Consider the following 115343-nt stretch of genomic DNA (forward strand, 5'->3'; position numbering starts at 1 on the left):
GGCGGCCGAGGTGCAGGCCCCGCCCACCTGGGACTGCCCGCGTTGCGGTCTGCCGGCCGGTCCGGACGCCCACGACCCGCCCGGCCGGGTGCGGGCCGAGCCCTACAAGAGCCACCTGGCGTACGTGAAGGAGCGGCGTACCGAGGCGGAGGGGGAGGCGATCCTCGCCGAGGCCCTCGCGGCGCTGCGTCGCCGACGCGGCGCCCGCTGAATCCCGGCCCGGCCGAGCACGCCGTCGGATGTTAGGAAGGGTCCCCTGCTATACACGAGGCGTTAGCAGGAAACCCTTCCTTACATCGGGTCAGCGCAGGCTGCGGAAGCGGGCGGGGAGGTCGGCGGCAGCGGCGCGGTCCAGCAGCCAGAGAGTGCGGCTGGTGCCCTGGACACCGGCCGCCGGCACCTGCACCGGCCCGGCACCGGCCAACGCCATGCCGACCGCCTGGGCCTTGTCGGAGCCACCGGCCACCAACCACACCTCTTCGGCGGTGTTGATGGTCGGCAGGGTCAGGGTGATCCGCACCGGCGGCGGCTTGGGGCTGCCCCGCACCGCGCTGACCGGACGGCTCTCGTAGTGCACCGGGTGCTCGGGGAAGACCGAGGCGACGTGCCCGTCCTCGCCCACACCGAGCATCAGCACGTCGAAGTGGGGCAGAACGGCGGTGCCGGGCCGGGCGGCCCGGGCCAGCTCGGCCGCGTAGAGGGCAGCGGCCTCCTCCGGGTCGGCGCCCGCGTCCGACGGCGGCATCGGGTGGATCCGGTCCGGGTCGACCGGCAGCGCGTCGAGCAGCGCGGCGCGGGCCTGCGTCTCGTTGCGGTCCGGGTCGCCGGCCGGCAGGAACCGTTCGTCGCCCCACCAGAAGTCCACCCGTGACCAGTCCACCGCGTCCTTGGCCGGCAGGGCACCGACCGCCCGGTAGACCGCCGCCGCGATCCGCCCGCCGGTGAGCACCACCGCCGCCTGGCCCCGTTCGGCCTGGGCGTCGAGCAGCTTCACCACCAACCGCGCCGCGACCGCCTGCGCCAGCAGATCCGCGTCGGCGTGTACGGCGACACTCGCCTCAGTCATGCTGTCCTTCCGCGACCGCGCGGCGGTCGGTGTCGTGGGGTTCCCGGGCCGGACGGTCAGGAACCGGTGCTGGTGGAGCTGTGCGCGGTGACGCCCGCCTCGGCGCGCTGCGCGGTGCTCGGGTCCTTCCAGACGTGCACCCGCTGGCCGGAGCGCCGGTCCAGGTTGGTCAGCCCGGCGAAGGCGCCGAGCGCCTCGGCGTACACCTGGTCGGAGCCGAGCCGGCGCAACTCCTCGGCCAACTCGTCGCCGAGCGGCCGACGCACCAGCGGCAGCACCCGGTCCTCCTGGCCGGTCCGCCGGAAGACGGCCATGCTGTCGTCCCGGGTCAGCGTCAACTCGTCGCCGTTGGCGCAGCGCAGTTGCACCTCGCGCATCCGGGGGAACTCCTTGGTCCGCTCCCAGCGCGGCTTGATGCCCAGCCGACTGCGTAGCCAGCCACGCATCAGCGCGGCCGTCGGGTCGGTCGGCGGTGCGACCACCGCGGCCTCGGTGAGCTGCGCCTCGGTGGTGTCGAACGCCCCCGCGACCAGGGTGCGCCACGGGGTGATCCGGGTCCAGGCGAGGTCGGTGTCGCCGGGGGCGTAGTCGCGGGCACGCAGCCGCAGCGCCTCGATCGGGTCGGCGGCCTGGGCGGAGTCGGTGATCCGCCGGTCGGCGACCACACCGAGGAAGTCGGTGGCGATCTCGTCCGGCGGCTCCCCGTGCCACCAGGTGACCACCGGTACGTCCGGCACCAGCAGCGGCATCACGACCGACTCGGCGTGCAGCGCCAGCCGGCCGTACATCCGCATCACCACGGCCTCGCACGGGCCCAGCCGACCACCGACGACGATCTCGGCGTCGAGGCGGTTGCGGTCGCGGTCGACGTCGGAGCGGACCACCACCAGCAGCCGGCACGGGTGCGCGGCGGCGGCGATGGTGGCCGCCGCCTCCGCGTCGCGGACCCGCTTCTCGTCCACCACCACGATCAGGGTCAGGGCCATGCCGCTGGCCACACCACCGGCACTACGTCGTTCGGCGGCGAGCGCCTTCACCACCTCGTTCCCGGTGGTGTCCCACAATCCGATCAACGGAGCCTCCTGGTTCGCTCGCGGTGCCCGGTCACGCCCGCCGCCAGGCGCGGCCTTCGCGGGCCAGCATCTCGTCGGCGGCCCGGGGACCCCACTCACCGGACCGGTAGGGCTCGGGCTTGCTGCCCTCCCATGCCTCGACCAGTGGGTCCACCACCGCCCAGCTCTGTTCCACCTCGGCGGCGTCGGGGAACAGCGTGCGGTCGCCGATCAGCACGTCCAGGACCAGGCGCTCGTACGCCTCGGGGCTGGACTCGGTGAACGCCTCGCCGTACTGGAAGTCCATCGCGATGTCGCGGACCTCCATCGTGGTCCCCGGCACCTTGGAACCGAACTTGAGCACCACGCCCTCGTCCGGCTGGACCCGGATGACGAGCTGGTTGTTGCCGAGCATCTCCATGTCGGCCGGGTTGAACGGCAGGTGCGGGGCCCGCTTGAACATCACCGCGACCTCGGTGACCCGTCGGGGCAGCCGCTTGCCGGCCCGGATGTAGAACGGCACCTCGGCCCAGCGGCGGTTCTGGATGCCCAGCCGCACCGCGACGTACGTCTCGGTGGTCGAGGTCTGCGGAACGCCGTCCTCCTCCAGGTATCCCTTGGCCCGCTGGCCGCCGACCCAGCCGGGCAGGTACTGCCCGCGTACGGTGCCGTCGGCGACGTCGTGCGGCAGGGTGATCGCCTTGAGCACCTTCAGCTTCTCGGCCCGGATCTCGTCGGCGTCGAAGCTGGTCGGCTCCTCCATCGCGACCAGCGCGAGCAGTTGCAGCAGGTGGTTCTGGAGCACGTCCCGGGCGGTGCCGACGGAGTCGTAGAAGCCGGCCCGCGAGCCGATGCCGACGTCCTCGGCCATCGTGATCTGCACCGAGTCGACGTACTGCGAGTTCCACAGTGGCTCGAAGAGGCTGTTCGCGAACCGCAGGGCGAGGATGTTCTGGACCGTCTCCTTGCCCAGGTAGTGGTCGATGCGGAAGACATCCTGCCGGGTGAACACGTCGTCGACCAGGTCGTTGAGGGCCTTGGCCGAGGGCAGGTCGTGCCCGAACGGCTTCTCCACCACGACCCGCCGCCAACCGCCGCACTTCTCGTTGTCGGCCATGCCGGTGCGGGCGAGTTGCTTGAGCACCACCGGGAAGGCCGCCGGGGGGATGGAGAAGTAGAACGCCGCGTTGCCGTGGATGCCGTGGCTGTCGCGCAGCCCCTCCAGGCAGGAGGCGAGGTTGTCGAACGCGGTGTCGTCGTCGAACGAGCCGCCGACGAACTTGATGTTGTGCTCCAGCCGCGACCAGACCTCCTCCCGCCACGGGGTGCGGGCGTGTGTCTTGGCCGCCTCGCGGGCCAACGACGCGAAGTCGCCGTCGCGCCAATCCCGCCGGGCGAAGCCGACGACCACGAAACCGGGCGGCAGCAACCCCCGGTTGGCGAGGTCGTAGACCGCGGGCAGCAGCTTCTTCTGGGCCAGGTCACCGGTGACTCCGAAGATCACCAGAGCGCAGGGCTCCGGGATCCGCGGCAGCCGCCGGTCCTGCGGGTCGCGCAGCGGGTTCACGCCGCCTCCTCGCTCCGCTCGTCCACGTCGTCCATCGTCATGCCCGCAGCGACCCGACCGCGTCGATCAACCGGGTCAGGCCCGCCGACCGCTCGGTCAGGTGCAGGTGCAGCAGCGGGCGTCCACGACCGGCCAGGGCGCGCCGGTCGCCGGCGGCTTGCGCCGCCTGTCGTTCCCCGAAGGTGTACGGCTTGCCGGGCACCGGCAGATCAACTTTGACCGTACCGGTTATCTGAAGAAAGCTACCCGCCTGCGGACCGCCCTTGTGGTACTGACCGGTGGAGTGCAGGTAGCGGGGTCCCCAACCGAAGGTGACCGGTCGTCGGGTCAGCGCGGCCAGCAGCGGGCGTAGCCGTGCGGCGGCGGCCTCGGCGTGCGGGTCGAGATAGGCGACGACCGCCAGGTAGCCGTCATCGTCGAGGCCGGCCAGCAGGTGGCGCAGGGCGTCGGGCAGGTCGTCCGGGGTGCCGGGCGGGGCGTACACCTCGATCGCGCCGGTGGTGGACGACGGTGTCGGCACCGGTGGCGGGTCGGCCAGGATCGCCTCGGTGTGCCGGGCGGACTCGGCGGCGTCGGGCCGGTCGAACGGGTCGACGCCGAGCACGGTGGCGGCGACGGCAGCGGCGTACTCCCAGGCCAGGAAGTGGGCGCCGAGCGGGCCATTGACCGCCACGTCGGGCGTGGCGCCACCGGCGGGCACCGCCGGAGCGGCGAGCGCGCCGCCGTAGCTGACGGTGAGGACGTCCGGCCCGGTCAGGCCGGGATCGTCCGGTGACCCGAGCACCACCGGCAGGATGCCCTGACCCTCCTTGCCGGTGGCGGCGGCGAGCATGTGCTCCACCCAGTCGCCCAGTCCCTCGACGCCGGTGCCGTCGCCGACCAGCGCGACCGTGTCCCGCCCCGTCGTCGCGGCGGCGGCCAGCGCGGCGCCGAGCGCCAGGGCGGGATTGTCCTGCGGGCGTGGCAGCGAGGCCGCGAACGCGTCGGCCTGGTCGAGCAGGTCGGCCACCGGGACGCCGGCCAGCGCACAGGGCACCAGCCCGTACGCGCTCAGCGCCGAGGAGCGTCCGGTCACCGGCGGGTCGGCCGGCACGGTGATCGCCTCCCACTCGGCGGCGGCGGTGGCCAGCGGCGAACCCGGCTCGGTGACCACCACGAAGTGCCGACCCGCTTCGGCCTCGCTCAGCCCCGCGTCGAGGAACGCCTGCCGGTAGGCGCGTCGCTGATCGTCCACCTCTGGCGTGGCCTCGATGGCGCCGGTCAGGACCACGACGGTGCGTGCCAGCCGGTCGTCCAGGGTGGCCCGGACCCGGCCGGGGTCGGTGGTGTCGAGCACGGTCAGCGGATGACCGGTGGTGCGGGCGACGGCCTGTGCCGCGAGCGGGGTGCCGCCCGCGCCGAGCAGCACCACGTGGTCGAGGTCGGCCAACTCCGCCGCCAGTTCGGCGAGGCGGGGGAGCAGGTCGGCCCCGCCGCCGGGCCGGTCGGCCGCCGCCGGGAGGTCCCACAGGGGTGGGTCCTGGGCGGCCAGCCGGGCCGGCACGTCGGCGTCGACCAGGGCCTGCCGGGTGGAGGTCGGCGTGCTGCTGTCCACGGCCCGTGCGCCGTGCACGGTGAGACCTCCCGCCGACTCGGCGGGTGCGGCCAACAGGTCACCCACGCCGCCACCCGGATGGGGCGGCGGCGTGGGAGACACCTGGTCGCAGGGTCACGCATTGCCTCCGGCGCGCGCCGCGGCGTCGGCGTTGTCGCGGGCGGCGTCGCTCGGGTGGCCGCTGCCCTGTCCGGCGGCGGCGAGCGACTTGCGGACGCCGTCGAGCAGTTCGCCCCAGCTCGCCTCGAACTTCTCGACGCCCTCGCGCTCCAGCGTGTCGATCACGTCGGCCAGGTCCACCCCGACCGCAAGGAGGTCGGCGAAGACCTGCCGGGCGTCGTCGTACGCGCCGGTGACGGTGTCCGGCCGGGTCTCCCCGTGCTCGGCGTACGCGTGGATGACCGACTCGGGCATGGTGTTGACCGTGCCCGGTGCGATCAGCTCCTCGACGTAGATGACGTCCCGGTAGTCCGGGTTCTTCGTCGAGGTGGAGGCCCACAGCGGGCGCTGCGGGTGCGCCCCGGCGGCGGCCAGCGCCTGCCACCGGTCACTGGAGAAGACCTCGGCGTACCGCTCGTAGGCCAGCCGGGCGTTGGCCACGGCCGCGCGTCCCCGCAGGCCCAGCGCGCGCTCCTTGCCCGAGCCGTCGGCGGCCTCGCCGGCGAGCCGGTCCAGGCGCTTGTCGACCTCGCTGTCGACCCGGGAGACGAAGAACGAGGCCACCGACGTGATCGTGGACAGGTCGTGCCCGTTCGCCTTGGCCTGCTCCAGGCCGGCGAGGAACGCCTCCATCACCTGCGAGTAGCGGTCCAGCCCGAAGATCAGCGTCACGTTGACGCTGATCCCCTCGGCGAGCGCGGCGGTGATCGCCGGCAGGCCGGCCTCGGTCGCCGGGATCTTGATGAACAGGTTGGGCCGGTCGACCAGCCACCACAGCGCCTTGGCCTCGGCGACCGTCTTCGCGCTCTCGTGGGCCAGACGCGGGTCCACCTCGATGGAGACCCGGCCGTCGACGCCACCGCTGGCGTCGTACGACGGGCGCATCACGTCGCAGGCCCAGCGCACGTCGTACGTGGTGAGCATGCGGACGGCCTCTTCCACCTCGACGCCCCGGGTGGCCAGGTCACGAAGCTGCCAGTCGTACTCGTCGGCGTCGCTCAACGCCTTCGCGAAGATCGTCGGGTTGGTGGTCACCCCGACCACGTGCTTCTCCCGGCGGAGCTGGTCGAGCCCGCCGGAGCTCAGTCGTACCCGGGAAAGGTCGTCGAGCCACACCGCCACCTGCGCGGCGGAGAGCTCACCCAGCCTGTCGGTCGTCATGTACGCGCTCCCCTCAGTTGCCGGTCGTGAAACCGGTGATGTCACCGACCCGGGTCAGCGCCGCGTGCGCGGCGGCGACGATCCGGTCGGGGGTGAAGCCGAACTGTTCGAAGAGCACGGAGTGCGGGGCGCTCGCGCCGTAGTGCTCCAGGCTGACGCTCTCGCCGCAGTCGCCGACGATGGCGCGCCAGGACATCCCGATGCCCGCCTCCACGCTCACCCGGGCCTTTACCCCGCGCGGCAGCACCGACTCGCGGTACGCCTCGTCCTGCGCGTAGAACCACTCCTGGCAGGGCATCGAGACGACCCGGGTGGGGGTGCCGTCGGCCTCCAGCCGCTCCCGCGCGGTCAGGCAGAGCTGCACCTCGGAACCGGTGCCGACGATGATCACCTGCGGCTTGCCGTTGGACGCCTCGGCCAGCACGTAACCGCCCTTGGCGACCCCCTCGGCCCCGCCGAGCTGCGTACGGTCCAGCGTGGGCAACGCCTGCCGGCTCAGCGCCAGCGCGGTCGGCCGGTCGGTGTGCTCCAGCGCCTGCCGCCACGCCCACGCCGTCTCGTTGGCGTCGGCCGGCCGGACCACGTCCAGGCCGGGGATGGCCCGCAGCGCGGTCAGGTGCTCCACCGGCTGGTGGGTCGGACCGTCCTCGCCGAGACCGATCGAGTCGTGCGTCCAAACGTAGACCACCGGCAGCTTCATCAGCGCGGCCAGCCGGACGGCGGGGCGCATGTAGTCGCTGAACACCAGGAACGTGCCGCCGTACGGGCGGGTGCCGCCGTGCAGGGCGATGCCGTTGAGGATGGCGCCCATGGCGTGCTCGCGGATGCCGAAGTGCAGCGTCCGGCCGTACTCGTGCCCGGGGAACGCCTTGGTCGCGTACTGGCTGGGCACGAAGGAGGGCTCACCCGTCATCGTGGTGTTGTTGCTCTCCGCCAGGTCGGCGGAGCCGCCCCAGAGCTCGGGCAGCACCGGCGCGAGCGCGGCCAGCACCTTGCCGGAGGCGGCGCGGGTGGCGACGCCCTTGGCGTCGGCGGGGAACTCCGGCAGCGCCTCGGTCCAGCCGTCGGGCAGGATCCGCCCGGCCACCCGGTCGTACAGCGCGCGGCGCTCCGGGTTGGCCTCGGACCAGGTGCCGAAGGCGGTGTTCCACTCCTGCTCGGCGGCGTCGCCGCGGCCGAGCGTCTGGCGGGTGTGGGCGAGCACCTCCTCGGTGACCTCGAACGACGCGGTCGGGTCGAAGCCGAGGATGTCCTTGGTGGCGGCCACCTCGTCGGCGCCCAGCGCCGAGCCGTGGATCTTGCCGGTGTTCTGCTTGTTCGGCGCGGGCCAGCCGATGATGGTGCGCAGCGCGATGAACGACGGTCGGCCGGTCTCGGCCTTGGCGGCCAGCAGCGCCTGGTACAGCTCCTCGACGTTCTCGTGGTAGTCGCCCTGCTCGGCGCCGCCGGTCCGCCAGTCGACCGTCTGCACGTGCCAGCCGTACGCCTCGTAGCGGGCCGCGACGTCCTCGCTCAACGCGATCCGGGTGTCGTCCTCGATCGAGATCTCGTTGTCGTCGTAGATCACGCAGAGGTTGCCGAGCTGCTGGTGCCCGGCCAGGGCGCTGGCCTCGTGGGTGATGCCCTCCTCGATGTCACCGTCCGAGGCGATGCACCAGATGTGGTGGTCGAAGACGGACTCGCCCGCCTCGGCCTCCGGGTCGAACAGGCCACGCTCCCGACGCGCCGCCATCGCCATGCCGACGGCGTTGCCCAGGCCCTGCCCGAGCGGGCCGGTGGTGGTCTCGACGCCCGGGGTGTGCCCGTGCTCGGGGTGACCCGGAGTGAGCGAGCCCCACTGCCGCAGCGACTTGAGGTCCTCCAGGCTCAGCGGGTAGCCGGCGAGGAAGAGCTGGATGTAGAGCGTCAGGCTGGAGTGGCCCGCGGAGAGTACGAAGCGGTCCCGGCCGGGCCAGTTCGGGTCGGCGGGGTTGTGTCGCATCACCCGGTTGAACAGCAGGTACGCCGCGGGGGCGAGGCTCATCGCGGTGCCCGGGTGGCCATTGCCGGATTTCTCCACGGCATCCATGGCCAGGACGCGGACGGTGTCCACGGCACGGCGGTCGAGGTCGGACCAGTCAAGTGCGGGGTGCGCAGGTCGGTTGGCAGCCACGGTGGTTTTGTGCTCCTCGGCGAGATGGGCGGAACCCTCACAGGTGACCCTATCGAGCGCGGCTAAACGTGCGCCCGAGGATCTCAGCATGCTGGTCTGTACGTTTCCGTTCCGCCCGGCGGTTCAGTCGCGGGTGTGACGGCCCGCACCGTTACCGGGTCGCCCGGGCAGCCAAAACGACAACGCGTAGTGTGTGGGGCGGTGTGCGGACCCGAGACGGGTCCCCGCCGCCGTGACCTCCCCTGCCGAAGCCGGAAGGTGGCAATCCGTGAGCATGATCACCGAGCGCCCCGTCAGCAACCCTGCCGGGCAGACGCCGGTGCGCGCGACGGAGGAGGTGCCGGTCCGCTCGCGTGACCTGCGGGCGGTGGTGGCGGCGTACGTGACGCTGACCAAGCCGCGGATCGTGGAGCTGCTGCTGGTCACCACGGTGCCGGCGATGATGCTCGCGCACGGCGGGATGCCGTCGCTGTGGCTGGTCGCGGTGGTGCTGGTCGGCGGGTCGCTCGCCGCCGGTGCGGCCAGCGTCCTGAACTGCTACATCGACCGGGACATCGACCAGGTGATGCGGCGCACCAAGCGTCGGCCGCTGCCGGCACACACGGTGACGCCGCGTAACGCACTGGTCTTCGGTCTGGTGCTGGCGGTGGTCTCGGTCGCGCTGATGGCGGCGTTCACCAACCTGCTCGCCGCCGGGCTGACGCTGGCCGCCATCGTCTACTACGACGTGATCTACACGCTCTGGCTGAAGCGGACCACGGCGGCGAACACCTTCTGGGGCGGCGCGTGCGGGGCGGCTCCGGTGCTGATCGGTTGGGCGGCGGTGACCGGGACGCTGTCGCCGATCGCCTGGGCGCTGTTCGCGGTGGTCTTCTTCTGGCAGATGCCGCACTTCTACCCGCTGGCCATGAAGTACAAGGACGACTACGCCCGGGCGGGCATCCCGATGCTGCCGGTGGTGGCGTCGGTGCGGCGGGTCAACACCGAGATCATCCTGTTCGCCTGGCTCACGGTGCTCACCTCGCTGGCCGTCTGGGCGCTGGGGCTGAGCCCGATCTACGGCGTGCCCACGCTGGTGGTGGGCGCGATCTTCCTGGTCGAGGCGCACAAGCTGGCCGGCCGGGCCAGCCGGGGCGAGCCGGTCAAGCCGATGCGGCTGTTCCACTGGTCCACCACGTACCTGACCATCGTCTTCGCCGCCGCCGCGCTCGACGCCCTGATCTGACGCAAGGAAGGGCCCCTTCTTAACGCCTGGTGCATAGGAAGGGTCCCTTCCTAACAATCGGGTCAGGCGAACGAATGCGATTTGTCTGCTTTGTCGCACTATTGACACCCACTGCGGGATCGTTCTCATCCGACCGCACCTGATGGCATTGATGGCGTTCTGTGGTGCCGATTAGGGTGATTCGCCTGGATAAAACCGGGCAAAACTCCTGGTCGCTGTCTTAAACCAGCAGGTAATCGGTATCACAAAAGCTTCCCTGTTCTCGCCCTTTCGCTTGCATCTCTGCTTAGGCTTCGCGTTATGGCAGATGGTTCCGATACGACGCTGACGGCTGATCAGACCGCCTCCGGCGTGGCCCCGAGCGGGCTGGTCGCGGGTATCAAGTCGTTCGCCGCCGGACACGGCGGGGCGAAGGCGGTCATCGAGTACGTCGGCAAGCGCGGGGCGCGGATCGTCCTGGTGGGTTCGGACGGTGCGTGGGGCGACCAGTTCGCGGAGGACACCGGGGTTGCCCGGGATGCCTGCGCGGCGGCCGGTGTCGCCGTGGAGAATGCCTGGGAGCGGGAGTTGATGGACCAGATGCGGCCCAGCAACGACCTCTGGCGTTCGATGGCCCGCCGCACCATGGCCCGCTAGATAAATTCGCACCACGGATAGATAGAGATAGATTGACTAACCACCACCAGTCGACCCGGGGGAAACCCCGGGTCGCTCTCGTCACCTGCACCGAGCTGGCCGATCTGGAGCCGGACGACCGCCTCGTGATCGGCCCACTCGCCCACCGCGGGGTCACCGCCGAGCCGGTCGTCTGGGACGACCCGGCTGTCGACTGGTCCGACTACGGCCTGGCGATGCTCCGTTCGCCCTGGGACTACATGTCCCGCCGCGACGAGTTCGTCGCCTGGGCGGCGCGGGTGCCCCGGCTGGCCAACCCGGCCGACGTGGTGCGCTGGAACACCGACAAGCGCTACCTCGACGAGCTGTCCGCCGCCGGTGTGCCGACGGTGCCCACCGCCTGGGTGGCTCCCGGCGAGCAGTGGCGACCACCGGCCGACACCGGCGAGTACGTCGTCAAGCCCTCGGTCAGCGCGGGCAGCCAGGACACCGGGCGCTACGACCTGGCCGACCCGGAGCACCGGGACCTCGCCGTGGCCCACGTACGTCGACTGGGCACCGCCGGCCGGGTCGCGATGATCCAGCCGTACCTGAGCGCGGTGGACTCGGCCGGCGAGACCGCGCTGCTCTACTTCGCCGGTCCGGGCGGGCCGACGTTCAGCCACGCCATCCGCAAGGGCCCGATGCTCGCCGGGCCCGACCTCGGGGTGGGTGGCCTGTACAAGGCCGAGGAGATCAGCCCGCGCACCGCCGGTGCCGACGAGCTCGCGGTGGCGCAGCGGACCCTCGCGGCCGTGCCCGGCGGGCCGGAGCGCCTGCTCTACGCCCGGGTGGACCTGATCCCCGGCCCGGACGGGGCGCCGGTGCTGGTGGAGCTGGAGTTGACCGAGCCGTCGCTGTTCCTGGGGCACGCCGAGGGTGCCGCCGATCGCCTCGCGGACGCGATTGTCGCCCGGATGGGCTGATCGTCGGAGTTCCGGCCAGGTGCCGTGCCGGCCGGAACCGCCCGGGCGCGCCTCAGGCGTGTGCGGGCACCGGCTGCTCGGCCGTGACGGCGCTCTCGTCCGGCGTCGGCTGCACCGGGCGACGTTCCCGGATCGACCAGAGCACCGCCAGTGTCGACAGCCAGACCAGGCAGGAACCGAGCATGTGCGCGCCGACCAGCAGCACCGGCAGGTTGGTCAGGTACTGCACGAAGCCGATCACACCCTGGGACAGTTCGACCGCGAGCAGCACCCCGGCGGCGCGCACGGCGCGGGCCGGCGCGCCGACCGCGCGCAGCGCCAGCCAGAGGCCGACGGTCAGGCCGATCAGCAGGAAGACCAGGTCGGCGTGCACCTGGGAGATGGTCTGCGGATCGAGGCCGTTGCGGACGGCGTTCGCATCGCCCGCGTGCGGGCCGCTGCCGGTGACCGCCACGCCGACCACGATCACCGCGGCACTGACCACCACGGTCAGCCAGGTCAACGTCCGCAGCGCGGAGGGCACCACCGGCACCTTCGGCCCGTCCGGCTCGCGCACCCGACGCCAGAGGGCGTACGCGACGAGCAGCAGCACCATCGAGACCACGAAGTGGATGCCGACGACCGAGGGGTGCAACTGGGTGCGGACGGTGATCCCGCCGATCACCGCCTGCGCCACGATGCCGAGCACCACGCCCAGGGCCAGCGGCACCGTGCCCCGGCGACGCGGCCGGTGCGCCAGCGCGGCCAGCAGCGTGGCGCCCGCGATCAGCACCAGCGCGAAGGTGAGCAGCCGGTTGCCGAACTCGATCACCCCGTGCACGCCCATCTCGGCGGTGGTGGTGTACGAGTCGTCGGTGCACCGGGGCCAGGTGGGGCAGCCGAGCCCCGAGGCGGTGAGCCGGACCGCCCCGCCGGTGACGACGATCACCGTGTTCGCGACGATGTTGGCGTACGCGAGTCGGCGCAGCAGGGTGGTGGAGACCGAGAACCGGGCGGGTCGCTTCACGGTGGGAATCCTACGCACCGTAGTTGACGCCGATCGGGTGACTCCGCCCGCTCGGTGGTTCGGATCACCGGACCCCGCGTTTGCAGGCGCCCGACGAATTACGTAACGTGGGCGTTGTGAAAAAGGCGGCAGGGTTCCCCGGGCACCCGCCGGCAGCCGGTTCGGCCGCCGGTGGCCCGGTGCCGCCCACCTCGGAGGCGGCGCCCGCCGCCGACCTGTCGACCCGGGACCGGGTGACCCAGTTGCTGCTGGAGCGTCGCGCCGCCACCGCCGCCCAGCTCGGCGACGCGCTGGGGCTCAGCCCGGCGGCGATCCGCCGACACCTGGACGCGATGCTCGCCGACGGCGACGTGGTGGCCCGCGAGCAGACCGTACGCGGTCACCGCGGGCGGGGCCGCCCGGCCAAGGTGTTCCTGCTGACCGACGCCGCCCGTAGCCGCTGCGGCACCCACCACTACGACAACATGGCCACCGCGGCGCTGCGGTGGATCGCCCGTACCGGCGGCTCCCGCGCGGTGGAGGACTTCGCCGCCGAGCAGGTGGCCGCGCTGGAGGCCCGCTGTCGGGCCGCCCTGAGCGACGCCGGGGACGATCCGATGGCTCGTGCCGAGGCACTCGCCGCGGCGTTGACCGCCGAGGGATACGCTGCCAGTGCGTCCACGATCGCTTCCGGCGGCCAGCTCTGCCAGCACCACTGCCCGGTGGCACACGTGGCCGCCGAGTTCCCTGCGTTGTGCGAGGCCGAGACCACGGTGATCTCTCGCCTGGTCGGCACCCACGTGCAGCGCCTGGCCACCATCGCGCACGGCGACGGGGTGTGCACCACGCACATTCCGGGTTCGTCGCCTGCCCAGTCCGGTAAGACCGTCACCACTGTGAGGACAGATAGATGACCGAGCAGATCGTCCAGCCCCTGACCCAGGAGGAGCAGCTCGCCGCCCTGGGCAACTACGAGTACGGCTGGGCCGACCCGGACGTCGCCGGGGCGGTCGCCCAGCGTGGCCTCAGCGAGGCGGTGGTGCGGGACATCTCGGCCAAGAAGAATGAGCCCGCGTGGATGCTCGACCTGCGGCTCAAGGGCCTGCGGCTGTTCGGCCGTAAGCCGATGCCGGCCTGGGGCGCCGACCTCACCGGGATCGACTTCGACAACATCAAGTACTTCGTGCGCTCCACCGAGAAGCAGGCCGCGAGCTGGGAGGACCTGCCGGAGGACATCAAGAACACCTACGACAAGCTGGGCATCCCGGAGGCGGAGAAGCAGCGCCTCGTCGCCGGTGTGGCCGCCCAGTACGAGTCCGAGGTGGTCTACCACAAGATCCGTGAGGACCTGGAGGAGCAGGGTGTCCTCTTCCTGGACACCGACACCGCCCTCAAGGAGCACGAGGACGTCTTCAAGGAGTACTTCGGCACGGTGATCCCGGTCGGCGACAACAAGTTCGCCGCCCTGAACACCTCCGTCTGGTCCGGCGGCTCGTTCATCTACGTGCCGAAGGGCGTGCACGTGGAGATCCCGCTGCAGGCGTACTTCCGGATCAACACCGAGAACATGGGCCAGTTCGAGCGGACGCTGATCATCGTCGACGAGGGCGCGTACGTGCACTACGTCGAGGGCTGCACCGCGCCGATCTACTCCTCGGACTCGCTGCACAGCGCCGTGGTGGAGATCATCGTCAAGAAGAACGCCCGGTGCCGCTACACCACCATCCAGAACTGGTCGAACAACGTCTACAACCTGGTCACCAAGCGCGCGGTGTGCCACGAGGGCGCGACCATGGAGTGGATCGACGGCAACATCGGCTCCAAGGTGACCATGAAGTACCCGGCGGTCTACATGACCGGCGAGCACGCCAAGGGCGAGGTGCTCTCGGTGGCGATGGCCGGCGAGGGCCAGCACCAGGACGCCGGCGCCAAGATGGTGCACGCCGCACCGCACACCAGCAGCACGATCGTGTCGAAGTCGATCGCCCGGGGTGGCGGCCGGACCTCGTACCGGGGTCTGGTGCAGGTGCTGGAGGGTTCGCACAGCAGCGCCAGCACGGTCAAGTGCGACGCCCTGCTGGTGGACACCATCTCCCGCTCGGACACCTACCCGTACGTCGACATCCGCGAGGACGACGTGTCGATGGGGCACGAGGCGACCGTCTCCAAGGTCAGCGAGGACCAGCTCTTCTACCTGATGAGCCGGGGCCTGAGCGAGGACGAGGCGATGGCGATGATCGTGCGCGGCTTCATCGAGCCGATCGCCAAGGAACTGCCGATGGAGTACGCCCTGGAGCTCAACCGCCTGATCGAGCTGCAGATGGAGGGCGCGGTCGGCTGACCTCGCCCACCGGCGGGCCGGCTCGCGTCGGCCCGCCACCTTCGCACCACAGACCGTCGTCGTGAGAACAGACCAAGGACGAGATGACTACCCAGGCTTCCGCGCCGCCGCCGAGCACCAAGTCGCAGGCGCTGCGCTCGTACGACGTCGCCGACTTCCCGGCCCTGACCGGCCTGGAGGAGGAGTGGCGCTTCACCCCGCTCAAGCGGTTGCGCGGGCTGGTCGGTGACGACCGCACCGCGACCGGCACGGTCCGGCACGAGTACGCCGACCTGCCCGAGGGCGTGACGGTGGAGCGCGTCGACCGGGACGACGAGCGGGTCGGCAGCGTGCTGACCCCGTTCGACCGGGTCAGCGCGCTGGCGTACGGCGGTGCCGGGCAGGCGCTGCTGGTGCGGGTCGCCCGGGAGGCGGTGCCGGCCGAGCCGGTGACCGTGCGGGTGGTCGGCGAGAGCGCCGAGGGCGTGGCCTTCGGGCACACCGTCGTGCAGGTGGAGCGCTTCGCCGAGGCGACCCTGGTGCTGGAGCACGTCGGCTCGGCGACCCTGGCCGACAACGTCGAGGTGACCGTGGCCGACGGCGCGAAGCTGACCCTGGTCACCGTCGCCGACTGGGCCGACGACGCGGTGCAGGCGCAGCACCTCAAGGTGAAGCTGGGCCGGGACGCGCGCGTGGTGCACGTCCAGGCCACGCTCGGTGGTGACCTGGTGCGCCAGTTCACCACCGTCGAGTACACCGACCGGGGCGGCGAGGCCGAGCTGTACGGCGTCTACTTCGCCGACTCGGGCCAGCACCTGGAGCACCGCCAGCTCGTCGACCACACCGTGCCGGACTGCCGCAGCTACGTCGGCTACCGGGGCGCGTTGCAGGGCGAGAGCGCCCGGACGGTCTGGGTCGGCGACGTGCTGATCCGCGCCGAGGCGACCGGCACCGACACGTACGAGATCAACCGGAACCTGCTGCTCAGCGACGGCGCCCGGGCCGACTCCGTGCCGAACCTGGAGATCGAGACCGGCGAGATCGCCGGGGCCGGGCACGCCAGCGCCACCGGCCGCTTCGACGACGAGCAGTTGTTCTACCTGATGGCCCGGGGCATCCCGGAGGCCGAGGCCCGCCGCCTGGTGGTGCGCGGCTTCTTCGCCGAGCTGCTCAACAAGATCCCGGTCGAGGAGCTGCGCGAGCGGCTCGGGGAGACGATCGAGGCCCGCCTGACCAAGGCCGGCGCCTGATGATCCGCATCTGCGCCGTCGAGGACGTGCCGAAGGGCACCGCGATCAGCGCCGACGTCGACGGCACCGCGATCGCGCTCGTGCACGCCGAGGACGAGGTGTTCTACGCCGTGCACGACGAGTGCTCACACGCCGCCGTGGCCCTCTCCGAGGGGGAGGTGTCCGGCTGCACCCTGGAGTGCTGGCTGCACGGCTCCCGCTTCGACCTGCGTACCGGCGAGCCGAGCGGGCTGCCGGCGACCGAACCCGTACCCGTCTATCCCGTCGAAGTCCGCGACGGCGACATCTACGTCAGCCTGACGCCGAGTAATGGAGTGACCCGATAATGAGCACCCTGGAGATCCGTGACCTGCAGGTGTCGGTCAAGCTGCCCGAGGGTGAGCTCAAGCCGATCCTGGCCGGTGTCGACCTGACCGTGCGCTCCGGTGAGACGCACGCGATCATGGGCCCGAACGGCTCCGGCAAGTCGACCCTGGCGTACTCGATCGCCGGTCACCCGAAGTACGAGATCACCGGCGGGTCGGTCACCCTCGACGGCGTCGACGTGCTGGAACTCTCGGTCGACGAGCGGGCCCGCGCCGGTCTGTTCCTCGCCATGCAGTACCCGGTCGAGGTGCCCGGCGTGTCGGTGGCGAACTTCCTGCGGACCGCCAAGACCGCGCTGGACGGCGAGGCGCCGAAGCTGCGGACCTGGGGCGGCGAGCTGCGTGGCGCCATGGAGCGCCTGCACATGGACCCGGCCTTCGCCCAGCGCAACGTCAACGAGGGCTTCTCCGGCGGTGAGAAGAAGCGGCACGAGATCGTGCAGCTCGAACTGCTCAAGCCGAAGATCGCCATCCTGGACGAGACCGACTCCGGTCTCGACGTGGACGCGCTGCGCGTGGTCAGCGAGGGCGTCAACCGGGTCCGCGACACCGGTGACACCGGCCTGCTGCTGATCACCCACTACACCCGCATCCTGCGCTACATCAAGCCTGACTACGTGCACGTCTTCGTGGCCGGCCGGATCGTCGAGGAGGGCGGCCCGGAGCTGGCCGACAAGCTCGAGGAAGAGGGCTACGAGCGGTACGTCGCCGGGGCCGGGTCGGCGCGGGCCTGAGCCGAGGGAAGGGCCGGTCACGACGATGACCACCATCGCGATCCCGTCCGGGATGCCGCAGTACGACGACGTGCCCGGCTACGACGTGGCGGCGGTACGCGCCGACTTCCCGATCCTCGATCGGGAGGTCAACGGGCATCCGCTGGTCTACCTGGACAGCGCCAACACCTCGCACAAGCCGCGCCAGGTGCTCGCCGTGCTGGACGAGCACTACCGCCGGCACAACGCCAACGTGTCCCGGTCGGTGCACACCCTGGGCACCGAGGCCACCGAGGCGTACGAGGGGGCCCGGGCGAGGATCGCCGCGTTCGTCAACGCGCCGAGCGCGGACGAGGTGGTGTTCACCAAGAACTCCACCGAGGCGATCAACATCGTCGCGTACGCCTTCTCCAACGCCTCGCTGCGCGCCGACGCCGACCCGCGGTTCCGGCTCGGGCCCGGTGACGAGGTGGTGATCTCCGAGATGGAGCACCACTCGAACATCGTGCCGTGGCAGTTGCTCTGCGAACGGACCGGTGCGACGCTGCGCTGGTTCCCGGTCACCGACAACGGCCGGTTGGACGAGTCGGGGCTGACGGACCTGGTCAACGAGCGGACGAAGATCGTCTCGCTGGTGCACATGTCCAACATCCTCGGCACGGTCAACGCCACCTCGCGGATCACCGCGCGGGTGCGCGAGGTGGGTGCGCTGCTGATGCTGGACTGCTCGCAGTCGGTGCCGCACATGCCGATCGACGTGGTCGAGCTGGACGCCGACTTCATCGTGTTCACCGGGCACAAGATGTGCGGCCCGACCGGCATCGGGGTGCTGTGGGGGCGGGCCGAGCTGCTGGCGGCGATGCCGCCGGTCTTCGGCGGTGGTTCGATGATCGAGACGGTGTCGATGGACGGCTCGACGTACGCGCCGCCACCGGCCCGGTTCGAGGCGGGTACCCCGCCGATCGCCGAGGCGGTCGCGCTCGGTGCCGCCGTGGACTACCTGACCGGCCTCGGCATGCGGGCGATCCAGTGGCACGAGAAGCAGCTCACCGCCTACGCGTTGGATGCCCTGGCCACCGTGCCGGGCCTGCGGATCTTCGGTCCGGAGGTGCCGGTGGGCCGGGGTGGCACGATCTCGTTCGACCTGGCCGACGTGCACCCGCACGACGTGGGGCAGGTGCTCGACTCGCTCGGCGTGCAGGTGCGGGTGGGCCACCACTGCGCCCGTCCGGTCTGCCGGCGCTTCGGGGTCCCGGCGACGACGCGGGCCTCGTTCTACCTCTACACCACCACCGAGGAGATCGACGCCCTGGTGGCGGGTCTGGAACAGGTGCGGAAGGTGTTCCGATGAACCGGGCGACGCCCGGCGAGTCGACGGGAGGTCGGCCCGATGCAGCTTGAGTCGCTCTACCAGGAGATCATCCTGGATCACTACAAGCACCCGCACGGCCGTGGCCTGCGGGACGCCGCCGACCCGGCGGCGCAGGTCGGCGAGGCGCACCACGTCAACCCGACCTGCGGCGACGAGGTGACCATCCGGGTGGCCACCGACGGCACCGTGCTGCACGACGTGTCGTACGACGGCATGGGCTGCTCGATCAGCCAGGCGTCGGCGAGCGTCCTGCACGAGCTGCTGACCGGCCGGGACGCGGCGGCGGCGTTCGAGGTGCACGAGGCGTTCGTGGCGCTGGTGTCCGGCCGTGGCCAGGTCACGGCGGACGAGGAGGTGCTCGGCGACGGGGTGGCGTTCGAGGGTGTCGCCCGCTATCCCGCCCGGGTCAAGTGCGCGCTGTTGCCGTGGATGGCGTTCAAGGACGCCGCGGCACGCGCCGGTGTGGGCGCGAGCCCGACGGAGGTGAAGGCATGACCGAGGAAACCAGCACGCCGGAGAACGGGGCCGTGGCCACCGAGGCTGCCGCGCCGGTCGCGGCGACCGGCGGCAAGGCCGCCGTAGCCGACATCGAGGAGGCGATGAAGGACGTCGTCGACCCGGAGTTGGGCATCAACGTGGTCGACCTGGGTCTGGTGTACGGCGTGCACGTCGACGACGACAACGTCGCGACCCTGGACATGACGTTGACCTCGGCGGCCTGCCCGCTGACCGACGTGATCGAGGATCAGACCCGTCAGGCGCTGACCACCGGTCCGGGTGGCGGCCTGGTCGGCGACATCCGGATCAACTGGGTCTGGCTGCCCCCGTGGGGGCCCGACAAGATCACCGACGAGGGGCGCGACCAGCTCCGCTCGCTCGGCTTCAACGTCTGAGCTGACGCAACGGCGCCCGGAGCCCGGCCGATGGCCGGGAACTCCGGGCGCTGTCGTGTGTGCTGGACGGTGCACCCTTCCCCGGCCGCTGCGGCGGCGGACGGTGTGACCCGCCCGCCGTCGCGTCAGGTCACAGGGTCAGCGTCCAACTGTCCAGGTAGCCGGTGTCGGCGCTGGCGGAGTCCTGGACCCGCAGCTTCCAGGCGCCGTCGGCGGCCTTGCCGGACAGGTCGCGGGTGTAGGTCTGGAAGATGTTGTCGGCGCTGCTGCCGGTGCGGTTGTGCAGCACGTAGGCGGTGCCGTCCGGGGCGATCAGCGAGACGGTCAGGTCACCGATCCAGGTGTGGAAGATGCGTACCTCGACGGTGCTGGTGGCACTGGCGGCGCGCCCGCATCCGTGGATGACGATGGTGCTCTCGACGGTGCTGTTGTCGTTGATCGGGTAGTCGGTGGCGTTGCCCTGGGCGCAGCCGGGCGGGCCGTTCACGGTGAGCGTGAAGGTGGCGCCCTGGGTGGTCTCCGGCCCGGTGCCGAGCACGGTCACCGAGTAGAGACCGGGCACGGTGCCGGCGTCGGCGCTCAGGGTCAGCGTGGCGGTGTCGCCGGAGGTGACGGTGGTCGGGCTGAAGCTCGCGGTCACCCCGGCCGGCAGGCCGCTGACGCTGAGCGCGACGCTGTGCGGCGTACCGACCGTGGTGGTGGTGCCGACCGTGGTCGTGGTCGAGCTGCCCGGGTCGACGGTGCCGCTGCCCGGGGCGAGGGTGAGGGCGAAGTCCTGGGTGGGCGGCACGATGTTGCCGGTGTAGAGCAGCTTGTTCGGCGATCCGACGCCCGGGTTGGTGACCACGTTGTTGGTGGCGTCGGCGACCAGCAGGTCGCGGATCTGCTGCGGGCTGTAGCCGGGGTTGGCGGCCACGGCCAGGGCGGCGGCGCCGGCCACGTGCGGGGCGGCCATCGAGGTGCCGTTGATGGTGTTGGTGGCGGTGTCGCTGCCGATCCAGGCCGAGGTGATCGCGCTGCCCGGGGCGAAGACGTCCAGGCAGGCGCCGAAGTTGGAGTAGCTGGCGCGGGCGTCGGTGCTGGTGGTCGCGCCGACGGTGATCGCCTCCGGGGTGCTGGCCGGCGTGTAGTTGCAGGCGTTGGCGCTGCTGTTGCCGGCGGCGACCGCGTACACCACGCCGTCGGCGATGGACCGGGCGACCGCGTCGTTGGTGGCCTGGTCGCGGCCACCGCCGAGGCTCATGTTCGCCACCGCCGGCTCGCCCGGCTGGTGATCCGCGGTGACCCAGTCGATGCCCGCGATGACCTGCGCGTAGGTGCCGCCGCCGCTGTTGTCCAGTACCCGTACGCCGACCAGGGTCACGCCCTTGGCCACGCCGTACGCGGTGCCGCCGACCGTGCCGGCGACGTGCGTGCCGTGACCGTTGCCGTCGTCGGCGCTGCCGCCGTCGATGGCGTCGAAGCCGGAGACGGCCCGACCGCCGAAGTCGGTGTGGGAGAAGCGGATGCCGGTGTCGATGATGTACGCGGTGACGCCGGTGCCGTCGTTGGGGTAGGCGTAGCTGTTGTTCAGCGGCAGCGCCCGCTGGTCGATGCGGTCCAGGCCCCAGGACGGGGTGGGGGACTGGGTGTCGGCGATGCTGACGGTGCGGTTCTGCTGGACGTACTCGACGGAGGGGTGGGCCGCCAGCCGCTTGGCCGCTCGCTCGGTCAGTCGGGCCTCGAAGCCGCGCAGGGCGTCCTGGTAGGTGCGGGCGATGCTGCCGCCGTGCCGCCCGGCGAGGGTCTTGGCGGTGGCCCCGACCTGCGCCCGGCTCACCGCCGAGTCCTTGAGCACGACGATGTACGAGTCGGCGACGGCGGCGGCGTCGCCGGCGTGCACGATCGGACCCTGCGCGGGGGCCGCCTGGGCGGGTGCGGCGACCGCCACCAGGGTGAGTGTCGCCGCGGCGGTGAGGGCGAGGCGCCAGGGACGCCGGGACGGCTGGGAGAGGAGCATCTCCCGCCTCCTTTCGATGCGCAGCCGGCCCGTTTGTGACGGGCCGACCGGTGACCGAGGAACGGACTGACACAGATGGTAGGACCTGATTGCATCGAAGTTGAGAGATATGATTCGCCTCCCGAATCCCGTAGCATGGTGGTTTTTGCCATCCACGATCATGAATAATTTCGTGGAAACGAAGCGGAAACACAGGTCGTCGGCGGGAAGTGGCCGCTGTCCGTTGTGGATGCTCGGCCGAACCTCTGGTCAGCGGGGATGCAGGGTGGCCGGATGGGTGTGTCCGTGAACGATCCGCATGATTCGGCCGGGAACGATTGCCGTCCGGCAATTCGCTCCGGGTGTGTTCGCAATTCGGTCCCATTGACGAGACGCCTGGATGGACAGCCCGCGATCCGTCAGCCGAGGCTCCGGTGGGAGCCGCGGTAAATGCGTGGCAGCGGCCGGGCGTGGGGCGCAGGATGGCGCCGTGCGGACGTACCCGATGATGCCCTGCCCGGTTGCCGTGCCCGTCGCCACGGGCCGACAGCCGGTCGCGCCCGGGTTCCCGCCGCCCCGCCCGCACTCGTGACCGGCGCCTTCCTGGCCGGCGCGGTCGCGGCACTCGCCGTCGCCCTGCTGCTCGACTGAGGCTCCAGAACGGACCGTCGACTGTGTGACGATCTTATGAAAGTCGCGTTGCGCTGAGCGTGGACGGCCCTCTCCCAGAGGATCTTCCTCTGTTCGGCTGATGTTCGTCCTCCGCCGTCCGTTTAGGGTCTGGCCCATCCATCGATCATCCGTGCTGCCCGTCGACCCGGACGGCGCGGTGGGTCGCACCCCTCATCACCAGGGAGACGAGTTGAGGAGCTTCCTCACCCCTCGACCGGGCGGACGGTCCGGACACACCCGGTCACACCGACCCCGCCTGGCCGCCACGCTGGCCGTGGCATTGGTGGCGACGATGTCACCGGTCCTGCTCACCTCCGCCCCGGCCGCTGCCGCCCCCTCGGCCGACGGCCCGTGGCGCAAGGTGGACGGCACGCCCGCCGCCACCAAGTCGGGCCGTCCGGCGGCCATCGAGGCGGCGCACCTGTCCGCCTACACACTGGACCGTTCCGGCATGCAGCGCCTGCTGGAGAGGGCACCGGCGGAGCAGCGCCGCGCGGCGAGCCAGCCGCAGCAGGTGGTGTCCCTGCCCGCCCCCGACGGCACCTTCCAGCGGTTCGCGCTGGTGGAGTCGCCGGTGATGGAGCCGGAGCTGGCCGCCGCCCACCCGGAGATCAGCACGTACGCCGGCACGGGCCTGGACGACCCGACCGCGACGATCCGGGCCGACCTCACCCCGCTGGGCTTCCACGCCTCGGTCCGATCCGCCGACGGGGCGTGGTACATCGACCCCTACTACCACCGTGACCAGAGCCTGTACGCCAGCTACTTCGCCCGCGACCTGACGAACCAGAACGGTGAGTTCGTCGAGCGCGAGGACGTCGAGTCGGCGGCGCACCACCTGCACGACGAGATCGAGGAGGCGCACGACGAGCCGGTCGCCGGCCCGCTGGTGACGCTGCGTACCTACCGTCTCGCGTTCGTGACCGACCCGTCGTACGCCACCTTCTTCGGCGTGGAGAACGTGACCGCCGCGAAGGTCACACTGATCAACCGGGTGAACCAGATCTACGAGGACGAGACCGCGATCCGGCTGGTCCTGGTCAACGACACCGAGAAGACGAACCTGAACACCCCGGCGCTGGCCACCGAGCCGAACGGCCCCTGCGGCAGCGCCGGCTGCTACACCCCGGCACAGCTCACCGGGTGCAGCAGCGGCCTGCTCAACCGCAACCGGATCGTGCTCGGCCAACTCGTCGGCGCGGGCAACTACGACGTCGGCCACATCGGTCTCGGGCTCAGCGGCGGCGGTATCGCCGGCCTCGGCGTGGTCGGCGGCGACGGCAAGGCGCGCGGCTGCACCGGCCTGCCCAACCCGATCGGCGACTACTTCGCGGTCGACTACGTGGCACACGAGATCGGGCACCAGTTCGCCGGCAACCACACCTTCAACGGCAACCAGTGGAACTGCTCGGGCGGCAACCGCAGCGCGGCCAACTCGTACGAGCCGGGCAGCGGCTCGTCGATCATGGCGTACGCGGGCATCTGCCAGCAGGACAACCTCCAGCCGCACACCGACCCGTACTGGTCGCACCGGACCTACACCGAGATCACGAACTTCGTCACGTCGAGCCGGCCGGCGATCAACGAGGTGCAGACCGTCTCGTTGCGTGACTTCGACACCGCCGGCGACTCGTTCACCCTCGGCTACGGGGACGCGACCTCGGCGCCGATCGTGCGTGGGGTCAACTACACCACCGCCGGGATCAAGGCCGCCATCGAGTCGATCGCGGGCTGGCCGGCGGGTGCGACGGTCACCGTGGTCGCCTTCGGGGGCAGCGGCACGCTCAACGACACCGGCTTCCAGGTCACCTTCGGTGGCACCCTGGCCGCGACCAACGTGGCCCCGCTGACCCTGGGCGACCTCACCGGCGTCACCGGTTTCGTCGGCGAGACCGCCAAGGGCGGAGCCGTGGACAACGGCGGCCACCTGGTCGAGCAGACCACCAACCACGCCCCGGTGGTCACCGTGCCGGACGGTCTCACCATCCCGGTGCGTACGCCGTTCGCGCTCACCGGCAGCGCCACCGACGTCGACGGCGACACGCTCACCTACCTGTGGGAGCAGAACGACCGGGGCGGCAGCGCCGGCACCGCACTGATGAACAACACCAAGACCAACGGGCCGCTGTTCCGGGTCTTCGGCGAGCCGGCGTGGGTGTCGCCCGAGGACGCCCTGAAGTACCACTCGCCGGGCCAGAACGCGGTCACCACCAACTCGACCCGGGTCTTCCCGGACCTCGCGCAGGTGCTGGTCGGCAACACCAACGCCCGTACGGGCGCCTGCCCGACCCCGCCGGCACCGCCGGCCAGCGGCAGCGCCTCCAACGTCCCGCCGGAACTCCTGGACTGCTACTCGGAGTTCCTGCCCACCCGGGACTGGGTCGGTGTGAACAACGACCGGACGCTGAACTTCAAGCTCACCGCCCGGGACGGTCGGCCGGGTGGCGGCGGCATCGGCAGCGCCAACGTCGCCCTGACGCTGGCCCCGGACGCCGGACCGTTCCTGGTCACCTCGCAGGCCGGCACCGCCGTGCTCGACGGTGGTACGGCCCAGACCGTCACCTGGGACGTCGCCGGCACCGACGTGGCGCCGGTGAACGTCGGCCAGGTGAAGATCACGCTCTCCGTCAACGGCGGCGAGACCTTCCCGTACGTGCTGGCCGAGAGCACGCCGAACACCGGTGACGCCACGGTGACCCTGCCGAACGTGGCGACCGACGAGGCGCGGATCAAGATCGAGGCGGTCGGCAACGTCTTCTTCGCCGTCAACGACGCCGAGTTCGGCATCCGCTCCGCCCCCGAGGTGTCCACCGACGCCCCGGCCGGCGGGGTCGGCGTGCAGTACAGCGACGCGCTCTCACCGACGGTGACGGTCCGGGCGACCGACGCCGACGGTGCCGGGTCGGCGCTGACCGCGACCGCCACCGGCCTGCCGACCGGTCTGGCGCTCACCGTGGCCGGCACCTCCGGGCCGGACACCCGCCCCGGCACCCGGAGCTGGACCGTCACCGGCACCACCTCGGCGGCCCCGGGCACGTACCCGGTCACCGTCACGGTGACCGACGGCACCGGGCTGGTCGGCAGCACCACGTTCACCGTCACCGTCACCCCGGAGAACGCGGCCGTGACCTGGGCCGGGGACACCCTGGTCAGCACCGCGACCGCCGGTGCCGCCGGTCGCGTCCTGCTGCGGGCCGTGCTGCGGGACAGCTCCGTGCTGCCGTCGTCGGCCGACATCACCGGCGGTGACCTGCGTACCGCCACGGTGACCTTCACCGCGGGTGGGGCCACGCTCTGCGCCGCCCGCGTGGACCTGGTCGCCACCGCCACCACCACCGGCACGGCGGCCTGCACGGCGACCCTGCCGGCGGGGGCGCACACGGTGACCGCCACGGTCGGCGGCAACTACACCGGGGCCACCACCGCCACGGTGACGGTCGCCCGTTCCGACGGCGGATTCCTCACCGGTGGCGGTCACCTCACCGTCACCCGGTCGGCCGGCACCCACCCGGCGGACCGGGCGTCGAAGGTGTCGGTGAACCTGAACGCCAAGCCGGCCACCGCGAAGAAGGCGGCGTCGGGCCACGCGGAGATCACGTACCGGTCCGGCGGCACCGACTACAAGGTCAGGACCACCGCGGTCGACGGTCTCGGCATCACCTCGGCCGGTAGGTCGGCGTCGGTGCGATACCAGGCCGCGCTCTACGACGGCCGGGGCAAGCTGGTGGCCGCCGGCCTGACGCTCGCGGTGACGGTGACCGACCGGGGTGCCCCCGGGCGGCACGACACCGTGGGGATCACCCTCTGGCAGGGCGGCACCCTGGTCTTCTCGTCCGACTGGACGGGAGCCGGGACCGGCGAGGTGTCGCTGACCGGCGGCAACCTCACCGTGCACTGATCGGCGGGCAGGCCGGAGAGGCATGTCCTCTCCGGCCTGCCGTCCGTCGATGAACGCCATCCGAGCGATGGGTGAGCTCCACCACTCGTCGGAATATCCGCAGGTAGGGGCCGTATTGTCGCGAAGGTAATCCCGATTGCCTAGATAGGAAATCCGGCGACAGGAGGACTCATGGCACGCACCCTCGACCTGCCCACCCCGCTCGTGTCCACCGAGTGGCTCGCCCAGCACCTCGACCACCCGGACCTGCGGATTCTCGACGCGACCGTGCACCTGGCCCCGCCGAGCGAGGCCGGCCAGGACTGGTCCCAGACCTCCGGTCGTCCCGAATACCTGACCGCGCACATCCCGTCGGCGGCGTTCGCCGACATCATCGACGACCTCTCCGAACCGGACGGCGGCTGGTTCACCAGGCCCTCGCCGGAGCGCTTCGCCGAGGCGGCGGGTCGCCTGGGCATCGGCCCGGAGACGGCGGTCGTGGTCTACGCGGCCAACGTCTTCTGGGCCACCCGGGTGTGGTGGCTGCTGCTCGCCAACGGCTTCGACAACGTGGCCGTCCTGGACGGCGGATTCGGCAAGTGGACCGCCGAGGGTCACCCGACCCGCTCCGGCGAGGAGAGCTACCCGCCCGCCCAGTTCGTCGGTACGCCCCGTCCGGAGCTGTTCGCCGATCTGGACGAGGTCAAGCAGGTGGTGGAGAACGGCAGCGGGGCCTGCCTGATCAACTCGCTGTCGCCGGAGGACCACCACGCCACCGAGACGATCAACTACGCCCGCCCCGGCCGGATCCCCGGCAGCCGCAACGTCTTCGTCGCCGCGCTGCTCGACCCGACTGACGGCACCTTCCGGTCGGTGCCGGAACTGCGGGAGATCTTCCAGGAGGTGCAGGCCCAGCCGGGCCGGAAGGTCACCTACTGCGGCGGAGGGATCGCCGCCACCGGCGACGCCCTGGCACTGCGCCTGATCGGGGAGACCGACGTGGCGGTGTACGACGGCTCGCTGCGCGAGTGGACCAGCGACCCGTCGCTGCCCGTCGAGGTCGGCTGAGCGCGCCTCGTCCCCGGTCGCCCATACGCCTCCCGGCCCGCCACGCTTTCGCGCTGGCGGGCCGGGAGGCTGTGCGGCGCCGACAGGTCCCGACTCAGCGGGACGGTGCCGCCACGATCTGCCGGAGGGCGGCCCGGACGCCGTCGGCCCGGATCAGTCGCAGTGCCTCGACGTAGGCCTCGACGAACCGGGGGGAGTCGGCGAGGACGCCGAAGAGCGAGCGGTCCGCGATGAAGGCGGTCGGGGTGTCCCCGTTGCGCCGCGCGGCGGCCATCAGGCTGTCCCGACGCGGATCCACCACGTCGATCGGCCGGTCCTGCTCGTCGGTGCCCTCGGCGTACCGAGCCCAGGCCGCCACGACGGCTGCGCAGATGCCCACCGGCCCGCCGTCGTCGAGCTGTGCCGTCACCACCGGCAGCAGGAACTTCGGGATCCGGTCCGAGGTGTCGGCGCAGATCCGGGTCAACGGGTCCTGGATCTCCGGGTTGGCGAAGCGCTCGACGACGGTGCGGCCGTACGCCCGGAAGTCGACCCCGGCGATGGGCTTGAGCGTCGGTACGGCCTCCTCGTCGATGTAGCGCAGCAGCAGCGCCTGGACGTCCGGGTCGGTGATGGCCTCGTGCACGTACCGGTGCCCCAGCAGGAAACCGAAGTAGCAGAGCGCCTGGTGGGTGCCGTTCGCCAGCCGCAGCTTCATCAGCTCGTACGGCTCGACGTCCCCGACGATGTCCACACCGACGTCCTCCAGCGGCGGGCGGCCGGCGACGAACGTGTCCTCCAGCACCCACTGGTGGAACGGCTCGGCGGTGACCGGCCACCGGTCCCGGTAGCCGAAGGTCCGCTCCAGGTAGGCCCGGTCGGCGTCCACCGTCGCCGGTGTCACCCGGTCGACCATGGAGTTCGGGAAGGACACCTGCTGCTCCATCCACCGCGCCAGCTCGGGGTCCTTCATCGCGGCGAAGCCGAGGAACGCGGCGCGCGACACCTTGCCGTTCTCCTGGATGTTGTCGCAGGACATGACGGTCAGCCCAGCCAGGCCACGGTCACGTCGCAGGCGCATCGCCTGGAGCACCAACCCGAACGGCGTCGCGTTCGGCACGGCGGCGTCCAGGTCCGCCCGGATCGGGGCGGAGTCGCCGGTGAACTCGCCGGTCACCTGGTCGATCCCGTACCCGCCCTCGGTGATGGTCAGCGAGACCACGCGGGTGGCCGGGTCGGCGATGCGCTCCACGACGCCGGTCGGGTCCTGCGGGGCGTACCCGGTGCTGAGCAGCGAGCCGATCACCCGGTTGCGCCGGCTGCCGTCCGGCTCCTTCACCGTCAGCGTGTAGAGGTGGTCCTGCGCGGCGAGCCGGTTGCGGGTGCCCTCGTCGGCGGGCCGTACGCCCACGCCGTGCACCGCCCAATCCATGCCCTGCCCCCGGCGCATGAGTTCGTCGAGGTACATCGCCTGGTGCGAGCGGTGGAAGTGCCCGACACCGAAGTGCACGATCCCGCCGCGCAGTGCCGTCCGGTCGTACCGGGGTGCCTCGACCTCGCTGGGCAGCGAAGTCAGGCTCGCGTTGCTCAGTTCCTTCATCGCTCTTTCCGTTCTGTGGGCCGCAGCGCGGCCAGGTTGCCGCCGGAGATCCGGCAGATGTCGGCCGCGAGGTCCATCGCCTCGCGAGCCAGGTCGCGCCACCGTGTCGCGTCCAGGTCGACGCCGTCCTCGGCGAACCCGCACACCAGGCGGGCGAGGGTCGCGTCTCCCGCGCCCATCGTGTCGACGACCGGTCCGGGTCGGGCCGGTACGGGTGCGGTCGCCACGACCCCGTCAGCCGTGTGCACCGACATGCCGTCGGCGGCCCTGGTCAGCACGACCACCCGTACCCCCGAACGCAGCAGCTCGGCCACGAACTGCCCGGGGTCCTCGACGCGCAGGTCGGCGATGTCCTGCAGGCTCAGCTTCACCACGTCGGCGACGGCGGCGAGCCGCCGGAGTCCCGACCGGTAGGCCGAGACGTCCCGCACCAGCGTGGGCCGCACGTTGGGGTCGACCACGAAGGTCCGCCCGGTCCGGCGGACGACGTCGACGAGCGCCTCCACCTGGTCGAGGTCGTCCATCGGGTACGAGTTGACCACCAGGACTGCGCCGTCGCCCATGGTCGCCACGTCCGCCGCCGGGTACGCGTACCGCCGATTGTGGATCGCCTCGGAGAACTCGTAGACCGGCTCTCCCGCCACCCGCCGGGACGTCGCCGTCCCGGTCGGCAGCGCGCAGGCCAGCGGCACCAGGCCGACATCCTCGGCGATGATCGCGGCCCGCAACCACTCGCCGAGGCCGTCGGCGGAGACCGGTGACACCAGTGCCGCCGGTGTCCCGAGCCGCCGGACGCCGACGGCGAGGTTGAGCCCGGCGCCGCCGGGAACGCGGGTACGGGTCCCGTCCTCGTTCTCGATGATGTCGACCAGGAGGTCGCCCACCACGACCACGCCGGACGGTGCTGTCCCGGCTCCGGTCGACGTGGTCACTGGAGGTTGGTGTGGTTGTGGCTCATCGTGCCGGCCGGGTCCGGCAGCCCCCGCATCAGCTCCAGCACGACCGAGTCGAGCAGGATCAGCGCCGACTGCTCGAAGAGCGTCCCGCCGAACTGTCGGCTGGCGTCCGCCGGCAGGACGATGGAACCGTCCGCGAGGTCCCGCAGTGGGCTCTCCCGTTGGTGGGTCACCAGCAGCACCTTCGCGCCCTCCGAGCGGGCGATCCGCGCGAAGCCGACGCTGACCGGGGTCCGCCCGCTGCCCGACACGATCACCAGGGTGTCGCCCGACCGCACCGACGGTGCGGTGGCCTCGCCGACGAAGTGTGCCGTCAGGCCGAGGTGCATGAACCGCATCGCGGCCATCTGCGCGGCGAGCCCGGAGCGGCCCTGACCGGAGAGGAACAGGCGGCCGTCGGCCACGTCGTCGAAGCAGGAGACGAACCGGTCGTACTCGTCCACGGGCAGCGCGGCGAGGACGGACCTCAGCTCGGTTCCGCTCAGGTGCCAGGAGTCGACAGGTCGACCTGTGCTCTGATCCATGCCGCTTCTCCTTCCGGGTCGGTGGCCTCGGTGACTCCCGAGCCGATCACGACGATGTCGGGGGTGACCGCCAGGGCGCGGGCCAGGTTGGCGCGCCCGATGCCGCCGGCCAGGGAGACGCGGAATCCGCGCGCCCGGCGCTGGGCCACCCGGTCGATGTGGTCCTCGTTGCCGAGGCCGGCCCGCCGGGCGTCGGACGGGGCGTGCAGGGCCAGCCAGATGTCCTGCGGTGCACGGCCGTCCAGCAGCGGTTCCACGTCCAGCTCACCGTCGAGGATGGTGTCGAGCACGACTTCCCGCCCGTACCGCCGGGCGACCTCGTCGGTGTCGCGTCGGGTGGCGGGGGAGGCATGCGCGAGCACGGTCATCATCGCGGCCCCGGCGGCGAAGACCATCTCGGCCTCCAGGCTCCCGCCGTCGACCGTCTTGGTGTCGGCGAGCACCGGCGTGTCCGCGCCGAGTTCCCGGGCGGTGCTGATGGCGGCGAGCCCGAAGCGTTTGAGTACGGGCGTGCCGACCTCGATGATGTCGAAGTACCGGCCGACTCGCGGGATGAGCGCGAAGTGCTCCGGCGCGTCGATGGCGAGTTGCAGTCGGATCGCCACGGCCTAGCCCTTCGGCCCGGGAGCGTGCAGGCCGGTGATCACCTTCAGCAGCGAGTCCGGGGTGAACGACGACGTCGGCTCGTCGGCCACCACCCGGCCGAGGCGCAGCACGACGATGCGGTCGGTCACCTGGAGCACGTGCGGCAGCGTGTGCGAGATGAAGATGACGCCCAGGCCACGTTCCCGCGCTCCCTCGATCACCTTCAGCACCTCGCCCGACTGCCGGGCGCCGAGGTGGTTGGTGGGCTCGTCCAGGATGATCACCTTGCGGGCCCAGGCGACGGCGCGGCCGATGGCCACGGCCTGCCGCTGCCCACCGGAGAGCTGGTTGACATTGCGCCGTACGCCGGTCGTCAGGCCGATCCCGGCCCGCTCCAACTCCTCGTGCGCGACGCGGGCCATGGCCTTGTTGTCGAGGAATCCGAGCTTGCCGAGCAGCCCCGGCCGTCGGCGTTCCCGGCCGAGAAAGACGTTGCCGCTGATGGTGAGGTCGGGGCAGAGGCCGGAGTCCTGGTAGAGCGTCTCGATGCCCGCCTGGAGCGCGTCGTGCGGCGACTTCCACTCCTGCGCCACGCCGTCGAGGTAGACGCTGCCGGTGTCCGGCCGGTGCGCGCCGGAGAGCACCTTCACCAGGGTCGACTTGCCGGCCCCGTTGTCGCCGACCAACCCGATGATCTCACCGGCCCGCAGGGACAGGTTGACGTCGGTCAGCGCCCGGACGCTGCCGTAGGACTTGGTGACCTCGCGGGCCTCGTAGATGGGTGCGTCAGCCACGGCCGGCTCCCCTCCTGGTACGGACGTTGATCTGTTGGACGCCGACCGCCACGGCGATCAGGACGCCGATGACCACCTGCTGCCAGTTCGGTGCGACGCCGATCAGGATCAGGCCGCTCAGCACCGCCGTCGTGATGAGCGCGCCGAGCACGGTGCCGGACATCCGCCCGATGCCGCCGGCCAGGCTGGTGCCGCCGATGACCGCCGCAGCGATGGCCGCCAGTTCCTGGCCCTGGCCCGAGGTGGGCGAGCCCGAACCGAGCCGGAAGTAGACGAACAGCCCGGCCAGCCCGGCCATCAACCCGGCCAGCATGTACACCTTCAACAGGTGCCGTTCGACGTTGATCCCGGCGCCCCGGGCGGCGAAGCCGTTCGAGCCCACCGCGTACGTCCAGCGGCCGAACCGGGTGAAGCTGAGCGTCAGCCAGGCGACCGCCAGCACGGCGATTACGACGATCAGTGGGATGGTCAGCAGGTTCAGGTACTGCGTGTTGCCGAGCCGGATCACCTCGGCGGGGCCGCCGGCGATCTGGACGCCGCCGGTCAGCACCAGGGTCAGACCGGCGGCGGCGCCCATGGTGGCCAGCGTGGCGATGAAGGGTGCCAGTTTTGCCCGGGTGATGAGCAGCCCGTTGACCAGGCCGACCGCGAGACCGGTGGCGAGGGCCACCACCACGCCGACGGCGATCGTCGTGGCGGTGGCCGTACCACCCTCGTTCAGGGACCTCATCGTCATCGCGCAGGCGACGCCGCTCAGCCCGAGCGTGGACCCGACCGACAGGTCGATGCCGCCGGTGATGATGACGTACGTCTGCCCGATCGCCAGCAGGATGACCGGAGCCCAGTCCTGAAGGATGTTGGCGAAGGCGAACCGGCTGAAGAACAGCGGGTTCATCGCCGTGAAGAAGAGCACCATGGCGACGAGGACGCCGAGCAGGATCACGTCCTGCCGCAGCAGTGTCGCCATCAGGCGGCTGGCGCGCGTCTCGCTCGCCGCCTGTGTGGTGTCGGCCGTCATGGTGCTCCTCCTCCTGAGATCCGTATCCCCTGGTCGCCGGCTACTGGGTCGGGTACTGGTACTGCTCGGTCTCGGCCAGGTTCTCGTTGGTCATCACCACGTTCGTCATCACGACGTCCTTCTCGATGCCGTCGACGTTCTGGTCGCGGATCGTGTCCACCAGGTTCTGCAGGGCGAGCGCGGCCTGGTCGCCGGGCTTCTGGGCGACGAGGGCGCTGTAGATGCCCGCCTTGAGGTCGGCCACCTGGTTCTCGTAGGCGTCGTAGCCGATGAGCTTGACCTGCTCGGCCTTGCCCGCGTTGCGCAGCGCGGCCACGGTGCCGGAGCCGGAGGTGCCGTCCACGGCGAAGATGCCCTTGAGGTTCGGGTGCTTCAACAGGATCGTGTTGACCGCGGAGGTCGCCCTGGCCGGCTGGCTGTTGGCGTACTCCTTGCCGACGAGCGTGATGCCCGGGTACTTCTTCAGCTCCTCGGTGAAGCCCTCTTCGCGGAGCTGGTTGGTGGTCGCCGTCGGCGAGCCGGACATCAGGAAGACCTCACCGGACTCCCCGATCTGCTCGGCCAGGGTCTGGGCCGCCTGCCGGCCGCCCTCGCGGTTGTCACCGGTGATCGCCGAGGTGAGGTAGCTCTGGTCGGTGACCGTGGTGTCGACGGTGACGACCGGGATGTTCGCCGACTGCGCCTTGGTGACGCTGGGCTGCAGCGCGTCCGGGTCGGTGGGGACGAGGACGAGCCCATCCACCTGCTGGGTGAGCATCGAGTCGACGAACGGGATCTGCGACTGCGGCGAGTACTCGTCCGGCGCGCCCTGCCACAGCAGCCTGATGCCCAACTCCTGGGCCTTCGCCTCGGCACCGACCTGCATGGCCTTGAAGAACGGGTCGGAAGCGATGCCCGGGACGAACCCGATGGTGAGCTGCTCCTCGCCGCCGTCGGCGGCGGAGTCGTTGCCACAGGCGGCCACCGAGAAGGCGAGCGTGCCGGCCATGGCTACACCGATAACTGTCCGGAATGTCCTCTTCATGCCACCAGATCCTTGTCGACTAGTCAGACCAACCTCAGGGGAGTTCCGCCTCCCGTCGTCCTGCCGGGCCGTGTTGCGTCGTCGGGCATCCCCACCAGCACTTCGATGGATGCGCAACCGCTTGCGCACCTTGAAGATGGCGGAACTTTACCCCCGCGCAACCGCTTGCGCAAGGGCTTGCTTTTGGTTAGATTGAGCTCCTTCTCGCCGTGGTCCCGGCAGTCGCAGGACCGGTTGCGAGCCGGGGGAAAGGGTGCAAAACGAGTGGCGACGATGGCCGAGGTAGCACGGATCGCCGGGGTGTCGACGACGACCGTGTCCCATGTGCTCAACAAGACGCGCAAGGTGGCCCCGGAGACCGAGGAACTCGTCCGCAAGGCGCTGGAGTCGACCGGGTACCGGCACAATCTCGCCGCCCGGGCCCTGGCCACCCAGTCCACGGACACCATCGGGTTGGCGATGTCGGTGGTCACCAACCCGTACTTCGCCGCGCTCATCCGGGACATCGAGCGGCACCTGCGCCGGGCCGGGTACACCCTGATCCTGGCCGACACCAACGACGACCCCGAGGTCGAGTTGGACGTGATCAACCACCTGCTGGCACGGCGGGTGAGCGGCCTCATCGTGAACCCGCTCGAAGGCAACACCGCGCTCAACCAGTGCCTGCAGAAGCTGCTCGACGAGCAGTTGCCGACCATCTTCCTCGACCGCCGGTCCACGCTGCCGGGCGACCAGGTCTACTCCGAGTGCCTGGACTCGATCCACCACCTGACGGCCCACCTGGCGGCCCAGGGGCACCACCGGATCGCCTACGTCCGGGGCGCCGTGCGGGAGATGTCGGCCCAGGACCGGCTCGCCGGATACCACCGGGCGGTCGCGGAGCTGGGGCTGGCGAACGACCCGGGTCTGGTCATCGCCGGTGAGTCCGACGAACGCATCACGGAGCAGCGTCTCGCCGAACATCTCGCCTCGGCCGAACCGGCCACCGCCCTGGTCGTCTCGAACAACCAGATGACCCTCGGCGCGCTCCGCGCCATCCGGCGCGCCGGGCTGAAGGTGCCGCACGACATCGCCCTGGTCTGCTACGACGACTTCGAATGGGCCGACCTGTTCGACCCGCAGATCTCGGCGATGGCGCAGGACGCCGCACGGCTCGCCTCGACCGCCGTGGAACTCCTGCTCGCCCGGATCCGGCGACCGGACCGGGCGCCGCAGTCCGTGGTGGTGCCGGCCACCTTCCGGCACCGGGACTCGTGCGGCTGCGGACGCGACACCCACCAGGCCGAGGGGAGCGTGGACAGTGTCCTGGCCGCCGGCTGACACCCTCACGATCGCCGGACTCGCCGACCGCGCCCGGGCGATGTCGGCGGGAGCCGACCGTACGCTCATCGGCATCGTCGGACCGCCCGGCGCCGGCAAGAGCACTGTCGCGGAGGCCCTCGTCCGTCAGCTCGGCCCGGCCGCCGTCCTGGTGCCGATGGACGGTTTCCACCTGAGCAACGAGGTCCTCGACTCACTCGGCCGCACCGACCGCAAGGGCGCTGCGGACACCTTCGACGCGGACGGCTACCTCGCCCTGCTCCGCCGACTACGCGACCAGACCGACGAGGTCGTCTACGCGCCGACGTTCCGGCGCGACATCGAGGAGCCGATCGGTTCCAGCATCCCGGTGCCCCGCACCACCCCGATCGTCGTCACCGAGGGCAACTACCTGCTGCTCGACTCGCATCCGTGGAAGTTCGTCCGCGACCTGCTCGACACCACCTGGTATCTGGAGGTGGCCGAAGAGGTCCGTCTCGACCGGCTCGTCGCCCGCCACGTCGCCTTCGGCAAGACGCCCGACGCGGCCCGCGCCTGGGCGCAGGGCAGCGACCAGGCCAACGCGGCCGTGATCGCCGAATCCAGCCGCTCCGCCGACCTGCTGGTCCACCTCGCGCCGAGCGACTGAGGATCCTCGCCCGCCGACCTGCTCCCGCCCGGCGGTGCCGTCTCGTCCGCCTGCCGTAAGGTCGGGTGATGAGCAGCCGACCCGCCGCCGGGGGAGGCCGGTGGGTCGAGATCGACCCGGGCCGGACCGAACGCTGGGTGGCCGGCTTCGCCGACCGGCACGGCCCGTTCGCCGCCACCGCACAGGAGTACGGACTCCTGCTCGCCGCCCCGGACGGCGCCACCGCCGAACTGCACACCCCGCCGGGCGCGCCGGTCACCGCAGACCTGGACACCTTCGTGGCGGAGGCCGTCGTACCCCGCCGGATCGGGCTGCTGCTGGCGCGCAAGGGCGCGGTGGCGGTCGGGGTCGCCGAGGGGGAGCGGCTGCCGGTGCACAAGGTCGACACGCGGTACGTGCAGGGGCGTACCGCCGCCGGTGGCTGGTCGCAGCAGCGGTTCGCCCGGCGGCGCGACAACCAGGCCAAGGCCGCGCTCGCCGACGCCGTCGACCTGGCGGTCCGACTGCTGTTGCCCGAAGCCGGTCGGTTGGACGCGATCGTCGCCGGTGGGGACCGTCGGGCCGTGGACACCGTGCTGGCCGAGCGTCGGCTCGCCCCACTGGCCGCGCTGCGCGCCGACCGGCTGCTCGACGTACCCGAGCCCCGGTACGCGGTGCTGCTGGCCGCGATCGCCGCTGCCCGCGCGGTGCACATCCTGATCCGCGAAACGGACCGCGACCCGGCCACCTGAGCATCGCCACGTCGGACACGGACGAGCCCCGGTCGATGCCCTTCCCCGAAAGCGTCGACCGGAGCCCGTCCGCACCGCGTCAGATCGCGCCGCTGAAGGTGTCGCAGGAGGCCGGGTTTCCGGTCTCGTAGCCGCGGCTGAACCAGCGCTTGCGGTCGGCCGAGGAGCCGTGCGTGAACTCCTCCGGGTTCACCGGCCGGTCGGCGCGCCGGGAGATGGCGTCGTCGCCGATGGCCTCGGCGGTGTCGATGGCCTCGGCGATGTCCTGCTCGGTGATGCTGGTGAAGATCTTCTGGCCGCGATCGTCGGCGGTGCCGGTGGCGTTCTTGGCCCAGGCGCCGGCAAAGCAGTCGGCCTGCAACTCCAGGCGGACCGACAGGTCGTTGGCGTTGCCCGGGTCCCGCTGCTGCTGGCGGCGGACCTGCTCGTTCGTGCCGAGCAGGTTCTGCACATGGTGGCCGTACTCGTGGGCCAGCACGTACGGCTGGGCGAACTCGCCGGTGGCGCCGAGCTGCCGGGCGAGCACCTCGTAGAAGGAGAGGTCGATATAGACCAGCGAGTCGGCCGGGCAGTAGAACGGGCCGACGCCCGAGTCGGCCTGGCCGCACGCGGTGTTGACGGCCTGGTCGAAGAAGACGGTACGGGTCGGCCGATACTGCTCGCCGAACGCCTCCGGCAGGGCGGTACGCCAGTACGCCTGGATCGAGTTGACGTAGAGGCTGTTGCGGCAGTCGAGCTGCTCCAACGCGTCCGGCGCCTCGCAGCGCTGCTCCAGCGCGGTGTTGTCGCCCTGCTCTCCGCCGCCGGTCATGGCATTCAGCCCGAAGCCGCCACCCACCAGCGCCACCAGCACGGCGATGACGAGCCCGACGATGCCGCCGCGGCCACCGCCGATCGGGATGGGGATGCCCAGCCCACCGCCGCCTCCACCGCCGCCTCGCCGGTCCTCCACCTGGCTGGTGTCGATCCGCGCGTTCTCGTTCAGCTCCATGATGACCCCGATCAGTCAGTGGCTCGCGGGCCGGAACCGGTCCGGACGGCGAATCGGTACCCGACGATCTTGGTCGGTAATCCGCGTTCGCCGTTCACCGGGGCCCGGTACAATCGACCCGTGCTGCTCTGCGAAGGCTGAACGCCCCGCGCCGACGGGTCACCATGATCCGCCGGCGCTTTCGTGTGCCCTGAGTCAGCCCTGCGGATCCCCGAGAGCGAGTACCCCGACATGATCAATGCCAGCGGCCTGGAACTGCGCGCCGGCGCCCGGATCCTGCTGTCCGACACCACGCTGCGAGTGCAGCCGGGGGACCGGATCGGCCTGGTCGGCCGCAACGGCGCCGGCAAGACCACCACCCTGAAGGTGCTCGCCGGTGAGGGACAGCCGTACGCCGGACAGATCGACCGGCGCAGCGCCGTCGGCTACCTGCCGCAGGACCCGCGTACCGGCGACCTGGAGGTCACTGGCCGGGACCGGGTGCTCTCCGCCCGTGGCCTGGACGCGCTGATGTCGCAGATGAAGGACCTGGAGAACCAGCTCGCCGACGGCGGCGACGAGCGCCTGGTCCGCCGGTACGGCGCGCTGGAGGACCAGTTCGCCGCGCTCGGCGGGTACGCGGCCGAGGCCGAGGCGGCCCGGATCTGCGCCAACCTGGGGCTGCCCGACCGGGCCCTCGCGCAGACCATCGGCACCCTCTCCGGTGGTCAGCGCCGCCGCATCGAGCTGGCCCGGATCCTGTTCCGCGACGCGGCCGACAACGGTGGCGGGATCCTGCTGCTCGACGAGCCCACCAACCACCTCGACGCCGATTCGATCACCTGGCTGCGCGGCTTCCTCGCCAACCACAAGGGCGGGCTGGTGGTGATCTCGCACGACGGTTCGCTGCTGGAGTCGGTGGTCAACAAGGTCTGGTTCCTCGATGCCACCCGTTCCGTGGTCGACGTCTACAACCTGGGCTGGAAGGCGTACCTGGAGGCGCGGGAGACCGACGAGCGGCGGCGGCGCCGGGAGCGGGCCAACGCCGAGAAGAAGGCCGGCGCCCTGATGGCCCAGGCGGACAAGATGCGGGCGAAGGCCACCAAGACGGTGGCCGCGCAGAACATGGCCCGGCGGGCCGAGCGCCTGATGTCGGGCCTGGAGGAGGTCCGCGTCGGCGACAAGGTGGCCAAGGTGCGTTTCCCCGCTCCGGCGCCGTGCGGCAAGACCCCGCTGACCGCGTCCGGCCTGTCCAAGTCGTACGGGTCGTTGGAGATCTTCACTGACGTGGACGTGGCGGTGGACCGGGGTTCCCGGGTGGCCATCCTGGGGCTCAACGGTGCCGGCAAGACCACGCTGCTGCGGATGCTCGGCGGGCTGCTGGAGCCGGACACCGGCGAGGTGCGGCCCGGGCACGGGCTGCGGCTGGGCTACTACGCGCAGGAGCACGAGACGCTGGACGTCGAGCGGACCGTGCTGGAGAACATGCGGGCCGCCTCGACCGAGCAGACCGACACCGAGTTGCGCAAGATCCTCGGTGCGTTCCTCTTCTCCGGCGAGGACGTGGACAAGCCCGCCGGGGTGCTCTCCGGTGGCGAGAAGACCCGGCTGGCGCTGTCGACCCTGGTCTGCTCCGGGGCGAACGTGCTGCTGCTGGACGAGCCGACCAACAACCTCGACCCGGTCAGTCGGGAGCAGGTGCTCGACGCGATCGCCAACTACCCGGGCGCGATCGTCCTGGTCACCCACGACCCGGGCGCGGTGCTGGCGCTCAAGCCCGACCGGGCCATCCTGCTGCCCGACGGTGACGAGGACGCCTGGAGTGACGACCTGCTGGAACTGGTCGAGCTGGCCTGACCCGGTGCACCGGCGGGTGTAAGGAAGGGCCCCCTACTAACGCCTGGTGTATAGGAAGGGACCCCTCCTTACACACGCGCCGGGGTCAGCGGGCGAGGTCGAGCAGGTGCCCGACGACGCCGGAGGTGGCCAGGATGACCACGCCGACGGCGATGAAGATCGTCGGCACCAGCCAGTGGCCGGCGCGTTCGACCAGCCGGGTCACCTTCGGGTGGCCGCCGAGCCAGGCGCCGGCCACGCACCACACGGCGACCAGGCCCGCGAATACCAGCCCGAAGACGGCGGCGTCGGCGACACCGAGGGTGCGCAGCACCGGCACGTAGACGGCCACGTTGTCGGCGCCGTTGGCGATGGTCACGGCGGCCACGCCGACCACACCGGCGACCACCGGGGGCGGCTCGTCGTCGTCGCGTCGCCGCAGCGCGCGGACGCCGAGGGCGATCGGCAGCAGCCCGAGCAGGCCCGTCCACTCGTCGGGTACCACCAGGAGCCCGGCCGCGACCACGGCACTGGCCAGTACCAGGGCGCCGATGCCCAGGTACTGACCGGTGACGATCTGCCCGACGCGTGGACGGCCGGTGGTGCGGGCGGCGACGAAGAACACCGTCAGGACGACGATGTCGTCGATGTTGGTGGCGGCGAAGACCACCGCGGCGACGGTCGCGGTGCCGAGCAGGTCGAGCATGGCCGGCAGCGTACGGGCAGCAGGCGCGGTCGGAGTGCGACCGAGGGCGAGGCGGCTCACCCCGCTTGGGGAGTCCGTGCCTCGGGGTGCCGGATGGTGACCACGGTCTATACCTTTGGTGAGGAGATGGTGGCGGACCGTGGTGTCGGCGGCACCGTGCGTGCGAGTGGTGGCCAGCTGCCGAAAGCCAGCTCCGGCCCGTTGACGCGCCCCGCCCCGCGGCCGTGTGCCGACGGTCGTCACCTATCGGGAAGCTGACATTGCATAGCGTGTCGGTTGGCGAATAGTTGATATCTGGCGCATGATCGTTCGAGGCGGTCTAATAGGTGGGACCGTATCCGAACCGCACAGTCTGGGACGTGAGGACACAGCATGGCAGCCACTGGCACAGCCACCAGCACTGAGAAGGGTCGCCGGATCGTCGGAGCCGAGCGTCAGACGCTCGCCAAGGACCTCGTCAAGCGGTACACCGGAGGAGAGAGCATCCGTGCTCTCGCGGCCTCGACCGGCCGATCCTACGGGTTCATTCACCGCGTGCTCACCGAGTCCGGGGTGCAGCTGCGGCAGCGCGGCGGCGCCCGGCGCCGCAAGAAGGCGTGACCCGCCCGTCAGCGTCGTACACCACCACCGCGACCCGGGCCGCCCGGTGACCACCGAGGCGACCGGGGTCCGGCTGGAGTGTGACGGGCCGATCGCCACGGTCACCCTGTGTCGGCCCGACGTGCTCAACGCGCAGACCCCGTCGATGTGGCGCGCGATGAGCGATTTCTCCCGGGACCTGCCCGGTGACGTACGTGTCGTGGTCGTTCGGAGTGAGGGGCGGGCGTTCTCCGCCGGCCTCGATCTGGCGGTCGCGGGCGCCACCGGGCCGGGCTCGTTCGCCGAGCTGGCCGCACTGCCGGAAGCGGAGTGCGCCGACCGGATCGCCGCCTTCCAGGGCGGCTTCACCTGGCTGCACCGGCCGGACGTCATCTCCGTCGCGGCCGTGCAGGGGCATGCCATCGGCGCCGGATTCCAGCTCGCCCTCGCCTGCGACCTGCGGGTGCTGGCGCAGGACGCGAAGCTGTCCATGGCCGAGGTCACGCTGGGCCTGGTCCCGGACCTGGCCGGCACGAAGCGCCTGGTGGAGTTGGTCGGCTACGCCCGTGCGCTGGAGATCTGCACCACCGGTCGGCGGATGGACGCCGCCGAGGCGGACCGGCTCGGCCTGGCCACCCTGGTGGTGCCGAACGCGGAGTTGGACGACGCGGTGCGCGACCTCACCGCCGGGCTGCTCGCGCACCAGCGTGACGCCGTGGTGGAGATCAAGGCACTTCTCGCCGGTGCGTCCGGACGGACGCACGCCGAGCAGCAGCGGGCCGAGCGGGAGGCACAGACCCGGCGGATCCGCGATCTTGCCGGGTACGCAGAATAGTAAGGACCGTTCGGGAAGATCCGGGTTACTCACGAGGTTGTCGTAGCTGTCGGGAGAATTGACCCGACGGCGTACTGAGGCCCTTCCCGGAGGTGTGTGTGTCCAACCCGATGGCCGCCGGCGGCATGGGCGGTTGGAGCATGCTGCGGTCGATGCGCAACGGTGACGAGATCTCCAGTCACCGGTTGCAGCGCGGGGTCGCTCGGCGGATCGTGGCGTTCGCCCGGCCGTACCGGCGCGACATCGTCGTGTTCCTGCTGACCGTGATCGTCGCGGCGGTGATCGGGGTGGCCACCCCGTTGCTCGCCGGTCAGGTCATCGACGCGATCACTCGGGGCGGCGACGAGGCCGGCGCGCTGGTCATCCGGCTGGCGTTCTTCATCGCCGGCCTGGCCGTCGCCGACGCGATGCTCTCCCTCGCGCAGCGCTGGTACTCGGCGCGCATCGGTGAGGGCATCATTCTCGACCTGCGGACCCGGGTCTACGACCACGTGCAGCGGATGCCGTTGCAGTTCTTCACCCGCACCCAGACCGGTGCGCTGGTCAGCCGGCTCAACAACGACGTGATGGGGGCCCAGCGGGCCTTCACCTCGACGCTCTCCGGCGTGGTCAGCAACGTGATCCAACTGCTGCTCACCGCCGCCGTGATGCTCACCCTCTCCTGGCAGATCACCGCGTTGTCGCTGGTGCTGCTGCCGGTGTTCATCATCCCGGCCCGTCGGGTCGGCCGGCGGCTGGCCGAGATCACCCGCGAGTCGTACAACCTCGACGCCAAGATGAACGCGACCATGACCGAGCGGTTCGGGGTCGCGGGCGCGCTGCTGGTGAAGCTCTTCGGTCGCCCCGACGCCGAGGCCGGGCGGTTCGCCGCCCGCGCCGAGCGGGTCCGCGACATCGGCATCACCTCCGCGATGTACTCGCGGACGTTCTTCGTGGCGATGCTGCTGGTCGCCTCGCTGGCCCAGGCGCTCACCTACGGGCTCGGCGGGTGGCTGGCGGTCACCGGCGAGGTCAGCGCCGGTACGGTGGTGACGCTCGCGTTGCTGCTCACCCGCCTCTACGGTCCGCTCACCGCGTTGAGTAACGTCCGGGTCGACGTGATGAGCGCGCTGGTCTCGTTCGACCGGGTCTTCGAGGTGCTCGACCTGGACCCGGCGATCAAGGAGCGGTCCGACGCCGTCCCGGTGCCCCGGGACGCCGGCCGGGTCGAGTTCCGTGACGTGCGCTTCCGCTACCCGAGCGCCGCCGAGATCTCCCTCGCGTCGCTGGAGGAGGTCGCCACGCTGGATCGTACGGTCAACGAGCCGGTGCTCAAGGGCGTCTCCTTCCGGGTCGAGCCCGGACAGATGGTCGCCCTGGTCGGGCCCTCCGGCGCGGGCAAGTCCACGCTGTCCATGCTGATCTCCCGGATCTACGATGTCACCGACGGCCAGGTGCTGGTCGGCGGCGTCGACGTGCGGGACGCCACCCTCGAATCGCTGCGGGACGAGATCGGCGTGGTGACCCAGGATTCGCACCTGTTCCACGAGACGATCGCCGAGAACCTGCGGTACGCCAAGCCGGACGCCACCGACGACGAGCTGTGGGCGGCGTTGGCCGGTGCACAGGTCGCCGACCTGGTCCGGGCGCTGCCCGACGGGCTGGACACCACCGTCGGCGAGCGCGGCTACCGCTTCTCCGGCGGCGAGAAGCAGCGCATCGCGATCGCCCGGCTGCTGCTCAAGGCACCCTCGATCGTGATCCTCGACGAGGCGACCGCGCACCTCGACTCGGAGAGCGAGGCGGCCGTGCAGCGGGCGCTGGCGGTGGCGCTGACCGGGCGTACCGCGTTGGTCATCGCGCACCGGCTCTCCACGGTCCGCGACGCCGACCAGATCCTCGTTCTCGACGAGGGCCGCATCGTCGAGCGCGGTCGGCACGACGAGCTGGTCGCGGTGGGTGGCCTCTACGCCGAGCTGTACCGCACCCAGTTCGCGGTGGCCGACTCGCCGACCCCGCACACCGACCAGGCCATGGTGGAGCCGGTGATCATCCCGTCGCGGGAGTACCTCGCCGACGAGGCGCTGCCGCCCGCCGCCGCCAACTGACGGCGGTCACTCCCGGGACGTCGCCTCGCGGAGTTCGGCGAAGGCGGCACCGAGCGTCTGCGGGGTGTAGTGCGCGTTCAGGCCGCTGGGGTTCGGCAGCACCCAGAGGTGGGCACCGGCCAGCGACTCCGGCTGCCGGCCGAAGGTGGCCTTCGGGCGGGCGAAGCCGATCCGGTACGCGGTCACCCCGACCACGGCCACCCAGCGCGGCCGGTACGCGGCGACCTTGCCGGTCAGCTCCCGTGCCCCGTCGACCAGTTCGGCGGCGGACAGTTCGTCGGCGCGGGCGCTGGCCCGGGCCACCACGTTGGTGATGCCCAGCCCGAGCCCGGGCAACTCGTCCTGCTCGCTGGGGTGCATCAGGCGCGGGGTGAACCCGCCCCGGTGCAGCGCCGGCCAGAACCGGTTGCCGGGGCGGGCGAAGTGCCAGCCGGTCGCGGCCGACCACAGCCCGGGGTTGATCCCGACGAACAGCACGTCCAACCCGGGCGCGATGACGTCCGGCAGCAGTCGGTCCACGGCCGCCGCCAACTCCTCCCGGGTCGGCCGGTACCCCCGATCCACGCCGTCGGTCCGCGCGGCGGGTCCGGGACCCGGCACCGTCGCGCCACGGGCGCTTCGCGCCGGGCCGCCCTCTGCTTGCCCGGTCACCGGCCGCGCAGCGCCGCCTTCCGGCTGCCCGGTCGCCGGACGGGCGGGGCTGCCTTCCGGTCGCCTGGTCGCAGGTCGGTCAGCGCCGCCCTTCGGTTGCCTGGTCACAGGCCGCGCAGCGCGCCGCCGTCGACCGGGATGGTGACCCCGGTCAGGTAGCTCGCGGCCGGGGAGAGCACGAACGCGGCCACCCTCCCGAACTCGTCGGGGTCGCCGATGCGGCGCAGCGGGATGCTGGCCTCGGCCTCGGCGCGGGCCTGTTCGGGGTCGCCGCTGGCGGCGAAGAGTTCCCGGTTCCGGTCGGTCATGATCCGCCCCGGCAGCAACCCGACCACCCGTACGCCACGGGGGCCGTACTCGTCGGCGACGTCCTTGGCGACCCCGGCCAGACCGGGGCGCAGCCCGTTGGAGATGCCCAGCCCGGTGACCGGCCCCCGCGCCGAGGTGGACAGCACGAGTGCGATGGCGCCTCCGTCGGGCAGCGCCCCGGCCACCGTCCGCACCGTCCGTACGCTGCCCAGGAAGATGGTCTCGAAGGCGTGTCGCCACTGCTCGTCGTCGACCGAGGCGGCGCTGCCGGGGGTCGGTCCGCCCACCGAGACCAGGGCGCCGTCGAGTCGGCCAAAGTGCTGGTGCGCGGCCTGTACCAGCCGTTCGGGCGTGTCCGGGTCGGTGAGGTCGGCGGTGATGCCGACGGCGTGTTCCGGCCCGCCGAGTTCGGCGGTGGCGGCGGCCACCGCGTCGGCGTGCCGGGCCGAGAGCACCACCCGGGCGCCGTCGGCGACCAGGCTCCGCGCCGTGGCGTGACCGAGGCCGCGCGAGGCGCCGGTGAGCACGTACACCCGGTCGGTGAGTCCTAGATCCATGCCACCGATCCTGCCGCAGCCGGTGCGCGTCCGGCACCTCCGGGTCCGTTCGCCCCGCCGACCCCTGATGTTAGGAGGGAACCCCTGCTATACCGCAGGCGTTAACAAGGGGCCCTTCCTTACACCCGGAGGAGGCGTACGCGGCCGGCGAGCTGAACCGCGACGGCGCCGTCGACGCGCGCGAGCGCGGGGAACCGGCGGGGGCGTGGCGCCCGACGGGCGTCGTACCGCAGGGTCGCTTCCCGGACGGCGAGTTCCTCGGCGCCCAGCGGCGGCAGTTCGGCGCGGTCGCGCAGCGCGCGGGCCAGGTCCCAGCCGTCGCGCAGGCCACCGCTGGTGGGCCGGTCGGCGGCCCAGGTGAGGAAGGCCGACGGCCAGCGCGGGCCGAGGGCGGCGGTGAGCAGCGGCCAGTGTCGGGCAACCTCGCCGGCCCGCTTGCGCAGCAGCGCCGCGCGGGCGGCGGCAAGCGGTGCGGGCGCGAACCCCGGGGGAGGTGGGCCGCCCGCCACCAACGCGGCCACCAGTCGCGCCTGTCGCTCGGCCAGCGTGTCGCCCGGCGCGGGCGGCTCGTCGGGGTCGGCGCTCACGTCACCACCGGGAACCCGCTGGCGGTGGCGATGGCGTCCAACTCGGCGCGCAGGTCGGCGGCGGGCGGGTAGTGCCCGTCGCGCTCCAGCATGACCGCCGGTGGCCGGTGCCGCGCGCACACCTCGGCGAGCAGGTCGAGGACGTCCTGGCCGACCGGGTCGGTGTGGGTGTCGTGGTAGAAGCCGCCGTGGTCGGCGCCGCCGGCGACGTGCACGTACGCGACGCGGTCCAACGGCAGCCGGTCCAGCAGGGCCAGCGGGTCGGTGCCCCGGTTACGGGCGTTGGCGTGCACGTTGGCGATGTCGAGCAGCAGCAGCGCGTCGGTGCGGTCCAGGATCTCGGTGAGGAACGTGGCCTCGTCGAGTTCGTCGTCCGGCCAGTCGAACAGCGCGGCGATCGGCTCCAGCGCGATCGGCACCGGCAGGTCGGCCCAGGCCCGGGCGACGTTGGCGCAGACCACGTCGACCGCCTCGCGGGTGCGGGGCAGCGGCAGCAGATGCCCGGCCTCCAGGCCACCGGCCCGGACGAAGGCGATGTGCTCGCTGACCAGTGGTGCCGCCACCAGTTCGGCGACCGCCGCCAGGTGGCCGACCCGGGCCGGATCGACCGGTTCGGTGCCGCCGAGGGAGAGCCGTACCCCGTGCGGCACCACGGTCACGCCGCGTCGACGCAGCTCGACCAGCCCGTCGGGTGGGTCGGCGGGGGACACGCCCTCGGCGACCACCTCGACGAAGCGCAGGCCGGGCAGGTCGGCGACGAATCCGGCGATCTCCGGTCGCCAGCCGATGCCCACCCCGTGCGGACCGGTCATCCGCCGCACCCTCCACCGCCGCCGCACCCGCCGCCGCCTCCACCACCGCAGCCACCGCCGCTGTCGCCCGCACCTGCGGTGCTGCCACCGCCGCAGGCGGCGGTGCCACCGGTGCCGGTGGCCGCCTGGCGCTGGAGCTCGGCCTGCTGGGCGAAGGTGGGGTCCATGGCCCAGATCGTGGCGCTGCCGTAGAGGGCCACCGCCATCGCCGTGCCGGCGGCGCCATAGGTGGCGTACGACGGGTTGCTGCGGGGTGCCAGGTGGTGGTTGCGCATGCGGAGCAGCCGCAGCGCCGCGTCGGCGGCCTTGGTGCGTCGGGGCACCAGGGCGAACAGCAGCGTGGTCACCACGATGAGTGCGAGTACGACGGCCACGAGATACCAGACCGGTCGCCCGTTGGCCACGCCGGCGAAGATGCGCGCGATGCCGACCGCGGACAGCACGGCCATCAGCAGTGGGCCGATCCGTAGGGTCGTCCGCTGCTCCGGGGTGACCAGCAGTCCGTGCCGGTCCAGGTCGTCCCGCAGCTCGGTGAGGGCCCGGCTCACCCACTCGGTCGTGATGACCTGGCGGGCGGGGCAGCGTTGGCTGGCGGCGTGGTGGACGGCGCGGTCGAGCGGGGTCGCGCCGGGAGGTAGGGGAGCGTCGACGGTCAGCCGGTGGTGCTTGTCGACCCCGATCACGCCCTGTCCCCGCAGCGCGCCGATGGCGGTCCAGACCGCCAGGTTCTCGCCGCCGTTGAGGAAGGCGAGCTGCTGCGGGCCGAGTTGGTCGGCGGGGGGCGCGGAGCGGCCGGACAGCACCGCCCGGCGGTGGATCAGGGTGCCGACGACGAGGACGAGCGCCGCCGCCAGGTAGAGAAACAGGAAGGTGCGGCTGGGAATGCCCCAGGTGTGGAAGTCCGCCGCGGGATCCGTCATGGCCTGCTCCTGTCGCGCGAAGGGAACGCAGACTCATTGTGGAGCGCGGACGCCACCGTGCCGAGGCCGGGACAGGCGGGTTATCGGGCCGTTACCGACTGTTCAGCGGCGACGGACGGCCTCCTCGACCAGATCGAGGACGGGGCCGAGGTCGCCGGCGGGTCGTCCCATGGCCAGGTGCAGGACCAGGCCGTCGTAGGCGAGTTCGAGGAAGCGGGCCAGCACGTCGATGGGTACGTCCTCGCGCAGCACTCCGGCCTCGCGTTGCCGGGACAGGCGGTCCCGGGTGGCCTCGGCGATGGCCGCCGAGCGCTCGGCCCACCGCTTGGCGAAGGCCGGGTCGGTCCGCAGCCGTCGGGAGACCTCCAGTTGGCTGCCGAGCCATCCGGTGGTGTCGGGGGAGACCGCGCGGGCGAGCAGGTCCCGCATGACCTGGACCAGGCCGTTGCGGGCGACGGTCTCCACCATCGTCGCGGCGTCGTCCTCGGCGACGGCCAGGAAGAGCGAGTCCTTGTCCCGGAAGTGGTGGAAGATGGCCCCTCGGGACAGCCCGGTCGCCTCTTCGAGCCGGCGCACGGTGGCGCCCTCGTAGCCGTGCCGGGCGAAGCAGGCGCGCGCGGCGGTGAGGATCTCGTGTCGACGGGCGTCGAGCTGGTCCTGACTTACTCTGGGCACGTCACGATCGTGTCAGCTCACCCGGGGTAACGCAAACCGTACGTACGGCTTGGAAATCGGGTTCTGGTCGGGGTCAGTGCCGGTACGACATCACCGCGTAACCTCCGGCCCTGTCGGGCGGGTACCGGATTCCCGTAAGGTGCCCGAGTGCCACTGCTCCTGCTGGATCTGGACAACACCCTGCTCGACCGGGCCGGGCCGTTCCGCACCTGGGCAGAGCGCTTCCTCGACGGCATCGGTGCGCCCGCGCACGACATCGAATGGCTGTTGTCGATAGACGCCGACGGGCTGACCGACCGATGGGACGTCGCGGACGCCATCCGGGACCGCTACCGCCTGCGGATCCCCTCCATCGATCTGGTCGAGGAGTTGCACGAGGGCATCGTCGAGTTCACCCGGCTCGATCCGCTGGTCGCCTGCGCGCTGCGGATCGCCGACGACGCCGGCTGGATGCCGGTGGTGGTCACCAACGGCACGGTCCGCCTACAGGACACCAAGATCCGGCGTACCGGCCTGGACCGGTACGTGGCCGACTGGGTGATCTCCGAGGAGGCCGGGGTCAGCAAGCCCAACCCCCGGATCTTCGCGCTGGCCGCGCAGCGGGCCCGGATGCCGTTGCGCGGCGCCTGGGTGATCGGCGACGGCCCGGAGGCCGACATCGGCGGCGCCACTGCGGTCGGGCTGCCCAGCGTCTGGCTGCACCGGGGTCGGCCCTGGACGGACGCCCGGTTCGCCCCGACGGTCACCGTCGACACGGTGATCGCCGCCATCGCCGCGATCATGGGCGCCACGGGTGGCGCGGCGGGGCGTACCCGCGCCTGAGGTCGAAAACCGGTTGCCCCGGCGCGCCGACGCGACGAGCATGGTCCGCGCATCGTGCTGCCGGGCGTGCGCCCGGTCGAGGAGAGGAGGTCGGTCATGGCCGTTCTCGCAGGTCAATTCCTGCCTCCATCCACCTCGAACAAGGGACGACCAGCGCAGTGCGCGATCACGACTCCTCGGTGCCGGAGCGCCGAGCCCGCGGCAAGCGCCGCTTCGACGACGACGAACCACACTTCCTGAAGCGCGGGCGGCCGTCCGGCCCCGCCCCGACCGACCCGGACGACGAGCCCGACCCGGAGACCGGCGAGGTCTGGTCCTCCTGGGACGACGCCGTGCACGGTCCGCAACCCCATCCGGCGTGGCTGGTCACCGAACTGGCGGCGAAGGACACCGAACTCGGGGTGCTCAAGACCGGCAAGGAGGCCGACGTCCACCTGGTCCGCCGGGCCGTGCCGGAGACCGATCGGGTCTGTCTGCTGGCGGCGAAGCGCTACCGCGATCCCCGACACCGGCTCTTCCACCGCGACGCCGGATATCTCGAAGGACGGCGGGTCCGCCGGTCCCGGGAGATGCGCGCGATGACCGGGCGGACCGCGTTCGGCCGGCAGATGGTCGCCGGGCAGTGGGCGGCGGCCGAGTTCGCCGCGCTGGCCCGGCTCTGGGAGATCGGCGAACGGTTCGGCACCGTCGCCGTGCCGTACCCGGTGCAGTTGCGCGGCACCGAGCTGATGCTGGAGTTCCTCGGCGACCCGGACCAGGGGCGGGCCGCGCCCCGGCTGGCCGAGCTGCGTCCCGACCCGGGCGAGCTGCGCAGGCTGTGGGAGCAGCTCGTCGACGCGCTGGTGGTGCTGGCCCGCGCCGGGTACGCGCACGGTGACCTGTCGCCGTACAACCTGCTGGTGCACGAGGGGCGGCTGGTCCTGATCGACCTGCCGCAGGTGGTCGACGTGGTGGCGAACCCGCAGGGGCGGGACTTCCTCGCCCGGGACGTGCGGGTCGTCGCCACCTGGTTCACCGCCCGGGGCCTGCCTCAGGAGCCGGACGCTCTGACCGATCTGCTGGCCCGCGAGGCCGGTCTGCGCTGACGGTCCGGGCTCGGCCGTCGGCCGGGCCGGACGACGGACTCCGGGTGGCGGTTTCGCCGCCGCCCGGAGCCCGACGGGTGCCTACTGCAGGTACCGCTCGACCTCGGGCACCGGGCGTGCGCCCTGGGCGTCGGGGTCGCCGTGTGCCTGCCGCGCGGCGCGTCGACGGCGGAGCAGGTCCCAGCACTGGTCGAGGGATTCCTCCAGCTCACGCAGCCGGGCACGGGCCTCGTCGTCGGTGCCTGCCTCGTGGGCCTGCGCCTCGGCGCGCAGCCGGTGCTCCTCGTCGACCAGATCGGAGATCCGGCTCAGGATGGTCGTGTCGTCCATGCCCTGAGCCTGGCACAGCGAGCCCGGCCGCGCCCGGGTTCTTCGCGGCGGGACCGCGACGAGGGGCTTGCCCGCCCGCCCGGTCGGTCGATTGCTGTCACGGGCGCCGTACCCCGATGTGAGCAGGGATGACGAAGATCACCTGAGAGAGCCGGCGGGGTCCGGGAGTGCCTCGCTCCGTCGTGGGCCGGCGCTCGGAGCGAGGCCGCGCGGACCGGTGTTGAGCAGGCGCGATGAGCGGTGGACGGGAGTACGGGAAGAGTGCGGTGCCCCTCGTGCACCTGACTCGTACGCCACGTCTCCGTTGTGGACGGCGGGAATGTCGACCACGAAGATTTCTCGGTGCGTGACTAGTGAGGAGTGCTACGGCAATGTCATGCTCATCGCAATCGTGGCATTTCGAAGAGTAACGCCCCTCACCCCCCGGGGCCCGCCCAACTGGGAGCCGACGACGTGAACTGCGCCCGAACCCGGAGACCGGCATCGATCCCGCTGCGGTACACGTTACCGAACCTGCTGCGTGATCCGGCCCGCGCCCTCGTCGAGTTCGGCGAACGCTCCGCAGGTGAGGTCGTCCGGCTCAACCTCGGCTCGCTGCGCCCGTACCTGGTCACCCACCCCGAGCACCTGCAACAGGTCCTGCGCGAGCGCTCCGGCAACTACGTGCGCGCCGGCGACGGTCTGCAGTGGCGCCCGCTGAAGCGGCTGTTCGGCGAGGGCATCCTCAGCGACGGCGAACACTGGGCCGACAGCCGGCAGATCCTCCAGCCGCTGTTCACCGCCCGCCGCATCGACGCGATGGTCGACCGCCTCGCCGTCGCCATCGAGGAGGCCGTCGACGAGTTGGCCGAGCCGGCGCGTACCGGCCAACCGGTCAACATGGGCACCGTGCAGGCCAGGATCGTCTGCTCGGCGATCATGCGGGTCTTCTTCGCGGACCGGATCTCGGTGCCCGACGCGATGCGGATCATGCAGGCGCAGGACGACATCGCCCGCTCGGTGATGCCCCGCATCCTGATGCCGTGGGCGCCGCTGGCCGCGCCCATGCCCGGTGACCGGACGTTCCGCCGGGCCGTACAGCTCATCGACGACCTGCTGCTGCCGACCGTGCGGGCCGCCCGCCACGAGACCGCCGGCGACGCCGACGACATCATCAGCACGCTGTGGCGGGGCCGCACCGAGGGCGGTGGCCGACTCGACGAGCAGCAGGTCCGCAACGACACGGTGGCGATGGTGGCCACCACCACCGAGACCACGATCAGCGTCCTCACCTGGCTGTGGCCGCACATCGAGCGCAACCCCGAGATCGCCGCCCGGCTCTACGCCGAGATCGACGAGGTGGTCGGCGGCCAGCCGGTACGCCAGGAACACCTGCGCGACCTGCGCTACACCCGGCAGGTGCTCGACGAGCTGCTCCGGCTCTATCCGATCGGCTGGCTCTTCCCCCGCAACGCGGTCGAGGAGGACGTCATCGGTGGGGTCCGGATCCCGGCCGGCTCCACTGTGGTGGTCAGCCCGCTGATCACCCACCGCATGTCGATGTTCTGGGAGCGACCCGAGGTCTTCGACCCGGACCGGTTCCGGCCCGAACAGGCCCGACAGCGGCACCGGTACACGCACTTCCCGTTCGGCGGCGGCCCGCACCAGTGCCTGGGCATGCACCTGTTCTATCTGGAGGCGACGCTGATCGTGGCCGGCCTGCTGAGCCGGTTCCGGTTCCGGCTGTGTCGTCCGGCCGTACCCGGCATCAAGGTGGCCGCCGCGTTGCGTCCCCTGGAACCGGTCGAGGTGGTCCTGCGGCCCGCGCGGGGTGTCGCGGCGTGAGCTCCCGGACCGAGGTGTCGCCGGTCGGCCCCGGCGACCAGATGACCGACGCCGCCGAACAGGGCCGGATCTGTGCCCTCGCCGCGAAGGGCCAGCGCGACCTGGCGGCGGTCGCCGCCGCGTACCCCGAGCTGTTCCCGACCCGGCCCTTCGACGCCACGCTGTTCGGCAACGTGGCGATGGCGATCGCCTTCGGCGCGCCCTGGTGCGACCTCGACCGGCTCCGGGTCACGAATCGGGCGGTGCTGTGGGGCTTCGCCGTGGACTGGCTGGTGGACCACGAGGCCCGCTCGCGCGACGAGATCGACCGGCTGACCGCCCGTTGCCTGGCGGTGGTCGACGGCGGGACGCCCGAGGAAGGCGACCAGCTCGGTGCCTTCCTCGCCGAGCTGCGCGACGAACTCGCCACGGTGCCCGCCTTCGCCGCGCACCGCGAGCGCTGGCGGGAGGAGACCCGCAAGGTGCTCGCCGCGATGGCCCGGGAGTGGGACTGGAAGCAGTCGCCGGACACCCGGCCCGGGTTCGCGGAGTACCTGGACAACGCCGCCAACCTGGCCTGCACCGTGGTCAACGTCGTGCACTGGATCCACACCGACGATCCGGCCACCCTGGCGCACCTCGACGCGCTGCTGGCCGCGAGCGACCAGGTGCAGCGGATCCTACGCCTGGTCAACGACCTCGGCACGTACGAGCGGGACCTGCGCTGGGGTGACCTCAACGCGCTGCTGCTGGTGTCCCGCGCCGAGGTGGAGAAGCGGATCGCGGAGCTGGTCGCCGAGGCCCGGGACCAGCTCGCGACGCTCCGTGTCGACTGCCCGGTGGCGGCCGACTACCTGGCCCGGCAGATCGGCTTCAGCAGCGGCTTCTACCGGTCCACCGACTTCTGGGGCACGCCGTGACGGCCGCAGGCGTCACCGGGCCACCGGAGACGGCGCAGCGCGTCACCGACGCGGCCGCCGACCTGGTCGCGGACCTGGACCGGGAACCGGCCGGGCAGGTGAGTGCCTCGGTCTACGAGACGGGTCGCCTGGTCGCCGACGCCCCGTGGCTCGGCGGCCACGGCCGGCGGTTGGCGTACCTGCTCGGTCAGCAGGGGCCGGACGGCGCCTGGGGCCTGCCCGGCGGGTACGGCCTGGTGCCGACGGCGAGCGCGGTGGAGGCCCTGGTCGCGGTCCTCGCCCGGGACGAGCCGGCCGACCGTTCCGACCCGGCGCGGTCCGACCTGGTGGACGCCGCCGCTCGTGGGCTGACCGCGCTGGCCCGGCGGCTGGGAGCCGGCGCGCCGCTGCCGGACACCCCGGCGGCCGACCTGATCGTGCCAGCGTTGACCGGTCGCATCGACACGCACCTGACCCGGCTGCGCGACCGGGGCGCCCCGGCACTGCCCGGCCTGCCTCCGTTGCCTCGGGTGGACCGGCGGCGCCTCGACGCGGTCTCCGCGTTGCTCGCCACCGACCGGCCGATGCCGCGCAAGCTGTGGCACGCCTACGAGGTGCTGGGACCGAACGCCGCGACCCGCGAGGAGGTCCGCCCGATCGACGGCGCGGTGGGCGCCTCACCAGCCGCCACGGCCGGGTGGCTCAACCACCGGCGTGCGCCGGAGCGGGCCGCGCGGGCGTACCTGGACGAGGTGGTGGCCCGGCACGACGGCCCGGTGCCGTGTTGCACCCCGATCAGCGTCTTCGAGCGGTCCTGGACGCTCGGCACGCTGATCCGGGCGGGCATACCGGTCCGACCGTCGCCGGCGGTGGTGGCCGGATTGGCCGCCGCGCTCGGACCGGACGGCGCGGCGACCGGGCCGGGGCTGCCGGCCGACGCGGACACCACCTCGGCCACCCTGTACGCCCTGGCCCGGCTGGGCCGGCCGGTCGACCCGACCAGTCTGTTCCGCTACGACCTCGGCAGTCACTTCTGCACCTGGCGCGGGGAGGACGGCGACTCGATCACCACCAACGCGCACGTGCTGGAGGCGCTGGGCTGGCACGCCCGGCACACCCGCGCGGGCGCGAACCGGTACGGCGCCCGGGTGGCCGCCCTCGGTGGCTGGTTGCGCGAGGTGCAGCAGCCGGACGGCCACTGGACGGACCGTTGGCACGCCTCGCCCTACTACGCCACCTCCTGCGCGGCCCTGGCGCTGGCCGCTCACGCACCGCCGGAGGCCGCCGGGGAGGCCGTCGACCGGGCCGTCGGCTGGGTGCTCGCCACCCAGCGCGACGACGGCGGCTGGGGACGCTGGTCGACCACCACGGAGGAGACGGCGTACGCGGTGCAGGTCCTGCTCGGGGCGGGCGACCGGCGGCCCGAGGCGGTGCAGGCCGCTGCCCGGGCGCTGGCACATCTGCAGGTCGACGCCGTCCACGACCCTCCACTATGGCATGACAAGGACCTCTACACCCCGGTCCTGGTGGTCCGCGCGGCGGTGCTCGCGGCACGGCGTCTGGCGCTCGAATCCGGCGCGGCAGGCGGTGACGGTGAGGGCTCCGCAGCCTCCCACCAGGGCATGATCACGAGCGCTTGAGTTGCTACGGTGACGCTGTTAGCGTGCGCCGGGGTCGGTGCGTGTGTGGCCCGCCTGACTGACCGATCAACTCGCTCCGGGCCAGGGACGGTGTAATGGGTTCCCGCAGTTCGAATCTGCGTACCAAGGTCGTGGCCCTGTTGGCCTCGCTGGTGGCACTCTGGAGCTTCACCGCCTGGGTGACCGTCCGCGAGGGCGTCAACCTGGTCGGCGTACAGGCGCTCGACGTGCGGGTGTTCGATCCCACCGAGCCACTGCTGTTGCAGTTGCAGCTGGAACGCCGGACCTCGCTGGCGTACCTCGGTCGGCCCGAGGACCGCAGGCGTGGTGAACTCGTGCAGGTGCGTCAGCGCACCGACGAGCTGGCCGCCGAGTTCAAGGAGTCGGCTGCGCACTGGCAGGTCGGCCTGCTCGGTAGCGACGGCCTGCACCAGCGGATCGGCGAGCTGAACCGTGGGCTCACCGCGTTGTCGGACACCCGGGCGGCCGTGGACGGCCGCAACATCGGCCGCAGCGAGGCCGGCGGGGCGTTCACCCAGGTGATCGAGTCGATCTATCAGGTCTACGACGAGCTGGGCAACCTCGATGACGACCAGGTCGCCGAGGACACCGTCCAACTGATCCAGCTCAACCGGGCCCGGGAACTGCTGTCCCAGGAGGACGCCCTGCTCGCCGGGGTGCTGGCCGCCGGTCGGATCACCTCGAGCGAGCGAGCGGAGTTCACCCGGGTCGTCGGCGCCCGCCAGTTCGTCGCGGACCAGGCGGTCGTCCGGCTGCCGCAGGCGGACCAGACGCGCTACCAGCAGATGTCCTCCGGTCCGAACTTCCGTCGGCTGGCCGACCTGGAGAACCAGGTCATGCTGGCCGGCAACAGCACCCGGGTGCCGTTCAGCGCCGAGGCGTGGACCGATGCCACGAGCCCGGCGTTGATCGAAATCGGCGACGTCGTGCTGGCCGGTGGTGACGACGTGGTCGAACGGGCGACCCCCGTCGCCGTCGGCGTCATCATCCGGTTGGTGCTCGCCGCCGGTCTCGGTCTGCTCGCCGTCATCGCCTCGGTGGTCGTCTCGGTCACCACCGCCCGTGCTTTGGTGCAGCAGTTGCAGCGCCTGCGGGACGCCGCGTTCCAGCTCGCCAACGAGCGGCTGCCCAACGTGGTGGATCGGCTCGGCCGTGGCGAGCAGGTGGACGTGGCCAAGGAGGCGCCGCCGCTGCAGTTCGGTGACGACGAGATCGGTCAGGTGGGCAAGGCGTTCAACGTGGTGCAGGAGACGGCCGTCCGGACCGCGGTGGAGCAGGCGGAACTGCGTCGCGCGGTGCGCGACGTCTTCCTCAGCCTGGCCCGGCGTACCCAGGCTCTGGTGCACCGCCAGCTCACCCTGCTCGACTCGATGGAGCGCCGGGAGCAGGACGCGGAGGAACTGGAGGACCTGTTCCGCGTCGACCACCTGGCCACCCGGATGCGGCGCAACGCGGAGAACCTGATCGTGCTCTCCGGCTCCACGCCCGGCCGGGCGTGGCGCCGCAACGTGCCGATGGTGGACGTGGTCCGTGGCGCAGTCGGTGAGGTCGAGGACTACACCCGGGTGCAGGTGCTCCCGATCAGCGGGGTGTCGCTGGCCGGACGGGCCGTCGGTGACGTCATCCACCTGCTCGCCGAACTGATCGAGAACGGGCTGTCGTTCTCGCCACCGCACACCACCGTCGAGGTGCGGGGACAACTGGTCGCCAACGGGTTCGCCATCGAGATCGAGGACCGTGGCCTCGGCATGACCGAGGAGGACCTGGCCGCCGCCAACCACCGCATCACCGACCGCTCCGAACTCAACCTCGCCGACGCGTCCCGATTGGGTCTCTACGTGGTGAGCCGGCTGACCGACCGGCACGGGGTGCGGGTACACCTCAAGGAGTCGCCGTACGGCGGGACGACCGCGGTGGTGCTGGTCCCGAGCGACCTGATCACCGTGGACGGCGCACAGCCGGCGGTCCCGCCGCCGGCCACGCGGAGCGAGGCTCCGGCGCTGCCCGCCGGGGCGGTCCCCGCCGGCGACGAGCGGTCACCCGCACCGGTGGCGGTGGCCTCGCCCACCGCAGCGCGGGAAGCCGCCGCCGGACCGGTCGCGCAGCCCTCGGTGGAGTCCGTCGAGGAGACCACCGTCCTGCCGACCAGGTCCCGCCGCCGGCCCGGTCAGTCCGCCCTGGACGGCCCGACCATCCCGATCGAGGTGCCGGTGACCTCCGCGCCGGGCGAGGGCCCGGCCCGGCCGCCGCGCCTGCCGGCCGACGCGGTGGTCGCACCCGGTGCGCCGACGGGCCCGCCCGTTCCGGCGGCGACCCCGCCCGAGCCGGGTACGCCGACGGTGGCCGAGTCCGACCTGGGGCGTACCGAGTCGGGCCTGCCGGTCCGGGTCCGACAGGCCAGTCTCGCCCCGGCGCTGCGCAACGAGCCCGAGGCGGCCGACGACGGCGAAGACGTGATCCGCGAACCAGAACAGGTTCGGCGCATGATGAGTTCGTACCAGACGGGCACCCGGCGCGGACGCTCCGACGCCGCTAGGTTGCTCGATGGCGGCCGGCGTGCCGAGGACGGTTCCGACGGCGCCGACCAACCGGCGACCTGATCCGCGTCGCTGGCCCGTTGGCCCGGGTCAGCGCTGGTCAGGCCCAGATGAGCACGGCGAAGAGCCGGGGAGAAGAGGACGACGAAGTGGCGCAGAAGACGGCTTCGAGTGCCGACCTGACGTGGTTGCTGGACGACCTCGTCGGCCGGGTCAAGCAGGCCGAACATGCGGTGGCACTGTCCGCCGACGGTCTGCTGATGGCCTCGTCGCAGGGGCTCAGCCGCGACGACGGCGAGCACCTGGCAGCGATGGCGGCCGGCATCCAGAGTCTGGCCCGCGGTGCGGGCAAGCGGTTCGGTGGCGGGCAGGTCCAGCAGACAATCATCGAGATGCAGTCCTCCTTCCTGTTCGTCACAGCCGCCGGCCGTAACGCCTGTCTCGCGGTGCTGGCCTCCGAGGACGCCGACGTGGGTCTGATCGCGTACGAGATGGCGATGCTGGTCACCAGGGTCGGCAAGTACGTCGCGTCGCCGTCCCGGTCCGCCGAGCAGACCGGCGGGGAGAAGTAGCCCGGATGACGGTGCAGGGAGAGTCCGCGGACCACCAGTGGGTGGACGACCATGCCGGTCCGGTTGTCCGTCCGTACGCGGTGACCGGCGGCCGGGCCCGTCCGGTCACCGGCACGTTCGACCTGATCTCCCTGGTGACGGCGACCCGCTCGGACGTCTCCCCGGAGATCGGTCTCGGCCCGGAGCACCTGGCGATCGTCGGCCTCTGTCAGCGGATTCAGTCCGTGGCCGAGATCGCGGCACACCTGGACCTGCCGGTGGGCACCGTGCGGGTCCTGCTCGGCGATCTGGTGGCACGCAGCCTGGTGCAGATCCGCGAGCCGCACACCACCGTCGGCATACCCGACCACAGCATTTTCGAGGCGGTTATCAATGGACTACGGGCACTCTGAGCGGCCGCCGGGAGCGGTCGCCCTGCCCACAGCGATCAAGATCCTGGTCGCCGGCGGCTTCGGGGTCGGCAAGACCACGCTGGTCGGGGCGGTCAGTGAAACACGCCCGCTGCGGACCGAGGAGGTGCTGACCGAGACGGGGGTCGGCATCGACGACCTCTCCGGCGTCGAGGCGAAGCAGACCACCACGGTGGCGATGGACTTCGGCCGGATCACGGTCAGCGAGGACCTGGTGCTGTACCTGTTCGGCACGCCGGGTCAGGACCGGTTCTGGTTCGTCTGGGACGAACTGGCGCTCGGTGCCATCGGCGCGGTGGTGCTGGCGGACACCCGTCGGCTCGCCGACTGTTTCCCCTCCATCGACTACTTCGAGGGGCGGGGTACGCCGTTCCTGGTCGCGGTGAACTGCTTCGAGGGAGCGCGCTCGTACCGTCTGGACGAGGTGCAGGCCGCGCTGAACCTCGACCCCGAGGTGCCGGTGTTGCTCTGCGACGCCCGCAACCGGGAGTCGGTCAAGGAGGTGCTGATCACCGTGGTGGAGCACGCGATGAAGGTCCGGGAGGCCCGTGGCCGCGCCGTCGAGTGACGGTGTGTCCAGCGCCCTCGGCCGGACGAACGAAGGGCTCCCTCCCCGACTGGGGAGGGAGCCCTTCGGCGTTCGTCGCCTCAGCCGGCGATCATGCGCCGCAGCACGTACTGCAGGATGCCGCCGTGCCGGTAGTAGTCCGCCTCACCCGGGGTGTCGATCCGCACCACCGCGTCGAACTCCACGCCGCTGTCCGTGCTGACCCGCACGGTACGCGGGGTCGAGCCGTCGTTGAGCGCGGTGACACCGGTGACGGTGAACGTCTCGGTGCCGGTCAGCCCCAGCGAGTCGGCGCTCTCGCCGGTCGGGAACTGCAACGGCAGCACACCCATGCCGATCAGGTTCGAGCGGTGGATCCGCTCGTACGACTCGGCGATGACCGCCCTGACGCCCAGCAGCATGGTGCCCTTGGCCGCCCAGTCCCGCGACGAGCCCGAGCCGTACTCCTTGCCGGCCAGGATGACCAGCGGGATGCCGGCCTCCTGGTAGGCCACCGAGGCGTCGTAGATCGAGGTCTGCTCGCCGGTCAGGTGGTTGACGGTGAAGCCGCCCTCCACCCCTGGGACGAGCTGGTTACGCAGCCGGATGTTGGCGAAGGTGCCCCGGATCATCACCTCGTGGTTGCCCCGGCGCGAGCCGTACGAGTTGAACTCGTGGCGCGGCACGCCGTGCCCGGCCAGGTACTCGCCGGCGGGGGAGTCGGCCTTGATGGAGCCGGCCGGGGAGATGTGGTCGGTGGTCACCGAGTCACCCAGCTTGGCCAGCACCCTTGCCGGACCGATGTCGAGAACAGGCGCCGGCAGGGGCCGCATACCCTCGAAGTACGGGGGCTTGCGCACGTAGGTGGACTCGCCGTCCCAGGCGAAGGTGTCCCCGGTCGGCGTCGGCAGCGACTGCCAGCGCTCGTCACCGGCGAAGACGTCGGCGTACGCGGAGCTGAACCCGCCGGCGCCGATCGCCGAGGCGATGACGTCCTGGATCTCGGCGCTGCTCGGCCAGATGTCGCGCAGGTAGACCGGCTGGCCCGCGCTGTCCTCGCCGATCGGCTCGTTGGCCAGGTCGATGTCCATCGTGCCGGCGAGGGCGTACGCCACCACCAGCGGCGGCGACGCCAGGTAGTTCATCTTGACGTCGGGGTTGATCCGGCCCTCGAAGTTGCGGTTGCCGGAGAGCACCGACACCACGGCGAGGTCGGCCTCGTTCACCGCGGCAGAGACCTCCTCCGGCAGCGGACCGGAGTTGCCGATGCAGGTGGTGCAGCCGTAGCCGACCAGGTGGAAGCCGAGCTTCTCCAGGTACGGCGTGAGGCCGGCCCGCTCGTAGTAGTCCATGACGACCTTCGAGCCCGGCGCGAGGGTGGTCTTCACCCACGGCTTGCGGTTCAGGCCCTTGTCCACGGCGTTGCGGGCGAGCAGCGCCGCGCCGATCATCACCTGCGGGTTGGAGGTGTTGGTGCAGGAGGTGATGGCGGCGATCACCACCGCACCGTGGTCCAGCTCGTACTCGTTGCCGTCGGCACCGGTGACCCGGATCGGGTTGCTGGCCCGCCCGCCGGAGCCGACGGCGGCGGTCACCAGGTCACGCGGGGCGTCGGCCGGGTCGTTGACCTCGTTGGCCGGGGCGTCGCTGGCCGGGAAGGACTCGGCGCTGGCCTCGTCGGCCGGGCCCGCCGTGCCGAACGGCTTGCCCTGCTGCGGCACGCCGGGGCGGCGGCCCGGGTCGCCACCGGTCTCGTCGGCCGCGACGTAGTCGGTGAGCGCGGCGCGGAACAGCGTCTTGGCGCTACCCAGCGGCACCCGGTCCTGGGGACGCTTGGGTCCGGCGAGCGAGGGCTCGATGGTGCCCAGGTCCAGTTCCAGGTGCTCGGAGTACTGCGGCTCGGCGGACGGGTCGTGCCAGAGGCCCTGCTCCTTGGCGTACGCCTCGACCAGCGCGACCTGCTGCGGGTCCCGGCCGGTCAGCTCCAGGTAGCGCACGGTCTCCGCATCGATCGGGAAGATCGCGACGGTGGAGCCGTACTCCGGGGACATGTTGCCGATGGTGGCCCGGTTGGCCAGCGGCACGGCGCTCACGCCGGGGCCGTAGAACTCGACGAACTTGCCGACCACGCCGTGCTTACGCAGCATCTCGGTGATGGTCAGCACCAGGTCGGTGGCGGTGGTGCCGGCCGGCATCTCGCCGGAGAGCTTGAAGCCCACCACGCGGGGGATCAGCATGCTGACCGGCTGGCCCAGCATGGCCGCCTCGGCCTCGATGCCGCCGACGCCCCAGCCGAGTACGCCCAGGCCGTTGACCATCGTGGTGTGCGAGTCGGTGCCGACCACGGTGTCCGGGTACGCCTGGCCGCCGCGCTCCATGATCGTGCGGGCCAGGTACTCGATGTTGACCTGGTGCACGATGCCGGTGCCGGGCGGCACCACCTTGAACTCGTTGAACGCGGTCTGCCCCCAGCGCAGGAACTGGTAGCGCTCCTTGTTGCGGGTGTACTCCAGCTCGACGTTGCGCTCGAAGGCGTCCTCACGGCCGAACAGGTCGGCGATCACCGAGTGGTCGATGACCAGCTCGGCGGGGGCGAGCGGGTTCACCTTGGTGGGGTCGCCGCCGAGGTCGCGGACGGCCTCACGCATGGTGGCCAGGTCGACCACGCACGGTACGCCGGTGAAGTCCTGCATCAGCACCCGGGCCGGGGTGAACTGGATCTCGACGTTGGGTTCCGCGGTCGGGTCCCACCCGCCGAGCTGGCGGATGTGTTCGGCGGTGATGTTCGCGCCGTCCTCGGTCCGCAGCAGGTTCTCCAGCAGGATCTTCAGGCTGTAGGGGAGCCGTTCGTGGCCCTCCACCTGGCTGATCTTGAAAATCTCGTAGCTCGCGTCTCCGACGCGTAGCTGGGTCTTCGCACCGAAGGTGTCGAGGCTCGCCACGTCGTACTCCTTCACACCAGCGACCGTGAGTAGTCCTGAGCAGTCTGTCGCACCGGCCGGAGGGTCGCCGTGGTTAGGCAACACTTACCGCCGATCCGCGCCGTCAACAAAACCGTACGTCCGTCTTGCTATGAGTGCAACCCTGCGTCACGGAGTGGACGTGGCGCGGGCGTCGGCGCGGGTGCTGGCGTGGGCGGGGTGTGGGTGTTAGGAGGGGTCCCCTGCTATGCACGAGGCGTTGGTAGGGGGCCCTTCCTTGCGCGCAACGGCCGGCCCCCGGAACGGGGGCCGGCCGTTGTGGTGTCAGGAGGTGGTGGCGTAGCCGCGGGTGGCGATCCAGTTGGCGAGGTCGTCGATGTGGAGGTCGTAGCGGGCTTGGTCGGGGTTGGCGGAGTCGGCGATGGTGACGGTGTTGCCGTTGTCGGTGTAGCCGGTGACACTGATGTAGTGGCCGCCTTCGAAGCTGTGGGTGGTGCCGGTGGTGTCGGTGGTGGTGCCGGCGATGTTGGCGACTACGGCGCGGCCGTCGTTGATGGTGCGGATGATGTCGTCGCGGAGCTTGTCGGTCTGGTGGGTGTCGGCGGTGGGGGTGCTGATTTCGACGGACTTGTAGGCGTTCTTGCCGGTTTCGCGGTTGAGGACGGGGGTGATGTCGTTGATGGAGTCGGTGCCGTTCTCGGTGGTGCCCATTTCCTTGGCCATGGTGTGGACGTCGATGTTCTTGCCCTGGACGCTGAGGGCGTTGCGGGCGGCGGCGGGGCCGCAGTAGTAGAAGTTGGGCTGGGCTTCGTAGCGGACGTCGAGCTGACGCTCGCTGTTGCCCTTGCGGTCGGCCTGCACGACGGCGGCGGCCTGGACGCCCGGGGTGGCCTGGGCGGCGATCGCGGGTGCGGCGATGCCTCCAGCGGTGGCGGCGGCAGCGGCGATGGTCAGAGCGGTCTTGCGCAGCATGGTGGTACGCATGATGATCTGAACCTTTCGTCGGGGGTGTGCGGCGATCTCCCGTGGGGGACGGGTGTGCCGCGGGGGATGTCCCGGGTTCGTCGGCGTCCGCGCGGTGGGGACTGCTACGACGTCCGGGCCAGGTGTAACGCCGGGGGGTGCGGGGTCATTCCGACCCGGTCCCGGGCTGCGGCGCCGGGGGAGGCGTCGCGGTCATGCCATGTACAACCCCCGGCCCGGGCCGATGATTCCGCGATCGGGGCGGCCATGGCCAGGTGACGGTCGGCGACGTGACCGGACAAACGGGCATGAACTTTCGGGGCGGACGCGTCGCCGTCGCCGTGCGCGGGCAGACCTCCGACATCGCACAGGCCGCGTTTCCGGGACATCGGAGTGGGAAAGCGCCCGGCTCGTGAGGAGGCCGTCGACTTCAGGGGAGCGCGTCGTGTGGCAGGAGAGCCGGTACATCGCCGCCCGGGAGCGACTGTCCCCGGTCGCCGGGGCGCCGCTCTGGTGCGACGCGCACGAATTCGGCCTCCGGGGTGACGGTGTCACCAACGACCAACCGGCGTTGTCCGCGCTGGTCGACCGGCTCGGTGAGGGGTACGCCGCCGACGGCCGGGCCCGGGTCATCTACTGCCCGCCGGGGATCTACTCGATCCGGGACGCCGGCACCGTCTGGCGCAGCGGTGTCTCCCTGATCGGCGCGGGGCCGGGCGCGACCCGGTTCCTGTTGAGCAACGAGGGCAACCGTGCCGACCCGACGCCGCTGGCCTTCTGGACCACCGTGCAGCACGGCGCGGACCGCGACCGGCACATCGCCGACTGCACCTTCGCCGACTTCGAGATCGACGGCTCGGGTGTGGCCATGGCCGAGTACAACTACCTCGCCAAGGGCCTCGGTCTCCAGTACGTGGTGCGGGGTGTGTTCCGCAACCTCTACATCCACCACACCGGCGCCACCGGGCTGGGGTGCGACTTCCTTCAGGACAGCCTGATCGACGGCGTCGTGGTGGTCGGCTGCGGCCGGCTGGACAACGGCGAGGAGATGGGCGGCGCGGGCATCGGCATCGGCATCGGTGGCTGGGGCGAGGTGGAACGCTGCACGATCGCCAACTGCACCACCCTCGGCAACGGCACCAACGGGATCTTCCTGGAGTTGCAGAAGTCGTACTGGACGCCCCCGCGCGGGTACCGCATCATCGGCTGCCACAGCCAGGCCAACCGGTTCGGCATCTCCGACTGGGGTGCCGACGGGCTGATCGTCTCGGCCTGCACCATCACCGGGAACCTGGAGGCCGGCTTCGACGTCTCCGCCAACGGCACGGCGGGCATCGCCGGTCGGGGCGGGATCCTCAGCGACTGCGTGATCGACCGCAACGTCCGCGACGGGATCAGCATGGGCAACACCCCCGGGCCGTACGCGATCCGGGGCAACCGGATCAGTGGCAACGGCTGGTACGGCTATCACCAGCACGATCTGGGCGCCGGCTACCAGGGCCCGTCGTCGGACGTGGTGATCAGCGACAACGAGTTCTACGAGAACGGTCTGGACGCGATCCGGATCGACCGGCCGATGGTCGACGCGGCCGTCGTGGACAACCGGATCCGCAACAACGGCCGGCAGTGCGCCCCGGCGTCGACCGGCTCCGGTGAGTCGGTGCGCTACGCCCGTCGGGCGGTGACCGACCGGTCGGCGAACTGGCCGACCAACGGGCACCGGGGCAAGGTGCTGCGGGTGGGCTCCCGGGTGGCGGTGGTGGTCGGCAACAGCGACACCGACCTGGACCTGGCCGACCTGCGACCGGACGCGGCGACCGCGTGGAACGAGGACGTTCCGGCGCCGGGCATGGCGTACGAGTTGCCGGCGGCGGCGCCGGTGCGGGCCGGCATCGTGGTCAACGCGCACTTCGACTCCGCGTCGGTGCGCGGCAACCGGATCTGGGACAGCAGCGAGGAGCCGACGCAGACGCACGGGCTGTGGATCACCGAGCGGGGCTCCTGCGTGTCCTGCCGGGTCGAGGAGAACGACCTCGCCGGCAACGCCGAGAGCGCGCTGCGGCTGGACAGTCCGCCGGTGGGCGGTCGCTGGGACCGCAACCACGTCGAGATCGACTGAGCGGGTCTCAGCCCGCGTCGTCGGGCGCGGCGGCCTCGGCGTGGCGGTCGCGCAGCCGGGCCCGGATCTCCTCCGGGGTGTACGCGCGTCGTCGCCGTTCCGCCCGGGCGATGACCACACCGGAGGCCGCGACCCCGGCCAGACCGGCCAACCCGAGGACCTTCCACCACCGCATCCGTTGCCGCATCCGCATAGGGTAGTCCTTCATGAGCATCAGCCTGGACGAGGCGGTGGAGCTGACGCGTACCGGTGACGTGTGGGTCTTCCGCGGCCGTAGCGTGCCCGACCGCGCCATCCAGTCGATCACCAACAGCCCGGTCAACCACGTGGGCATGGCGGTCGTGCTGGACGACATGCCGCCGCTGATGTGGCACGCCGAGTTGGGCCGGTCGCTGCCGGACATGTGGACCGGCGCCCATCAGCGCGGGGTGCAACTGCACGACCTGCGCGACGCGGTCTGCGTCTGGGCCAACCGGTACGGCCAGCGGGCCTGGCTGCGTCAGCTCGACCCACCGGTGGACGCCGAGATGGAGCGGTCGGTGCTGCGGACCATCGCCCGGCTGGACGGCACGCCGTTCCCGTCGACGGCGCAGCTCGCCTGGCGGTGGATGCGGGGACGGGTGCCGGCGGTGCGGTTGCCGGTGCCACGGCGGCAGCGGGCGACTACCGACCGCGAGCGGACCCTGGAGCGCGAACGGACCCTGGAGACGGCGTACTGCGCCGAGGTCGTCGCGGTCACCTACGAGGCGATGGGCCTGCTGCCGCCGGGCAAGCGGCCGAACTGGTACGACCCGGGCCGGTTCTGGAGCGGTGACGACCTCGGCCTGCAGGGCGGTGCCCGGCTGGGCAGCGAGATCGAGGTACGGATCCCGGAACGCTGAGGTTTCGCCGACCGGCGTCGCGGCAATTGCATGCGACGTGAATGCTTCCACCGATCTCGACACGCTCACCGAGTTCTTTGACCGGTACGGCGTGGCCCTGACCGTCGGCGACCTGCCCGCGATCGCCGGTTGCTACGCCCTGCCGGGGTTGGTGGTCGCCGACACCTACAGCTTCTCGTTCACCTCGCCGGCGGCGGTGGCGCTGTCCTTCGTGGGCGCCGCTCCCGACTACGCCGAGCGTGAGCTGGTCGCCGCGCACGCCGACATCGAGGAGGTGCAGCAGGTCTCCGCGCTGCTGACCGAGGTGGCGGTGCGGTGGGAGTTCCTGGACAGCCAGGGCCGGCAGGTGCCCGGCGAGCGGTACCGCTATCTGCTGCGGGCCGCCACGGAGGGTCCGGTCATCTGCACGGTCATCCGTACCGGCTGACCTCGCGGCGCGGGCCGTCGTGCCCGGCCGTCCCGGGGGCCTGGCCCGGCGGGTCGGACGACCCGCCCCCACCCGTTTCGTTCCCCGCTTCGCCGTGACTAGGCTGTCGCGTCGGTGCGACGAGGGGGGACCTCAATGGCAGTGCGGCCGTCGGGTGCCGAGACCACGGAGACGGCCCGTCGGCGGGCCCTTCCTCGGATGATCGCTTCGGCCCCCTGGGTGGTGGTCTCGGTCGGTGTCGGCGTGCTGGCGGTGCTGCTGGTGGTCGCGGCGCTGGCCTTCCGTGGCCCGGAGCAGCCGTCGTCGTGGAAGCCCGGGCCGGCGATGGCGCTGCCGACACCGTCCACATCGGACCAGGTCACGTCGGTCCCGTCCGGTCCGGAACGGCTCAGCCCGGCGCCGGGTGGCGCCGCCACGTCCGCCGCGCCAGGGTCGTCGGCGCTGCCGACCCCACCGTCGCGGACCGCCTCCCCGGCCGGGCGGTCGGAGGCCAGCCGGTCGCCGAGCGGACCGACGTCCGCCCCGCCGGCGTCTCCCGCCGCGCCGGGTGTGCTCACCGCCAGTTATCGGGTGAGCGGTGCGGTCGAACCGGACTCCTTCCGCGCGCAGATGGTGGTGCGCAACGGCACCGCCGAGTCGCGCGACTGGCAGGTCGAGTTGCGCTTCACCGGCGACGTCACCGGGATCCGCGCCTCCAGCGGGCCGGGCGTCTCGGTGAGCATCAAGGGTGGTGGATGGTACCTGCTCAGCGGGACGGTGCAGCTCGCTGCCGGAGCGCAGCAGACGGTGGATCTGCGGTTCAGCCGCACCGGCGGTGGCGAGTACCCCGCCCACTGTGTGGTCAACGGTTCCTCGTGCGCCCTGTGATGACCGTACTGTTAGGACGGTTCGGTGTTTCCCTGGGGACTTTTCCCTTTCGCTGAAGATCGTTACGCTTGCCCGGCTGCCCGCTGAGGAGATTCATGTCCGGTATGCGTCGCGCTCCGCGTCATCTCTCACCATCGCCCGGTCCCGCCGTCGCGTCCTCGCCCTGGATCCTGATGTCGATCGGCCTGCTCGCCATGGTGATGCTGTTCGTCATCGCGATCGGGGCGTACCGGGGACCGGGCCCGGAGTTCGATCCCGGGCCTCAGGGACCGGCCGCCGCCCCACCCATCCCCGAGCGCGCGTCCTCGGCCGGACGGGAGGCGGCGAGCCCGCCGGCGCCGGCGGTGCCCGGGCTCTCGCCGCGCAAGACCGACCCGCCGAGCGAGGCCGGCACCACCTCGCCGGAGCCGTCGCCGCCGGTTGTGCCGTCCCCGGAGCCGTCGCCGGTGGTGCCGTCGCCGCCGCGGAGCAGCGCCCCGCCGGTGGCCAAGCCCGCCCCGATCGAGGCGCAGTACCGGGTGATGGACACCTTCCAGGGCGGCTTCATCGCCGAGGTGTTGATCCGCAACACGTCGCGCAGCGACCTGGGGTGGGTGGCGCGGGTGGAGTACGCGGGCGGTCGGGTGGTGACCGCGTGGCTGGAAGGGGTCCCGCAGGGCACGTTCGACGGGCGCCGGGGCACGCTGACCTATCGCAGTGGTCCCCACCTGTCGGCGGGTGCCTCGGTGGCGCTGCGCTTCCACATCGAGTTCGCCGATCCGTCGCCGAGGAACTGCTCCGTCTCGGGGAGCGCCTGTAGCCGTCGGTGACTCCCGGTCCGTCGATCACGGGCGGCCACCGATTCTCCTCTTTGCGCAAGAGACTGCTCTGTTGCCGCCATGTTTGCAAGGTATTGCAGAATGTTTCGGCAAGGGCTAGCGTGCGGGCCAATCAGCAGCCAGAGGAAGGCCGTCGATGAAACCCCCGCCGCTGTCGCGTAAGGCCCTGCTCGCGTTCGTCTTCCTGCTCACCCTGACGCTGGCCGGCGCGCCGGTCGCGGTTCCCGAGAGCGCCACCGCCGCCGGTCGCTCGACCACCGGGGCGCCCAGCGCCACCGGCGCGGTCACCTGGCCCACCGAGCCGTCCGCGGCCGCCCTGCTGGCGGCGGGCACCGACGAGCGGGCGACGGCGGAGCAGTTCTACTTCGTGCTGCCGGACCGGTTCGCCAACGGCGACCCACGCAACGACCGGGGCGGCCTCACCGGTGACCGCCTCAGTACCGGCTACGACCCGACGGACAAGGGCTTCTATCAGGGCGGCGACCTCAAGGGACTGATCGAGCGGCTCGACTACATCGAGGGGCTGGGCACCACCGCCATCTGGCTCGCCCCGGTCTTCGCCAACCGTCCGGTGCAGGGTGAGGGCGACGACGCGTCGGCCGGCTACCACGGCTACTGGATCACCGACTTCACCCAGGTCGACCCGCACTTCGGCACCGCCGCCGACCTCAAGCGCCTGGTCCAGTCGGCGCACCGGCGCGGCATCAAGGTCTATCTCGACGTGATCGTCAACCACACTGCCGACGTCATCAGCTACGCCGAGAACCGGCAGACCTATGTGGACAAGGCCACCGCGCCGTACCGGGACGCGCAGGGGCGGCCCTTCGAGGACCGCAACTTCGCCGACGGATCGCGACCCTTCCCCGAGGTGAACACCCGGTCCTTCCCGTACACCCCGACCTTCCGGACCCCGGCGGACGCGACGGTGAAGGTGCCCTCCTGGCTCAACGACCCGACCATGTACCACAACCGGGGCGACTCCACCTTCGTCGGCGAGAACAGCGAGTACGGTGACTTCGTCGGGCTCGACGACCTGTGGACCGAGCGGCCCGAGGTGGTCCGGGGCATGACGAAGATCTACGCCGACTGGGTACGCTCCACCGGTGTGGACGGCTTCCGACTGGACACCGTCAAGCACGTCAACATGGACTTCTGGCCGCAGTTCAGCCAGGGCGTCAACCAGGCCGCGGCGCGCGCCGGCAAGCCGGACTTCTTCATGTTCGGCGAGGTGTACAGCGCCGACCCGGAGATCGCCTCCAGCTACGTCCGGCAGGGCGGACTGCCGGCCACCCTGGACTTCGGCTTCCAGGAGGCGGCGCGCGGCTTCACCGCCGCCGACGGCTCCGCCACCGTGCTGGCCGACCTGTACGCCCGCGACGACCTGTACGCCGCCCGGGACACCGACGCCGGGCGGCTGCCCACCTTCCTCGGTAACCACGACATGGGCCGGATCGGCTCGTTCATCGTCAACGGCGACACCGACCCGGCCACCCACCTGCGTCGCGATCAGCTCGCCCACGAGCTGATGTTCCTCACCCGTGGCCAGCCGGTCGTCTACTCCGGCGACGAACAGGGCTTCACCGGCGCGGGCGGGGACAAGGACGCCCGGCAGCCGATGTTCGCCTCCCGCACCGCCGACTACCTCGACGACGACCTGCTGGGCACCGACCGCACCCACGCCCAGGACCAGTTCGACCGGGCGCACCCGCTGTACCGGACCATCGCCGGGCTGGGCCAACTTCGCAAGGCGCATCCGGCGCTACGCGACGGTGTGCAGGTGACGCGGCACGCCGCCGACGGCGCGGGCGTCTTCGCCTTCTCCCGGTTCGACCCGCGCGACCGCACCGAGTACGTGGTGGCGGTGAACAACGCGCCGACCGCGCAGACTGTCACCGTGGACACCTGGTCGGCCGGCGCCACCTTCACCGCCGTCTACGGCGCCACTGGTCGGCGGGCGACCGCCGGTGACGGCACCCTGACCGTGACCGTGCCCCCGCTGTCGGCGGTGGTGCACCGGGCCGGTCGGCCCGTCGCGCTGCCCGCCGCCAAGCCGGGCCTGACCATCACCACCCCGACGGGTACGCCGGTGGCCACCCGGGCCGAGGTGACCGCACAGGTCAGCGGGGACCCGCTGGCCACCGTCACGATGGCGGCCCGGGTGGCGGGCGGCACGTGGACGCTGCTCGGCTCCGCGCACCGGGCGCCGTACACGGTGCACCACGATCTGACCGGGCTGGCCGCCGGCACGACGATCGAGTACAAGGCGGCGGTCCGGGACGCCCGGGGCCGTACCGCCACCGCTCGCTCCACCGCCACCGTGGGCACCCCACCGACCGGCTCGTCCCGCGACTGGCTGGTGGTGCACCACCACCGCCCGGACGGCGACTACGACGACTGGGGCCTGTACGCCTGGGGCGACATCGATCCGGCGTACGCGACCGAGTGGCCGCAGGGTCGCCCGTTCACCGGCACCGACTCGTACGGGCGGTTCGCCTGGGTGAAGCTCAAGCCGGGGGCGACGTCGGTCGGCTTCCTGGTGGTCGACGCGGACGGCAACAAGGACGTCGAGAACGACCGGACGGTGGACGTGACGCGCACCGGCGAGGTCTGGGTCAAACAGGGTGACCCGGCCACCTATCCGAGCCGGGAGGAGGCCGCCGGGACACCGGCACCGCCGGTCGAGGAGGGCGTGGCGGTGATCCACTACCACCGGCCGGACGGCGACTACGACGGCTGGGGACTGCACCTGTGGGACGGCGCGGCCACGCCCACCGACTGGGCCCGGCCGATGCCGCCGACCCGGATCGACTCGTACGGGGCCGAGTTCCGGGTGCCGCTGGCCGACGGCGCGACCGGGCTGAGCTACATCCTCCACTCCGGTGACACCAAGGACCTGCCGCAGGACCAGCGACTCGACTTCGCCGAAGCCGGCCGGGAGGTCTGGCTGCTCGCGGCGACACCGGGTCGGCTGCTGCCGCCGACGACCACCGGAGACAGCGGCGGCGACACCGACATCACCCGCCAGACGGCGCACTGGATCGACCGAGGCACCGTCGCCTGGCGGACCGGTCCCACCGACGGTCGGGCGTACGCGCTGGTGACCGCGCCCGCCGGTGGGGTACGCGTGGTCGACGGCGACCTGGTCGGCACGTACACCTCGGTGCCCTTGACCGCACGTCGCAACGGGCTCACCGAGGCGCAGCGCGACCGGTTCCCGCACCTGTGGGACCGGCGCGCCTTCACTCTGGACAAGCGGGACCTGGCCAAGGTACCGGCGGCACTGCGCGGGCAGGTGCTGGTGACCGAGCGGGCCGCCGACGGCACCCTGCTCGGTGCCACCGGCGTGCAGCTCCCCGGGGTGCTCGACGACGTCTACGCCCCGGCCACCACCGCCCGCCTGGGCGCCACCTTCACCGGCGGCGTGCCGTCCCTGGCGGTGTGGGCGCCGACCGCGCGGACGGTGTCGCTGGAGCTGTTCGACTCGCCCACCGCCACGCCGCGCGTGGTGGCGATGCGCCGCGACGACCGCACCGGTGTGTGGTCGGTGCGCGGGGCGCGGGACTGGACCGGCACGTACTACCGGTACCGGGTGCAGGCGTGGCAGCCGGCGGCCCAGCAGGTGGTGACCGCCTCGGTCACCGACCCGTACTCGGTGGCGCTGGCGGCGGACTCCACGCACAGCCTCATCGCCGACCTGACCGACCCGAAGCTGGCACCGGCGGGCTGGTCGACGCTGCGCAAGCCGACCGCGGTGCCGCCGGCCAAGGTGCAGATCTCCGAGCTGTCCGTGCGGGACTTCTCGATCGCCGACAGCACCGTGCCGGCCGAGCGTCGCGGCACCTTCCTCGCCTTCACCGACCCGGGCACCGCCGGGATGCGGCACCTGAGGTCGATCGGTGACGCCGGGGTGACCCACCTGCACCTGCTGCCCGTGTTCGACTTCGCCACCATCCCGGAGCGGCGTGCCGACCAGCGTCAGCCCGACTGCGACCTGGCCGCCGCCCCGCCGGACTCCGAACGCCAGCAGGAGTGCGTCGCGGCGGTGAAGGACACCGACGGCTACAACTGGGGGTACGACCCGCTGCACTACACCGTCCCCGAGGGCGGGTACGCCGTCGACCCGGACGGCACGCGCCGGACCGTGGAGTTCCGGCAGATGGTGGCCGGAGTCAACGGCGCGGGCCTGCGGGTGGTGCTGGACGTGGTCTACAACCACACCTCGGCCGCCGGCACCGACCCTCGTTCGGTGCTCGACCAGATCGTCCCGGGCTACTACCACCGGCTGCTCGACGACGGCGCGGTGGCCACCTCCACCTGTTGCGCCAACACCGCGCCCGAGCACGCCATGATGGGCAAGCTGGTGGTCGACTCGCTGGTCACCTGGGCCAGGGAGTACAAGGTCGACGGGTTCCGCTTCGACCTGATGGGCCACCACCCGAAGGCCAACATCCTGGCCGTCCGCGCCGCGCTGGACCGGCTGACCGTGGCCCGCGACGGTGTGGACGGGAAGAAGATCCTGCTCTACGGCGAGGGTTGGAACTTCGGCGAGGTGGCCGACGGCGCGCGGTTCGTGCAGGCGACCCAGGCCAACATGGCGGGCACCGGGATCGGCACGTTCAACGACCGGCTGCGCGACGCGGTGCGCGGTGGCGGCCCGTTCGACGAGAACCCGCGCCACCAGGGCTTCGCCTCCGGTCTGTTCACCGACCCCAACGGCGACCCGGTCAACGGCTCGGCGGCCGAGCAGCGTACCCGGCTGCTGCATCAGCACGACCTGGTCAAGGTGGGCCTGACCGGCAACCTGCGCGGCTACCGGTTCACCGACTCCGGCGGCCGGGAGGTGACCGGGGCGCAGGTGGACTACAACGGTTCGCCGGCCGGGTACACCGACGCGCCGGGCGAGGCGATCACCTACGTCGACGCGCACGACAACGAGATCCTGTACGACGCGTTGGCCTACAAGCTGCCGCAGGGCACCTCGGCCACGGACCGGGCCCGGATGCAGGTGCTGGCGCTGAGCACGGTGGTGATGGGTCAGGGCGCCGGGTTCGTGACCACCGGCACCGAGCGGCTGCGGTCGAAGTCGCTGGACCGCAACTCGTACAACTCGGGGGACTGGTTCAACCAGATCCGCTGGGACTGCACGCAGGGCAACGGGTTCGGCATCGGGCTTCCGCCGGCCGAGGACAACCGGGACAAGTGGTCGTACGCCCGACCGCTGCTGGCGGATCCGGCGTTGGTGCCGGACTGCGCGGCGATCGCGCTGACCGACGCCCGGTACGCCGAACTGCTGCGGATCCGGGCCTCCACGCCGGCCTTCGGGCTGTCCACCGCACGGGAGGTGCAACGGCGGGTCGCCTTCCCGCTCTCCGGTCCGGCGGAGACGCCCGGGGTGCTCACCATGACCCTGGACGCGCGTGGCCTGGGCGGGCCGTGGCGATCGGTGACGGTGGTCTTCAACGGCACCCCGCAGGCGGCGACGCAGCAGGTCGACGCGCTGCGTGGGGCGGACGTGTCGTTGCATCCGGTGCTGCGTTCCTCGGCCGACCCGGTGCTGCGTACCGCGTCGTTCGCGCGTTCCAGCGGCACGTTCGAGGTGCCGGCGCGCAGCGTGGCGGTCTTCGTGCAGCGGTAGCGACGCGGACCGGCCTCCCACCGTCAGTCGGTAGGAGGCCGGTCCCCGGCCAGGGCCGGTGTCACCACTGTCAGCCGAAGCAGCCGTCCGGAACCACCGGGCTGCCGAGGCAGTTGGTGGGGCGGTTGTCGGTGACGGTCGACTTGTCGTCCAACACCACGCCGTCGTTGGTGGTGAAGACACCACCCGGCTTCTTCGTGGCGAAGTTGTGGGCGACCTGGGTCTTGGTCAGGTAGACCCAGCCGTTCTTGTTGAAGATCCCCCCGCCGGTGGCGTGCGGGCCGACGGCACGGTTGCCGGTGACCTCGCTGTGCCGCAGCGTGGTCTTGCTCTCGTCGTTGAACAGGCCGGCGCCGAAGAAGCCGGCGACGTTCTCCTTGATGCTGCTGTCGTCGACCGTGGCGGTGCTCTTGTCCACCACCGCCAGGCCGCCGCCGACACCCGCGGTGCTGTTCTTGGCGACCGTGGTGTGGGCCAGGGTGAGCTGGCTCTTCTTGGCACCGAGGAGGCCGCCACCGGCGATCAGCGCGGTGTTGTCGGAGATCTTCGAGTGCTTGACGATGGCCTCACCGCCGATGTCGAGGATGCCGCCACCGAAGCCGGTGGTCTCGTTGCCCTCGATCTCCGACTTCTCGACGAACAACGTGCCGTTGTCGAAGCCGGCCGGGTGCAGCTTGTCCTTGTGCGGCTTCAGCTTGACCAGTCCGTTGGAGATGCCGGCGCCGCCGATCACCGCCTGGTTGTCCGCCACCGCCGACTTCTCGAGCTTGAGCACCCCGACGTTGAGGATGCCGCCGCCGAAGAGGAAGGCGGTGTTCTCGTCGACCAGGCTCTCGCTGATCGTGGTCTGGCCGTAGTTGGCCACCGCGCCACCGCTGGCACCGGACTGGTTGGCGACGAACTCGGTCCCGTGGACATCCGCCCGGCCGCCCGGCTGCACCAGCAGGCCCGCGCCGTCGAAGAAGCCCGGCTGCCACGTCCCCTTGGCCTCGACCTCGGCCAGCCCGTCGGACTCCCACTCCTCGCCGACGGTGGTGGCTTCTGCCGGTGCGGCTGCCGGTGCCTTCGGCGCCGCCTGCAGCGCGGTGGTCAGCGGCTTGCCGCCGTCCAGCGCCGCGGTGGCCTCACCGGAGCCCGAGAACTGCGACCACGCCTCGTGCGGCGCCGGTGCCGACAGCTTCTTGTGCGGCGCGGTCTGCCCGCCCTTGATGGTCAGTCCCTTGAGGGTCAGTTCCCCGCCGGGGCCGACGTTGAGGATACGGAACGAGTCGGCTGTGGCGTCCCGTTCGATCTTGGTCTTCTTGCCCTTGAGGGTGATCGGCTGCTTGATCTCCGGCAGACCGTTGCCCCACTTGTCGTGCCGGGTCAGCTTGTAGGTGCAGTGCTCGGCCAACTCGAGCGTCGCGCCGTTGCGGTTGTTGGCGAGCGTGATCGCCTCGATCAGCTTGTCGGTGTCGCAGGGCACCTCCTTCCCCCGCTCGTCGTGCCGGTCGCGGTCCTTCTTGCCGCCGCGGTCGTCGCTCTGGTGGCCGTCCTTGCTGACCTGCTGGGCGGTCGACCACTTCACGTTCTCACCAGTGACCGCCCCGGCCCCGGCGACGCCGACCGCGGCAATGCTGACCACGCCGGTCAGCCCGGCTACACCGCTGGCGACCCAGAGCTTGCGGCGACGCTTCGACGCAGTCGGCCGATCATCATCGTTCGGTAGGTAGTTGGACATCGGAGCTCTCTGCCCTCTCGTCGTACCAGAGGAGGCCGCTCCGCCACAGGCGGGCGTCCCCCGCTACAAAACGGTTGTAGCTCCCGAAACCCAAGGTATGAGAACCTTCCTCACTTCGAAGGCAAATGCGAAATGAACCCACATTAGGTTCGTTTGCCGCGCTCTGGGGCACGCTGGTGCTGATCCGGGTCGATCCACCTCGCGGGCCCCGTCACGGGCGAGGGCTCCTCCGGGCCACCGGGTGGTGGCCCGGAGGAGCCCCCGGTTATGTGGTGTCGCTCTACTCGTGGTCAGCCGAAGCAGCGGTCGGGGACGACCGGGCTGCCCAGGCAGTTCGTGGGCCGGTTGTCGACGACGGTCGACTTGCTGTCGATGTCGACGCGGTCGTTGGTGGTGTAGATACCGCCCGGCTTCTTGGTGGCGAAGTTGGCGGCCACCTTCGTCCGGATCAGGCTGACCTTGCCGCCGTCGTTGAAGATGCCGCCGGCCCGCGCGTGCTCGCCGACCGCCTGGTTGCCGAGGACCTCGGTGTCCCGCAGCACGGCGAGGCCGAAGGTGAACAGGCCGCCGCCGTCGGAGTCGGAGACGTTCTCCTTCACCAGGCTGTGCTCGATGACCGCCTTGGCTCCCTTGGCGACGCCGACCCCGCCGGCCCGGCCCTCGGTGGAGTTCCTCGCGACCAGGGTGTGCGTGAGGGTCAGTTGGCTGCCCGTGTCGGCGAGCACACCGCCCACGTCGGAACCTGCGGTGTTGCCGGTGATCTGGCTGTGGCTGACCGAGGTGGTTCCGCCGTTGTCGGCCAGGCCGCCGCCGTCGCCCGCGGTCCGGTTGTGGCTGACCTCGCTCTTCACGACGAAGACGGTGCCGGCCTCGAACCCGTTCTTGCTTGACGAGCCGTTGGCGAGTCCGCCACCGCCGTACTCGGCGCTGTTGCGCGACAGTTCGGAGTCCTCGATCTTGAGCACCCCGCCGTTGAAGACGCCACCGCCGAAGCCACCGGCGCTGTTGCGCTCGATCAGGGTTCCGGCGACGCGGGTGGTGCCGAAGTTGGCGATCGCGCCGCCGTCACCGGCCGCGTGGTTCTGCACGAAGACGCTGTGCTCGACGACGGCGCTACCGCCCTGGTGAACCAGGAGGCCGGCACCCTCGGTGGGCGTGTGCCCGTGGCCGTCGGTGGGCCACGGCGTCGGTGTCGCAGCGGCGCCGGGCTCGGCCGTCGTGGCCGCCGCCTCCGGCGCGGCGGCACGTGCGCCGTTCGCCGGCTCGGTCGATCCCCACCGCACGCGGTCCTTCGAGCGGTCCTTCTGCTGCTCGTCGGCGAGTTGGCCGCCCTTGATGGTCAGGCCCTTGAGGGTCAGCTCCCCGCCCGGTCCGACGTTGAGAATGCGGAACGGCTTGGCGGTGGAATCCCGCTCGATCCTGGTCTTGTCGCCCTTGAGCGTGATCGGCTGGTTGATCCTCGGCAGCCCGTTGCCCCACTGGTCGTGCCGGGTCAGCGTGTAGGTGCAGTGCTCGGCCAGCTTCAGCGTGGCGCCGTCGGTCCGATTGGCCTGCGTGATCGCGTCGATCAGCTTGTCGGTGTCGCAGGGCACCTCCTTGACGCGTTGCCGACCCTCGCCCTTGCCGCCGCGCTCCTCCTTGCCGTGCCGCTCGTCCTTGTCGTTCCGGTTGCCCTCGGCGGCCTTCTCACCGCCGATGTCCTCGGCCTTGCCCGTGTCGCTGACGTTCTGTTTGGGCGCGGACGCCTGCGTGTTCGACGTCTGCTCGGCTCCGCCGGACTTCTGGTCACGGGCGGCGAGGCCGCCCACCGCCGCCAGGCCGACGACCCCGGTCAGACCCGCCACACCGGCGGCCACCCAAAGTTTGCGTCGTCCTCGTCTCGGTGCGGCCATCGGGCCCTCACCGTAGGGAGTCGTTAGGTCATTGGACATCAGAGCTTTCCGCCCTTTCCTGCTACCAAACAGGCTCGCGCCGTCCCAATGCAGCGCGAGAAGCTACAAATCGGTTGCAGCCTCCGATGACCACCGTATGAGAAGGATCCTCGCGAGAAGGGCGTATCCGAAAAAACCCCGCATTACCCTCACTTCGGGCACACGACGGTCAAGTCAGCCCGGGTGGGAAGCGGGTGACCCGTACGAACACCGAAGGCCCGGCCCGGCGGGAACGCGACGTCGCGTCGCGGTCCGCCGGGCCGGGCCCTTCGGTGTGGTCGTGCCGGAGTCAGCCCGGCAGGCGGGGTCCCGCCTCGCGCTGCTCGGCAAGCCAGGTCTCCACCTCGTCGGCCCGACGCGGCAGGCCGGCCGACAGGTTCGCCGCACCGGCCGCGGTGACCAGGACGTCGTCCTCGATCCGGATGCCGACGCCCCGCAGCTCCTCCGGCACCAGCTCGTCCTCCGGCTGGAAGTACAGCCCCGGCTCGACGGTGAGCACGTAGCCCTCGCCCAGCGTGCCGTCCCGGTACATCTCCTTGCGGGCGTGGGAGCAGTCGTGCACGTCGATGCCGAGCATGTGCCCGAAGCCGTGCAGCGTCCACCGCCGGTACACGGTCGACTTCTCGTCCATCGCCTCGTCCACACTCACCGGCAGCAGCCCCAGCTCGGCCAGCCCCTCGGCGAGCACCCGCATGCAGGTCAGGTGGACATCCTTGAACGTCACGCCGGGCTTGATGAACTCGATGCCGGCCTGCTGCGAGGCGTACACGATGTCGTAGACCTGGCGTTGCAACGGGGTGAACCGGCCGTCAACCGGCAGCACCCGGGTCACGTCGGCGGTGTAGAGGTGGTGCCCCTCCACGCCCATGTCCATCAGCAGCAGCTCACCCGGACGGGTGACGCCGTGGTTGTGCACCCAGTGCAGGATCGTGGCGTGCTCGCCGGCCCCGACGATCGAGCCGTACCCGACGTCGTTGCCGTCGTGCCGGGCGCGCAGCGCGAAGACGCCCTCCAGCAGTCGCTCCGAGACGCCCCGGTCGGCCGGCAGCACCCGGGCCACGTCCTCGAAGCCGCGTACCGTCGCGTCGATCGCGTCCTGGAGCTGGGCGATCTCCCACTCGTCCTTGACCAGCTTCAACTCCGAGACGGCGATCGCGAGTTCCCGGTCGCGGGCCGGCTGGCCGTCGGCCCGGGGCCCGTCGTACGGGCGCACGGCCGAGTCCACCGAGGCGTCGAACCCGCGCAGCACCCGGGTACGCGCCGGGGCCAGGTCGCCCAGCGCCGCCTCCAGTTCGGTCAGGTCGGCGGTGGGCAGCCCCAGCTCGGTCGACTTCTCGGCCAGGGTGTGCCGGCGGCCCACCCACAGTTCACCGTGGCGGCTGCGGAAGAACTCGTCGGTCTCCCGTGAGGAGCGGGGGCGCATGAACAGCGTGGCGTCGTGCCCCGAGCCGTTGGGCCGCAGCACCAGGACCCCGTCCGGGTCGTAGTCCCCGGTCAGGTACGCGAAGTCGCTGCCCGGGCGGAACCGGTACTCGGTGTCGTTGGCGCGGACCTTCTCGCCGCCGGTGGGGATCACCAGCGTCTCGCCGGGGAAGGCCGCGGAGAGGGCCGCGCGGCGCTTGGCGTAGTTCGGTACCTCCGGCCGGGGGCCGACCGGCAGCCCGGTGTCCCGCCACCCCTGCCGCATGAACGACAGGAACGCCGGGGGGAAATCCGGGTCGTGCGACTCCGTGCCGTCGGCCGGCTTGCCGTCGGTGCGTTCCTCTGTCATTCCCCGCTCCCTTCGCCGCATCGCTGGTGCCGACGGTACCCCGAAACCCGTTCCGGTCCAGAGCCCGGCAGTGCTGCGACGCCCGAACCGGACGCGTGGAAAGATGACGGCCATGTGCGGACTCCTGGCCTTTTTCAGTGCCCGCGGCGACGCCGCCGCCCACCGCGACAACATCGCCGCAGCGCTGGAATGCCTGCACCACCGCGGCCCGGACGAGACCGGCGTCGAGGTGGTCGGGGACGCCTCCGGCCGGTACGCGGACGGGGTGTTCGCCCACAAGCGGCTCGCGATCATCGACGTGGCGCTCAGCCACGAGCCGCTGCCCTACGCCGACGGCCGTTACCTGCTCACCTTCAACGGCGAGATCTACAACTACATCGAGCTGCGCGAGGAGCTGATCCGCGACTACGGGGCCCGGTTCGCCACCAACGGTGACGGCGAGGTGATCGTCGCCGGTTACCACTACTGGGGCGAGCAGGTGCTCACCCGGCTGCGTGGCATGTTCGCCTTCGTCATCTGGGACCGGCAGGAGCGCCGGGCGTTCGGCGCCCGCGACTACTACGGCATCAAGCCGCTGCACTACCTGGAGACCGCCGACGGGCTCTACCTCGCCTCGGAGAAGAAGGCCCTGCTGCCGTTCGCGCAGTCCGCGTACGCCGGGGACGCCGGGGTGGACACCGCGAACCTGAGCCACTACCTGACCCTGCAGTACGTCCCCGAGCCGGGCACCCTGCACAAGGGGATCAGCCGGATCGGTTCGGGCGAGTACCTCACCTGGACCCCGGGCGGCCGGATCGACGTGCGGCGCTGGTACCGGCCGGTGTTCCGGCCCGGCCCGGTCGCCGACGAGCAGAAGCTCTACCACGAGATCCGTGAGACGCTGCGCGAGAGCGTCCGCATGCACATGCGCTCCGACGTGCCGGTCGGGTCGTTCCTGTCCAGCGGCATCGACTCCACCGCGGTGGTGGCGCTGGCCCGCGAGTTCAACCCGAACATCCTCACCTTCACCGTCGGCTACGACGTGCCCGGGTACTCGGAGATCGACGTCGCCCAGGAGTCGGCCCGCCACCTCGACGTGACCACGATCCCGACGAAGATCGGGCCGCAGGACATGATCGACGCGCTGCCGAAGATCGTCTGGCACCTGGACGACCCCGTGGCCGACCCGGCGCTGGTGCCGCTCTACTTCGTGGCCAAGAAGGCCGCCGAGCACGTCACCGTGGTGCTCTCCGGCGAGGGCGCGGACGAGTTCTTCGGCGGGTACACGATCTATCGCGAGCCGCTGTCGCTGAGCAGCGTCAACGGGCTGCCCGGCGGGGTCCAGAAGGGTCTGCGGGCGGTCTCCAAGGCCATCCCGCAGGGGGTCAAGGGCAAGAGCTTCCTGGAGCGCGGCACCACGCCGCTCGAGGAGCGCTACTACGGCAACGCGCGGATGTTCACCGAGGAGGAGAAGCGGCACCTGATGCGTCGTTACGACCCCTCGGTGCGCTACACCGACGTCACCGCGCCGATCTACGCCGAGTGCACCGAGCTGGACGACGTCACCAAGATGCAGTACGTCGACCTCTACACCTGGCTGCGCGGGGACATCCTGGTCAAGGCCGACCGGATCTCCATGGCGCACTCGCTGGAGGTGCGGGTGCCCTTCCTCGACCGCGACGTGTTCGAGGTCGCGGCGAAGATCCCGGTCGACCTGAAGCTGCCGCCCCGATCCGACGCCACCAAGTACGCCATGCGCCAGGCGTTGCAGGGCGTGGTACCTCCGGCCATCGTCAACCGCAAGAAGCTGGGCTTCCCGACCCCGACCCGGGTGTGGCTGCGCGGCGAGATGTACGAGTGGGCCCGGCACGTGCTGAGCACCTCCGGCGCCGGTGACCTGCTCGACCTGTCGTACGCGCTGCGCCTGCTGGACGAGCACAAGCGCGAGGAGGCCGACCACTCCCGCAAGGTGTGGACGGTCCTGATCTTCTGCGTCTGGCACGCCATCTTCGTGGCCAAGACGCTGGACCCGGGCATCCAGCGCAACCAGTCCGCGCTGCTCACCAAGCCCGTCGTCGGGTCCATGGTGCGCTGACCTCAGACACGGACGAGCCCCCCTGCGGAAGTCCGCAGGGGGGCCGTTTCGCGTTCGACCGCGTCAGCGGGCGGCGCAGGTGGCCGTCGGTAGTGAGGTGCTGCTACCGCTGGCCAGGAAGCCGAACGTCGTGCTGCTGTTGACGCCGAGGCTTCCGTTGTAGGCGACGTTCGTCGCGGACACCGTCGACCCGGACGAGGTCTGGGTCGCGTTCCAGACCTGGCTGATCTGCTGGCCGCTCGGCCAGGTCCAGCTCGCGGTCCAGCCGTTGAGCGCTGCGGTGCCGTTGTTCCTGACCTCGACCTCGCCCTGGAAACCACCGGACCAGGTGCTGGTCACCCGCAGGGTGGCAGCGCAGCCACCGGTGCCGGCCGGCGGGGTGGTGGGCGGAGGCGTGGTCGGCGGCGGGGTGGTCGGCGGAGGCGTGGTGGGCGGCGGGGTGGTGGGCGGCGGGGTCGTGCCGCCACCGATCCCGGTCACCTCACCGTTGCCGCCGTCGAAGGCCACGTCGGAGCAGCCGAAGAAGTTCTCCTGGCTGTCCGAGCGGACCCACCGCGAGTAGATGATGTGCCGGCCGGTCTTGTTGGCCGGCAGGGTCCCGGTGAAGTAGTAGTGGCCGTCGTTGGTGCCGACCGCGCCGCGCTGCGGCGGGTTGGTCACCGTCAGGAACGGCTGCTCCTCCAGGTCGCTCCAGGCCAGCGCCCGGGTCGGGCTCCAGCTGTTCTTGGTCACGTAGAAGTAGAACGTGCCCGGGTGGTGCGCCCAGTTGCTGTACCGGAACTCGATGGACCGGCCGGCGGTCAGGTGGGTGATCGGCCAGTCGTTGCGGGCCAGGTCGAAGCCGCGGAAGCCGGTGGCGCCGCCGCTGCACAGCTGGCCGTCGGGGATGAAGCCGGTGGTCCGCCCGTTGGCGTCCGAGCGCAGCACGCTGAACCAGTTGTACAGCGAGTTGGCACCGGACTGGGCGACCGCGGCGGAACAGGCCGGGTTCTGCGGCCGGATCTCACCGGTGGGGGAGAGGCCGTCGCGCCAGCACAGGAACGTACGGGCGCCCGGCGTCATCGCCGCGCCGTGCGCGGCGGCCGGATCGGGACTGGCCGTCACGGCGACGACCGCGCTCGCGGCGAGAGTGACGGCCGCGAAGAACATCGCGGCCAGACGAGGTCGGTGCACAGGTTCTCCTGACTCGCGGGGCACACCGTGCGGGGTGGCCCCGCCGAAGCGCGCGGGAGGGTGAGAGTTCGCTCCCGCAGCTAGGGGCGAATGCGACGATGCGGCGACGTGTGCACGGGGTCTATGCCCTCCCGGCACGATGCCGCCAGTGATGTGTCGACGCGTGTGTATGCCCTCGCGTGTCCATGACCCGGCACCGATGACGCGCAGCCCCCGCGCCATCCGGCACCACCATCCCAGCATGCCGACGCCGTCGATGCAATAGCTGTTCCTCGATGTGCGCGATGCCGGCTCGCGTCGGCCGGTGCCCGCCAATACCGTGGCGTGCACGCCCGGCGGCAGATCGCTGTGCCAGCCTGGGCGGCAGCGGACGGCCGACGGAAGGGACCGGGATGGGATACGCGGTGGTGCTCGGCGAGGCGCTCGTCGACCTGCTCGACACCGAGAGCGACGGCGGGCCCGTCTTCCGGCAGGCCGTCGGCGGCGGCCCGCTGAACGTGGCCGTCGGCATCGCCCGGCTCGGCGGCGCGGTGCAGTTCGTCGGCTCGCTCGGCGACGACGTGCTGGCCGGACGGATCCGTGCCCTGCTGGCCGCCGAGCGGGTCGGGACGGTCGGGACGCGCACCGCCCCGGTGCCGACCACGTTGGCCGTCACCACCTTCGCCGGCCCCGAGCCGGACTTCCGTTTCTACGGCGACCCGCCCTCCTACGCGCTGCTCACCGCCGACGACGTCGACGCGACGCTGGTCGAGGGCGCCGACGTGCTCTACTGCGGGTCGATCGTGCTGCTGGAGCCGGCCACCCTGGCCGCCGCCCGTCGGGCCTGGTCGCTGGCGTCCGGGCTGCGGGTGTTCGATCCCAACGTCCGTCCCCGGCTGCTGGACGGTCCGCAGGCGCTGACCGAGCTGCGCGGGGTGGTCGCCGAGTTCGCCGCCGGTGCGCACCTGGTCAAGCTGAGCGCCGCCGACGCGGAGCTGCTCTACCCGGGCGAGCCGGTGGAGTCGGTGGCGGCGTACCTGCGCGAGGTGGGGGCGGGCACCGTCGTGGTAACCCTGGGCCCCGAGGGCGCGGTGGTCGCCGCCGCCGGCGCCGATCCGGTACGCGTACCCGCGCCGAGGGTGGACGCGGTCGACGCCACCGGCGCGGGCGACTCGGTGATGGCCGCGCTCGTCGCGGACCTGCTCGTCGACGGCGAGCCCACCGAGCCGGGCGGCTGGACCGGGCGGGTGGCCTTCGCGCTACGGGTCGCCGGGCTCGTCTGCGAACGGCCGGGCGGGGCCGTGGCCATGCCGACCCGGACGCAGGTGCGCGAGCGCTTCGCCGACTGAGGGCGCCGGATCAGGCGGTGCCGTCCAGCTCGGCGTAGCCACGGCGGGCCGCGATCAGCGCCGGACGGGCCGGGAAGGGTGCCTCGGCGGCGACCCGCTCCGGCGGCGCGCTGCCGGTGTGCCCGGCCCGGATCAGCCAGGCCAGCTCGGCCAACTGGGCGTGCTGTGCCCGGACGAACTCGGCGTCGACCGGCTCACCGTGCCCGGGCACCACCACCGTCGCCGGGGTGCTCCACCGCAACAGCTCGGCCACCGCGTCGGGCCACTGCAACGGGAAGGAGTCCTCGAACGCCGGTGGGCCGGACTGCTCCACCAGGTCACCGGCGACCAGCACGTCGGCGTCGGGCACCTGCACCACCAGGTCGGCGTCGGTGTGGCCGCGCCCGGGGTGCCGCAGCACCACCTGCCGGCCGCCGACGTCGAGGGCGGCCTCGGTCCGGACCGTGCGGGTGGGGGCCAGCAGCGGCGTGTCGGCCAGTTCGGCGGCCAGCTCCGGATGCTCGTCGCGCAGTTCCGCGTACGCCTGGCGGCGCAGCCCGTCCGGGTCGCCGCGCATCGCCTCGGCGGCGAGGTCGTGTGCCCAGACCGGGCGGGGCGGGTCGGCGGCGAACGTGGCGTTGCCGAACCAGTGGTCGTAGTGGTGATGGGTGTTGACGACCGTCAGCGGATCACCGGTGACCGCCCGGACGGCGGCGGCCAGTTCGGCGGCCTGCCGCGCGCTGGAGAGCGTGTCGACCAGCAGCGCCTCGCCGGCACCGCAGACCAGCGTGACGTTGACCGCGAGCAGGGGCTCGCGCAGCACGTGCACCCGGTCGGCGACCTCGACGAAGCGGACGGTCATGACGGTCGGCCGGCGCGTTCGACGAACCGCTGCCGGTCGACCACCACCCGCTCCACCCGGCCCTCGGCCACCCGCTGTCCGCCCTCGGTCACCTCGACGTCGAAGACCAGCCGGCGCCGGTCGACCGTGGCCAGGCTGGCCTGCGCCACCACCGTACGGCCCACCGGCGTGGCGGCCAGGTGCGTCAACTCGACCCGGGTGCCCACGCTGGTCGAGCCGGCGGGCAGGTGGGGCGCGCTCGCCGCCACCGTCGCCGCCTCGGCCAGCGCCAACACCCGAGGGGTGCCGAGCACCGGCACGTCACCGGAGCCGACCGCCTCGGCGGTGTCGGCGTCGGTGACGGTCAACTCGACCCGGGCGGACAGACCCGGAGTCAGGGCGAGATCCGACTGCGCCTGCATGGCCACAGCGTAGGGGCTCGCCGCGTCCTCGGCGACGCGTGCCGCCGGATGGCCCCCGTCCGGCTCCGCTTCGCCGCGCCGACGTCGGTGCCGACACGGCGGCGCGGCACGCAGGTGGTCCTGCGTGGGACGCCACAGGGTGCGCCGTTAACCTTGTCCGCGATGTCTGCCGTGACCGACCCCCAGCCCCCGGCCCCGACCGAGCCGTCCGCCTCGCCCGACGGCGGTCGCCGCCGCGTGATCGCGATGTCGGTGTGGAGCGTCGCCTTCGTGGCGGGCTGGCTCGTCATCGGCCTGCCCACCGACCCGCTGTACGCGTTCTTCTGGATCTGGGCGGGGACCATCGCCTGGAACTCCGCCCGCCCGTGGCGCAGTCACCTGCGCTTCGCCCGGGACTGGGTGCCGGTGGTGCTGCTGCTGGTCGCCTACAACCTGTCCCGGGGCTTCGCCTATCACGACGGGACGGTCCCGCACGCGTACGAGCTGATCCTGGCGGACCGGCTGATGTTCGGCTGGGCCATGGACGGTCAGGTGCCCACCGTCTGGTTGCAGCAGCATCTCTACCACCCCGAGGTGCGGTGGTGGGACGTACTGGTCAGCTGGGTGTACTTCTCGCACTTCGTGGCGGCGCTGGCCGCCGCCACCGTGCTCTGGATGCGGGAGCGCAGCCGCTGGGCGGCCTTCATGCGGCGCTGGTTCTTCCTCTGCGCCACCGGCCTGGTCACCTACTTCCTGTACCCGGCCGCGCCGCCGTGGTGGGCGGCGCAGAACGGGCTGATCGAGGAGGTCGCCCGGATCTCCACCCGTGGCTGGCGGGCGTTCGGCATGCACGGCGCCGGCAACCTGCTCAACGCCGGCCAGCTCGCCTCGAACCCGGTGGCCGCGATGCCGTCGCTGCACACCGCCTTCGCGCTGTTCGTGGTGCTGTTCTTCCTGAACAGCGTCCGACGCCGGTGGTGGCCGCTGCTGCTGGCGTACCCGCTGGCGATGACCTTCACCCTGGTCTACAGCGGCGAGCACTACGTGATCGACGTGCTGGTCGGTTGGGCGTACGTCGGAATGACCTTCCTGGCGGTCGGCGCGGCCGAGCGGTGGTGGGCCCGACGCAAGGCCCGCCGGGCCGCCACCGACCCACCCCCGGACGACCGGGACGCACCGGCCGAACCACCGGTGGTCCCGGCCACCCGCTGACCGGCGGCCGTCAGCCGCGACGGGCGGCCTCGCCCCGGGCGGTCAGCTCGGCCGCCAGCGCCCAGGCGTCGGCGACGTCGCGGTCGACGGCCGCCGCGCCGGCCCCACCGGCGGTGTCCACGTGCACGGTCGCCAGACCGAGCAGCCGCTGGATCGGGCCCTGCACCACCCGGACGCTCTGGAACCGGGCGTACGGCACCATGGTCAGTTGACGGGTGAGCAGCCCGGACCGGACGGCGAAGACCTCGTCGGTCAGTCCGGCGCCGAGCACCTGACGGCTCAGCGGGTTCACCCAGCGGGCCCGGCTCGGCGGCGGGACCAGCGGCAACGACGCCAGGGTGACCCCGGGCAGCACCTCGGCGAGGATCGTCTCCCCGGTCGCCAGGTCCCCGACCGGCAGCAGCCGGTCCGGCCGGTTGCGCTGGTCGGGCTCGCCCGCCGCGTAGCCCGCCACCTCAAGGCGCATCCGCAGCCAGCCCTTCATCCGCCAGAGCAGCGGCCAGGTCATCCCCACCGTCTGCACCCGGTGCAGCGGCACCGTCTGCACCCGCGTCTCCAGCAGGCCGTTGCGGATGCGCAGCCGGTCGGCGTCCCGCGCGAGCTGGAACCGCCAGTCATCGAGCACCCGACGAACGGGTTGCAGCAGGATGCCCGCCATCGCGGTCAGCGTGCTCGCCACCGCGATGAACGACCACGATCCCTCCGACAGGAACTGCACGGTGACGAAGGCCACGCCGAGCGGCAGCAGGAACGCCTGCGGCGTCAGCAACTGGCTGATCAGCAGGTCCCGGTTCTCGACCGCGTGCAACGGCCGTCCCGGCGGCGGGCCGGCTTCCTCGCCGGCCGTCGTCTCCGGCTGCTGATCCGCTGGCCCGCCCGCCACCGCTGCTCCCGTCCGGGCCTGGGCGACGGCCGGCCCGCCCGCGAGCGCCAGCAGCCGCTGGCGCAACGCCGACGCCTCGGCCACGCTGAGGTACGCCAGCGGTGCCTCCGTCTTGCCGCCCCCGACCACCTCCAGCCGTAGTTCGGCAAGGCCGGTGAGCTGGGCCAACAGCGGGCGGACCACCTCGACGGCCTGGAGCCGTTCCAGCGGGATGGCCCGGGTCCGCCGCCAGAGCAGCCCCTCGTGGATGCGCAGTTCCCGGCCCACCACCTGGTAGCCGGTGTAGTACCAACTGATCACGGCCAGCACGGTGGCGCCGAGCGCGAGCACGATCACCATGGCCACGAACCACCCGAACCCGACCCGGGACAGCGTCGACCAGGACAGTCCGGCGATGACCACGGCCAACGACTTCGCGCCGTGCAGCGCCGGGCTCAGCGGATGCAGCCGCTGCCGCTCCTGCGCCGCGTCCGGCGACCCGCCGGGCGGGTACCCCGGCCCGACGGGATACGGCGGGTACGGCGCGCCGTGCGGGTAGGGCGCTCCCGGCGGGTACAGGATCCCGGGCGGGTACGGCGCGCCCGGTTGGTGGGGTCCGCCGTGCGGGTACGGCGCGCCCGGCTGGTGTGGCCCGCCCTGTGGATGCGACATCCCGTGCGGATACGGCGTGCCCGGTTGGTGGGGCGTCGCCTGCGGGAACGGCGTGCCGGGGGTGACGGGCGGGGCGGATGGCGCGGGCCCAGCCGGTGGTCCGCCCTGGGTCTGCTCCGGTGGCGGTACCGCCGAGGTGTCCGTGTCGGGTGGTCCCGGATCGGTGACCGGTGGCGCCAGGTCGCCCGTGCGGGGCTCGGGTCGGTCCGGTGCCGCCCCGACCGGGCCCGTCACAGCCCTTCCGCCCGGTCCTCGCCCAGCGCGGTGAGCCGATCCCGCAGCCGGGACGCCTCGGCCGGACGCAGGCCCGGCACCCGCGCGTCGCTGGCCGCCGCCGCGGTGTGCAACTGCACGGTCGCCAGGTCGAACGCCCGCTCCAACGGGCCGGCGCTGACGTCGACGAACTGCATCCGGGAGTACGGGACGATGGAGAGGCGGCGCACCAACAGCCCGTGCCGGACCAGGAGATCGTCCTCACGTTCGGCGTAGCCCCAGGCGCGTACCGCGCGGACGATGGTCACCGCCCGCCAGACCGCGAACAGCAGCACGGCACCGAGCGCCGCGCCGAACGGCCAGGTGCCGCTGAGCGCCCAGCCGATGCCGATGCCCATCGAGACGACGACCACCACGGCCGACAGGCGCAGCAGTTCCACCCAGATCAGGTCGGACGAGATCGACTGCCACCGTACGGTGTCCGGCCAGGGCTCCAGCGGACCGGACGACACCGAGGCGTTCGGGGCGTCATCGTTCACCGAGCTGATCTTTCGTTCGCGGCTGCGGGGCTCGCAAGCTCACTCCTCGCGCTCACCGAGCTGGCCCCGTTCGCGGCTGCGGGGCTCGCAAGCTCACTCCTCGCGCTCACCATGAAAGTCCGTTGTACGCGTTCACTCTTCGAGCGTAGGCGATCCCGGGAGCGGGGTGACCTCACGCAGGAAGCCCCGCGCGGTGAGGAAGTCACCGAGAGACGGGCGGTGGAGTTCGCAGGCGAGCCAGGTCTTGCGCCGTTCCGGCGTGTGCAGGCGGGGATTGTTCCAGCGCAGTGCCCACCCGGCGGGGGTGCGACACCCTCGGGCCGAACAGATCAGAGCCTCGACGGGAGTGTCGGAATCGTCCATCGCACCCAGTCTAGGGCGAGGGGAAAGAGTGAGCGCCGGGCGGCCACGGGGGAAGCCGCCCGGCGACGGAAGAATGGTACACACGCGGGGGCGGCATCTGTCCACTGGCGATCGGCGATTCGCCTGGCGGGCAACGGCGTGGCGGAAATCGGTCGCTCCCCCAGTCGGTACTCAGTCGGGCATGCGAGGCTTGGTGACGCACACGCCGCTACGACCGAGCACGCTGTGGAGGACCGGTGGCCCAGCCGACCACGCCCGACGCTCCGACGCCGAACGGGGCAACGCCCTCGGCGGTCTCTTTGCCGACCACTCCGGCGCAGGACGCCACGCTGCTGGAGCGGGCGCTGTTCGAGATCAAGCGGGTGATCGTCGGGCAGGACCGGATGGTCGAACGGATGTTCGTGGCGCTGCTCGCCCGAGGGCACTGCCTGCTGGAGGGCGTACCCGGGGTGGCCAAGACGCTCGCGGTGGAGACGCTCGCCCGGGTGGTCGGCGGGTCGTTCGCCCGGGTGCAGTTCACCCCGGACCTGGTGCCGGCCGACATCATGGGTACCCGGATCTATCGGCAGTCCAGCGAGAAGTTCGACGTCGAGCTGGGTCCGGTGTTCGTCAACTTCCTGCTCGCCGACGAGATCAACCGGGCGCCGGCCAAGGTGCAGTCGGCGCTGCTGGAGGTGATGAGCGAGCGTCAGGTCTCGATTGGCGGCGAGACGCACCGGGTGCCCAACCCGTTCCTGGTGATGGCGACGCAGAACCCGATCGAGCAGGAGGGCGTCTACCCGCTGCCGGAGGCGCAGCGGGACCGGTTCCTCATGAAGATCGTCGTGGGCTATCCCACCGACGCCGAGGAGCGGGAGATCGTCTATCGGATGGGGGTGGCCCCACCCGAACCCACCGCGGTCTTCGACACTGCCGACCTGATCGCCCTGCAGCAGAAGGCGGACCAGGTCTTCGTGCACAACGCGTTGGTCGACTACGCGGTCCGGCTGGTGCTGGCCACCCGTACGCCAGCGGAGCACGGCATGCCCGACGTGGCGCAACTGATCCAGTACGGTGCCAGCCCACGGGCCTCGCTCGGGCTGGTCCGGGCGACCCGGGCGCTGGCGCTGCTGCGTGGCCGGGACTACGCCCTGCCGCAGGACGTGCAGGACATTGCGCCGGACATCCTGCGTCACCGACTGGTCCTCAGCTATGACGCGCTCGCCGACGACGTGCCGGCCGACCACGTGGTGCACCGGGTGATGTCGACCATCCCGCTGCCGTCGGTGGCGCCCCGACAGCAGGCCACGCCACCGGGTGCGGTGGCGCCGACCTCAGGGTGGCCCGGGCAGCGGCCGTGACCCCGAGCACCCCTTCACCCCAGCAGTCACCGAACGCGGCGGACAACCGCTCCGGCGCGGTGCTGTCCCGGTTGCAGCTGATGGTCACCCGGAAGCTGGACGGGCTGTTGCAGGGCGACTACGCCGGTCTGCTGCCCGGCCCGGGCAGCGAGGCGGGTGAGTCCCGGGAGTACCGACCCGGCGATGACGTCCGGCGGATGGACTGGCCGGTGACCGCGCGGACCACCACCGCGCACGTGCGGCGTACGGTGGCCGACCGGGAGTTGGAGACGTGGCTCGCGGTGGACCTGTCGGCCAGCCTGGACTTCGGCACCGGCCGGTGGCTCAAGCGGGACGTGGTGGTGGCCGCAGCGGCGGCGATCACACACCTGACCGTGCGCGGCGGCAACCGGATCGGGGCGGTGGTGGGTAGCGGTGGTGAGCGTCCCGCCGCCCGGCGGGGCTGGCGGGCGACGCCCGAGCCGCCCGGGCCGGGGCGTCTGGTCCGGCTGCCCGCCCGGTCCGGGCGCAAGGAGGCGCAGGGCATGTTGCGGGCCATCGCCGCAACCCCGATCGAGCCGGGTCGGGGCGACCTCGGTGCGTTGATCGACATGCTCAACCGCCCGCCCCGGCGGCGCGGGGTCGCGGTGGTCGTCTCCGACTTCCTCGCCCCGCCGGCCCAGTGGGCCCGGCCGCTGCGCAAGCTACGGGTACGCCACGACGTGCTGGCGATCGAGGTGGTCGACCCGCGTGAGCTGGAACTGCCGGACGTGGGGGTGCTGCCGGTGGTCGACCCGGAGACCGGGGAGCTGCACGAGGTGCAGACCGCCGACCCGAGCCTGCGGCACCGCTACGCGGCGGCGGCTGCCGCCCAGCGGGCTGAGATCTCCGCCGCGATGCGCGCGGCCGGCGCCGCGCACCTGCGCCTTCGTACGGACCGAGACTGGCTGCTGGACATGGTGCGTTTCGTGGCCGCCCAGCGGCACGCCCGCACCCGGGGGACGACACGATGATTCGACTGCTCCAACCGTGGTGGCTGCTGGCGGTGCTGCCGGTGCTGGCCCTCGCCGCGCTGTACGTGTGGCGGCAGTTGCGTCGCCGCGAGTACGCGATGCGGTTCACCAACGTCGACCTGCTGCGGACCGTGGCGCCGAAGGGGCTGGGCTGGCGACGGCACGTACCAGCGACCGCGTTCCTGCTCGCCCTGCTGGTGCTGGCCGGTGCGCTGGCCCGTCCGGCGGTGGACACCCGGGAGCCGCTGGAACGGGCCACCATCATGCTGGCCATCGACGTGTCGCTGTCGATGCAGGCGGACGACGTGGCGCCCAGTCGGCTGGAGGCCGCGCAGGAGGCGGCCAAGCAGTTCGTGGGGGAGTTGCCCGAGACCTACAACGTCGGGTTGGTGTCGTTCGCCAAGTCGGCCAACGTGCTGGTGCCGCCGACGAAGGACCGCCCGGCGGTGACCAGCGCCATCGACGGGCTGGTGCTGGCCGAGGCGACCGCGACCGGTGAGGCGGTCTTCACCTGCCTGGAGGCGATCCGTTCGGTGCCGGCCGACGGTGCGGCGGGTATCCCGCCGGCCCGGATCGTGCTGCTCTCCGACGGCTTCCGGACGGCCGGTCGTTCGGTGGAGGAGGCGGCTGCGGCGGCGCAGGCGGCGAACGTGCCGGTCTCCACCATCGCCTTCGGCACCGACACCGGGCACGTGGACATCGGTGGGCAGTTGCAGCGGGTGCCGGTGGACCGGATGGCGTTGGCCGAGTTGGCCGAGACGACCGAGGGCTACTTCTACGAGGCGGCCACGGTCAATGAGCTCAAGCAGGTGTACCAGGACATGGGCAGCTCGATCGGTTTCCGGACCGAGGCGCGGGAGATCACCCAGTGGTATGCCGGCATCGCCCTGCTGCTGGCGCTCTGTGCCGGGGCGTTCAGTCTGCTCTGGTCGTCCCGGATGCTCTGACCGGTGCGGCCGTGCGCGTGGTCAGTGGGTGCTGCTGGCCAGCACGAAGAGCACGGCCACCCAGACGGCGGCGAGGGTGAAGCCCAGCGGGGCGACGTAACGGCTCATGGAACGCTCCGGGTGGCGACGGCGGTCCGGGCGGGGTGGACCGCGTGGGGGTGGATCGAGGAGGCGCACACGAAGTCGTGACCGAACGGCTTCCGGTCGCACCCGCGCGTTCCGTCGCCCCGGCGGGTGGGCCGGGCGGTGGCGCAGGGGGTGCGTGGGGAGCGGTGCCAGCTCAGGCGGAGCGGTGCTCAGCGTGACTGGCGGTCGGCCCGGCCACGACTGGGAGGATCGCTATCTCGCACAGCGATCACCTCCTGCGGTCGGGGTCCGGACGAGCGGTGCCGTCGGGCGGCCCGCAAACGCGATGATCGTACACCCGTGGTGGCGTACGGGCCCACTCGGCCGACCGGCCCTGCCGGCCCGGCCGTTCATCGGCGCGGATGGTGCCGGTGCCGGGCGGGGCGGGTTAGTGATTACCGTGCGGTAGCGCCTAGTCTCCAACCCGCAGCGATCTTCCGGAGAGGACCCCACCGTGTCTCGAACTGTGCTGGTTACCGGCGGCAACCGCGGAATCGGTCTGGCCATCGCCCAGGCGTTCGCCAAGCAGGGCGACCGGGTGGCGATCACCCACCGGGGCAGTGGGGCGCCGGAGGGGCTGTTCGGTGTGCGGTGCGACATCACCGACGCCGAGTCGGTCGACGCCGCGTTCAGCGCGGTCGAGGCGGAGCTGGGGCCGGTGGAGGTGCTGGTCGCCAACGCCGGGATCACCGACGACACGCTGCTGCTGCGGATGTCCGAGGAGCAGTTCACCCGGGTGCTGGACACCAACCTGACCGGTGCGTACCGCTGCGCCAAGCGCGCCTCGGGGAAGATGCTGCGGGCCAAGTGGGGGCGCATGATCTTTGTGTCCTCGGTGGTCGGCCTCTCCGGCGGCGCCGGTCAGGTCAACTACGCGGCCAGCAAGGCCGGCCTGGTCGGGGTGGCCCGCTCGATCACCCGGGAGTTGGGCACCCGGAGCATCACCGCCAACGTCGTCGCGCCCGGCTTCATCGAGACCGACATGACCGCAGTGCTGACCGCGGAGCGCAAGGCGGAGATCCTCAAGTCGATCCCGGCCGGTCGGATGGCCGCGCCGGACGAGGTCGCCGCGGTGGTCACCTGGCTGGCCGGCGACGGCGCCGGGTACGTCTCCGGCGCGGTCATCCCGGTCGACGGCGGCCTCGGCATGGGCCACTGATCCTGAGCACGGAGGAATGAGCGTAATGTCCGGACTGCTGGCCGGTAAGCGGCTGCTCGTCACCGGCGTCATCACCGACGCCTCCATCGCCTTCTCGGTGGCGAAGCTCGCCCAGGAGAACGGCGCGCAGGTCGTGCTCACCGGGTACGGCCGGCTCTCGCTGGTGGAGCGGATCGCCAGGCGACTGCCCGAGCCGGCACCCGTCATCGAGCTGGACGTGACCAACCCCGAGCACCTGGCCGGGCTGGCCGACAAGGTCCGGGAGCACGTCGACGGGCTCGACGGAGTGGTGCACTCGATCGGGTTCGCCCCGCAGAGCTGCCTCGGCGGCGGCTTCCTCGACGCCTCCTGGGAGGACGTGGCGACCGCGCTGCACGTCTCCACGTACTCGTACAAGTCGCTCGCGACGGCGGCGCTGCCGCTGATGTCGCCGGGCGGCGCGGTGGTCGGCCTGACCTTCGACGCCACCCAGGCGTGGCCGGTCTACGACTGGATGGGCGTGGCCAAGGCCGGGCTGGAGTCCGCCTCCCGCTACCTCGCCCTGCATCTGGGCAAGCAGGGCATCCGCAGCAACCTGGTCTCCGCCGGGCCGCTGCGCACCATGGCCGCCAAGTCGATCCCCGGCTTCGAGCAGTTCGAGGACGCCTGGTCCGAGCGGGCTCCGCTGGGCTGGAACCTGGCCGACCAGGAACCGGCCGCGCGCGCCTGCCTGGCGCTGCTGTCGGACTGGTTCCCGGCCACCACCGGCGAGATCGTGCACGTCGACGGCGGCTACCACGCCATCGGCGCCTAGGCATGTAAGGAGGGGTCCCCTGCTAACGCCTGCGGTATAGCAGGGGACCCTTCCTAACATCCGGGACCCGGGGGCGTTACCGCCGGCGACCCGGGGGCGTTGCCGGGGCGCCGCCGGCCACCGGCAAGAATGGGCCCATGGCGTACGACGCGGTGGTCCTGCTCTCCTTCGGCGGCCCGGAGGGGCCGGACGACGTGCTGCCCTTCCTGCAGAACGTGACCCGGGGGCGGGGTGTGCCGCCGGAGCGGCTGGCCGAGGTGGCCGAGCACTACCAGCACTTCGGTGGGGTGTCCCCGATCAACCAGCAGTGCCGGGACCTGCTCGCCGCGATCCGCGCGGACTTCGCCGCCCACGATCTCGACCTGCCGGTCTACTGGGGCAACCGGAACTGGCACCCGATGCTCGCCGACACCGTGGCGCAGATGCGCGACGACGGCGTACGGCGGGCGTTGGCGTTCGTCACCAGCGCCTACGGCGGGTACTCCTCCTGCCGGCAGTACCAGGAGGACGTCACCGCCGCGCGGGCGGCGGTCGGCACCGACGCGCCGACGATCGAGAAGCTGCGGCAGTTCTGGGACCATCCCGGTTTCGTCGAGCCGCACGTGGACGCGGTACGCGAGGCGCTGACCCGGCTCGACCCGGCCCGGCGGGAGAGCACCCGACTGGTCTTCACCGCCCACTCCGTGCCGATCTCGGCCGCCGACAGCGCCGGCCCGCACGGCGGCCGGTACACCGCCCAGCTCGCCGAGACGGCGCGGCTGGTGCACGCCGCCGCAGCTCCGGACCTGCCGTACGACCTGGTCTGGCAGAGCCGCTCCGGCCCGCCGCACGTGCCGTGGCTGGAGCCGGACGTCAACGACCACCTGGCCGCCCTCGCCGAGCAGGGTGTGACCGGGGTGGTGGTCAGCCCGATCGGGTTCGTCTCCGACCACCTGGAGGTGGTGTGGGATCTGGACACCGAGGCGCTGGACACCGCCAAGCAGCTCGGTCTGGACTTCGTCCGGGCCGCCACCCCCGGCGTCGACCCGCGCTACGTGGCCATGGTGCGGGAACTGGTGCGGGAGCGGATCGACCCGGACGGCGCGCAGCTGCGTCGTCGCCTCGGCGAGCTGCCGATGTGGGACACCTGCCCCACGGTCTGCTGCGTCCCGCCGCGCCGTCCGTCCTGACCGCACCGACGGCCCGACACCCCAGGGATGACGATCATGCATGACCGCAAGCCCGTGCAGAGCTGGCTCACCGACATGGACGGTGTGCTGGTACACGAGGGGCAGCCCGTGCCGGGCGCGCCGGAGTTCGTCAACCGGCTGCGTGCCTCCGGCAAGCCGTTCCTGGTGCTGACCAACAACTCGATCTACACCCCGCGCGACCTCCAGGCCCGGCTCGCCCGGATGGGGCTGGACGTGCCGGAGCAGGCGATCTGGTCGTCCGCCCTGGCCACCGCCCAGTTCCTGGCCGATCAGCGGCCCGGTGGCACCGCGTACGTGATCGGGGAGGCCGGGCTGACCACGGCCCTGCACGCGGTGGGCTACGTGCTCAGCGACTTCGCGCCCGACTACGTGGTGCTGGGGGAGACCCGCACCTACAGCTTCGAGGCGATCACCAAGGCGATCCGGCTGATCGACGACGGGGCGCGGTTCATCTGCACCAACCCGGACGCCACCGGCCCGTCGGTGGAGGGCGCGCTGCCGGCCGCCGGGTCGGTGGCGGCGATGATCTCCAAGGCGACCGGCGTGGAGCCGTACTTCGTCGGCAAGCCGAACCCGATGATGATGCGCTCGGCGTTGAACACGATCGACGCACACTCGGAGAGCACCGCGATGATCGGCGACCGGATGGACACCGACATCCTCTGTGGCCTGGAGGCCGGCTTGGAGACGATCCTGGTGCTGACCGGGATCAGCACCCGCACCGAGGCGGAACGCTACCCGTACCGGCCGTCCCGGATCGTCGACTCGGTGGCCGACCTGATCGACGAGATCTGAGCGGGCGGAGGCGGTCTCAGGGCCGCAGGGGCGCGTTGCAGGCGGCGACCAGGGCTTGTCGGCAGGCCGTGGTGAGCGGACGCAGTGCGGCGTCGCGCTGCTGGGCCTCGTGGTTGTTCACCGCGCCGCCCGGTGCCGCGTGCCCGGCCAGCGCGAGCACCCGGTCGAGCACGGCGGCGCGGGCGAACAGCCGGCGGGAGCGCGGGTCGAATCCGGGCGGCAGGTCGGTGGTGCCGTCGGGGCGGCGTAGCGCCTCCAGGGCACCGGCCAACTCGGGGCGCCACTGGGCCACGTCGAGCCGGGTGAGCGCGGCGGTGGTGTCGGCCAGGGCGGCGGCCAGTTCCGCCTCCGCCTCGGCGGCGCCGGGCAGGGTGAGGGACGCCGCCGGGGCGTTGGGCGGCAGCGGGTAGACCCGCCAGAGCACCGTCTCGAAGGTGTCCCCGGAGCCGGAGGTGTGCACCCGCACCTCGGGGATCAGGCCGAGCGCACCGGCGATCACCGCCTCGCCGGTCACCAGCGCGGCACCGGCGAAGTCACCGGGGCCGGGCAGCCCGCGCGGGTCGCCGGGGGCCGGCAGCACCAGTCGGATCTCGTCCGGCGAGAGCTTGGCCAGGGTGGGCAGGGCGTCCCGCAGCGGCACGTCGGTCCAGGTGCCGGGCGCGTCGGCGACGAGGTGCTCCTCGTCACCGGCGACTTCGTCAGCGACCTCGTCGAAGGGCACGAGCCCGGCGCGCCATGCGCGCACCCAGGCAACGAACCGGCTCGACCGGCGCGGCGCGAGGATGGCCGCACCCGCAGCGGGGGTGGACATGCGGAAAGAGTACGTGCTGACGCCCACCCCTGTCTCGGCTGCCGCGCGCCCGCCTCCCCGGCGCGTCGATCATGCGACTCTGCCACGTGATTTGTTCGTGGACGCGGCTTTTGCAGTGCATCGCACCCGGTGGGCCGGGCGAGGCGGCGGCGAGTCGGCGGCGGCGCGTGCGGGACCGGCGGTTAGCGTGATCGGATGGGGCGGCGGTATGGCGACGACGTGTTGGCGGGGGACTGGCGGCGGCGGAAGGTGACCCCGGAGGTCGACGCCGAACCGGATCTGGTGGTCGAGGACGCCGACTCGGGCTTCTGCGGAGCGGTGGTCGGCTTCGACTCCGGCGCGGTCGTGCTGGAGGACCGGCACGGCAAGCGGCGCAACTTCCCGTTGCTGCCGGCCGCGTTCCTGCTCGACGGTCGTCCGGTGACGCTGCGTCGACCGGCCCGCGCCCCGGTGCCGGCGGCGCGTCGGCGTACCGCGTCCGGCTCGGTGGCGGTGGACGGTGTCCGCGCCCGGGTCGCCCGGGCCAGCCGGATCTGGGTCGAGGGCGTCCACGACGCCGCGCTGGTGGAGCGGATCTGGGGTGACGACCTGCGGATCGAGGGCGTGGTGGTGGAGCCGCTGGAGGGCGTCGACGCGCTCGACGAGCGGGTGCGGGAGTTCGGTCCCGGACCCGACCGCCGGCTCGGTGTCCTCGTCGACCACCTGGTGCCAGGCTCGAAGGAGAGCCGGATCGTGGCCCGGGTGAACTCCCCGCACGTGCTGGTCACCGGGCACCCCTACGTCGACGTGTGGCAGGCGGTGAAGCCGTCGGCGCTGGGTATCGCGGCGTGGCCGGTGGTGCCGCCGGGACGCCCGTGGAAGGAGGGCGTCTGCGCCGCGCTCGGCGTCGCCGAACCGGCCGACATGTGGCGGCACATCCTGTCCCGGGTGAACACCTTCGCCGACGTGGAGACCCCACTGATCAACTCCATGGAACGCCTGATCGACTTCGTCACCGAGCCTGCGTGAGTGGTTGCGGTCGGGGCGGGGGCTGCCGTGCCCGGCTCCGGGCGGTCAGGCTTGATCCCTCCGCCGGGCACGGCAGCCCCCGCCCACGGTCGTCCGGGCCACCGATCCGCGCAGCTCGTCCGGGACGTGTGCCGTCTTCTGCGAGCGGGGGTTACGGGGCGTCGTCGGGGGTGCGGGTGAAGAGGAAGGTGGCGATGTCCAGGGCGACCGGGCGGCCGGCGGGGTCGCGGTGGACCCGGAGGATCTCGCCGATCTCCGTGCCGCTGTGCCCGCGCCAGCGGTCCGGGCCGTCCGGGCGGTAGCGGCTGACCCGGTCGCCGCGCAGGGTGCCCACCAGGTCGCCGGTGCTGTGGTCCCAGGTCACGTCGAGCGCGGTGCCCATCCACCACCAGCGGCCGGTCAGCGCCGCCACGTCGGCCGGGGGCGGGGCGTCGGCGGGTCGCCACGGCCGGACCGGTGCCGGCTCGGTGTCGAGCACCCGGTTCAGCACCTGGAGGCCGAGCGGACTGATGCCGCCGGTGCGGAAGCCGTACGAGTTGGCGAAGCCGACCAGACCGGTACGGCTGGACCGGTGCACCAGCAGCACGGCGACGTGGCCGGGCATCGAGCCGCCGTGCCCGACGTAGACGCGTTCGCCCTGGCGGGTGAGTTGGATGCCCAGGCCGTAGCCGCCGCGCCAGGAGTCGAGATCGCTGAGGAAGACGGGGGCGCACATCTCGTCGAGGGTGTCCGGGGCGAGTACGGCGGGGTCGGGGTCGGCGAGGAACGCCGCCCAGCGGGCCAGGTCTTCCACGGTCGACCAGAGCTGCCCGGCGGGCGCCATCGCCCCGGTGTCGGTACGCGGCTCCTCGCGCAGGGTGTCGTGCCACGGGTGCACCACGTACCCGGGGGCGTACGGCGCGGTGGCGGCGTAGGTGGTGCGGTGCATGTCCAGCGGCGTCAGGATCCGCTCCTGCACCAACTGTGCCCATCCGCTGCCGGTGATCCGTTGCAGTGCGCCGCCGAGCAGGCCGAACGCCAGGTTCGAGTAGTGGTGGGTGCGGTACGCGGGCAGCGCGATCTTCGGGGCGCCGAAGTCGGCCAGAAGGGTGTGCAGGTCGACGCCCTCGCTCCGCTCCCACCAGGGACCGTCCGGCTCGCGTTGCAGTCCGCCCGCGTGCCCGAGCAACTGGCGTAGGGTGATCGGCCCGGCGGCCTCGGCCTCGGGCAGGTGCCGCCGCAGCGGATCGTCGAGCGCCAGCCGTCCGGCGTCGCGCTCCTGCATGATCAGCACGGCGGTCATGGTCTTGGTGATCGAGCCGATCCGGTACTGCAGGTCGGCGTGCGGCCGGGGATCTTCGCCGGCGGCGGCCAGGTGCGCCAGCGTGCCGTCCCGCACCACGCCGACGACGAGCGACGGCACGTGGCCGGCGGACTGCGCGTCGGCCACCAGGGCGTCGACGTGCCGTAATGTTTCCGGACGCAGGGACACGAAGGCTCCTTCGACGGCGGTAGTCGGGCGCCTCCGATCATGACAGTTCGATGACACGTGCATTGTCATGTCACGATCGTTACGTGGATGCCGTGCTGTGGATCGTGCTGGGTGTGGTACTAGCGGTCGCTGAGATCTTCACGGCGACCCTGTTCTTGGTCATGTTCGCGGTCGGTGCGTTCGCCGCCGCGGGCGCCGCCGCGCTCGGAGCGCCGGTGGCGATACAGGCGGTCGTCTTCGCCGTCGTGTCGGCGTTGACCGTGCTCGCGGCGCGGCCGGTCATTCAGCGGCACAAGCAGACCGCGATGGAGACCGGCGAGACCGCCTTCGGCGTGGAGGCGATCGAGGGGTCGTCGGCGCTGGTGCTGGAGCAGGTCGACGCTGCTGCGGGCATGGTGAAGATCGACGGCGAGGTGTGGAGCGCGCGGGCCTACGACGCCACGCAGGTTTTGGCACCCGGTGAACGGGTGCAGGTTATTCAGGTCAAGGGAGCGGTAGCCCTGGTCTGGCGGGACGTTTCGGCGCCCGGTGAGCTACCCGAAGCGGAAAGGTGAACGGATGGAACTTGTCGTACCCGTCCTGTTGATAGCATTTGCCCTGATCTCCGTGATCACCCTGGCGAAGTCGGTGCGGATCGTGCCGCAGCAGCGTCAGGACGTGGTCGAGCGGCTCGGCCGGTACAAGCGGACGCTCAACCCCGGGCTGAACATCCTGGTGCCCTTCGTCGACGCGGTGCGGACGAAGGTGGACATGCGCGAGCAGGTGGTCAGCTTCCCGCCGCAGCCCGTGATCACCTCGGACAACCTGGTCGTCTCGATCGACACCGTGCTCTACTTCAAGGTCGTCGACTCGGTCCGGGCCACCTACGAGATCTCCAACTTCCTCCAGGCGATCGAGCAGCTCACCGTCACCACGCTGCGGAACGTGATCGGTTCGCTCGACCTGGAGCGCGCGCTGACCAGCCGTGAGGAGATCAACCGGCACCTCTCCGGGGTGCTGGACGAGACCACCGGCCGGTGGGGCATCAAGGTGACCCGGGTGGAGATCAAGGCGATCGAGCCGCCGCCGAGCATCCGCGACTCCATGGAGAAGCAGATGCGCGCCGAGCGGGACCGCCGGGCCGCGATCCTGAACGCCGAGGGCCACAAGCAGTCGCAGATCCTCTCAGCCGAGGGTGAGAAGCAGGCGGCGGTGCTGCGCGCCGACGGTGACCGGCAGGCCCGCATCCTGCAGGCCGAGGGTCAGGCCAAGGCGGTCCGTACGGTGTTCGATGCCATCCACCAGGCCAACCCGAGCCAGAAGGTGCTGGCCTACCAGTACCTCCAGGCCCTGCCGCAGATCGCCAACGGCACGGCCAACAAGGTGTGGATCGTGCCGGCCGAACTGACCAAGGCCCTGGAGGGTATGGGCGGCGCGCTCGGCGGGTTGAGCCAGATGGTCGGCGACGCACCCACCCGGCAGGCGTCCGAGGACGCCAGCGCGGTGGAGCGGGAGGCGGCCGAGGCCGCGCAGGCCGCCGCCAAGGCGGCCCAGGAGATCCACAACGAGGTACGCGTCGCCGAGGCGCAGGCCACCGGCGGCAAGGAGCCGCAGGGGCTGCCCGCGCCGGAGCCGGTCTCCCCGGGAAGTCTGCTGAACGACCCGGCCGACCAGCGCGAGCGAGGCTGATCCGGGACGGGTCCGGGCCGGGGTGACCCGGTCCGGACCCGCGTCCGGACAAATACGAGAAACGCTCATGAGGCGCTCCGGTGCCTGCCACCATCGGTCCTAGGCGGGTGGTGACCAGGCATCGGGGCGCCTCGGCGTGTCCCGGCACCGCTCGGGGATGAGCGAGGTGACCGATGGATCCGCTGAAACGGCTGTGGTCCGCGCCGGAGGTACCCGGGGCACACGACCCTGCCGGGCCGCTCGGCACCCGACGGACCGGTGGGGGCTTCGGCGTCCTGCCCTTCGTCGACGATCCGGGACCACCCGGTCCGGCCACCAACGCGAGTTGGGCCTGGTCGCTGCGCCGCCTGGCCCGCGCCGCGGTCTGGCTGCTGCCCGCGTACGCGATCCTCTACGGCGCGGTGGCGATGGCCAGCGACGGCGGGGTGGGCAACGACCCGTACCCGGCCGACGGCCGTGCGGTGTACCTGATCGGTTGGGTCGCCGCCATCTGGCTCGGGCTGCTGGCCCTGCTCGGCCTGGCCGGCCTGCTCGCCGCCACCCGCAGTCGCCGCAGTGCCGTCGCCGGGCTGCTGGTCAGCATCGCCGGCACGGTGCTGATGCTGCCCTTCGCCGGGTTCGCCGAGGACACCCCGGTCTTCGGCGCCACCGCCCGGTCGCTGGTGCTGGTCGGTGCGACCTTCTACAGCGTCGGTTGGCTGCTCACCGGATGGGCGGTAGCGCGGTCGGGGATGTTCAGCATGGGCGACGGCACCATGCTGATGATCGCCAGTCCGCTGCTCGGTCTCGGTGGTGCACTGATCGGCTCCCTGCAGACCTTCGGGGCGATCTTCGTGCTGATCGCCGGCATCGGCATCGCCTACCGGTCCGGTCGGCTGCTGCCCCGGGAGATCCTGCGGGACGCCACCAGCGCCAGTGTCGCGACGGCAGGTCCGACCGGTCTGGGGCCGGCGGGCCCGGGCGGGCCCGGACCGCTGGGCACGGCCTGACGACCCGGCCGCTCGGACCTGCCGTGGTCGGGCTGGTCGACTGCGGAGAATCAGCGGCTCTCGTATCGCAGAACTGTCGGCTACCGGACCGCCTGCCGTACCACTCGACGGTGTGGGTGCCCACTTCGGCGGCCCGGGAGAAACACCCGATCGCCGTCGATGGGCGTGCCGGTGATCGCCGGCACTGTTCGGCCATTGTCGGGGCGGTCATTACGCCGAGGTGCACTCGATCGTCGCCGTGCCACCATGGGTGCTCATTTCCCAGGGCTGAGACATTCATGGAGCCGGTTTCGTGTCGACGTTTCCCCGATTGTCCGTGCTGTTGTGCGACACCGACGCGGGGAGGCTGTACCAGGAACTGACTCGAAGTCCCCTGGTGCGGCGTCTGGTGGTCGCCGGCAACCTGGACGCGGCGGCGCGGCACGCGACGGTCGACGACTTCGACGTGATCGTCCTCGATCCACTGTCGACGGGCTTGGTCGCCACCGGTGAGCTCGCCCTGGACCGGTCGGAGGACGGTGTCGCCATCGTCCTGCACGTCGACCTGGCCGAGGTCGAGGCCCAGGCGTCGGTCTTCTATCACGGTGAGCGGGCGCGCCTGAAGGGCATGTTCACCCTGGACCGCCGGACCTCGCCTGCGGGGTTGGCCGCCGAGGCCAACGAGGTGCTGATCAAGTGTCAGGCGTTCCGGCTGCTCGCCGGGGACCGCATGCGGGCCGATCGGCTGCTCGACGAGGTGCGGGAGAGCGCGGCCCGTCCTGACGGGCCGGGCCCGGCCGGCACCGTCTTCCTGTCCTGTTCGGACGACCGGGACGACGATTACGTACGCCTGCTGCATGACCTGCTGGCAAGGCGGGGGTTCGCCGTGCGGAGCGGGCGGGACTGCGACAACGGCCAGGACGCGGCGGTGCTCGACGGTATCCGGGGCGCGGGGTACGTCGTCTCGCTGATGACGCGGGAGCGGCCCATCGCCGGGACGGGTCGGCAGTACGCCACCCACGCCTGCCTCATCGAGGAGAAGGGTGCCGCGCTGGCCCTGGACAAGCCGCTGGTGCTGTTGGTGGAGCAGGGTGTCGACGACGTCGGCGGGCTGTCCGGCGGCTGGCAACGCGTGCACCGTTTCACGCCGACGACGTTCGGCGCCGTGGCCCATGCCGCCGTGGCCGAGTTGGCCGCGTACGGCGGCGGGACGGAGTGAGGTCCCATGAGAATCGCGGCCCGTGCCTCTCCATCCTCCGTTCGGCCTAATTCACGTCGGCTGATGGATTGATTCCCGGGTCCTGCTTCTGTGCTAATTGGATCGGCCGCTGAGTGGGCGTATTGCAGATTGCGAAATGGCAGCACTCCTAAAGGTGCGCGGAGTTGCGTCCGAACCCTATTGTTGAGCAATCGACGGTCGGCCCTGACCTCGTCGGAGGACGTTGTGGCAGAGGCGATACGCGCGTGGGGCGTGCTGGGTGGTCCGTTGCCCGTTCGATCCGTCTCGCCGCTGGTCGACTCCCGGTCGAATTCCGCTCCTCGCACCGAGCTCCCCCGTTTCGAGTGCGAGCAGCATCGGCTGACCGCGATGGAGGCGATCCGGGTCGGCCGGGTCCCGCTCAAGTTCGCCTACGCCGGTAGCGCCGCCTACACCCACGACGCGTACGCCCGCTCGGCCGGCTACCTGAGCATGCTGGCCTCCGCGCGGCACGAGGCCGACGCCCTGATCGCCGCCGGGGTGGTGGCCGCCGGGGCGCTGGCCGTGGCCGAGATCGGCCCGGGCAACGGCGGTCGCAGTCGCGCCTTCCTGTCCCGCCTGGCCAGCCGGGGTCGGACCTGCCGGCGGTACCTGGCCCTCGACTTCAGCGAGACACTGCTCGGGATCGCCTGCGACCGACTGACCCGCTTCGGCGGCGACCGGATGAGCGTTGACTCCCACGTGTGGGACATCGAGGCCGGCACCTCGCGCGGCGTGGAACGCTGGCGTCCCGAGGCGGAGCCCGTCGTCGGCTGCCTGCTCGGCCACACGCTGGGCAACGTCGAGCAGCCCGCGACCGCGCTGGCGAACATCACCGCCGCGCTGCGCCCCGGTGACGTGCTGCTGCTCAGCGTCGCGGCAGGCCCGGCCGACGAGTCGCCGCAGGACGTCCTCGCGCCCTACCGGTCGTCGCAGTTCCGCACCGCCGCGCTGCAACCACTGCTCGCCGCCGGTCTGACCGACGCCGAGCTGGAGTTCGTGCTGAGCTGGCAGGACGGTGTGGTGACCGGCGAGGCGGTGCTGCGCCGGTCAGTGGTGCTGGGCGACCACCCACTGCCCGCCGGGCACCGCATCCGTTGCTTCCAGTCCCGAAGGTTCCGCCCCTCTGACGTCATCGGCGCCGTCAGGGAAGCGGGTTGGCAGGTCCGCGATGTCGTGTCCGCGCCGGGTGGCAGTCACCTGGTCGTCACGGCGTCGCTGCGGTGAGGGGAGTCGCCGAGATGGCCGATCCGAACAGCGCGCCGGAGCGGGGGGTGACCCCGGCCGAGTTGATCGAACGGGCGCGCCGGGCGAACCTGTTCTTCCGGGCGTCGTACGAGGGCACCGACACCAAACGGGTGCGGCTGCCCGGCGCGGCGATCGACGAACTGATCCAGGGACTGGCCTCCGGGGTGCACCGGGAACTGTGCCAGATCGTGCCGTACTCCGCGGTGGGGCGGCCGGCCGACCTGTTCTCCCGGGCGGTGTTTCGTCAGTTGGCCCAGCGGGCCGTGGTCCGGCGGATGTACCTGGTGCCCGGCGAGGACGTGGGCAGCGGGGACGTGGACCGTCAGGTGGACGAGGACCGCGCCAACGAGCTGCATCCGGTGAAGGTGCCGGTGCGGATCAGTGGTGAGGACGCGCAGGTGCCGATGACCGACATGTGGCTCATCGACCGGCAGGTGGTCGTCCGGCAGGAGGTCGGCGGTGACGGCGTGGTGTCCTGGGTGGTCAGTCAGGACACCGAGGACGTGCAGCGGGCGTCGTTGCTCTGGGAGGAGCTGATGCGCCGGGTGCCTGCCGCCGACGAGGCCCCGCACCGCCCGCCCGGGCCGGAGCTGACCCGGTCGCTGTTGAAGACCGCCAACATGCTGTACGCGATGGCACCGATGTCGTGCGGCCCGTCGCACCAGGACAAGAAGAACTGCTCCTGGTATCACTCCGCCTGGCAGTACCTCCGCCTCTTCGACATGGTGAGCAGCCCGCAGTGGCACGCGGAGTTCTATCACCGGCGGCTCGTCGAGGCGGTGCGCGCCGGTGCCCGTCGCGTGCTGATCAGCGGCACCGCCGACTACACCACGCTGGCGTACGTGCTGCACGCCATCCGGTCGACGAACGGTCCTCGGCTGGCCGACTTCGAGGTGCACGTGGTGGACAAGTGCCAGACGCCGCTGCTGGCCTGCCACTGGTACGCCACCCAGGTGGGCGCCGACGTCCAGGTGCACAAGGCCGACATCACCCGGCAGGACGACGTACGCCGGCTGGTGGACGGCGGTAGGTTCGACCTGGTGGTGGCCGACGCGTTCCTGACCCGGTTCGCGCGCGACGCCGCGGCCACGGTGATCGGCAGTTGGTCGGAGCTGCTGCGGCCCGGCGGGTCGGTGGTAACCACCGTGCGTCTGCACCACGGCAACTCCTGGCCGGACTCGGACCAGGAGATGGACGACCGGCATCGAGTGTCCGATCTGGTCGACGACTTCGAGTTGCGGTTCCGGGAACGGGCCGCCAGTTGGCGTGGACTGCTGCCGGTGCATCTGGAGGAGTTGTCGGCGGCGGTGCGCCAGTATGCCACCCGGATGGAGAGCTACGACCTGGGTGACGCGGACGAGATCCGCACGGCGTTCGGGCGTGGTGGCTTCACGCTCTCCGACGCGGGAGTCGGCGATGTCTACGGCGAATTGGTCCGCACCAAGTACCTGCGGGTCTGCGCCGAGCTGTCCGGCGACAGTGGAGGGTCCGGCGGCTAGCATCGAAGTGTCCTGGTGATTGTCGGCTGACCCAGGGTGATCGGTCGGAGGGGGGCTGCGTCGTGACGGACGAACCGCCCGGTGAGTGGAAGACCGTCGAGGCACTCGGGCCGGCCCCGGACGCGTTCGAGCTGCTCGGAGCCGCCCGACTCGACCTGCTCGCGCAGGTGCCCGAGGGGCGGCGCGCGGCGTTGCAGGTCCAACCCGAGGTCACCATCGAGTTCGCCGCGGGCGCCGGTCACGCGCTCGTGGTCCAGATCGAGGCGCCCGAAGGGCCGACCAGGGTACGTCTTCCCGAGGCTGCCGTGCGCGCGGCGAGCAGTTCGGCGGCGGGGGTCGGCCCGCTGGTGCTGTTGAGCTACGCGCTGGTCGAGTGGGGTGAGCCGCTGGGGGCGTCGTGGCGGCCCAAGCGGGTCGGGCACGCGCAACTGCCCAGCCAGAGCACGCTGGACTACTACCTTCGGCTGCATCGCATCACCTCCAGCTCGATCCGGGTGGACGAGGCGCTCGACGTCGGTCACGACGTGGTGGTGATCGGCGACCACGGGTGCGGCAAGTCGGCGCTGGTGGCGAACGTCGCCGAGCAGCGCCTGGCCCGGGGCGACGGGGTGGTGTGGCTCAACCTGAGCGACCCGGCGGACGGCCCGGCATCGGTGGTGCTGGCGTTGTTGAAGCAACGGCGCAGCAGCACCGGCAACTACCTGGTGGTGTTGGAGAACCTGCACGCCAACCTGCCGGTCCGCAACGAGATGTTCGGTTGCCTGGAGCGGATGCGGTCGGATTTCGGACTCCGGCTGCAGGTGTTGGCGACGAGCTGGAAGTCGGCGGCGGCGATCCTGCGTCGGGGCGAGCCGACCAACGCGCTGCACCCGGTGCTGGCCGAGGGGCGGTTGCTGGTCAACCAGCTGCTGGTCGACAGCGACCTGAACGACACGGACCGGCAGACGGTGCGCCACCTGGCACAGGACGACGCGCACATCGCGTTGACCGCGATCGACCTGTACGACGCCACTCCCGGCGGCCGGGTGCCGACCGAGCAGGACCTGGAGGAGTACTACACCCGCAAGGTCACCGACCCGGGGCAGCAGGAGGCGCTCTACCGGCTGGCCTGCCTCGGCGTGCTGGAGTTGCAGATGGCGGTGCGCGAGGCGGGTCACCTGCGTGCGCCGTTGCAGCAGTTGCGCGACGCCGAGCTGATCTATCAGATCGACGGGGCGTACCAGATCGGGTCGCGGCGGCGGGCACGGCTGGTGATGAACCACGCCCGCAACCAGTGGAACGCCGACCGGAAGTGGCGCCGACCTGAGCGGATCGTCTGGACGCATCTGCAGCGCGGCGGTGACCGGTTGATGAAGGCGACGCTGGGGCGGCTGGACAGCCTCGTCTCACCGGACGAGGCCCGCCCGGACAGCCTGTACCTGCTGACCACCTGGGAGACGTTGATCCGGCTGGGCCGTTCGCTGAGCCGTCGTAGCGTCGACGACCCGACCTGGGGCGACAACCTGGGCGCGGCGGTCTTCGCGGCCAGCGCCCTGCACCAGCTCAACCACATCGACGCCTGGGAAGCGATTGCGGAGCGGATCCGCGACCGCTGGCGCTACGACGACCCGGAGCGTTCGCTGCCCGAGCCGGTGGACGGGCACACCGCCGACTACGCCGACTTCGTCGAGATCCAGCGGTCGATGGCCGAGGAGGACGCGCTGCTGGGGGCGATGCCGCACCTGGCCGGTCTGACCGCCGAGGGCCTTGATCACGGTCGGATGTACCGCAACTGGGTGCTGGGCCTGCTGCTGGGGTTCGAGGGGGCGGCGCCGTCCCAACACCAGGACCAGGATCGCATCGACCTGCTGGTGGAGATGGCCACCCGGGCGCAGGAGGCGGAGGGCAACTTCTATCCGGCCCGGGTGCCCTGGGTGACGGCGCGGGTGGTGCTCGGGCTGTGTCAGGCCGACCTGCGCGTGGACCATCCGGTGGTCCGGGACGCCTGCAACTGGCTGTTGCGCCAGGTGGACCAGGGTGGGCCGTTCGAGAACTGGTGGCGCAGCGGCACGGGCACCTGGAACCGCGAAGAGGCCACCACCGCGATGTGCCTGAGCGCCCTGGTCCGCGCCGGAGTGCCGATGCGCCCGGCGATGCAGGTCGCGCACACCTGGCTGATGGGGCGGGAAAGGGAGTGGACCGTGCCCGGCCGGGAGATCGACCTGTCGCAGGTGCTGGAGGCGACCCTGCTGTGCACCGAGACCGCCACCGGGACGCGGGAGCACCTGCAGACGCTGTTCCAGCGGATGCGTACCGCGATGACCGGGCCGACGCTGCTGCCGACGGCGCCGGAGGAGCGGCTGCGCATCCCGTTCGTGGCCGCCCAGCTCGCCGACACGGTCTGGCGCATCGTGCAGTTGGAGAGCCTGAAACTCTATGGCGAGGTGCTCAACCACCAGCGGACCGAACCGGCCGAACTCCGGGAGCCGGTCGTCGCGCCGGAACCGGTCACGCCGCCGGCCGGCCTGCTCCTGACCGAGCGCCACCTGCGTGCCTGGCGGCGGGGCGCCGACCAGATCGAGGGGACCATCCGGGATCGGATCGCCAAGCGGGACGGGCGGACACAGACCCCGACGATGAAGAAGGTGGTCGAACAGATGGTGGCGTACCGGACCGAACTCGGTGACCTCACCGCAGCCCTCGACGGGGTGGTGACCATGGAGGTGCTGCGGCGTCTCGACACGATGGGCCGGGAGGTCTGCGGTACGACCTGGCCGGACCTGCCCTGGCCCGACGGCTCGGCCAGGGGCTGACGATGAGCCTGCCGATACCGGCGCCGTCGACGCTGAACTTCCTGGCCGGGCTCTTCGCCGGTGCCGGCATCAACATGCTGACCTCGGTGTCGACCGGTCCGCCCGACCCGGCGATCTCCACCGCCAAGGTGGCCCTGGACTCGGCGCTCTGGGTGATCGCCGCCGGGCTCACCACCTGGGCCGCGCACCTGTTGCAGACCGCCGAACGGGAGGCCGAGCTGGAGATCGACCGGGACTTCAGCCCTGCGGAACGCAGCGAGGTACGCGAGGTGCACCTGCGCAAGGCGTTACGTGGTGCCCGGTTACCGCTGGGATTGACCCTGCTGTCCCTGGTGGGCGCGGTGCTCCTGTTGCCCGGTCTGATCAGCTGGCATCGGGTGTTCTCGGGCTGACCAGCGCAGAAACCGCTGGCAGCTGGCCGTGAATTGCCTGACAACTGGGCCGATTCGGTGGTCGGATCGTGGCATTCGCGGCAATCCTGGTGACCATGGCCACCCCTACGCCACTGTCGCGACTGTTCACCGTCCTGCTGGCCGGCGGGCTCGTCGGCCTCGTCGTGGCGGGCCTCATGCTGCCGGTGAACCTGGTGTTCGGGCTGACCGCCAAGGCGGCGCTGGGCAGCTACGCCGAACTACCGGACGTGCTGCGGACCCCGGCCACCCCGCAGCGTTCCTACCTCTACGCCAACGACGGCAAGACGCTGATCACCACGTTCTACGACGTCAACCGGGCCGATGTGACGCTGGACGAGATCACGCCGGTGATGCGGCAGGCGATCGTGGCCGCCGAGGACCGGCGCTTCTACGACCACAGCGGGGTGGACCTGCGGGGCATGGCGCGCGCTCTGGTCACCAACGTCACCGAGGGCGGCACCGAGCAGGGCGGCTCGACGTTGACCATGCAGTACGTGCGCAACGTGCTCAAGACCGACTCGACCCGGACGACCGAGGAGCGGGCCGCGGCCACCGAGCAGACCGTCGGGCGCAAGCTCCAGGAGATCCGGTACGCCAACGCGCTGGAGCAGCGCCTCGGCAAGGACGAGATCCTCAACCGCTACCTCAACATCGCGTACTTCGGTTCCGGGGCGTACGGGATCGCCGCCGCCAGTGAGCGCTACTTCTCCACGGTGCCGGCGGATCTGACCCTCGCCGAGGCGGCGCTGCTGGCCGGTCTGGTGCAGGCGCCGGAGGCGTACAGCCCGATCGACGGTGACGCCGACGCGGCGCTGGCCCGGCGCGCGTACGTGCTGGACTCCATGGTCGCGACCGGTGCGATCACCGCGGAGCAGGCCGCCGACGCCAAGGCCGAGGAGTTGCGCCTGAACCCCAGTGAGCAGGCCAACGGCTGCGCCGCCACCGCCGGTGGTCGGGACGGCTGGGGCTTCTTCTGCGACTACCTGCGCCGGTGGTGGATGGAGCAGCCGCAGTTCGGCGACACCCCCACCGAGCGTGAGCAGGCGTTGCGTCGGGGCGGCTACACGGTGGTCACCTCGCTCGACCCGGAGATCCAGGCCACCGCGCAGGAGCAGGCGACCAGCGTCTACGGGTACCGCAACCCGCGCGCCCTGCCGATCGCGGCGGTCGAGCCCGGCACCGGCCGGGTGCTCGCCATGGCGGTCAACCGTCACTACAGCCTCGCGGAGAACCCGGACGGGCAGGCCAACTACCCGAACACGGTGAACCCGCTGATCTCCGGTGGGCCCGGTGTGACCGGCTACCAGGCCGGCTCGACCTTCAAGCTGTTCACCATGCTCGCCGCGTTGGAGTCCGGCCGGACGCTGTCCACCGGGTACGACGCACCGAGCCGGCTGCCCACCCGGTACCCGGCGGAGGGGGACAGCAGCTGCGACGGCCGGTGGTGCCCGGCCAACGCCAACCCGGCTTGGATGGACGGGTACCGGATGATGTGGGACGGCTTCGGTCGCTCCGTGAACACGTACTTCGTCTGGCTGGCCGAGCAGGTCGGGCCGGACAAGGTGGTGGAGATGGCGCAGCGCCTGGGCATCACGTTCCGGGCCGAGGCGGACGCGACCTTCGCCGACCAGCGTGCCGCCGACTGGGGCGCGTTCACCCTCGGCGTGTCCGCCACCACCCCACTCGACGTGGCCAACGCGTACGCGACGGTGGCGGCGGAGGGGACGTACTGCGCGCCGCTGCCGGTGGTGTCGGTGACCGGCCCGGACGGTGCGCGGCTGCCGGTGGGTGACCCGTCCTGTCGGCAGGTGCTCGAAGCCGACGTGGCCCGGGCCGCCACCGACGCGGCCCGCTGCCCAGTGGGCCAGCAGTCCGCGTTCGGGCAGTGCAACGGCGGTACCGCCACGGCGGTGAACCGGATCCTGGAGGGGCGCCCGGTGGCCGGCAAGACCGGTAGCTCCGACGGCGCCGCCACGGAGAGCTTCGTCGCGTACACCCCGCAGGTCGCGGTCGCCGGCATCGCGGCGAACCCGGACGACCCGAACGACTCGGTCGGCGCCACCGTGCAGTCCCGGGTGATCGACGGGGTGGCCCGGATCATCGCCACTGCGGTCGACGGCGAGCCCGAGCAGGCGTTCACCGCGCCGAGCCGGGAGTTGGTGGGTACGCCGCGCCGACCGGTCGAGCGGGATCCGGTCGCCGACCGCCGCACCAGTGACGGTCCGCTGTCCGACCTGCGCCGCTGGTTCCAGGGCCGAGGCTGACCCGGATGTAAGGAAGGGTCCCCTGCTATCGCCTGGTGTATAGCAGGGGACCCTTCCTAACTAACAGCAGCTCAGCGCCGAGGGCGGTACGTGCTGACCACGCTCGGCAGGCCGCGGCGGATGATGCCCGCCCAGTCGGTGTCGCCGCGCAGCATGGCCGCGGCGGTCTTGCGGGCCTGCTCGGCGGTGAAGTGCGGCGGCATCATCAGCTCCGCCGGGTCCACCAGCGCGTTGATCACCGTCGGACGGTCGGCGCGCAACGCCCGGTCCCAGGCCTGCGGCACCTGGTCGGGGTGGTCGACGAGTTCGCCGCGCAATCCCAGCACCTCGCCCCACTGGTGGTAGGCGATGTCGGGCAGTTGCTGGCTGTCCGGGAACATCGGGGTGCCCTCGGTGGAGCGTTGCTCCCAGCTCACGAACGCCAGGTCCCGGTTGTTGAGCACCAGCACCACGAAGCGCGGGTCGGCCCAGCCGCGCCAGTACTTGGCCACGGTGATCAGTTCGTTGACGCCGTTCATCTGCATCGCGCCGTCGCCGATCAGGGCGATCAGCGGGCGGTCCGGGTGGGCGAACTTCGCCGCCAGGGCGTACGGCATCGCGCCGCCCATGGAGAGCAGGGTGCCGGAGAGGCTGGCCAGCATGCCGGGTCGGACCTGGAGGTGGCGGGCGTACCAGGCGGTGGCGGTGCCGCAGTCCACGGCGAGCATCACGTCGTCGGGCAGCCGGTCACTGAGGCTGGCGAAGAGCATCTGCGGGTTGACCGGGTCGGCCTGCTGCGCGGCCAGGTCCCGCTGGGCCTGCCGCCAGGCGGCGGTGGCACCGGCGATGGTCTGCCGCCAGCGGGTCGGTCCCGGTCCCGGCCCGAGTTCGCGCAGCAGGGCCCGCAGAGTGGGTGCGGCGTCGCCGGTCAGGTTCACCTCGGTGGGGTAGCGCAGGCCGAGCTGGGTGCCGTCACTGTCGATCTGCACCGCCCGCGCCTGCCCGGGTGCCGGATAGAACTCCGAGTACGGCATGTTGCTGCCGACGATGAGCAACCGGTCGCATTCCTTCATGAGCTGCCAGCTCGGGCGGGTGCCGAGCAGGCCGATGGCGCCGGTGACCCAGGGTTCCCGGTGGTCCACCGCGGTGAACCCGAGCAGCGCGGTGGCCACCCCGGCACCGAGCCGGTGGGCGATCTCGCGGACCTCGTTCTCGGCGCCGAGGGCGCCCTGCCCGACCAGCATGGCCACCCGCTCGCCGCTGCCCAGCACCTCGGCGGCGTGCCGGACGTCGGCCTCCGGCGGCACGGTCGGGCCGCTGCTCGGCACGCTACTGGTGTGGTAGTAACCGTGCGCGTGTGGCGGGTTCGGCACGGCGGCGAGGTCCTGCACGTCGAGCGGCAGGACCAGCGCGGTGACGGTACGCCGGGCCAGCGCGGTCCGACAGGCCCGGTCGACCAGATGCCGTACCTGGGACGGGTGGTCGAGTTGGGCGAGGAAGGCCGCCGCCACGTCCTTGTAGAGCGCGAGCAGGTCCACTTCCTGGTAGTAGCCACCGCCCTCGGCAGTGGTGGCGGTGTGTCCGACCAGCGCCACCACCGGCTGGTGGTCCAGCTTGGCGTCGTAGAGGCCGTTGAGGGCGTGGATGGCACCCGGTCCGCTGGTGACCAGCACGCAGCCGATCGGTCCGCCGCCGTACTTGACGTGGGCGGACGCGGCGAAACCGGCGGTCTCCTCGTGGCGTACCTGGACGAACTGTGCCTGCTCGTCGGTGCGTTGCAGGGCGGAGGTCATGCCGTTGATGCCGTCACCCGGGAAGCCGAAGTATCGCCGCACACCCCAGCAGGCGAGCCGCTGCACGATGTGGTCGGCGACGGTGGCGTCCCGGGGCAGTGGCCACGGGTCCGCCGGTACGAGGGTGTGGTCTGCGCTCACCTGGTCCGCCTTTCCGGTCGGGCTCACCCCTGCGAAGGGTGGGCCCGGCATTCCCCGGCTTCCCAGGACAAAACCACCGATTGCTCCGGTCAGTCGCCGGCCACGCCCGGAGGTGTGCAGCTCAGGCGTGCCTGCTCCTGCCAGTGGCTGCCCGAAAAGGCGAGCGGCTGTTCCTGCTCGCTGATCAATGCGGATTCGTCCTGCACGGCTAAGCGCACGTACAGCGGCTCCGGCCCCACGCCGAGGGCCGTGGCGCAGGGGACCAGGACTCGGACGTCGATGGCAGCGGTCCTCATCGGCCGTACTGTGCTGACCTGCGGGTTGCCACTGATGCGCAGGCCCGGCCGGTCGGAGTCGAGGACCCGTACCCGGAGCGGCACCGTTCCGGCGTTGACCACCATGAGCTGCGCGTCCAGCTCCACCCGGTCGCTGCCTCTGCTGACCACGCCGCGGCTCTGGCCCGGATGCGACACCAGCGCGGCGATCTGCGGCCTCTCCGGCTCGGGGTGGACGTCCCGCGCATCGCGTGCCCCGAGGCCGCCCACCGCCACCCCGACGGCGAAGGCCGCGAGGACGTACAGGGTCGTGCGGCGCCGGGACGGGCGACGGTCGCGGGAGACCCTGCGGGTGCCGGTCGCCGGGGGTGCCTCGTCCAGATCGATGACTCTGGAATCTCCCGTCATGCCGGCAGCCTACGGTCGTCCCCTCGCCGACGAGGACGCCGGGCGCGACGCGCGCGGCAGTGATTCAGCGTTGGCTGACGATGACCCGGGCGGGGCCGTGGTGGCCGAGGGCGACGCTCACCGCGTCGGCGGCCTCGATCACGGCGGTCGCCAGGGCCGCCTCCCGGGCGGCCAGGTTGATCGCGGACAGCGGGCCGGAGATGGACAGCGCGGCCACGATCTCGCCCGAGGCGTTGCGGATGGGCGCGGCGAGGCAGGCCCGACCGAGGGCGAGTTCCTCCTCCTCGGTCGAGTAGCCGCGTGCCCCGCTGGTGGCCAGTTCGGCGTCGAGGCGGTCGTGGTCGGTGATGGTGCGGTTGGTGAACCCGACCAGGTTCTCGCCCAGCAGGACCCGCCGCTGCGCCGGGTCGACGCCGAGCAGCAGTGCCTTGCCCAGGCCGGTGGCGTGCAACGGGATCGACTGGCCGATCAGCGAGAACGCCCGGGGTGCCGAGCGGCCCTCGAAGTTGCCCAGATAGAAGCCGTGGTCGTCGCGGCGGATCGCGAGGTTGACGCCGAGACCGTGCTCGGCGGCGAGGTTCTGGGCGGTCTGCCGGGCGGCACGATAGACGGGGGACTGGTTGAGCGCCACACCGCCGAGGGTCACCGTCTTCGGACCCAACCGGTAGAGGTTGGAGATCGGGTCGCGTTCCACTAGGCCGAGGGATTCCAGGGTGCTCAGCAGCCGGGACGCGGTGGAGACACCGAGCCCGGCCTGCCGCGCCACGTCGGTGACCCGCAACTCGGGGCGCCCGAGCAGGAAGGCGTCGAGGATCGCCACTGCTCGCAGGATGCTCTGATTCGATCCGTTGTCGGAAGTCACGTGCGTCCTCTGATATCGGGTTGCGGCATCGACACTGTAGCGGCCGGCCGGGCCAATCTCGGTTTCAGTCCTGGGTATTTCGGACCCTTATCCGGGCGGTCAGCGCCAGCGACACCGGGACGTCGAAGGGCAGCGAGGAGTGCCCCAGCGCCGACCGCGCGTGCCGCCCCCGCTCTCCGAAGACGTCCCGCAGCAGCTCCGAGGCGGTGTCGGCGACCGGGACGTGCTCGGTGAACCCGGGGGTGGCGTTGATCGCCACGGTGAGCGTCAGCAACTGCTCCACGTGGTCGAGGGAACCGGCGGCGGCGCGCAGCGTGGCGAGCAGGTTCAGCGTCGCCTGGCGTACCGCCGCCTGCCCGTCGGGCACGCTCAGTTCGGCGCCGAGCTTGCCGGTGGGCAGTGGGTGCCCCGGGCGGACCGGGCCGTGTCCGGAGAGCACGGCCAGGTCGCCGCTGACCACCACGGTGTCGTACGCCCCGGAGGCGGTCCGGGCCGGCGGGAGCGTGATGCCGAGGTCGGCGAGGCGACGCTCGGGGGAGGTGTCGCTCATCCGCGTACGCCCCAGTCCGCGCTGATCGCGGTGGCCCGCTCGGCACTGATCGCGCCTGCCGTCGGTGCCTCGGCGAGGTGCCGGATCAGCGTGACCGTGCGGTCCCGCACCGCCTCGAAGAGTTTGCGGCCCTTCTCCACGTCGTGCTTGGCCGGGTCGCCGAGTGCGCCGTTGGTGCTGAACTCGGCCAGTGACCGGGGCGTGAACCCGCCGACGGCCCGGTCCGGGATGGCCTGACCGCGCAGCAGCTCGTGCGCCGAGGGCAGCAGGGGAGCGGGACCGCCCAGTTCCTCGGTCACCACCACGTCCGGCACCAGGTGCAGCGCCAGGCTCGTCTCCACCTCGCAGGCGTGTCCGTACATCTCGGACTGGGCGATGTCCACCACCACGTCGCGGCCCATCATCGACCAGTGGACGACCGCCACGGTGTGCCCGGTGCGCTGCTTGTACTCGGTCAGGAAGGCGGGCAGGAAGGCCAGGTTCCCGCCGTGGCCGTTCATGATGAC

The 115343-nt window shown here is 71.6% G+C and carries 101 protein-coding genes (2 of these 101 only partly in view); 57 read left to right on the forward strand and 44 right to left on the reverse strand.

The features are described 5' to 3' along the window. Positions 1 to 211: the 3' portion of an RNA polymerase-binding protein RbpA gene (locus ABT008_RS14285; protein WP_350696536.1), read on the forward strand. The gene continues 134 nt to the left of window position 1, outside the view; only the last 211 of its 345 coding nucleotides appear in the window; its start codon lies beyond the left edge, outside the window; its stop codon occupies positions 209 to 211. A gap of 90 nt (positions 212 to 301) precedes the next feature. On the opposite strand, the gene pgl is transcribed toward ABT008_RS14285, so the two are convergent. From pgl to tkt, 6 genes are read right to left on the reverse strand one after another with little or no spacing between them, the layout of a single operon-like run. After that, positions 302 to 1066 carry a 6-phosphogluconolactonase gene (gene pgl, locus ABT008_RS14290; RefSeq protein ID WP_350696538.1) on the reverse strand — a complete coding sequence of 255 codons (765 nt, stop codon included), beginning with the start codon at positions 1064 to 1066 and terminating at the stop codon, positions 302 to 304. A gap of 56 nt (positions 1067 to 1122) precedes the next feature. After that, positions 1123 to 2139 carry a glucose-6-phosphate dehydrogenase assembly protein OpcA gene (locus ABT008_RS14295; protein ID WP_350696540.1) on the reverse strand — a complete coding sequence of 339 codons (1017 nt, stop codon included), beginning with the start codon at positions 2137 to 2139 and terminating at the stop codon, positions 1123 to 1125. 31 nt (positions 2140 to 2170) lie between these two features. After that, entirely contained in the window at positions 2171 to 3685 is a 1515-nt protein-coding gene (gene zwf, locus ABT008_RS14300; protein WP_350696542.1) for a glucose-6-phosphate dehydrogenase, read from the reverse strand. Between the two features lie 37 nt (positions 3686 to 3722). After that, a complete protein-coding gene (locus ABT008_RS14305; protein WP_350696544.1) occupies positions 3723 to 5345 on the reverse strand; it encodes a glucose-6-phosphate isomerase in 1623 nt (540 codons plus the stop codon). A 48-nt stretch (positions 5346 to 5393) separates the two neighbouring features. Beyond that, positions 5394 to 6599 carry a transaldolase gene (tal, locus tag ABT008_RS14310; RefSeq protein ID WP_350696545.1) on the reverse strand — a complete coding sequence of 402 codons (1206 nt, stop codon included), beginning with the start codon at positions 6597 to 6599 and terminating at the stop codon, positions 5394 to 5396. A gap of 13 nt (positions 6600 to 6612) precedes the next feature. Further along, complete coding sequence (tkt, locus tag ABT008_RS14315; protein WP_350696547.1) at positions 6613 to 8751, reverse strand: transketolase; 2139 nt, start codon at positions 8749 to 8751, stop codon at positions 6613 to 6615. Between the two features lie 268 nt (positions 8752 to 9019). On the opposite strand from tkt, the gene ABT008_RS14320 reads away from it, so the two are divergent. From ABT008_RS14320 to ABT008_RS14330, 3 genes are all read left to right on the forward strand, one after another. Next, positions 9020 to 9976: a heme o synthase gene (locus ABT008_RS14320; RefSeq protein ID WP_350696549.1), complete on the forward strand. Its 957-nt coding sequence runs from the start codon at positions 9020 to 9022 to the stop codon at positions 9974 to 9976. Between the two features lie 300 nt (positions 9977 to 10276). After that, a complete protein-coding gene (locus ABT008_RS14325; protein ID WP_350696551.1) occupies positions 10277 to 10612 on the forward strand; it encodes a hypothetical protein in 336 nt (111 codons plus the stop codon). A gap of 32 nt (positions 10613 to 10644) precedes the next feature. Beyond that, positions 10645 to 11556 (forward strand): ATP-grasp domain-containing protein, encoded by a 912-nt coding sequence (locus ABT008_RS14330; RefSeq protein WP_350696553.1) that lies wholly within the window; start codon positions 10645 to 10647, stop codon positions 11554 to 11556. A gap of 52 nt (positions 11557 to 11608) precedes the next feature. Here ABT008_RS14330 and ABT008_RS14335 read toward each other — a convergent pair whose 3' ends face one another. Then, a complete protein-coding gene (locus ABT008_RS14335; RefSeq protein WP_350696554.1) occupies positions 11609 to 12580 on the reverse strand; it encodes a COX15/CtaA family protein in 972 nt (323 codons plus the stop codon). A gap of 98 nt (positions 12581 to 12678) precedes the next feature. Here ABT008_RS14335 and ABT008_RS14340 point away from each other — a divergent pair, with 98 nt between their 5' ends. The 8 genes from ABT008_RS14340 to ABT008_RS14375 all read left to right on the forward strand — a co-directional run bounded on the left by ABT008_RS14340 (position 12679) and on the right by ABT008_RS14375 (position 19454). After that, the gene (locus ABT008_RS14340) at positions 12679 to 13455 is read left to right on the forward strand and encodes a helix-turn-helix transcriptional regulator (protein WP_449946589.1); all 777 of its coding nucleotides are present in this window, start codon (positions 12679 to 12681) and stop codon (positions 13453 to 13455) included. After that, entirely contained in the window at positions 13452 to 14882 is a 1431-nt protein-coding gene (sufB, locus tag ABT008_RS14345; RefSeq protein ID WP_117227176.1) for a Fe-S cluster assembly protein SufB, read from the forward strand. The genes ABT008_RS14340 and sufB overlap by 4 nt, the downstream gene beginning before the upstream one ends. An 83-nt stretch (positions 14883 to 14965) precedes the next feature. Continuing rightward, complete coding sequence (gene sufD, locus ABT008_RS14350; RefSeq protein WP_350696556.1) at positions 14966 to 16111, forward strand: Fe-S cluster assembly protein SufD; 1146 nt, start codon at positions 14966 to 14968, stop codon at positions 16109 to 16111. Further along, positions 16111 to 16437: a non-heme iron oxygenase ferredoxin subunit gene (locus ABT008_RS14355; RefSeq protein WP_350696558.1), complete on the forward strand. Its 327-nt coding sequence runs from the start codon at positions 16111 to 16113 to the stop codon at positions 16435 to 16437. The genes sufD and ABT008_RS14355 overlap by 1 nt, the downstream gene beginning before the upstream one ends. Continuing rightward, positions 16437 to 17210 (forward strand): Fe-S cluster assembly ATPase SufC, encoded by a 774-nt coding sequence (gene sufC / locus ABT008_RS14360; protein ID WP_131054272.1) that lies wholly within the window; start codon positions 16437 to 16439, stop codon positions 17208 to 17210. Before ABT008_RS14355 ends, sufC begins: the two co-directional genes overlap by 1 nt. Before the next feature lie 25 nt (positions 17211 to 17235). Then, positions 17236 to 18540, forward strand: a complete 1305-nt coding sequence (locus ABT008_RS14365; RefSeq protein ID WP_350696559.1) for a cysteine desulfurase — start codon at positions 17236 to 17238, stop codon at positions 18538 to 18540. A 39-nt stretch (positions 18541 to 18579) separates the two neighbouring features. After that, entirely contained in the window at positions 18580 to 19056 is a 477-nt protein-coding gene (gene sufU, locus ABT008_RS14370) for a Fe-S cluster assembly sulfur transfer protein SufU (RefSeq protein ID WP_350696561.1), read from the forward strand. Beyond that, positions 19053 to 19454: a metal-sulfur cluster assembly factor gene (locus tag ABT008_RS14375; protein WP_350696563.1), complete on the forward strand. Its 402-nt coding sequence runs from the start codon at positions 19053 to 19055 to the stop codon at positions 19452 to 19454. The genes sufU and ABT008_RS14375 overlap by 4 nt, the downstream gene beginning before the upstream one ends. Before the next feature lie 130 nt (positions 19455 to 19584). On the opposite strand, the gene ABT008_RS14380 is transcribed toward ABT008_RS14375, so the two are convergent. After that, complete coding sequence (locus tag ABT008_RS14380) at positions 19585 to 21453, reverse strand: S8 family peptidase (RefSeq protein ID WP_350696565.1); 1869 nt, start codon at positions 21451 to 21453, stop codon at positions 19585 to 19587. 429 nt (positions 21454 to 21882) lie between these two features. On the opposite strand from ABT008_RS14380, the gene ABT008_RS14385 reads away from it, so the two are divergent. The 3 genes from ABT008_RS14385 to ABT008_RS14395 all read left to right on the forward strand — a co-directional run bounded on the left by ABT008_RS14385 (position 21883) and on the right by ABT008_RS14395 (position 27049). Continuing rightward, positions 21883 to 22083, forward strand: a complete 201-nt coding sequence (locus ABT008_RS14385; protein WP_350696567.1) for a hypothetical protein — start codon at positions 21883 to 21885, stop codon at positions 22081 to 22083. 211 nt (positions 22084 to 22294) lie between these two features. Next, positions 22295 to 26002, forward strand: a complete 3708-nt coding sequence (locus ABT008_RS14390; RefSeq protein WP_350696569.1) for a M12 family metallo-peptidase — start codon at positions 22295 to 22297, stop codon at positions 26000 to 26002. Between the two features lie 171 nt (positions 26003 to 26173). Further along, positions 26174 to 27049: a sulfurtransferase gene (locus ABT008_RS14395; protein ID WP_350696571.1), complete on the forward strand. Its 876-nt coding sequence runs from the start codon at positions 26174 to 26176 to the stop codon at positions 27047 to 27049. A gap of 94 nt (positions 27050 to 27143) precedes the next feature. Here ABT008_RS14395 and ABT008_RS14400 read toward each other — a convergent pair whose 3' ends face one another. The 7 genes from ABT008_RS14400 to ABT008_RS14430 are packed head-to-tail and all read right to left on the reverse strand — an operon-like array spanning position 27144 to position 33493. Further along, positions 27144 to 28628: a mannitol dehydrogenase family protein gene (locus ABT008_RS14400; RefSeq protein WP_350696573.1), complete on the reverse strand. Its 1485-nt coding sequence runs from the start codon at positions 28626 to 28628 to the stop codon at positions 27144 to 27146. Continuing rightward, positions 28625 to 29560, reverse strand: a complete 936-nt coding sequence (locus tag ABT008_RS14405) for a PfkB family carbohydrate kinase (RefSeq protein WP_350696574.1) — start codon at positions 29558 to 29560, stop codon at positions 28625 to 28627. The genes ABT008_RS14400 and ABT008_RS14405 overlap by 4 nt, the downstream gene beginning before the upstream one ends. Beyond that, positions 29557 to 30108 carry an SIS domain-containing protein gene (locus ABT008_RS14410; protein ID WP_350696576.1) on the reverse strand — a complete coding sequence of 184 codons (552 nt, stop codon included), beginning with the start codon at positions 30106 to 30108 and terminating at the stop codon, positions 29557 to 29559. Before ABT008_RS14410 ends, ABT008_RS14405 begins: the two co-directional genes overlap by 4 nt. Further along, positions 30066 to 30713: an orotidine 5'-phosphate decarboxylase / HUMPS family protein gene (locus ABT008_RS14415; protein WP_350696578.1), complete on the reverse strand. Its 648-nt coding sequence runs from the start codon at positions 30711 to 30713 to the stop codon at positions 30066 to 30068. Before ABT008_RS14415 ends, ABT008_RS14410 begins: the two co-directional genes overlap by 43 nt. Positions 30714 to 30716: 3 nt before the next feature. Beyond that, positions 30717 to 31487, reverse strand: a complete 771-nt coding sequence (locus tag ABT008_RS14420; RefSeq protein ID WP_350696579.1) for an ATP-binding cassette domain-containing protein — start codon at positions 31485 to 31487, stop codon at positions 30717 to 30719. After that, a complete protein-coding gene (locus ABT008_RS14425; protein WP_350696581.1) occupies positions 31480 to 32505 on the reverse strand; it encodes an ABC transporter permease in 1026 nt (341 codons plus the stop codon). The genes ABT008_RS14420 and ABT008_RS14425 overlap by 8 nt, the downstream gene beginning before the upstream one ends. A gap of 40 nt (positions 32506 to 32545) precedes the next feature. Beyond that, positions 32546 to 33493, reverse strand: coding sequence for an ABC transporter substrate-binding protein (locus ABT008_RS14430; protein WP_350696583.1), 948 nt, complete (start codon positions 33491 to 33493; stop codon positions 32546 to 32548). Between the two features lie 309 nt (positions 33494 to 33802). On the opposite strand from ABT008_RS14430, the gene ABT008_RS14435 reads away from it, so the two are divergent. The 3 genes from ABT008_RS14435 (at position 33803) to ABT008_RS14445 (ending at position 36208) form a co-directional block, all read left to right on the forward strand. After that, a complete protein-coding gene (locus tag ABT008_RS14435; protein WP_350696585.1) occupies positions 33803 to 34849 on the forward strand; it encodes a LacI family DNA-binding transcriptional regulator in 1047 nt (348 codons plus the stop codon). Next, a complete protein-coding gene (locus tag ABT008_RS14440) occupies positions 34830 to 35477 on the forward strand; it encodes a nucleoside/nucleotide kinase family protein (protein ID WP_350696586.1) in 648 nt (215 codons plus the stop codon). Before ABT008_RS14435 ends, ABT008_RS14440 begins: the two co-directional genes overlap by 20 nt. A gap of 68 nt (positions 35478 to 35545) precedes the next feature. Beyond that, a complete protein-coding gene (locus ABT008_RS14445; RefSeq protein WP_350696588.1) occupies positions 35546 to 36208 on the forward strand; it encodes an acVLRF1 family peptidyl-tRNA hydrolase in 663 nt (220 codons plus the stop codon). A gap of 79 nt (positions 36209 to 36287) precedes the next feature. Here ABT008_RS14445 and ypfJ read toward each other — a convergent pair whose 3' ends face one another. Then, positions 36288 to 37199 (reverse strand): KPN_02809 family neutral zinc metallopeptidase, encoded by a 912-nt coding sequence (ypfJ, locus tag ABT008_RS14450; RefSeq protein WP_350696590.1) that lies wholly within the window; start codon positions 37197 to 37199, stop codon positions 36288 to 36290. 231 nt (positions 37200 to 37430) lie between these two features. Here ypfJ and ABT008_RS14455 point away from each other — a divergent pair, with 231 nt between their 5' ends. Continuing rightward, on the forward strand, positions 37431 to 39035 hold the full coding sequence (locus ABT008_RS14455) for an ABC-F family ATP-binding cassette domain-containing protein (RefSeq protein WP_350696798.1): 1605 nt from the start codon (positions 37431 to 37433) through the stop codon (positions 39033 to 39035). A gap of 85 nt (positions 39036 to 39120) precedes the next feature. On the opposite strand, the gene ABT008_RS14460 is transcribed toward ABT008_RS14455, so the two are convergent. Further along, positions 39121 to 39720, reverse strand: coding sequence for a cadmium resistance transporter (locus ABT008_RS14460; RefSeq protein ID WP_350696591.1), 600 nt, complete (start codon positions 39718 to 39720; stop codon positions 39121 to 39123). A 372-nt stretch (positions 39721 to 40092) separates the two neighbouring features. On the opposite strand from ABT008_RS14460, the gene ABT008_RS14465 reads away from it, so the two are divergent. From ABT008_RS14465 to ABT008_RS14475, 3 genes are all read left to right on the forward strand, one after another. Next, positions 40093 to 40320, forward strand: a complete 228-nt coding sequence (locus ABT008_RS14465) for a helix-turn-helix domain-containing protein (RefSeq protein WP_007072022.1) — start codon at positions 40093 to 40095, stop codon at positions 40318 to 40320. Between the two features lie 46 nt (positions 40321 to 40366). Next, entirely contained in the window at positions 40367 to 41134 is a 768-nt protein-coding gene (locus ABT008_RS14470; protein WP_350696592.1) for an enoyl-CoA hydratase/isomerase family protein, read from the forward strand. Between the two features lie 110 nt (positions 41135 to 41244). Further along, a complete protein-coding gene (locus ABT008_RS14475; protein ID WP_350696799.1) occupies positions 41245 to 43221 on the forward strand; it encodes an ABC transporter ATP-binding protein in 1977 nt (658 codons plus the stop codon). 6 nt (positions 43222 to 43227) lie between these two features. Here the strand turns inward: ABT008_RS14475 and mug are convergent, their stop codons facing one another. The 6 genes from mug to ABT008_RS14505 all read right to left on the reverse strand — a co-directional run bounded on the left by mug (position 43228) and on the right by ABT008_RS14505 (position 47732). Then, positions 43228 to 43785, reverse strand: a complete 558-nt coding sequence (mug, locus tag ABT008_RS14480; protein WP_350696593.1) for a G/U mismatch-specific DNA glycosylase — start codon at positions 43783 to 43785, stop codon at positions 43228 to 43230. 191 nt (positions 43786 to 43976) lie between these two features. Then, a complete protein-coding gene (locus ABT008_RS14485) occupies positions 43977 to 44738 on the reverse strand; it encodes an SDR family oxidoreductase (protein ID WP_350696595.1) in 762 nt (253 codons plus the stop codon). Between the two features lie 119 nt (positions 44739 to 44857). Then, positions 44858 to 45325 carry an SCO6045 C-terminal-like domain-containing protein gene (locus tag ABT008_RS14490; protein WP_350696596.1) on the reverse strand — a complete coding sequence of 156 codons (468 nt, stop codon included), beginning with the start codon at positions 45323 to 45325 and terminating at the stop codon, positions 44858 to 44860. Next, entirely contained in the window at positions 45322 to 46137 is an 816-nt protein-coding gene (locus ABT008_RS14495; protein WP_350696598.1) for an MbnB/TglH/ChrH family RiPP precursor modification enzyme, read from the reverse strand. The genes ABT008_RS14490 and ABT008_RS14495 overlap by 4 nt, the downstream gene beginning before the upstream one ends. Continuing rightward, positions 46134 to 47057 (reverse strand): TIGR04222 domain-containing membrane protein, encoded by a 924-nt coding sequence (locus tag ABT008_RS14500; RefSeq protein WP_350696599.1) that lies wholly within the window; start codon positions 47055 to 47057, stop codon positions 46134 to 46136. Before ABT008_RS14500 ends, ABT008_RS14495 begins: the two co-directional genes overlap by 4 nt. A 102-nt stretch (positions 47058 to 47159) precedes the next feature. After that, positions 47160 to 47732: a TetR/AcrR family transcriptional regulator gene (locus tag ABT008_RS14505; protein ID WP_350696601.1), complete on the reverse strand. Its 573-nt coding sequence runs from the start codon at positions 47730 to 47732 to the stop codon at positions 47160 to 47162. Between the two features lie 147 nt (positions 47733 to 47879). Between ABT008_RS14505 and ABT008_RS14510 the strand changes: the two genes are divergently transcribed. Then, complete coding sequence (locus ABT008_RS14510; protein ID WP_350696602.1) at positions 47880 to 48554, forward strand: HAD family hydrolase; 675 nt, start codon at positions 47880 to 47882, stop codon at positions 48552 to 48554. 158 nt (positions 48555 to 48712) lie between these two features. Then, on the forward strand, positions 48713 to 49639 hold the full coding sequence (locus ABT008_RS14515) for an RIO1 family regulatory kinase/ATPase domain-containing protein (protein ID WP_350696604.1): 927 nt from the start codon (positions 48713 to 48715) through the stop codon (positions 49637 to 49639). 81 nt (positions 49640 to 49720) lie between these two features. Here ABT008_RS14515 and ABT008_RS14520 read toward each other — a convergent pair whose 3' ends face one another. Next, positions 49721 to 49969: a DUF2630 family protein gene (locus tag ABT008_RS14520; protein ID WP_350696606.1), complete on the reverse strand. Its 249-nt coding sequence runs from the start codon at positions 49967 to 49969 to the stop codon at positions 49721 to 49723. A gap of 486 nt (positions 49970 to 50455) precedes the next feature. Between ABT008_RS14520 and ABT008_RS14525 the strand changes: the two genes are divergently transcribed. From ABT008_RS14525 to ABT008_RS14555, 7 genes are all read left to right on the forward strand, one after another. Next, positions 50456 to 51793 carry a cytochrome P450 gene (locus ABT008_RS14525; RefSeq protein ID WP_502890436.1) on the forward strand — a complete coding sequence of 446 codons (1338 nt, stop codon included), beginning with the start codon at positions 50456 to 50458 and terminating at the stop codon, positions 51791 to 51793. Between the two features lie 41 nt (positions 51794 to 51834). Continuing rightward, positions 51835 to 52692 carry a terpene synthase family protein gene (locus ABT008_RS14530; RefSeq protein WP_350696800.1) on the forward strand — a complete coding sequence of 286 codons (858 nt, stop codon included), beginning with the start codon at positions 51835 to 51837 and terminating at the stop codon, positions 52690 to 52692. Then, positions 52689 to 54311, forward strand: coding sequence for a prenyltransferase/squalene oxidase repeat-containing protein (locus ABT008_RS14535; RefSeq protein ID WP_350696609.1), 1623 nt, complete (start codon positions 52689 to 52691; stop codon positions 54309 to 54311). The genes ABT008_RS14530 and ABT008_RS14535 overlap by 4 nt, the downstream gene beginning before the upstream one ends. A 95-nt stretch (positions 54312 to 54406) precedes the next feature. Continuing rightward, entirely contained in the window at positions 54407 to 56932 is a 2526-nt protein-coding gene (locus ABT008_RS14540) for a sensor histidine kinase (protein ID WP_350696611.1), read from the forward strand. 47 nt (positions 56933 to 56979) lie between these two features. Then, the gene (locus ABT008_RS14545) at positions 56980 to 57441 is read left to right on the forward strand and encodes a roadblock/LC7 domain-containing protein (protein WP_350696613.1); all 462 of its coding nucleotides are present in this window, start codon (positions 56980 to 56982) and stop codon (positions 57439 to 57441) included. 5 nt (positions 57442 to 57446) lie between these two features. Beyond that, the gene (locus ABT008_RS14550) at positions 57447 to 57833 is read left to right on the forward strand and encodes a DUF742 domain-containing protein (RefSeq protein ID WP_350696614.1); all 387 of its coding nucleotides are present in this window, start codon (positions 57447 to 57449) and stop codon (positions 57831 to 57833) included. Continuing rightward, on the forward strand, positions 57814 to 58419 hold the full coding sequence (locus ABT008_RS14555) for a GTP-binding protein (protein WP_350696616.1): 606 nt from the start codon (positions 57814 to 57816) through the stop codon (positions 58417 to 58419). Before ABT008_RS14550 ends, ABT008_RS14555 begins: the two co-directional genes overlap by 20 nt. Positions 58420 to 58499: 80 nt before the next feature. On the opposite strand, the gene ABT008_RS14560 is transcribed toward ABT008_RS14555, so the two are convergent. Beyond that, entirely contained in the window at positions 58500 to 61355 is a 2856-nt protein-coding gene (locus ABT008_RS14560) for an aconitate hydratase (protein WP_350696617.1), read from the reverse strand. Between the two features lie 288 nt (positions 61356 to 61643). After that, complete coding sequence (locus ABT008_RS14565) at positions 61644 to 62303, reverse strand: C39 family peptidase (RefSeq protein ID WP_350696618.1); 660 nt, start codon at positions 62301 to 62303, stop codon at positions 61644 to 61646. A gap of 424 nt (positions 62304 to 62727) precedes the next feature. Here ABT008_RS14565 and ABT008_RS14570 point away from each other — a divergent pair, with 424 nt between their 5' ends. Further along, positions 62728 to 64401 (forward strand): right-handed parallel beta-helix repeat-containing protein, encoded by a 1674-nt coding sequence (locus ABT008_RS14570; protein ID WP_350696620.1) that lies wholly within the window; start codon positions 62728 to 62730, stop codon positions 64399 to 64401. A gap of 7 nt (positions 64402 to 64408) precedes the next feature. On the opposite strand, the gene ABT008_RS14575 is transcribed toward ABT008_RS14570, so the two are convergent. Continuing rightward, a complete protein-coding gene (locus ABT008_RS14575) occupies positions 64409 to 64609 on the reverse strand; it encodes a hypothetical protein (RefSeq protein ID WP_350696808.1) in 201 nt (66 codons plus the stop codon). Between ABT008_RS14575 and ABT008_RS14580 the strand changes: the two genes are divergently transcribed. From ABT008_RS14580 to pulA, 5 genes are all read left to right on the forward strand, one after another. Further along, entirely contained in the window at positions 64608 to 65282 is a 675-nt protein-coding gene (locus tag ABT008_RS14580) for a hypothetical protein (RefSeq protein WP_350696621.1), read from the forward strand. The genes ABT008_RS14575 and ABT008_RS14580 overlap by 2 nt on opposite strands. A 37-nt stretch (positions 65283 to 65319) precedes the next feature. Beyond that, positions 65320 to 65709 carry a DUF6841 family protein gene (locus ABT008_RS14585; protein ID WP_350696623.1) on the forward strand — a complete coding sequence of 130 codons (390 nt, stop codon included), beginning with the start codon at positions 65320 to 65322 and terminating at the stop codon, positions 65707 to 65709. A 198-nt stretch (positions 65710 to 65907) separates the two neighbouring features. Continuing rightward, on the forward strand, positions 65908 to 66576 hold the full coding sequence (locus ABT008_RS14590; RefSeq protein ID WP_350696625.1) for a hypothetical protein: 669 nt from the start codon (positions 65908 to 65910) through the stop codon (positions 66574 to 66576). 173 nt (positions 66577 to 66749) lie between these two features. Beyond that, complete coding sequence (locus ABT008_RS14595; RefSeq protein ID WP_350696626.1) at positions 66750 to 67385, forward strand: cellulose binding domain-containing protein; 636 nt, start codon at positions 66750 to 66752, stop codon at positions 67383 to 67385. A gap of 145 nt (positions 67386 to 67530) precedes the next feature. Further along, a complete protein-coding gene (pulA, locus tag ABT008_RS14600) occupies positions 67531 to 73029 on the forward strand; it encodes a pullulanase-type alpha-1,6-glucosidase (protein ID WP_350696628.1) in 5499 nt (1832 codons plus the stop codon). A 70-nt stretch (positions 73030 to 73099) separates the two neighbouring features. On the opposite strand, the gene ABT008_RS14605 is transcribed toward pulA, so the two are convergent. The 3 genes from ABT008_RS14605 to ABT008_RS14615 all read right to left on the reverse strand — a co-directional run bounded on the left by ABT008_RS14605 (position 73100) and on the right by ABT008_RS14615 (position 78451). Beyond that, positions 73100 to 74749, reverse strand: coding sequence for a right-handed parallel beta-helix repeat-containing protein (locus ABT008_RS14605; protein WP_350696629.1), 1650 nt, complete (start codon positions 74747 to 74749; stop codon positions 73100 to 73102). Between the two features lie 290 nt (positions 74750 to 75039). Beyond that, on the reverse strand, positions 75040 to 76680 hold the full coding sequence (locus ABT008_RS14610; RefSeq protein WP_350696631.1) for a right-handed parallel beta-helix repeat-containing protein: 1641 nt from the start codon (positions 76678 to 76680) through the stop codon (positions 75040 to 75042). Positions 76681 to 76969: 289 nt separating this feature from the next. Then, entirely contained in the window at positions 76970 to 78451 is a 1482-nt protein-coding gene (locus ABT008_RS14615) for an aminopeptidase P family protein (RefSeq protein WP_350696632.1), read from the reverse strand. 112 nt (positions 78452 to 78563) lie between these two features. Here ABT008_RS14615 and asnB point away from each other — a divergent pair, with 112 nt between their 5' ends. Next, positions 78564 to 80525 carry an asparagine synthase (glutamine-hydrolyzing) gene (gene asnB / locus ABT008_RS14620; protein ID WP_350696633.1) on the forward strand — a complete coding sequence of 654 codons (1962 nt, stop codon included), beginning with the start codon at positions 78564 to 78566 and terminating at the stop codon, positions 80523 to 80525. Between the two features lie 63 nt (positions 80526 to 80588). Here the strand turns inward: asnB and ABT008_RS14625 are convergent, their stop codons facing one another. After that, the gene (locus ABT008_RS14625) at positions 80589 to 81674 is read right to left on the reverse strand and encodes a lytic polysaccharide monooxygenase auxiliary activity family 9 protein (protein ID WP_350696801.1); all 1086 of its coding nucleotides are present in this window, start codon (positions 81672 to 81674) and stop codon (positions 80589 to 80591) included. A 416-nt stretch (positions 81675 to 82090) separates the two neighbouring features. Between ABT008_RS14625 and ABT008_RS14630 the strand changes: the two genes are divergently transcribed. Next, a complete protein-coding gene (locus ABT008_RS14630; RefSeq protein WP_350696635.1) occupies positions 82091 to 83026 on the forward strand; it encodes a carbohydrate kinase family protein in 936 nt (311 codons plus the stop codon). A 10-nt stretch (positions 83027 to 83036) separates the two neighbouring features. On the opposite strand, the gene ABT008_RS14635 is transcribed toward ABT008_RS14630, so the two are convergent. After that, positions 83037 to 83867, reverse strand: coding sequence for an MBL fold metallo-hydrolase (locus ABT008_RS14635; protein ID WP_350696637.1), 831 nt, complete (start codon positions 83865 to 83867; stop codon positions 83037 to 83039). Further along, a complete protein-coding gene (locus tag ABT008_RS14640) occupies positions 83864 to 84268 on the reverse strand; it encodes a thioesterase family protein (protein ID WP_350696639.1) in 405 nt (134 codons plus the stop codon). Before ABT008_RS14640 ends, ABT008_RS14635 begins: the two co-directional genes overlap by 4 nt. Before the next feature lie 162 nt (positions 84269 to 84430). On the opposite strand from ABT008_RS14640, the gene ABT008_RS14645 reads away from it, so the two are divergent. Further along, positions 84431 to 85459, forward strand: a complete 1029-nt coding sequence (locus ABT008_RS14645) for a phosphatase PAP2 family protein (protein ID WP_350696640.1) — start codon at positions 84431 to 84433, stop codon at positions 85457 to 85459. A 10-nt stretch (positions 85460 to 85469) separates the two neighbouring features. On the opposite strand, the gene ABT008_RS14650 is transcribed toward ABT008_RS14645, so the two are convergent. The 3 genes from ABT008_RS14650 to ABT008_RS14660 form a co-directional block, all read right to left on the reverse strand. Further along, positions 85470 to 86993, reverse strand: a complete 1524-nt coding sequence (locus tag ABT008_RS14650) for a PH domain-containing protein (protein ID WP_350696641.1) — start codon at positions 86991 to 86993, stop codon at positions 85470 to 85472. 230 nt (positions 86994 to 87223) lie between these two features. Beyond that, a complete protein-coding gene (locus ABT008_RS14655) occupies positions 87224 to 87745 on the reverse strand; it encodes a PH domain-containing protein (RefSeq protein ID WP_350696643.1) in 522 nt (173 codons plus the stop codon). Positions 87746 to 87877: 132 nt separating this feature from the next. Next, positions 87878 to 88108: a hypothetical protein gene (locus ABT008_RS14660; RefSeq protein WP_350696644.1), complete on the reverse strand. Its 231-nt coding sequence runs from the start codon at positions 88106 to 88108 to the stop codon at positions 87878 to 87880. Between the two features lie 236 nt (positions 88109 to 88344). Between ABT008_RS14660 and ABT008_RS14665 the strand changes: the two genes are divergently transcribed. From ABT008_RS14665 to ABT008_RS14675, 3 genes are read left to right on the forward strand one after another with little or no spacing between them, the layout of a single operon-like run. Continuing rightward, the gene (locus tag ABT008_RS14665; RefSeq protein WP_350696646.1) at positions 88345 to 89448 is read left to right on the forward strand and encodes an AAA family ATPase; all 1104 of its coding nucleotides are present in this window, start codon (positions 88345 to 88347) and stop codon (positions 89446 to 89448) included. Further along, entirely contained in the window at positions 89427 to 90440 is a 1014-nt protein-coding gene (locus ABT008_RS14670; RefSeq protein ID WP_350696647.1) for a DUF58 domain-containing protein, read from the forward strand. The genes ABT008_RS14665 and ABT008_RS14670 overlap by 22 nt, the downstream gene beginning before the upstream one ends. Further along, complete coding sequence (locus ABT008_RS14675) at positions 90437 to 91387, forward strand: VWA domain-containing protein (RefSeq protein WP_350696648.1); 951 nt, start codon at positions 90437 to 90439, stop codon at positions 91385 to 91387. The genes ABT008_RS14670 and ABT008_RS14675 overlap by 4 nt, the downstream gene beginning before the upstream one ends. 21 nt (positions 91388 to 91408) lie before the next feature. On the opposite strand, the gene ABT008_RS14680 is transcribed toward ABT008_RS14675, so the two are convergent. Next, the gene (locus ABT008_RS14680) at positions 91409 to 91564 is read right to left on the reverse strand and encodes a hypothetical protein (RefSeq protein WP_161595013.1); all 156 of its coding nucleotides are present in this window, start codon (positions 91562 to 91564) and stop codon (positions 91409 to 91411) included. A 403-nt stretch (positions 91565 to 91967) separates the two neighbouring features. Here ABT008_RS14680 and fabG point away from each other — a divergent pair, with 403 nt between their 5' ends. The 4 genes from fabG (at position 91968) to ABT008_RS14700 (ending at position 95450) form a co-directional block, all read left to right on the forward strand. Then, entirely contained in the window at positions 91968 to 92672 is a 705-nt protein-coding gene (gene fabG / locus ABT008_RS14685) for a 3-oxoacyl-ACP reductase FabG (RefSeq protein WP_350696650.1), read from the forward strand. Between the two features lie 25 nt (positions 92673 to 92697). Continuing rightward, positions 92698 to 93465 carry an enoyl-ACP reductase FabI gene (gene fabI / locus ABT008_RS14690; protein WP_350696652.1) on the forward strand — a complete coding sequence of 256 codons (768 nt, stop codon included), beginning with the start codon at positions 92698 to 92700 and terminating at the stop codon, positions 93463 to 93465. Between the two features lie 137 nt (positions 93466 to 93602). Then, the gene (locus tag ABT008_RS14695; RefSeq protein WP_350696654.1) at positions 93603 to 94634 is read left to right on the forward strand and encodes a ferrochelatase; all 1032 of its coding nucleotides are present in this window, start codon (positions 93603 to 93605) and stop codon (positions 94632 to 94634) included. Between the two features lie 36 nt (positions 94635 to 94670). Further along, entirely contained in the window at positions 94671 to 95450 is a 780-nt protein-coding gene (locus ABT008_RS14700) for an HAD-IIA family hydrolase (RefSeq protein WP_131054931.1), read from the forward strand. Positions 95451 to 95466: 16 nt separating this feature from the next. Here ABT008_RS14700 and ABT008_RS14705 read toward each other — a convergent pair whose 3' ends face one another. After that, positions 95467 to 96261, reverse strand: a complete 795-nt coding sequence (locus ABT008_RS14705) for an Rv1486c family protein (RefSeq protein ID WP_350696656.1) — start codon at positions 96259 to 96261, stop codon at positions 95467 to 95469. 195 nt (positions 96262 to 96456) lie between these two features. Between ABT008_RS14705 and ABT008_RS14710 the strand changes: the two genes are divergently transcribed. Continuing rightward, entirely contained in the window at positions 96457 to 97269 is an 813-nt protein-coding gene (locus ABT008_RS14710) for a DUF3097 domain-containing protein (RefSeq protein ID WP_350696658.1), read from the forward strand. Between the two features lie 151 nt (positions 97270 to 97420). Here ABT008_RS14710 and ABT008_RS14715 read toward each other — a convergent pair whose 3' ends face one another. Then, positions 97421 to 98740 carry a serine hydrolase domain-containing protein gene (locus ABT008_RS14715; protein WP_350696660.1) on the reverse strand — a complete coding sequence of 440 codons (1320 nt, stop codon included), beginning with the start codon at positions 98738 to 98740 and terminating at the stop codon, positions 97421 to 97423. 83 nt (positions 98741 to 98823) lie between these two features. Here ABT008_RS14715 and ABT008_RS14720 point away from each other — a divergent pair, with 83 nt between their 5' ends. From ABT008_RS14720 to ABT008_RS14760, 9 genes are all read left to right on the forward strand, one after another. After that, positions 98824 to 99294, forward strand: a complete 471-nt coding sequence (locus tag ABT008_RS14720) for an NfeD family protein (RefSeq protein WP_350696661.1) — start codon at positions 98824 to 98826, stop codon at positions 99292 to 99294. Between the two features lie 4 nt (positions 99295 to 99298). Next, positions 99299 to 100408 (forward strand): SPFH domain-containing protein, encoded by a 1110-nt coding sequence (locus ABT008_RS14725; protein WP_350696662.1) that lies wholly within the window; start codon positions 99299 to 99301, stop codon positions 100406 to 100408. 173 nt (positions 100409 to 100581) lie between these two features. Beyond that, the gene (locus tag ABT008_RS14730; RefSeq protein ID WP_350696664.1) at positions 100582 to 101397 is read left to right on the forward strand and encodes a hypothetical protein; all 816 of its coding nucleotides are present in this window, start codon (positions 100582 to 100584) and stop codon (positions 101395 to 101397) included. Between the two features lie 292 nt (positions 101398 to 101689). Further along, complete coding sequence (locus ABT008_RS14735) at positions 101690 to 102595, forward strand: hypothetical protein (protein WP_350696665.1); 906 nt, start codon at positions 101690 to 101692, stop codon at positions 102593 to 102595. 267 nt (positions 102596 to 102862) lie between these two features. Next, complete coding sequence (locus ABT008_RS14740; protein ID WP_350696667.1) at positions 102863 to 103840, forward strand: L-histidine N(alpha)-methyltransferase; 978 nt, start codon at positions 102863 to 102865, stop codon at positions 103838 to 103840. A gap of 14 nt (positions 103841 to 103854) precedes the next feature. Next, positions 103855 to 105360, forward strand: a complete 1506-nt coding sequence (locus tag ABT008_RS14745) for a class I SAM-dependent methyltransferase (RefSeq protein ID WP_350696668.1) — start codon at positions 103855 to 103857, stop codon at positions 105358 to 105360. Positions 105361 to 105422: 62 nt separating this feature from the next. Next, positions 105423 to 108152 carry a hypothetical protein gene (locus ABT008_RS14750; protein WP_350696670.1) on the forward strand — a complete coding sequence of 910 codons (2730 nt, stop codon included), beginning with the start codon at positions 105423 to 105425 and terminating at the stop codon, positions 108150 to 108152. A 2-nt stretch (positions 108153 to 108154) separates the two neighbouring features. Next, on the forward strand, positions 108155 to 108544 hold the full coding sequence (locus tag ABT008_RS14755) for a hypothetical protein (protein WP_350696671.1): 390 nt from the start codon (positions 108155 to 108157) through the stop codon (positions 108542 to 108544). Positions 108545 to 108639: 95 nt separating this feature from the next. After that, complete coding sequence (locus ABT008_RS14760; protein ID WP_350696802.1) at positions 108640 to 110829, forward strand: transglycosylase domain-containing protein; 2190 nt, start codon at positions 108640 to 108642, stop codon at positions 110827 to 110829. Between the two features lie 71 nt (positions 110830 to 110900). Here ABT008_RS14760 and ABT008_RS14765 read toward each other — a convergent pair whose 3' ends face one another. The 5 genes from ABT008_RS14765 to ABT008_RS14785 all read right to left on the reverse strand — a co-directional run. Beyond that, the gene (locus ABT008_RS14765) at positions 110901 to 112742 is read right to left on the reverse strand and encodes a thiamine pyrophosphate-requiring protein (RefSeq protein ID WP_350696672.1); all 1842 of its coding nucleotides are present in this window, start codon (positions 112740 to 112742) and stop codon (positions 110901 to 110903) included. An 89-nt stretch (positions 112743 to 112831) separates the two neighbouring features. Then, positions 112832 to 113425, reverse strand: coding sequence for a hypothetical protein (locus tag ABT008_RS14770; RefSeq protein ID WP_350696674.1), 594 nt, complete (start codon positions 113423 to 113425; stop codon positions 112832 to 112834). Positions 113426 to 113489: 64 nt separating this feature from the next. Continuing rightward, positions 113490 to 114287, reverse strand: coding sequence for an IclR family transcriptional regulator (locus tag ABT008_RS14775; RefSeq protein ID WP_350696676.1), 798 nt, complete (start codon positions 114285 to 114287; stop codon positions 113490 to 113492). Positions 114288 to 114351: 64 nt separating this feature from the next. Then, the gene (locus ABT008_RS14780) at positions 114352 to 114837 is read right to left on the reverse strand and encodes a RidA family protein (protein ID WP_350696678.1); all 486 of its coding nucleotides are present in this window, start codon (positions 114835 to 114837) and stop codon (positions 114352 to 114354) included. Then, positions 114834 to 115343, reverse strand: partial view of a creatininase family protein gene (locus tag ABT008_RS14785; RefSeq protein ID WP_350696680.1) — the 3' portion only. The gene runs 327 nt beyond the window's last position; the window shows 510 of its 837 coding nt (coding positions 328-837); the start codon falls outside the window, past its right edge — the gene reads right to left on this strand; the stop codon is at positions 114834 to 114836. Before ABT008_RS14785 ends, ABT008_RS14780 begins: the two co-directional genes overlap by 4 nt.

It is taken from the genome of Micromonospora sp. NPDC002389, assembly GCF_040296095.1.
In the GTDB taxonomy this organism is placed as follows: domain Bacteria; phylum Actinomycetota; class Actinomycetes; order Mycobacteriales; family Micromonosporaceae; genus Micromonospora.

Excerpts from the sequence above, each read along its gene's own strand:
- pgl (WP_350696538.1), bottom strand. The coding sequence starts at position 1,066 with ATGACTGAGGCGAGTGTCGCCGTACACGCCGACGCGGATCTGCTGGCG.
- tal (WP_350696545.1), bottom strand. The coding sequence starts at position 6,599 with ATGACGACCGACAGGCTGGGTGAGCTCTCCGCCGCGCAGGTGGCGGTG.
- ABT008_RS14325 (WP_350696551.1), top strand. The coding sequence starts at position 10,277 with ATGGCAGATGGTTCCGATACGACGCTGACGGCTGATCAGACCGCCTCC.
- sufB (WP_117227176.1), top strand. The coding sequence starts at position 13,452 with ATGACCGAGCAGATCGTCCAGCCCCTGACCCAGGAGGAGCAGCTCGCC.
- sufD (WP_350696556.1), top strand. The coding sequence starts at position 14,966 with ATGACTACCCAGGCTTCCGCGCCGCCGCCGAGCACCAAGTCGCAGGCG.
- ABT008_RS14355 (WP_350696558.1), top strand. The coding sequence starts at position 16,111 with ATGATCCGCATCTGCGCCGTCGAGGACGTGCCGAAGGGCACCGCGATC.
- sufC (WP_131054272.1), top strand. The coding sequence starts at position 16,437 with ATGAGCACCCTGGAGATCCGTGACCTGCAGGTGTCGGTCAAGCTGCCC.
- ABT008_RS14365 (WP_350696559.1), top strand. The coding sequence starts at position 17,236 with ATGACCACCATCGCGATCCCGTCCGGGATGCCGCAGTACGACGACGTG.
- sufU (WP_350696561.1), top strand. The coding sequence starts at position 18,580 with ATGCAGCTTGAGTCGCTCTACCAGGAGATCATCCTGGATCACTACAAG.
- ABT008_RS14375 (WP_350696563.1), top strand. The coding sequence starts at position 19,053 with ATGACCGAGGAAACCAGCACGCCGGAGAACGGGGCCGTGGCCACCGAG.
- ABT008_RS14380 (WP_350696565.1), bottom strand. The coding sequence starts at position 21,453 with ATGCTCCTCTCCCAGCCGTCCCGGCGTCCCTGGCGCCTCGCCCTCACC.
- ABT008_RS14385 (WP_350696567.1), top strand. The coding sequence starts at position 21,883 with ATGCGTGGCAGCGGCCGGGCGTGGGGCGCAGGATGGCGCCGTGCGGAC.
- ABT008_RS14395 (WP_350696571.1), top strand. The coding sequence starts at position 26,174 with ATGGCACGCACCCTCGACCTGCCCACCCCGCTCGTGTCCACCGAGTGG.
- ABT008_RS14400 (WP_350696573.1), bottom strand. The coding sequence starts at position 28,628 with ATGAAGGAACTGAGCAACGCGAGCCTGACTTCGCTGCCCAGCGAGGTC.
- ABT008_RS14410 (WP_350696576.1), bottom strand. The coding sequence starts at position 30,108 with ATGGATCAGAGCACAGGTCGACCTGTCGACTCCTGGCACCTGAGCGGA.
- ABT008_RS14425 (WP_350696581.1), bottom strand. The coding sequence starts at position 32,505 with ATGACGGCCGACACCACACAGGCGGCGAGCGAGACGCGCGCCAGCCGC.
- ABT008_RS14430 (WP_350696583.1), bottom strand. The coding sequence starts at position 33,493 with ATGGCCGGCACGCTCGCCTTCTCGGTGGCCGCCTGTGGCAACGACTCC.
- ABT008_RS14435 (WP_350696585.1), top strand. The coding sequence starts at position 33,803 with ATGGCCGAGGTAGCACGGATCGCCGGGGTGTCGACGACGACCGTGTCC.
- ABT008_RS14445 (WP_350696588.1), top strand. The coding sequence starts at position 35,546 with ATGAGCAGCCGACCCGCCGCCGGGGGAGGCCGGTGGGTCGAGATCGAC.
- ypfJ (WP_350696590.1), bottom strand. The coding sequence starts at position 37,199 with ATGGAGCTGAACGAGAACGCGCGGATCGACACCAGCCAGGTGGAGGAC.
- ABT008_RS14455 (WP_350696798.1), top strand. The coding sequence starts at position 37,431 with ATGATCAATGCCAGCGGCCTGGAACTGCGCGCCGGCGCCCGGATCCTG.
- ABT008_RS14460 (WP_350696591.1), bottom strand. The coding sequence starts at position 39,720 with ATGCTCGACCTGCTCGGCACCGCGACCGTCGCCGCGGTGGTCTTCGCC.
- ABT008_RS14465 (WP_007072022.1), top strand. The coding sequence starts at position 40,093 with ATGGCAGCCACTGGCACAGCCACCAGCACTGAGAAGGGTCGCCGGATC.
- ABT008_RS14475 (WP_350696799.1), top strand. The coding sequence starts at position 41,245 with ATGGCCGCCGGCGGCATGGGCGGTTGGAGCATGCTGCGGTCGATGCGC.
- ABT008_RS14485 (WP_350696595.1), bottom strand. The coding sequence starts at position 44,738 with ATGGATCTAGGACTCACCGACCGGGTGTACGTGCTCACCGGCGCCTCG.
- ABT008_RS14495 (WP_350696598.1), bottom strand. The coding sequence starts at position 46,137 with ATGACCGGTCCGCACGGGGTGGGCATCGGCTGGCGACCGGAGATCGCC.
- ABT008_RS14500 (WP_350696599.1), bottom strand. The coding sequence starts at position 47,057 with ATGACGGATCCCGCGGCGGACTTCCACACCTGGGGCATTCCCAGCCGC.
- ABT008_RS14520 (WP_350696606.1), bottom strand. The coding sequence starts at position 49,969 with ATGGACGACACGACCATCCTGAGCCGGATCTCCGATCTGGTCGACGAG.
- ABT008_RS14530 (WP_350696800.1), top strand. The coding sequence starts at position 51,835 with ATGACCGACGCCGCCGAACAGGGCCGGATCTGTGCCCTCGCCGCGAAG.
- ABT008_RS14540 (WP_350696611.1), top strand. The coding sequence starts at position 54,407 with ATGGGTTCCCGCAGTTCGAATCTGCGTACCAAGGTCGTGGCCCTGTTG.
- ABT008_RS14545 (WP_350696613.1), top strand. The coding sequence starts at position 56,980 with ATGAGCACGGCGAAGAGCCGGGGAGAAGAGGACGACGAAGTGGCGCAG.
- ABT008_RS14550 (WP_350696614.1), top strand. The coding sequence starts at position 57,447 with ATGACGGTGCAGGGAGAGTCCGCGGACCACCAGTGGGTGGACGACCAT.
- ABT008_RS14555 (WP_350696616.1), top strand. The coding sequence starts at position 57,814 with ATGGACTACGGGCACTCTGAGCGGCCGCCGGGAGCGGTCGCCCTGCCC.
- ABT008_RS14565 (WP_350696618.1), bottom strand. The coding sequence starts at position 62,303 with ATGCGTACCACCATGCTGCGCAAGACCGCTCTGACCATCGCCGCTGCC.
- ABT008_RS14580 (WP_350696621.1), top strand. The coding sequence starts at position 64,608 with ATGAGCATCAGCCTGGACGAGGCGGTGGAGCTGACGCGTACCGGTGAC.
- ABT008_RS14575 (WP_350696808.1), bottom strand. The coding sequence starts at position 64,609 with ATGAAGGACTACCCTATGCGGATGCGGCAACGGATGCGGTGGTGGAAG.
- ABT008_RS14590 (WP_350696625.1), top strand. The coding sequence starts at position 65,908 with ATGATCGCTTCGGCCCCCTGGGTGGTGGTCTCGGTCGGTGTCGGCGTG.
- ABT008_RS14595 (WP_350696626.1), top strand. The coding sequence starts at position 66,750 with ATGTCGATCGGCCTGCTCGCCATGGTGATGCTGTTCGTCATCGCGATC.
- pulA (WP_350696628.1), top strand. The coding sequence starts at position 67,531 with ATGAAACCCCCGCCGCTGTCGCGTAAGGCCCTGCTCGCGTTCGTCTTC.
- ABT008_RS14605 (WP_350696629.1), bottom strand. The coding sequence starts at position 74,749 with ATGTCCAACTACCTACCGAACGATGATGATCGGCCGACTGCGTCGAAG.
- ABT008_RS14610 (WP_350696631.1), bottom strand. The coding sequence starts at position 76,680 with ATGTCCAATGACCTAACGACTCCCTACGGTGAGGGCCCGATGGCCGCA.
- ABT008_RS14615 (WP_350696632.1), bottom strand. The coding sequence starts at position 78,451 with ATGACAGAGGAACGCACCGACGGCAAGCCGGCCGACGGCACGGAGTCG.
- asnB (WP_350696633.1), top strand. The coding sequence starts at position 78,564 with ATGTGCGGACTCCTGGCCTTTTTCAGTGCCCGCGGCGACGCCGCCGCC.
- ABT008_RS14625 (WP_350696801.1), bottom strand. The coding sequence starts at position 81,674 with ATGTTCTTCGCGGCCGTCACTCTCGCCGCGAGCGCGGTCGTCGCCGTG.
- ABT008_RS14630 (WP_350696635.1), top strand. The coding sequence starts at position 82,091 with ATGGGATACGCGGTGGTGCTCGGCGAGGCGCTCGTCGACCTGCTCGAC.
- ABT008_RS14635 (WP_350696637.1), bottom strand. The coding sequence starts at position 83,867 with ATGACCGTCCGCTTCGTCGAGGTCGCCGACCGGGTGCACGTGCTGCGC.
- ABT008_RS14640 (WP_350696639.1), bottom strand. The coding sequence starts at position 84,268 with ATGCAGGCGCAGTCGGATCTCGCCCTGACTCCGGGTCTGTCCGCCCGG.
- ABT008_RS14645 (WP_350696640.1), top strand. The coding sequence starts at position 84,431 with ATGTCTGCCGTGACCGACCCCCAGCCCCCGGCCCCGACCGAGCCGTCC.
- ABT008_RS14650 (WP_350696641.1), bottom strand. The coding sequence starts at position 86,993 with ATGTCGCATCCACAGGGCGGGCCACACCAGCCGGGCGCGCCGTACCCG.
- ABT008_RS14660 (WP_350696644.1), bottom strand. The coding sequence starts at position 88,108 with ATGGACGATTCCGACACTCCCGTCGAGGCTCTGATCTGTTCGGCCCGA.
- ABT008_RS14675 (WP_350696648.1), top strand. The coding sequence starts at position 90,437 with ATGATTCGACTGCTCCAACCGTGGTGGCTGCTGGCGGTGCTGCCGGTG.
- fabI (WP_350696652.1), top strand. The coding sequence starts at position 92,698 with ATGTCCGGACTGCTGGCCGGTAAGCGGCTGCTCGTCACCGGCGTCATC.
- ABT008_RS14695 (WP_350696654.1), top strand. The coding sequence starts at position 93,603 with ATGGCGTACGACGCGGTGGTCCTGCTCTCCTTCGGCGGCCCGGAGGGG.
- ABT008_RS14700 (WP_131054931.1), top strand. The coding sequence starts at position 94,671 with ATGCATGACCGCAAGCCCGTGCAGAGCTGGCTCACCGACATGGACGGT.
- ABT008_RS14705 (WP_350696656.1), bottom strand. The coding sequence starts at position 96,261 with ATGTCCACCCCCGCTGCGGGTGCGGCCATCCTCGCGCCGCGCCGGTCG.
- ABT008_RS14710 (WP_350696658.1), top strand. The coding sequence starts at position 96,457 with ATGGGGCGGCGGTATGGCGACGACGTGTTGGCGGGGGACTGGCGGCGG.
- ABT008_RS14725 (WP_350696662.1), top strand. The coding sequence starts at position 99,299 with ATGGAACTTGTCGTACCCGTCCTGTTGATAGCATTTGCCCTGATCTCC.
- ABT008_RS14730 (WP_350696664.1), top strand. The coding sequence starts at position 100,582 with ATGGATCCGCTGAAACGGCTGTGGTCCGCGCCGGAGGTACCCGGGGCA.
- ABT008_RS14745 (WP_350696668.1), top strand. The coding sequence starts at position 103,855 with ATGGCCGATCCGAACAGCGCGCCGGAGCGGGGGGTGACCCCGGCCGAG.
- ABT008_RS14755 (WP_350696671.1), top strand. The coding sequence starts at position 108,155 with ATGAGCCTGCCGATACCGGCGCCGTCGACGCTGAACTTCCTGGCCGGG.
- ABT008_RS14760 (WP_350696802.1), top strand. The coding sequence starts at position 108,640 with ATGGCCACCCCTACGCCACTGTCGCGACTGTTCACCGTCCTGCTGGCC.
- ABT008_RS14770 (WP_350696674.1), bottom strand. The coding sequence starts at position 113,425 with ATGACGGGAGATTCCAGAGTCATCGATCTGGACGAGGCACCCCCGGCG.
- ABT008_RS14780 (WP_350696678.1), bottom strand. The coding sequence starts at position 114,837 with ATGAGCGACACCTCCCCCGAGCGTCGCCTCGCCGACCTCGGCATCACG.